118 protein-coding genes and 2 tRNA genes (2 of these 120 running past the window's edge) are annotated in these 115,343 nt (G+C 39.3%); 48 read left to right on the top strand and 72 right to left on the bottom strand.

Annotation, left to right across the window (positions count from 1 at the left end; all coding sequences use genetic code 11):
• Together R1T16_RS08600 and R1T16_RS08595 are read right to left on the bottom strand one after the other, a co-directional pair.
• On the bottom strand, nucleotides 1-278 hold the 5' end (the start) of the coding sequence (locus R1T16_RS08600; protein WP_317500689.1) for an exonuclease domain-containing protein. The gene continues 1,099 nt to the left of window position 1, outside the view; only the first 278 of its 1,377 coding nucleotides appear in the window; the start codon lies at nucleotides 276-278; its stop codon lies beyond the left edge, outside the window.
• A 75-nt stretch (nucleotides 279-353) separates the two neighbouring features.
• Nucleotides 354-905: a hypothetical protein gene (locus R1T16_RS08595; protein WP_317500688.1), complete on the bottom strand. Its 552-nt coding sequence runs from the start codon at nucleotides 903-905 to the stop codon at nucleotides 354-356.
• 122 nt (nucleotides 906-1,027) lie between these two features.
• Between R1T16_RS08595 and R1T16_RS08590 the strand changes: the two genes are divergently transcribed.
• Nucleotides 1,028-1,903 carry a LysR substrate-binding domain-containing protein gene (locus R1T16_RS08590; protein ID WP_317500687.1) on the top strand — a complete coding sequence of 292 codons (876 nt, stop codon included), beginning with the start codon at nucleotides 1,028-1,030 and terminating at the stop codon, nucleotides 1,901-1,903.
• Here the strand turns inward: R1T16_RS08590 and R1T16_RS08585 are convergent.
• Nucleotides 1,895-2,680, bottom strand: coding sequence for an alpha/beta hydrolase (locus tag R1T16_RS08585; RefSeq protein ID WP_317500686.1), 786 nt, complete (start codon nucleotides 2,678-2,680; stop codon nucleotides 1,895-1,897). The two genes, R1T16_RS08590 and R1T16_RS08585, sit on opposite strands and share 9 nt — an antisense overlap.
• Nucleotides 2,681-2,828: 148 nt before the next feature.
• On the opposite strand from R1T16_RS08585, the gene R1T16_RS08580 reads away from it, so the two are divergent.
• The 9 genes from R1T16_RS08580 (at nucleotide 2,829) to R1T16_RS08540 (ending at nucleotide 11,336) form a co-directional block, all read left to right on the top strand.
• Nucleotides 2,829-3,176 carry a nuclear transport factor 2 family protein gene (locus R1T16_RS08580; RefSeq protein ID WP_317500685.1) on the top strand — a complete coding sequence of 116 codons (348 nt, stop codon included), beginning with the start codon at nucleotides 2,829-2,831 and terminating at the stop codon, nucleotides 3,174-3,176.
• A 42-nt stretch (nucleotides 3,177-3,218) separates the two neighbouring features.
• On the top strand, nucleotides 3,219-3,788 hold the full coding sequence (locus R1T16_RS08575; RefSeq protein ID WP_317500684.1) for a Crp/Fnr family transcriptional regulator: 570 nt from the start codon (nucleotides 3,219-3,221) through the stop codon (nucleotides 3,786-3,788).
• A 37-nt stretch (nucleotides 3,789-3,825) separates the two neighbouring features.
• A complete protein-coding gene (locus tag R1T16_RS08570) occupies nucleotides 3,826-4,257 on the top strand; it encodes a GNAT family N-acetyltransferase (RefSeq protein ID WP_317500683.1) in 432 nt (143 codons plus the stop codon).
• A 69-nt stretch (nucleotides 4,258-4,326) separates the two neighbouring features.
• A complete protein-coding gene (locus R1T16_RS08565; RefSeq protein ID WP_317500682.1) occupies nucleotides 4,327-5,238 on the top strand; it encodes a phytanoyl-CoA dioxygenase family protein in 912 nt (303 codons plus the stop codon).
• A 163-nt stretch (nucleotides 5,239-5,401) separates the two neighbouring features.
• The gene (locus tag R1T16_RS08560) at nucleotides 5,402-7,396 is read left to right on the top strand and encodes an ATP-binding protein (RefSeq protein WP_317500681.1); all 1,995 of its coding nucleotides are present in this window, start codon (nucleotides 5,402-5,404) and stop codon (nucleotides 7,394-7,396) included.
• A gap of 99 nt (nucleotides 7,397-7,495) precedes the next feature.
• Nucleotides 7,496-7,864 (top strand): response regulator transcription factor, encoded by a 369-nt coding sequence (locus R1T16_RS08555; RefSeq protein ID WP_317500680.1) that lies wholly within the window; start codon nucleotides 7,496-7,498, stop codon nucleotides 7,862-7,864.
• Nucleotides 7,861-9,066: a YaiO family outer membrane beta-barrel protein gene (locus tag R1T16_RS08550; protein WP_317500679.1), complete on the top strand. Its 1,206-nt coding sequence runs from the start codon at nucleotides 7,861-7,863 to the stop codon at nucleotides 9,064-9,066. The genes R1T16_RS08555 and R1T16_RS08550 overlap by 4 nt, the downstream gene beginning before the upstream one ends.
• Complete coding sequence (locus R1T16_RS08545; RefSeq protein WP_317500678.1) at nucleotides 9,067-9,903, top strand: HEAT repeat domain-containing protein; 837 nt, start codon at nucleotides 9,067-9,069, stop codon at nucleotides 9,901-9,903.
• Nucleotides 9,903-11,336 (top strand): glycosyltransferase, encoded by a 1,434-nt coding sequence (locus tag R1T16_RS08540; protein ID WP_317500677.1) that lies wholly within the window; start codon nucleotides 9,903-9,905, stop codon nucleotides 11,334-11,336. The genes R1T16_RS08545 and R1T16_RS08540 overlap by 1 nt, the downstream gene beginning before the upstream one ends.
• Nucleotides 11,337-11,339: 3 nt before the next feature.
• Here R1T16_RS08540 and R1T16_RS08535 read toward each other — a convergent pair whose 3' ends face one another.
• From R1T16_RS08535 to proS, 5 genes are all read right to left on the bottom strand, one after another.
• Entirely contained in the window at nucleotides 11,340-12,593 is a 1,254-nt protein-coding gene (locus R1T16_RS08535) for a hypothetical protein (protein ID WP_317500676.1), read from the bottom strand.
• Between the two features lie 160 nt (nucleotides 12,594-12,753).
• Complete coding sequence (rpsT, locus tag R1T16_RS08530; protein WP_317500675.1) at nucleotides 12,754-13,008, bottom strand: 30S ribosomal protein S20; 255 nt, start codon at nucleotides 13,006-13,008, stop codon at nucleotides 12,754-12,756.
• A gap of 35 nt (nucleotides 13,009-13,043) precedes the next feature.
• A tRNA-Glu gene (locus R1T16_RS08525) sits at nucleotides 13,044-13,115 on the bottom strand.
• A gap of 22 nt (nucleotides 13,116-13,137) precedes the next feature.
• Nucleotides 13,138-13,209: transfer RNA gene (locus R1T16_RS08520), tRNA-Glu, on the bottom strand.
• Nucleotides 13,210-13,297: 88 nt separating this feature from the next.
• On the bottom strand, nucleotides 13,298-14,770 hold the full coding sequence (gene proS / locus R1T16_RS08515; RefSeq protein ID WP_317500674.1) for a proline--tRNA ligase: 1,473 nt from the start codon (nucleotides 14,768-14,770) through the stop codon (nucleotides 13,298-13,300).
• A gap of 103 nt (nucleotides 14,771-14,873) precedes the next feature.
• Here proS and R1T16_RS08510 point away from each other — a divergent pair, with 103 nt between their 5' ends.
• The 4 genes from R1T16_RS08510 to R1T16_RS08495 all read left to right on the top strand — a co-directional run bounded on the left by R1T16_RS08510 (nucleotide 14,874) and on the right by R1T16_RS08495 (nucleotide 19,522).
• Nucleotides 14,874-16,004, top strand: coding sequence for a hypothetical protein (locus R1T16_RS08510; RefSeq protein WP_317500673.1), 1,131 nt, complete (start codon nucleotides 14,874-14,876; stop codon nucleotides 16,002-16,004).
• Nucleotides 16,005-16,074: 70 nt separating this feature from the next.
• Nucleotides 16,075-17,595, top strand: coding sequence for a transporter (locus tag R1T16_RS08505; protein ID WP_317500672.1), 1,521 nt, complete (start codon nucleotides 16,075-16,077; stop codon nucleotides 17,593-17,595).
• Between the two features lie 134 nt (nucleotides 17,596-17,729).
• A complete protein-coding gene (gene rimO, locus R1T16_RS08500) occupies nucleotides 17,730-19,049 on the top strand; it encodes a 30S ribosomal protein S12 methylthiotransferase RimO (protein WP_317500671.1) in 1,320 nt (439 codons plus the stop codon).
• 86 nt (nucleotides 19,050-19,135) lie between these two features.
• Nucleotides 19,136-19,522, top strand: a complete 387-nt coding sequence (locus R1T16_RS08495) for a hypothetical protein (protein WP_317500670.1) — start codon at nucleotides 19,136-19,138, stop codon at nucleotides 19,520-19,522.
• Nucleotides 19,523-19,532: 10 nt separating this feature from the next.
• Here the strand turns inward: R1T16_RS08495 and R1T16_RS08490 are convergent, their stop codons facing one another.
• Complete coding sequence (locus R1T16_RS08490; RefSeq protein ID WP_317500669.1) at nucleotides 19,533-21,752, bottom strand: B12-binding domain-containing radical SAM protein; 2,220 nt, start codon at nucleotides 21,750-21,752, stop codon at nucleotides 19,533-19,535.
• Nucleotides 21,753-21,977: 225 nt separating this feature from the next.
• Between R1T16_RS08490 and R1T16_RS08485 the strand changes: the two genes are divergently transcribed.
• The 3 genes from R1T16_RS08485 (at nucleotide 21,978) to R1T16_RS08475 (ending at nucleotide 24,515) form a co-directional block, all read left to right on the top strand.
• Nucleotides 21,978-22,256 (top strand): hypothetical protein, encoded by a 279-nt coding sequence (locus R1T16_RS08485; protein WP_317500668.1) that lies wholly within the window; start codon nucleotides 21,978-21,980, stop codon nucleotides 22,254-22,256.
• A 96-nt stretch (nucleotides 22,257-22,352) separates the two neighbouring features.
• Nucleotides 22,353-23,939 (top strand): bacillithiol biosynthesis cysteine-adding enzyme BshC, encoded by a 1,587-nt coding sequence (gene bshC / locus R1T16_RS08480; protein ID WP_317500667.1) that lies wholly within the window; start codon nucleotides 22,353-22,355, stop codon nucleotides 23,937-23,939.
• Between the two features lie 156 nt (nucleotides 23,940-24,095).
• Entirely contained in the window at nucleotides 24,096-24,515 is a 420-nt protein-coding gene (locus tag R1T16_RS08475; RefSeq protein WP_317500666.1) for a nucleoside-diphosphate kinase, read from the top strand.
• 63 nt (nucleotides 24,516-24,578) lie between these two features.
• Here the strand turns inward: R1T16_RS08475 and R1T16_RS08470 are convergent, their stop codons facing one another.
• Both R1T16_RS08470 and R1T16_RS08465 read right to left on the bottom strand, forming a co-directional pair.
• Nucleotides 24,579-24,875, bottom strand: coding sequence for a DUF721 domain-containing protein (locus R1T16_RS08470; RefSeq protein ID WP_317500665.1), 297 nt, complete (start codon nucleotides 24,873-24,875; stop codon nucleotides 24,579-24,581).
• On the bottom strand, nucleotides 24,875-25,294 hold the full coding sequence (locus R1T16_RS08465) for a hypothetical protein (protein WP_317500664.1): 420 nt from the start codon (nucleotides 25,292-25,294) through the stop codon (nucleotides 24,875-24,877). Before R1T16_RS08465 ends, R1T16_RS08470 begins: the two co-directional genes overlap by 1 nt.
• A gap of 103 nt (nucleotides 25,295-25,397) precedes the next feature.
• Here R1T16_RS08465 and R1T16_RS08460 point away from each other — a divergent pair, with 103 nt between their 5' ends.
• Nucleotides 25,398-26,480 carry a serine hydrolase gene (locus R1T16_RS08460; RefSeq protein ID WP_317500663.1) on the top strand — a complete coding sequence of 361 codons (1,083 nt, stop codon included), beginning with the start codon at nucleotides 25,398-25,400 and terminating at the stop codon, nucleotides 26,478-26,480.
• 317 nt (nucleotides 26,481-26,797) lie between these two features.
• Here R1T16_RS08460 and R1T16_RS08455 read toward each other — a convergent pair whose 3' ends face one another.
• The 10 genes from R1T16_RS08455 to ddpX form a co-directional block, all read right to left on the bottom strand.
• Nucleotides 26,798-28,009, bottom strand: a complete 1,212-nt coding sequence (locus R1T16_RS08455; RefSeq protein ID WP_317500662.1) for a hypothetical protein — start codon at nucleotides 28,007-28,009, stop codon at nucleotides 26,798-26,800.
• A gap of 121 nt (nucleotides 28,010-28,130) precedes the next feature.
• Entirely contained in the window at nucleotides 28,131-29,084 is a 954-nt protein-coding gene (gene ftsY, locus R1T16_RS08450; protein WP_317500661.1) for a signal recognition particle-docking protein FtsY, read from the bottom strand.
• 100 nt (nucleotides 29,085-29,184) lie between these two features.
• Entirely contained in the window at nucleotides 29,185-29,337 is a 153-nt protein-coding gene (locus R1T16_RS08445) for a DUF4295 domain-containing protein (RefSeq protein ID WP_317500660.1), read from the bottom strand.
• A 9-nt stretch (nucleotides 29,338-29,346) separates the two neighbouring features.
• A complete protein-coding gene (rpmG, locus tag R1T16_RS08440) occupies nucleotides 29,347-29,529 on the bottom strand; it encodes a 50S ribosomal protein L33 (RefSeq protein WP_011963553.1) in 183 nt (60 codons plus the stop codon).
• Nucleotides 29,530-29,559: 30 nt separating this feature from the next.
• The gene (gene rpmB, locus R1T16_RS08435; protein WP_114757812.1) at nucleotides 29,560-29,796 is read right to left on the bottom strand and encodes a 50S ribosomal protein L28; all 237 of its coding nucleotides are present in this window, start codon (nucleotides 29,794-29,796) and stop codon (nucleotides 29,560-29,562) included.
• Nucleotides 29,797-29,875: 79 nt separating this feature from the next.
• On the bottom strand, nucleotides 29,876-31,123 hold the full coding sequence (locus tag R1T16_RS08430) for a CinA family nicotinamide mononucleotide deamidase-related protein (protein WP_317500659.1): 1,248 nt from the start codon (nucleotides 31,121-31,123) through the stop codon (nucleotides 29,876-29,878).
• A 3-nt stretch (nucleotides 31,124-31,126) separates the two neighbouring features.
• Nucleotides 31,127-31,471 carry an Hpt domain-containing protein gene (locus R1T16_RS08425; RefSeq protein ID WP_317500658.1) on the bottom strand — a complete coding sequence of 115 codons (345 nt, stop codon included), beginning with the start codon at nucleotides 31,469-31,471 and terminating at the stop codon, nucleotides 31,127-31,129.
• Nucleotides 31,471-32,082, bottom strand: coding sequence for a fumarylacetoacetate hydrolase family protein (locus R1T16_RS08420; protein ID WP_317500657.1), 612 nt, complete (start codon nucleotides 32,080-32,082; stop codon nucleotides 31,471-31,473). Before R1T16_RS08420 ends, R1T16_RS08425 begins: the two co-directional genes overlap by 1 nt.
• 17 nt (nucleotides 32,083-32,099) lie before the next feature.
• Complete coding sequence (locus R1T16_RS08415; RefSeq protein WP_317500656.1) at nucleotides 32,100-32,876, bottom strand: 3'-5' exonuclease; 777 nt, start codon at nucleotides 32,874-32,876, stop codon at nucleotides 32,100-32,102.
• A gap of 81 nt (nucleotides 32,877-32,957) precedes the next feature.
• Nucleotides 32,958-33,611 carry a D-alanyl-D-alanine dipeptidase gene (ddpX, locus tag R1T16_RS08410; RefSeq protein WP_317500655.1) on the bottom strand — a complete coding sequence of 218 codons (654 nt, stop codon included), beginning with the start codon at nucleotides 33,609-33,611 and terminating at the stop codon, nucleotides 32,958-32,960.
• A gap of 88 nt (nucleotides 33,612-33,699) precedes the next feature.
• Between ddpX and R1T16_RS08405 the strand changes: the two genes are divergently transcribed.
• Nucleotides 33,700-34,647, top strand: coding sequence for a T9SS type A sorting domain-containing protein (locus R1T16_RS08405; RefSeq protein WP_317500654.1), 948 nt, complete (start codon nucleotides 33,700-33,702; stop codon nucleotides 34,645-34,647).
• A gap of 54 nt (nucleotides 34,648-34,701) precedes the next feature.
• Here the strand turns inward: R1T16_RS08405 and R1T16_RS08400 are convergent, their stop codons facing one another.
• A complete protein-coding gene (locus tag R1T16_RS08400; protein WP_317500653.1) occupies nucleotides 34,702-36,126 on the bottom strand; it encodes an RtcB family protein in 1,425 nt (474 codons plus the stop codon).
• Nucleotides 36,127-36,769: 643 nt separating this feature from the next.
• On the opposite strand from R1T16_RS08400, the gene R1T16_RS08395 reads away from it, so the two are divergent.
• Complete coding sequence (locus tag R1T16_RS08395) at nucleotides 36,770-36,991, top strand: hypothetical protein (protein ID WP_317500652.1); 222 nt, start codon at nucleotides 36,770-36,772, stop codon at nucleotides 36,989-36,991.
• 257 nt (nucleotides 36,992-37,248) lie between these two features.
• On the opposite strand, the gene R1T16_RS08390 is transcribed toward R1T16_RS08395, so the two are convergent.
• Nucleotides 37,249-38,766: a TROVE domain-containing protein gene (locus R1T16_RS08390; protein WP_317500651.1), complete on the bottom strand. Its 1,518-nt coding sequence runs from the start codon at nucleotides 38,764-38,766 to the stop codon at nucleotides 37,249-37,251.
• 281 nt (nucleotides 38,767-39,047) lie between these two features.
• On the opposite strand from R1T16_RS08390, the gene R1T16_RS08385 reads away from it, so the two are divergent.
• Entirely contained in the window at nucleotides 39,048-40,079 is a 1,032-nt protein-coding gene (locus R1T16_RS08385; RefSeq protein ID WP_317500650.1) for a WYL domain-containing protein, read from the top strand.
• Nucleotides 40,080-40,129: 50 nt separating this feature from the next.
• On the opposite strand, the gene R1T16_RS08380 is transcribed toward R1T16_RS08385, so the two are convergent.
• The 3 genes from R1T16_RS08380 to R1T16_RS08370 all read right to left on the bottom strand — a co-directional run bounded on the left by R1T16_RS08380 (nucleotide 40,130) and on the right by R1T16_RS08370 (nucleotide 43,276).
• Nucleotides 40,130-41,452: a dihydrolipoamide acetyltransferase family protein gene (locus tag R1T16_RS08380; RefSeq protein WP_317500649.1), complete on the bottom strand. Its 1,323-nt coding sequence runs from the start codon at nucleotides 41,450-41,452 to the stop codon at nucleotides 40,130-40,132.
• Nucleotides 41,453-41,573: 121 nt separating this feature from the next.
• Nucleotides 41,574-42,713 (bottom strand): glycosyltransferase family 2 protein, encoded by a 1,140-nt coding sequence (locus tag R1T16_RS08375; RefSeq protein ID WP_317500648.1) that lies wholly within the window; start codon nucleotides 42,711-42,713, stop codon nucleotides 41,574-41,576.
• Nucleotides 42,714-42,847: 134 nt separating this feature from the next.
• Nucleotides 42,848-43,276 (bottom strand): Hsp20/alpha crystallin family protein, encoded by a 429-nt coding sequence (locus tag R1T16_RS08370; protein WP_317500647.1) that lies wholly within the window; start codon nucleotides 43,274-43,276, stop codon nucleotides 42,848-42,850.
• A gap of 164 nt (nucleotides 43,277-43,440) precedes the next feature.
• Here R1T16_RS08370 and R1T16_RS08365 point away from each other — a divergent pair, with 164 nt between their 5' ends.
• The 3 genes from R1T16_RS08365 to R1T16_RS08355 all read left to right on the top strand — a co-directional run bounded on the left by R1T16_RS08365 (nucleotide 43,441) and on the right by R1T16_RS08355 (nucleotide 47,308).
• On the top strand, nucleotides 43,441-44,619 hold the full coding sequence (locus R1T16_RS08365) for a DUF1624 domain-containing protein (protein WP_317500646.1): 1,179 nt from the start codon (nucleotides 43,441-43,443) through the stop codon (nucleotides 44,617-44,619).
• A gap of 132 nt (nucleotides 44,620-44,751) precedes the next feature.
• Nucleotides 44,752-46,620, top strand: coding sequence for an ABC-F family ATP-binding cassette domain-containing protein (locus R1T16_RS08360; protein ID WP_317500645.1), 1,869 nt, complete (start codon nucleotides 44,752-44,754; stop codon nucleotides 46,618-46,620).
• 70 nt (nucleotides 46,621-46,690) lie between these two features.
• Nucleotides 46,691-47,308, top strand: coding sequence for a hypothetical protein (locus R1T16_RS08355; protein WP_317500644.1), 618 nt, complete (start codon nucleotides 46,691-46,693; stop codon nucleotides 47,306-47,308).
• Between the two features lie 94 nt (nucleotides 47,309-47,402).
• On the opposite strand, the gene R1T16_RS08350 is transcribed toward R1T16_RS08355, so the two are convergent.
• Together R1T16_RS08350 and R1T16_RS08345 are read right to left on the bottom strand one after the other, a co-directional pair.
• Complete coding sequence (locus tag R1T16_RS08350) at nucleotides 47,403-48,095, bottom strand: hypothetical protein (protein ID WP_317500643.1); 693 nt, start codon at nucleotides 48,093-48,095, stop codon at nucleotides 47,403-47,405.
• A 223-nt stretch (nucleotides 48,096-48,318) separates the two neighbouring features.
• Nucleotides 48,319-48,840: a DUF4833 domain-containing protein gene (locus R1T16_RS08345; RefSeq protein WP_317500642.1), complete on the bottom strand. Its 522-nt coding sequence runs from the start codon at nucleotides 48,838-48,840 to the stop codon at nucleotides 48,319-48,321.
• Nucleotides 48,841-49,021: 181 nt separating this feature from the next.
• Between R1T16_RS08345 and R1T16_RS08340 the strand changes: the two genes are divergently transcribed.
• The 7 genes from R1T16_RS08340 to secA all read left to right on the top strand — a co-directional run bounded on the left by R1T16_RS08340 (nucleotide 49,022) and on the right by secA (nucleotide 55,466).
• Entirely contained in the window at nucleotides 49,022-49,246 is a 225-nt protein-coding gene (locus R1T16_RS08340) for a DUF2188 domain-containing protein (RefSeq protein WP_317500641.1), read from the top strand.
• 109 nt (nucleotides 49,247-49,355) lie between these two features.
• On the top strand, nucleotides 49,356-49,625 hold the full coding sequence (locus tag R1T16_RS08335) for a hypothetical protein (protein ID WP_317500640.1): 270 nt from the start codon (nucleotides 49,356-49,358) through the stop codon (nucleotides 49,623-49,625).
• Between the two features lie 192 nt (nucleotides 49,626-49,817).
• On the top strand, nucleotides 49,818-50,099 hold the full coding sequence (locus R1T16_RS08330; protein ID WP_317500639.1) for a hypothetical protein: 282 nt from the start codon (nucleotides 49,818-49,820) through the stop codon (nucleotides 50,097-50,099).
• A gap of 83 nt (nucleotides 50,100-50,182) precedes the next feature.
• Nucleotides 50,183-50,884, top strand: a complete 702-nt coding sequence (locus R1T16_RS08325) for an ABC transporter ATP-binding protein (protein WP_317500638.1) — start codon at nucleotides 50,183-50,185, stop codon at nucleotides 50,882-50,884.
• A 97-nt stretch (nucleotides 50,885-50,981) separates the two neighbouring features.
• Nucleotides 50,982-51,554 carry a cob(I)yrinic acid a,c-diamide adenosyltransferase gene (locus tag R1T16_RS08320; protein WP_317500637.1) on the top strand — a complete coding sequence of 191 codons (573 nt, stop codon included), beginning with the start codon at nucleotides 50,982-50,984 and terminating at the stop codon, nucleotides 51,552-51,554.
• A gap of 234 nt (nucleotides 51,555-51,788) precedes the next feature.
• Nucleotides 51,789-52,010, top strand: coding sequence for a DUF2795 domain-containing protein (locus tag R1T16_RS08315; RefSeq protein ID WP_002986941.1), 222 nt, complete (start codon nucleotides 51,789-51,791; stop codon nucleotides 52,008-52,010).
• Between the two features lie 96 nt (nucleotides 52,011-52,106).
• Nucleotides 52,107-55,466 carry a preprotein translocase subunit SecA gene (gene secA / locus R1T16_RS08310; RefSeq protein ID WP_317500636.1) on the top strand — a complete coding sequence of 1,120 codons (3,360 nt, stop codon included), beginning with the start codon at nucleotides 52,107-52,109 and terminating at the stop codon, nucleotides 55,464-55,466.
• Nucleotides 55,467-55,518: 52 nt separating this feature from the next.
• Here the strand turns inward: secA and R1T16_RS08305 are convergent, their stop codons facing one another.
• Nucleotides 55,519-56,829: an ABC1 kinase family protein gene (locus tag R1T16_RS08305; protein ID WP_317500635.1), complete on the bottom strand. Its 1,311-nt coding sequence runs from the start codon at nucleotides 56,827-56,829 to the stop codon at nucleotides 55,519-55,521.
• A 1-nt stretch (nucleotide 56,830) separates the two neighbouring features.
• Complete coding sequence (locus tag R1T16_RS08300) at nucleotides 56,831-57,490, bottom strand: TetR family transcriptional regulator C-terminal domain-containing protein (RefSeq protein ID WP_317500634.1); 660 nt, start codon at nucleotides 57,488-57,490, stop codon at nucleotides 56,831-56,833.
• 224 nt (nucleotides 57,491-57,714) lie between these two features.
• Between R1T16_RS08300 and R1T16_RS08295 the strand changes: the two genes are divergently transcribed.
• The 8 genes from R1T16_RS08295 to R1T16_RS08260 all read left to right on the top strand — a co-directional run bounded on the left by R1T16_RS08295 (nucleotide 57,715) and on the right by R1T16_RS08260 (nucleotide 63,721).
• Nucleotides 57,715-58,143: an antitoxin Xre-like helix-turn-helix domain-containing protein gene (locus tag R1T16_RS08295; protein WP_317500633.1), complete on the top strand. Its 429-nt coding sequence runs from the start codon at nucleotides 57,715-57,717 to the stop codon at nucleotides 58,141-58,143.
• Nucleotides 58,140-58,601 (top strand): RES family NAD+ phosphorylase, encoded by a 462-nt coding sequence (locus R1T16_RS08290; protein WP_317500632.1) that lies wholly within the window; start codon nucleotides 58,140-58,142, stop codon nucleotides 58,599-58,601. Before R1T16_RS08295 ends, R1T16_RS08290 begins: the two co-directional genes overlap by 4 nt.
• Before the next feature lie 9 nt (nucleotides 58,602-58,610).
• Nucleotides 58,611-59,438, top strand: a complete 828-nt coding sequence (locus R1T16_RS08285) for a helix-turn-helix transcriptional regulator (protein ID WP_317500631.1) — start codon at nucleotides 58,611-58,613, stop codon at nucleotides 59,436-59,438.
• A gap of 83 nt (nucleotides 59,439-59,521) precedes the next feature.
• A complete protein-coding gene (gene ygiD, locus R1T16_RS08280; protein ID WP_317500630.1) occupies nucleotides 59,522-60,412 on the top strand; it encodes a 4,5-DOPA dioxygenase extradiol in 891 nt (296 codons plus the stop codon).
• A gap of 1 nt (nucleotide 60,413) precedes the next feature.
• On the top strand, nucleotides 60,414-61,121 hold the full coding sequence (locus R1T16_RS08275; RefSeq protein WP_317500629.1) for an esterase: 708 nt from the start codon (nucleotides 60,414-60,416) through the stop codon (nucleotides 61,119-61,121).
• Between the two features lie 220 nt (nucleotides 61,122-61,341).
• Nucleotides 61,342-61,902, top strand: coding sequence for an RNA polymerase sigma factor (locus tag R1T16_RS08270; protein ID WP_317500628.1), 561 nt, complete (start codon nucleotides 61,342-61,344; stop codon nucleotides 61,900-61,902).
• The gene (locus R1T16_RS08265) at nucleotides 61,889-62,575 is read left to right on the top strand and encodes a hypothetical protein (protein WP_317500627.1); all 687 of its coding nucleotides are present in this window, start codon (nucleotides 61,889-61,891) and stop codon (nucleotides 62,573-62,575) included. The genes R1T16_RS08270 and R1T16_RS08265 overlap by 14 nt, the downstream gene beginning before the upstream one ends.
• 18 nt (nucleotides 62,576-62,593) lie before the next feature.
• Nucleotides 62,594-63,721 carry a hypothetical protein gene (locus R1T16_RS08260; RefSeq protein ID WP_317500626.1) on the top strand — a complete coding sequence of 376 codons (1,128 nt, stop codon included), beginning with the start codon at nucleotides 62,594-62,596 and terminating at the stop codon, nucleotides 63,719-63,721.
• Between the two features lie 56 nt (nucleotides 63,722-63,777).
• On the opposite strand, the gene R1T16_RS08255 is transcribed toward R1T16_RS08260, so the two are convergent.
• The 4 genes from R1T16_RS08255 to R1T16_RS08240 form a co-directional block, all read right to left on the bottom strand.
• A complete protein-coding gene (locus R1T16_RS08255) occupies nucleotides 63,778-65,379 on the bottom strand; it encodes a serine hydrolase domain-containing protein (protein WP_317500625.1) in 1,602 nt (533 codons plus the stop codon).
• Nucleotides 65,380-65,444: 65 nt separating this feature from the next.
• Nucleotides 65,445-66,158: a hypothetical protein gene (locus R1T16_RS08250; RefSeq protein ID WP_317500624.1), complete on the bottom strand. Its 714-nt coding sequence runs from the start codon at nucleotides 66,156-66,158 to the stop codon at nucleotides 65,445-65,447.
• 212 nt (nucleotides 66,159-66,370) lie between these two features.
• Nucleotides 66,371-67,936 (bottom strand): NAD(P)/FAD-dependent oxidoreductase, encoded by a 1,566-nt coding sequence (locus R1T16_RS08245; RefSeq protein ID WP_317500623.1) that lies wholly within the window; start codon nucleotides 67,934-67,936, stop codon nucleotides 66,371-66,373.
• A 108-nt stretch (nucleotides 67,937-68,044) separates the two neighbouring features.
• A complete protein-coding gene (locus R1T16_RS08240; RefSeq protein ID WP_317500622.1) occupies nucleotides 68,045-69,115 on the bottom strand; it encodes a DUF2891 domain-containing protein in 1,071 nt (356 codons plus the stop codon).
• Nucleotides 69,116-69,199: 84 nt separating this feature from the next.
• Here R1T16_RS08240 and R1T16_RS08235 point away from each other — a divergent pair, with 84 nt between their 5' ends.
• From R1T16_RS08235 to R1T16_RS08225, 3 genes are all read left to right on the top strand, one after another.
• Entirely contained in the window at nucleotides 69,200-70,108 is a 909-nt protein-coding gene (locus R1T16_RS08235; RefSeq protein ID WP_317500621.1) for a helix-turn-helix transcriptional regulator, read from the top strand.
• A gap of 80 nt (nucleotides 70,109-70,188) precedes the next feature.
• Complete coding sequence (locus R1T16_RS08230) at nucleotides 70,189-71,088, top strand: oxidoreductase (RefSeq protein WP_317500620.1); 900 nt, start codon at nucleotides 70,189-70,191, stop codon at nucleotides 71,086-71,088.
• Between the two features lie 109 nt (nucleotides 71,089-71,197).
• Nucleotides 71,198-71,434, top strand: a complete 237-nt coding sequence (locus R1T16_RS08225) for a hypothetical protein (RefSeq protein ID WP_317500619.1) — start codon at nucleotides 71,198-71,200, stop codon at nucleotides 71,432-71,434.
• 151 nt (nucleotides 71,435-71,585) lie between these two features.
• Here the strand turns inward: R1T16_RS08225 and recQ are convergent, their stop codons facing one another.
• Nucleotides 71,586-73,781, bottom strand: coding sequence for a DNA helicase RecQ (recQ, locus tag R1T16_RS08220; RefSeq protein ID WP_317500618.1), 2,196 nt, complete (start codon nucleotides 73,779-73,781; stop codon nucleotides 71,586-71,588).
• Between the two features lie 88 nt (nucleotides 73,782-73,869).
• Between recQ and R1T16_RS08215 the strand changes: the two genes are divergently transcribed.
• From R1T16_RS08215 to lptB, 4 genes are read left to right on the top strand one after another with little or no spacing between them, the layout of a single operon-like run.
• Nucleotides 73,870-74,835 (top strand): KpsF/GutQ family sugar-phosphate isomerase, encoded by a 966-nt coding sequence (locus R1T16_RS08215; RefSeq protein ID WP_317500617.1) that lies wholly within the window; start codon nucleotides 73,870-73,872, stop codon nucleotides 74,833-74,835.
• 1 nt (nucleotide 74,836) lies between these two features.
• The gene (gene tatC, locus R1T16_RS08210) at nucleotides 74,837-75,673 is read left to right on the top strand and encodes a twin-arginine translocase subunit TatC (RefSeq protein WP_317500616.1); all 837 of its coding nucleotides are present in this window, start codon (nucleotides 74,837-74,839) and stop codon (nucleotides 75,671-75,673) included.
• The gene (locus tag R1T16_RS08205) at nucleotides 75,666-76,031 is read left to right on the top strand and encodes a carboxymuconolactone decarboxylase family protein (RefSeq protein ID WP_317500615.1); all 366 of its coding nucleotides are present in this window, start codon (nucleotides 75,666-75,668) and stop codon (nucleotides 76,029-76,031) included. The genes tatC and R1T16_RS08205 overlap by 8 nt, the downstream gene beginning before the upstream one ends.
• A 15-nt stretch (nucleotides 76,032-76,046) precedes the next feature.
• A complete protein-coding gene (lptB, locus tag R1T16_RS08200; protein WP_317500614.1) occupies nucleotides 76,047-76,826 on the top strand; it encodes an LPS export ABC transporter ATP-binding protein in 780 nt (259 codons plus the stop codon).
• 104 nt (nucleotides 76,827-76,930) lie between these two features.
• Here lptB and R1T16_RS08195 read toward each other — a convergent pair whose 3' ends face one another.
• From R1T16_RS08195 to R1T16_RS08185, 3 genes are all read right to left on the bottom strand, one after another.
• Nucleotides 76,931-77,476, bottom strand: a complete 546-nt coding sequence (locus R1T16_RS08195; protein ID WP_317500613.1) for a DUF3575 domain-containing protein — start codon at nucleotides 77,474-77,476, stop codon at nucleotides 76,931-76,933.
• Between the two features lie 268 nt (nucleotides 77,477-77,744).
• Nucleotides 77,745-78,605 (bottom strand): glycoside hydrolase family 25 protein, encoded by an 861-nt coding sequence (locus R1T16_RS08190; RefSeq protein WP_317500612.1) that lies wholly within the window; start codon nucleotides 78,603-78,605, stop codon nucleotides 77,745-77,747.
• A 6-nt stretch (nucleotides 78,606-78,611) separates the two neighbouring features.
• Nucleotides 78,612-79,361, bottom strand: a complete 750-nt coding sequence (locus R1T16_RS08185; RefSeq protein ID WP_317500611.1) for a CDP-alcohol phosphatidyltransferase family protein — start codon at nucleotides 79,359-79,361, stop codon at nucleotides 78,612-78,614.
• Nucleotides 79,362-79,469: 108 nt separating this feature from the next.
• On the opposite strand from R1T16_RS08185, the gene R1T16_RS08180 reads away from it, so the two are divergent.
• Nucleotides 79,470-80,543: a PorV/PorQ family protein gene (locus R1T16_RS08180; RefSeq protein WP_317500610.1), complete on the top strand. Its 1,074-nt coding sequence runs from the start codon at nucleotides 79,470-79,472 to the stop codon at nucleotides 80,541-80,543.
• A 6-nt stretch (nucleotides 80,544-80,549) separates the two neighbouring features.
• Entirely contained in the window at nucleotides 80,550-81,677 is a 1,128-nt protein-coding gene (locus R1T16_RS08175) for a DUF4105 domain-containing protein (RefSeq protein ID WP_317500609.1), read from the top strand.
• 145 nt (nucleotides 81,678-81,822) lie between these two features.
• On the opposite strand, the gene R1T16_RS08170 is transcribed toward R1T16_RS08175, so the two are convergent.
• From R1T16_RS08170 to R1T16_RS08005, 34 genes are all read right to left on the bottom strand, one after another.
• Nucleotides 81,823-83,784: a polysaccharide biosynthesis protein gene (locus R1T16_RS08170; protein ID WP_411162023.1), complete on the bottom strand. Its 1,962-nt coding sequence runs from the start codon at nucleotides 83,782-83,784 to the stop codon at nucleotides 81,823-81,825.
• A 268-nt stretch (nucleotides 83,785-84,052) separates the two neighbouring features.
• Nucleotides 84,053-84,634: a hypothetical protein gene (locus R1T16_RS08165; protein WP_317500608.1), complete on the bottom strand. Its 582-nt coding sequence runs from the start codon at nucleotides 84,632-84,634 to the stop codon at nucleotides 84,053-84,055.
• Nucleotides 84,627-85,580 (bottom strand): UDP-GlcNAc--UDP-phosphate GlcNAc-1-phosphate transferase, encoded by a 954-nt coding sequence (locus R1T16_RS08160; protein ID WP_317500607.1) that lies wholly within the window; start codon nucleotides 85,578-85,580, stop codon nucleotides 84,627-84,629. Before R1T16_RS08160 ends, R1T16_RS08165 begins: the two co-directional genes overlap by 8 nt.
• Before the next feature lie 6 nt (nucleotides 85,581-85,586).
• A complete protein-coding gene (locus R1T16_RS08155) occupies nucleotides 85,587-86,483 on the bottom strand; it encodes an NAD-dependent epimerase/dehydratase family protein (protein ID WP_317500606.1) in 897 nt (298 codons plus the stop codon).
• Entirely contained in the window at nucleotides 86,483-87,292 is an 810-nt protein-coding gene (locus tag R1T16_RS08150) for a glycosyltransferase (RefSeq protein ID WP_317500605.1), read from the bottom strand. Before R1T16_RS08150 ends, R1T16_RS08155 begins: the two co-directional genes overlap by 1 nt.
• 12 nt (nucleotides 87,293-87,304) lie before the next feature.
• The gene (locus R1T16_RS08145) at nucleotides 87,305-87,904 is read right to left on the bottom strand and encodes an acetyltransferase (RefSeq protein ID WP_317500604.1); all 600 of its coding nucleotides are present in this window, start codon (nucleotides 87,902-87,904) and stop codon (nucleotides 87,305-87,307) included.
• Between the two features lie 6 nt (nucleotides 87,905-87,910).
• A complete protein-coding gene (locus R1T16_RS08140; RefSeq protein ID WP_317500603.1) occupies nucleotides 87,911-89,026 on the bottom strand; it encodes a glycosyltransferase in 1,116 nt (371 codons plus the stop codon).
• Between the two features lie 2 nt (nucleotides 89,027-89,028).
• A complete protein-coding gene (locus R1T16_RS08135; RefSeq protein WP_317500602.1) occupies nucleotides 89,029-90,129 on the bottom strand; it encodes a glycosyltransferase in 1,101 nt (366 codons plus the stop codon).
• Between the two features lie 30 nt (nucleotides 90,130-90,159).
• Nucleotides 90,160-91,083, bottom strand: coding sequence for a glycosyltransferase family 2 protein (locus tag R1T16_RS08130; RefSeq protein ID WP_317500601.1), 924 nt, complete (start codon nucleotides 91,081-91,083; stop codon nucleotides 90,160-90,162).
• 25 nt (nucleotides 91,084-91,108) lie between these two features.
• On the bottom strand, nucleotides 91,109-92,077 hold the full coding sequence (locus tag R1T16_RS08125) for an NAD(P)-dependent oxidoreductase (protein ID WP_317500600.1): 969 nt from the start codon (nucleotides 92,075-92,077) through the stop codon (nucleotides 91,109-91,111).
• Nucleotides 92,071-92,514 (bottom strand): dTDP-4-dehydrorhamnose 3,5-epimerase, encoded by a 444-nt coding sequence (locus R1T16_RS08120; protein WP_317500599.1) that lies wholly within the window; start codon nucleotides 92,512-92,514, stop codon nucleotides 92,071-92,073. The genes R1T16_RS08125 and R1T16_RS08120 overlap by 7 nt, the downstream gene beginning before the upstream one ends.
• Nucleotides 92,502-93,617 (bottom strand): CDP-glucose 4,6-dehydratase, encoded by a 1,116-nt coding sequence (rfbG, locus tag R1T16_RS08115; RefSeq protein WP_317500598.1) that lies wholly within the window; start codon nucleotides 93,615-93,617, stop codon nucleotides 92,502-92,504. Before rfbG ends, R1T16_RS08120 begins: the two co-directional genes overlap by 13 nt.
• Nucleotides 93,611-94,399 carry a glucose-1-phosphate cytidylyltransferase gene (rfbF, locus tag R1T16_RS08110; protein ID WP_317500597.1) on the bottom strand — a complete coding sequence of 263 codons (789 nt, stop codon included), beginning with the start codon at nucleotides 94,397-94,399 and terminating at the stop codon, nucleotides 93,611-93,613. Before rfbF ends, rfbG begins: the two co-directional genes overlap by 7 nt.
• A gap of 57 nt (nucleotides 94,400-94,456) precedes the next feature.
• Entirely contained in the window at nucleotides 94,457-95,635 is a 1,179-nt protein-coding gene (locus R1T16_RS08105) for a hypothetical protein (RefSeq protein WP_317500596.1), read from the bottom strand.
• 18 nt (nucleotides 95,636-95,653) lie between these two features.
• Nucleotides 95,654-96,592, bottom strand: a complete 939-nt coding sequence (locus R1T16_RS08100) for an NAD-dependent epimerase/dehydratase family protein (protein ID WP_317500595.1) — start codon at nucleotides 96,590-96,592, stop codon at nucleotides 95,654-95,656.
• A complete protein-coding gene (locus R1T16_RS08095) occupies nucleotides 96,582-97,841 on the bottom strand; it encodes a glycosyltransferase family 4 protein (RefSeq protein WP_317500594.1) in 1,260 nt (419 codons plus the stop codon). The genes R1T16_RS08100 and R1T16_RS08095 overlap by 11 nt, the downstream gene beginning before the upstream one ends.
• A 42-nt stretch (nucleotides 97,842-97,883) precedes the next feature.
• Entirely contained in the window at nucleotides 97,884-99,422 is a 1,539-nt protein-coding gene (locus R1T16_RS08090) for a polysaccharide biosynthesis protein (protein WP_317500593.1), read from the bottom strand.
• Between the two features lie 57 nt (nucleotides 99,423-99,479).
• Nucleotides 99,480-100,745: a hypothetical protein gene (locus R1T16_RS08085; RefSeq protein WP_317500592.1), complete on the bottom strand. Its 1,266-nt coding sequence runs from the start codon at nucleotides 100,743-100,745 to the stop codon at nucleotides 99,480-99,482.
• Nucleotides 100,745-101,785: a pseudaminic acid synthase gene (gene pseI / locus R1T16_RS08080; protein WP_317500591.1), complete on the bottom strand. Its 1,041-nt coding sequence runs from the start codon at nucleotides 101,783-101,785 to the stop codon at nucleotides 100,745-100,747. The genes R1T16_RS08085 and pseI overlap by 1 nt, the downstream gene beginning before the upstream one ends.
• A 3-nt stretch (nucleotides 101,786-101,788) precedes the next feature.
• Nucleotides 101,789-102,250: a GNAT family N-acetyltransferase gene (locus tag R1T16_RS08075; RefSeq protein ID WP_317500590.1), complete on the bottom strand. Its 462-nt coding sequence runs from the start codon at nucleotides 102,248-102,250 to the stop codon at nucleotides 101,789-101,791.
• Nucleotides 102,243-102,803: a GNAT family N-acetyltransferase gene (locus R1T16_RS08070; RefSeq protein WP_317500589.1), complete on the bottom strand. Its 561-nt coding sequence runs from the start codon at nucleotides 102,801-102,803 to the stop codon at nucleotides 102,243-102,245. Before R1T16_RS08070 ends, R1T16_RS08075 begins: the two co-directional genes overlap by 8 nt.
• On the bottom strand, nucleotides 102,800-103,486 hold the full coding sequence (gene pseF / locus R1T16_RS08065) for a pseudaminic acid cytidylyltransferase (protein ID WP_317500588.1): 687 nt from the start codon (nucleotides 103,484-103,486) through the stop codon (nucleotides 102,800-102,802). The genes R1T16_RS08070 and pseF overlap by 4 nt, the downstream gene beginning before the upstream one ends.
• An 11-nt stretch (nucleotides 103,487-103,497) precedes the next feature.
• Nucleotides 103,498-104,244, bottom strand: a complete 747-nt coding sequence (locus R1T16_RS08060; RefSeq protein ID WP_317500587.1) for an imidazole glycerol phosphate synthase cyclase subunit — start codon at nucleotides 104,242-104,244, stop codon at nucleotides 103,498-103,500.
• Nucleotides 104,237-104,842 carry an imidazole glycerol phosphate synthase subunit HisH gene (gene hisH, locus R1T16_RS08055; RefSeq protein WP_317500586.1) on the bottom strand — a complete coding sequence of 202 codons (606 nt, stop codon included), beginning with the start codon at nucleotides 104,840-104,842 and terminating at the stop codon, nucleotides 104,237-104,239. Before hisH ends, R1T16_RS08060 begins: the two co-directional genes overlap by 8 nt.
• On the bottom strand, nucleotides 104,843-105,994 hold the full coding sequence (locus tag R1T16_RS08050) for an N-acetyl sugar amidotransferase (protein ID WP_317500585.1): 1,152 nt from the start codon (nucleotides 105,992-105,994) through the stop codon (nucleotides 104,843-104,845).
• A 3-nt stretch (nucleotides 105,995-105,997) separates the two neighbouring features.
• The gene (gene pseC / locus R1T16_RS08045; RefSeq protein WP_317500584.1) at nucleotides 105,998-107,209 is read right to left on the bottom strand and encodes a UDP-4-amino-4,6-dideoxy-N-acetyl-beta-L-altrosamine transaminase; all 1,212 of its coding nucleotides are present in this window, start codon (nucleotides 107,207-107,209) and stop codon (nucleotides 105,998-106,000) included.
• Nucleotides 107,193-108,203: a UDP-N-acetylglucosamine 4,6-dehydratase (inverting) gene (gene pseB, locus R1T16_RS08040; RefSeq protein ID WP_317500583.1), complete on the bottom strand. Its 1,011-nt coding sequence runs from the start codon at nucleotides 108,201-108,203 to the stop codon at nucleotides 107,193-107,195. Before pseB ends, pseC begins: the two co-directional genes overlap by 17 nt.
• 17 nt (nucleotides 108,204-108,220) lie before the next feature.
• Nucleotides 108,221-109,288, bottom strand: a complete 1,068-nt coding sequence (locus tag R1T16_RS08035; RefSeq protein WP_317500582.1) for a Wzz/FepE/Etk N-terminal domain-containing protein — start codon at nucleotides 109,286-109,288, stop codon at nucleotides 108,221-108,223.
• Nucleotides 109,289-109,292: 4 nt separating this feature from the next.
• Entirely contained in the window at nucleotides 109,293-111,704 is a 2,412-nt protein-coding gene (locus R1T16_RS08030) for an SLBB domain-containing protein (protein ID WP_317500581.1), read from the bottom strand.
• A 59-nt stretch (nucleotides 111,705-111,763) separates the two neighbouring features.
• A complete protein-coding gene (gene rfbA / locus R1T16_RS08025; RefSeq protein WP_317500580.1) occupies nucleotides 111,764-112,642 on the bottom strand; it encodes a glucose-1-phosphate thymidylyltransferase RfbA in 879 nt (292 codons plus the stop codon).
• Nucleotide 112,643: 1 nt separating this feature from the next.
• The gene (gene rfbD / locus R1T16_RS08020; protein ID WP_317500579.1) at nucleotides 112,644-113,498 is read right to left on the bottom strand and encodes a dTDP-4-dehydrorhamnose reductase; all 855 of its coding nucleotides are present in this window, start codon (nucleotides 113,496-113,498) and stop codon (nucleotides 112,644-112,646) included.
• The gene (gene rfbC, locus R1T16_RS08015; protein WP_317500578.1) at nucleotides 113,499-114,047 is read right to left on the bottom strand and encodes a dTDP-4-dehydrorhamnose 3,5-epimerase; all 549 of its coding nucleotides are present in this window, start codon (nucleotides 114,045-114,047) and stop codon (nucleotides 113,499-113,501) included.
• Entirely contained in the window at nucleotides 114,047-115,102 is a 1,056-nt protein-coding gene (gene rfbB, locus R1T16_RS08010) for a dTDP-glucose 4,6-dehydratase (protein WP_317500577.1), read from the bottom strand. The genes rfbC and rfbB overlap by 1 nt, the downstream gene beginning before the upstream one ends.
• 10 nt (nucleotides 115,103-115,112) lie before the next feature.
• On the bottom strand, nucleotides 115,113-115,343 hold the 3' portion of the coding sequence (locus R1T16_RS08005; protein ID WP_317500576.1) for an NAD-dependent epimerase. 780 nt of this gene lie beyond the right edge of the window; 231 of the gene's 1,011 nt are visible here — the last part of the coding sequence; its start codon lies beyond the right edge, outside the window — the gene reads right to left on this strand; it ends in the stop codon at nucleotides 115,113-115,115.

Here is a 115,343-nt window from a genome sequence, read left to right as displayed (position 1 = left end):
TTTACATTATGCGCTACAAAGATCCTGTCCGAAAGCATCTCGAAAACCTTTTCAGAAATATCATCAAAAATGGGTGCATAGCGCACCATTTCGTTATTGATACCCGTCAAGGCAAAAATTGAAATAGGAATCTCCTGTTGCGGATTAACGAGTGTCTCCCAGCGGTCAATGACACTTGTGCCATCGTGAATAATTATGGCAATCTCTGTAATGCGGCTGCCGCTTGCATTACCTCCCGTGGTCTCTATATCTACTATGGCATACTCCTGCTTTATCATCCTCATTTCCTGTATAATGCAAAGCTAACATTTTATTTTTACAGCAGAAAACAGGAATATGCCGGGACAGCTATTTTAAATTCCATATTTGCCTGTAAGCGCTCTTTTCTCGATGCTCTTAGCAAAGAGAGGGGTCTCCTCCTGGTTATGGAGGTCAGATGCTGCCTGTCTTGCAGCTGCGGCATTTGCTAAACTTATTCCGTGTTCTTTAATAAATTCTAAAAATTCGGGTGTAGCCGTAGCATGGATCTCATTAATGTATTGGGTAGTCTCATCATCTATGACTTCAGCTCTAAGCTCCCATAACACCTGCACTTTACTACGCCCATTTTTACCAATTACATCTGAAACAGAAAGCATTCTGCAATAATCAGCGCGGTACTCTGTGGCTATATAGTGCTGGATAACCAGTGCATCGCCTATCATCTCTACATTTATAGACATTGGCTGCCCGTCATACGTGCTTGTTACACCTGCCGCGATGTGGTTAACCGAGCATTTTTGATATTCTGCATCAGGAAGGTTAAATAGCCAGTCGGCGATATTCACTTTTGATATTGGGGCATTGATAATAGCTTTAGCAACTACATGAGATAAAGCATTTTCCGGTGTTTGAATAATTTCCATGACTTTTATTATTTAAGATTATAAGACAAAGGTCTGCACATTAAATTTATCGTCTAAACTCTTTTTTTAGATAATATCCATCGATAAAAACGATTAACTTTGTAAAACACAAATCTTCTTTCATGGAATTGCGCCAACTTAAATACTTTGTTAAAGCCGCGGAACTAAACAACTTTACCGAAGCTGCCCTGGCACTGCACATTACCCAAAGTACACTTTCACAGCAGATAAAACAACTCGAAAACGAATTGGGTATTTTACTATTTGACCGCATTGCAAAACGGGTAAGGCTAACCGAAGCAGGCAGCCTGTTCCTCCCCTATGCGCAGCGAACTGCCAAAGATGCGGAAGACGGTAAAAATATCCTTAAAGATTTGATGGATATCAGGACAGGTAAGCTATCTATCGGTGTAACCTATGGTCTTACTAACCTGCTTACAAAAGCGATAGTAAGCTTCAGTGCGCTGTACCCTGATATTAAACTTGAAATAGGATTTGGCACAACAGCAGAATTGCTGCAGAAACTGAATGAAGGTAAAGTTGACCTTATGCTTTCTTATCATCCGGTAGAGGAAAGCAACCTATTCTCATCAGAGGTATTGTTTACTTCTTCGCTGGCGCTCATAACACATAACGACAGATACGATGCCGAAAAAGGCATCTCCATCAAGAAATTACAACACCTGCCACTGATTTTACCTTCAGAAGGATACAGCATTCGTAACTATCTGGATGCAGCCTTTACAAAACATAAAGTTATGCCTGATATTAAGATGGAAGTAAATGATATAAATACTTTACTTCAATTAGTGAACACAGGGAACTGGTATACAATACTTATGGAAACCACCTTATTTAACTATCCTGATCTAAAAGCCATCAAAATAACCGGCGAAGGCATGAACAGGAACGCTACAATAACATGGCTTGCCGATTCCTACAAAACGAAGGCTGCTACAGTGCTGAGTGAATATCTAAAACAGCATGCGTTACTTTAAATCAGTAATACGGATGAGCCTAATTTCATTTATAAAAGATGTAGCTTCTTTTATCACAGCCTCTTTTGCTTCTTTATGGGGCGTATGGCCCGCATTGGGCACAATAAATGCTTCTGCATTACCGCTTACGGCAGCTACTGTAGTATGGAGCTGCTTTAACGAACCGAATTCGTCATTTCTACCCTGTATGAAAAGCAGCGGGCAGGTAATTAACGGCAACAAATGTTCTATATTCCAATCCCTGAAATCTTCTCTTGTCCAAGTGAGCGTCCAGGCTTTAAAAATAGCCTCTACCTTATCGCTGTGATATTTGGCTAACCTTGTTTTAAGGTCGGTGGTATTATATTTACCTACCGCTTCGTGTATGCCTTTAAGGGTAACATCTTCTACAAAAATATGACCAGCTTCACATATTAAAGCAGTTATCCTTTGAGGATATTTAGCCGCAGTTATTAGTGCTATAGACCCACCATCGCTATGCCCAAAAAGTATAGCCTGTTTAATAGTGTAGTGCTCAAGGATGTCGTTTAACAGATCGGCCTCTTTTTCAAGGTAATCAACCGGACGTTCAAATGTTGGCATAGCTATAGATTCTCCGTAACCAAGCCTGTCATAAACCAATGCGTTACAGCCGGAAGCATCAGCAAGCAATTGCGGAAAATCCCTCCACAATGCTATACAGCCAAGTGAATCATGAAGAAAAACCAGTGTGGGGCGGGTTTCATCAACAAGATAATAGTCTATCTTCATACCCTTATACTGTACCGATGAGTTCATACTTTTATTTTTATATTGTTTGAAAAGCGACGCAAATTACGGAAGATTAGAACACAATTTATAACCTGCTATTTCATTTATTAAACTACTTTAATTCTATTGCAGATCCTGAGCTGTTACTTTGTCTCATAATAATAAACTAAAAATTATGATACAGTCAGTAGAACAAATGATTACTACCTATGTAGAAGCATGGAATAACAATAACCTTGAAGAATTTAGAGTGGCATTTGCAGAATGCTGGGCAGAAAACGCTACTTATGTAGACCCGAGAACCGACCCTATTAGCGGTGTAGAGGCAATAGCTAATCTGGCAGTATATTCGCTTGAGTTGTCTCCAACACGAAAATTCAGCATACTTACCCAGCCTGATCACCACCATAATGTAGGACGCTACACATGGCAGGTACATTTGCCTGAAGGCAACAAAGAAGGCTTTGATTGTTTTGAATTTAATGAAGAGTTTAAAATAACTAAAATTATAAGCTTTTTTTAAACCGGCATAAACCGTAACTTTAGGCTTCTTAAACAAAGAAAAATGCACGACCTCATTCTTTCTAATTTTGCCATGCATATTGCTTTAAACGATATGGAAACCCGGCATATCAAACTAAATCTTGAGTATAAAACCATTAAAAAGAATGAGGTGTTGCTTAATTCAGGCGAAGTATGCCGCAATATATATTTTGTAAACAAAGGCTGCCTTCGCGTTTTTAATACAGATGCAGACGGGCTACAGCACAATATCCTATTCTGTCCTGAAAACTGGTGGTGTGTAGATATTGCCAGCTTTTCTGCACAAAATCCTGCCTTTTACACTATTGAAGCCCTGGAAGATTGTGAGGTTTTTTACTTTACACATACTGTTCTTGAAAAACTATATGAAGAGATTCCTAAACTAGAGCGTTTTTTCAGGATACTTACACAAAACGGGTTTAACCTTTACCAGCGCCGCCTTACTTCTAACCTCTCTAAAACAGCTGAAGAACGCTATGAAATGTTCCGCAGCCTTTACCCTGCTCTCGAACAGCGCATAACCCAAAAACATATTGCTTCTTACATTGGCATAACTCCGGTTTTTCTAAGCATGATTCGCGCTAGAAAATAACTTTACTCTTTTATATACAAAAAACATTAGCCCTGCAATGAAGGAAAAATTTATCATACAGCCCTGCCAAAAGCAAAACATTACGGCTATTATTAAAGGTATAAACACCTATAATGTAAATAAAGTGCCTGCCCTTGCACCTGCCTGGACTCCGCTTGAATTTGTGATAAAAGACGAAAATGGAAAAGAAATTGGAGGCGTGCTTAGCGGCATAGGCTGCTGGAACGGACTGGAGATAAGAATTCTTTGGGTAGCCGAGGCATACAGAGGCATGGGTATTGGCACGCAACTACTAAATCATATAGAGACAATAGCTGCTTCTAAAGGTGCAGAAATTGCCATGCTGGACACCTTTGATTTTCAGGCTGAAGGATTTTACCTTAAAAATGGCTACACTGTGATTGGAGAAATCAAAGGTTTCCCTAAAGGCCACAGGCGTATTTATCTTTCCAAGCTATTGAGACCTTAAATCAGGTGTTTTTACGCTGTCAGGCAACTATTTTGTTTGTTACTTTTGGCTTTAGCCAATTAGAAAGCCATGCCCTATAACCTGCTTGAAACCTTCCGCAAACATACTGTTGAACCCAATGCCATTACCGATGGTTATGACTGGAATGCATCTGTTGCAGCTTTGTTCCGTTTAGGCATAAGCATGGAAGATACCCTGCGCTACCTGCACAGTAATAAACCGGAGCAGGATGATTTCAGGAGATGGCTCGACGAAAAATGCAAGGACAGTCCGGTTAGTACTACCGAAACTATTGAAGATACACTATCTGCCGAAGATTTGGCTTTTTGGGACCAAAACGGATACGTCGTCATAAAAAGTGTAATTTCTAAAGAAAACTGCGAAGCAGCATGTAATGCCATCTGGCAGTTTTTAAATATGAGTCCTAATGACAGCAAAACATGGTATACTACTCACGAAGAGCAGCGTGGCATGATGGTTAGCTTTTCTGACCACGAAACGCTAAATACCAACAGGTTTTCGCTACGCATACAAAAAGCCTACGAACAACTGTATAAAACCACCCAACTGTACAGGACCATAGATAAGGTAAGCTTTAACCCTCCTGAAACAAATAGCTATACTTTTTTAGGCAGCAGGCTGCATTGGGATGTAAGCCTCAAAACACCTATCCCTTATGCTTTACAAGGGCTTTTATACTTAAGCGACTGTGGTTCTGATGATGGTGCGTTTCATTGTGTGCCGGGTTTCCATAAAGAAATTGAAAGATGGCTTGTAGAATTGCAACCGGGAGAAAACCCGAGGGAAAAAGCACTGCAAATACTAAAGCCCATACCTATAACAGGAGCTGCCGGCGATTTTATTATATGGAATAACACGCTGCCTCATTGTGCATCGCCAAATCGCGGCAGCGCACCCAGAATGGTGCAATACCTCACCTACCTGCCAAATGGATACCAACAGGCAGACGAATGGATCTAAAAATAAAGGTTTACTTACATATGTATCAGGCTGCAATAATAGCTTTTGCAGCTGTTTGTTGTTTGTATGATTATTAATATCTTTGAAGAAAACTGACCGGTATCTAACTTCCTTACAAGTTGCCGGGCAAGGTTTCGTTCATATCCAATTAATAAATTTATACATGCCTGATAAAACATACCCTGTCCCTGCCAACGAAAAGGAAAGGCTGGCTGCGCTGAGGCGCTATAATATTATAGATACCCTTCCTGAGGAAGAATTTAACGATATAGCCAAGCTTGTTGCCTACATATGCGATGTGCCCTGGGGGCACGTTTCTTTTATTGACGAAGACAGGCAGTGGTTTAAGGCTACAGCAGGTTTTGAGGCAGACGAAGTGCCAAGACATACTACCTTTTGCCAATATACAATCATGGAAACAGGCCCATGGATAGTACCTGATGCTACCAAAGAACCCAAACTTGTAGACAACCCTAACCTTTATGAAGGCTTTAAGGTACGGTTTTATGCAGGTATTCCTTTAACTACCCCAGACGGTTATAATATTGGTACTATCTGCGCCATAGACGGCACAGCAAAAGATATTAACGACGAGCAAAAAAATGCGCTTAAGATACTTGCGCGCCACGTAATTAGCCAACTGGAACTAAGGATAAAGAACATCGAGCTTGACAAGCAGACAGAAATTGCAAAACGTGCCATTTATGCAAAGGACAGTTTTTTGGCAAACATGAGCCACGAGATAAGGACACCGTTAAATGCAATCATAGGTTTTACTGATCTTATAGCAAAGACCCCGCTCAACAAAACACAGGACGAATACATAACCAATGTTCAGATTGCGGGCGACAACCTGATGATAATAATAAACGATATACTTGACCTTTCTAAGATAGAATCAGGTAATCTTGTTATTGAGTCGCATCCTTTTAACCTGAAAACCATCCTGAAACACACCTATGACCTGCTTAAGGTAAAAGTATCTAAAGACATAGAGTTTAACCTCTTTTTAGATGCCGAGATGCCTGAGATCGTTATGGGCGATAAAGGCCGCGTAAACCAAATACTTACCAATCTTGCAGGCAACGCCATTAAGTTTACCGAAGAAGGTGAGATTACTATTTCGGTTAAAAAGGTAAACGAAACTGACGATAAATACACACTAAAATTTTCGGTAAAAGACAGCGGTATTGGTATAAGCCAGGACAAACTGGATACAATTTTTGACCGTTTCACACAGGCGGAAGAAAGCACTACGCGCCGTTTTGGAGGAACAGGCCTCGGGCTGAATATAGTTAAACAACTGGTGGAACTTCAAAATGGCGAGATCAATGTAAAGAGCACTCCTAACAGGGGCTCTGAATTTTACTTTACCCTTGATTTTGGAAAAGTAGATATTGCTCACAAAGCCGCGGTTGAAAGCACGGCATCTGAAAAAACTATAAAAAAATTAAACATATTATTGTGCGAAGATAATATCCTGAACCAAAAACTGGCTACAGGTGTTATAGGCAATTTTGGCTTTAGCCTTGATATTGCAAACAATGGCGAAGAAGGAATCAAGATGTTCCTAAAAAAAGACTATGACCTTATTTTGATGGACCTGCAAATGCCTGTTAAAGACGGCTACCAGGCTACCGAATACATTCGCTGCGAATTAAAATCAGACATCCCAATCATCGCTATGACAGCCCACTCTCTTGTAGGTGAACAGCAAAAATGTTATGATATCGGCATGAATGGATATGTTCCAAAACCATTCAAAGAGGCAGAACTGCTTGCTGAAATAAGCAGGGTTCTAGAACCTAAAAATAATAAAGCAGATTTCAACGGGATTGACCTGTCTTACTTAGTCGAAATGTCTTGTGAAGACCAGAATTTTGTAAACGAAATGATAGCCATCTTCGTTAATAAGGTGCCTAACGAAGTAGACCTTATGGAAAAAGCCATTTGGGAAAATGACTATGATTCGGTTAAAAAGATAGCGCACAACATGAAATCAAGCCTGCCTATATTTAAGCTTGACGAGTTAAATGCGCATTTGGCAATAATAGAAAAAGGGGCTATTGATGAAAGCTTTGGTGACGTGATCTTTAAGAAATTTGATCTCCTAAAGGATGGTCTAATTAAAACTGTAGAAACGTTAAGAACTTATTAACGATTAAATCTTACACTTCCCCGAAAAAAATCATAATTTAGATAATAGCGCCTGATATTTATAGGGCTATTTATTATAGTACAATTAGAATATATCTTTATGAAAATAATCCTGGCAGAAGACAATGACCTTTTACGAAAATCGTTGTCGTTTTTTTTAGAATCTAAAGGATATAAAGTAAATCAGTTCTCTGATGGCAAAGAAGCACTTGAGGCCATTAGCAGCAACCACTATGACCTAATTTTAAGCGATATTAATATGCCGGGTAAAAGCGGCCTCGAAATAACTCAGTACGTAAGGGTAACCCTTAAACAGGATACACCCATTATAATCTTTACTTCTTCAGGTATAGAACAAACTGAACTTGACTCTTTTGACATAGGCGCAAATGATTTTATGGCTAAGCCAATAAGTCCTTCTGTACTGCTTGTAAGGATCAATAAACTGATTAAAGAACATACGCGATGAAACTCCGTAATTACTTACTACTGCTCGTTATGATCCCTTTTTGTGCCGTGGCGCAGGATCTGGATACATCTTTTAGCCAGGTAAGGGCAAAAGCTGAGGCTAAAGATTATAACGGAGCCATTAAAATACTACAGCAGCTCGAAAAAAAATATCCTGAAAACGAAGATGTAAAAGTTTATGAAGGCCGTGTTTATAGTTGGAAAAGGGATTTTAACAAATCAAAAAAAATACTTCGCCCAATTGTAGACAGGGAGAAGCCGAATGTTGAAGCACTTGAAGCTCTGATAAATGCCTACTATTGGTCTTTTGACTTTGATGCCTGTATCAGCTACTGCGATAAATATCTTGAAACACAGCCTGAATCGGCAGACATCCTGTTAATAAAAGCAACGAGCCTTGAAAAAACAGGAAGGGATGCAGAAGCACTTGCTATCCTGGATAAGCTGCCTGATACGCACAACTCCGGAGAAAAAGCTGAAGGGCTAAAAACCATAATAAGCCGAAAAACAAAAAATGCCATTGCGGCTTCTTATCTTAATATCTCCACTTTTGATCCAGGAGATCCACCTACACATTTTGGGTATGTGGAATACTTGAGAAAGTTTACAAAATCTACCGTAATAGGAAGGGTAAACATAAGTAACCGCAGCGATAAAACTGAAGTTCTTGGTGAAGTTGATTACTATCACACTTTCAAAAGAAGTTATATTTATACTAACGCTGCCGTTTCCAACGGAGAATTTATCTTCCCGCAGCTAAGGCTTGGCGCCGAATATTATTTTGCGCCCCAAGGCCATTTTGATTTTTCACTTGGTGGGCGTTATATGCATTTTAAGGATAACGACGTTACTCTTGTAACAGGCCAGGCGGCCTATAGATTTCAGAAATACACATTAGCTTACAGACCTTATTATGATCTGGACAGCGGCCTGATGTCGCATGTAGTGAGTATACAGCGCTATAACGAAGATACCGAAAACCTTGTAAGGCTGGAACTGCAATATGGAAATGTGCCATACCTGTATATCTACAGCAACACTACAGAACCGCTAAGGGCATACAGGGCAGGTATACAATACCAACACAAAATAGGCGATTCATTTTTTATAAAACCAATATTCCTATATGAGTACGAAGAGTATTTTCCTAGCTCATACAGGCATAAATTTAACTGCCAGGTTATATTTACTAAACGATTTTAAATGGAAAGCATTTGGGAAGCATATAAGGCAGGACTTTGGGTAGAGCCTTTTTTGGTCTATTCCATCATACTATTTATTATAGTTGGGGTTACTTTATTTTTGGCAATCATTATTATACGTTCAGAAAAAATAAACCGCAGAAAGAACCATGCTGTCTACAGTGAAATTATAGACAATATGTTTATGACGGTAGTTTTTACCGATGCTGTCTATGAGCAACTGAAACTGAATAATGATTTTGCCCCATACATCGGCCTGAAATATTTCAGGAAACAGATGCTGAGGGCTATTATTAACCTCCACCAGAATTACGAAGGCGTTTATGCCAAAAAGCTGGAAGACTTCTATTTCCAGTCGGGTTTAATGGCGATGTCTGTAACCAAGCTTAAGAGCCAGAATTGGGAAGTAGTTTGCAAAGGCATACAGGAACTTGCCGAAATGCAGGTTACAAAAGTTTTCCCTGCATTGGTTAAAATTTCTAAAACCAGTAATAAACAAGTGACCATAGCCGCACTTAAGGCTTGTGCTAAATTAAATGGCAGCAAGGGCCTTGCCCACCTTTCCACCTATAAGTACCCTATAGATATGTGGACCCAGGTAAATATTATCAGTGCATTTAAGCGCACTTATGCCCACAATGAGCACGAAAGTGTAGAAGTATTGCTTACATCAGCTAATACCAGTATCGTAAGCTTAGGGCTAAAAATTATCCATACATTGGAATTGAGCCCTATGATCCCTGTCGTTATGCAGCTTATAGACAATGCCCCTAACGACCATATACGACAGGAAGCAAACGATGTGCTTCATTACTTAAACCTTAATAAAAGTTTTTAATGCCGGACCCGGGATTTGACATATCATTCTTAGTACACATCTATCTGATATTGATATTGGCGTATGCCATTATGATCATGTCATCATACCTCATACTTGCTTATCTCTCTGCAAGGGAATTAAGGGAATACCTTAAGCGCAACAGTTTTGTAGATTATGAAGTAATGCTTTCAAGCGAATATGCTCCGGCCATGTCGCTCATTGCCCCAGCGTATAACGAAGCGGCGACAATAAAAGAAAACGTGCGATCACTGCTCTCTTTAAACTATAGCAACTACCAGGTGATCGTAGTGAATGACGGAAGTAAAGATGACTCCATGGAGGTATTAATCTCTAACTACGACCTTATTCCTGCCGAGTTTACATACAGTGAGCAAATTGAGACAAAAAAAATAAAGGGTGTATATGTTTCCAGAAATGCAGCATTTAAAAAACTTGTTGTAGTAGATAAGGAAAACGGCGGTAAAGCCGACGCACTTAATGTAGGCCTTAATATTGCTGCAAATCCTTATGTGGTTTGTATAGATGTAGATTGTATCCTTGATAAGGATTCGCTGCTGAAGCTTGCTAAACCTTTCTTAGAGAGCCATGGAAAACGCGTTATTGCAACCGGAGGCGTAGTAAGGATAGCCAACCAGTGCGTTATTGTTGACGGCCGCCTTGTAGAAGTGCATATTCCTGACAAAATGCTGCCAAGGATACAGGTACTGGAATATTTGAGGGCATTCTTATTAGGGCGTATGGCTTGGGAACGTCTTGACGGCTTATTGCTTATAAGTGGTGCTTTTGGCGCGTTTGATAAAGAAATTGCCATACTTGCGGGCGGCTATAATACCAAGACTGTAGGCGAAGACATGGAGCTTGTGGTGCGTATGAGGCGCTATATGCTGGAAAATAAACAACCCTATACCGTTAGCTACATACCCGACCCCCTGTGCTGGACTGAAGCTCCGGAAAGTGCAGACATCTTTAAAAAACAACGCAGCCGCTGGATGCGCGGTACGATAGAAACATTGCAGATACACAGAAAGATGTTCATGAATCCAAAGTATAAGCTTTTAGGCATGGTAAGCGTACCTTATTGGACTTTCTTTGAATTCCTTGCACCTTTTATAGAATTTGCAGGCATCGTTATTACGATAGTATTTGTTGTTTTAGGATTGCTTAACTGGCATCATTTCTTACTATTGCTGCTATTTGTATACTGCTTTGCAGTGACTTTCTCCATACTTGCATTGTATACAGAAGAAAGGACATACCACAAATACCGTAAAAGGACCGACTTTGCCAAAATGATCGTTGCAGCGCTTGTTGAACCCATATATTTTCACCCATTAACTGTGCTATCAGCACTTAAGGGTTATATAGAAAAAATAAGGGGTAAAAAAAGTTGGGGAGAAATGACCCGTAAAGGTTTTAATAAGCCATCTTAAACATCATTGCTTAACATAAGCCTTCCATAAACGGTTATCTGCTGCAAAGCATAATACATCTTTGTTTGTTTTAGGTTTGTTAAGCTGTGTAAAAGATAAATAAGGCTTGTCTTTATCACCGCCTTCGGCTTTAAATGATGTTGTGGCAGTACCTATTGTGACTTTATAATACATTAACCATGTTTGATAATAGCTAAAGTAAAAACCGTCGTTGCCGCCTCCGGTAGGATTTCCGTAGCCTAAAGAGAATCCGCTGCTAAGTTCATTTTTCCAGATTATGGATTCATCAAGCATTTTAATGTTATTAGTCTGTGTGCTATATGTGCCCTTATTAAGCTTATATCCTTTGCAATTTTCACAAAGCAGCGTTACTGAATAATGATCATCGCTATTCGGGATAGTATATAGTTTACCCGCAGTATCTGTAAAAAGCAGATAGCCTCTATCGTCTGATCCCGAATACCCACCCTCATCCAGTTCTTTCACACCTTTAAGACTGTCATAAAAAGCTGAACCGTACAGCTTTTTATACGCTTCATAACCCATAGCGGGTTTGCCATCGGCAGGATAATGTTCGTAAGGCTTGCTGATGGTTATAGGATATACTTTTTGCCTATGTTTCTTCAGCGTTAGTGCATCATATACATCGCAGGAATCAGCTTCCTTATTATATAACCTTTCAATAACAATTAGCCGGTTATCATCCAGATAGGCATCAACATCCTTTTCATATTTCACTTTCATAGTACAATTGCTATCTATAACGCCAAATGACACAGGTCCATTAGTGCTGTCATAATAAGAGACATCGCTGTTAGTAAAGTGAATAAACCAGTAATTGCTCCCTTTGGCTTGTGCAAGATTACGGACATATAACCCGGCAACAGAATCTATTGCTACATCAGGGTTACTGCTGCCAGGAAAGTGAGCCCAGTCTTTATATTTGTCAAACTGCGGAATTTTATATCCGTTAGCAAATGAGGCTATGATAAAACCTATACCACAAAGAGCTATTATACTACAAACGATAATCACAGTCCGTTTTCTGGCAAATCGCTTCTGGCCTGTAGTTTTAGACAGGTAGGCATTTCGGCGTTCTGCAGCAAAGATAATGATTAGGATAATCAGCGATATGCAGATAGAAAACACCGAGATAATGGGAATTCCAAGATCATCGAACCCTAATATCAGGCAGGCCGGAATTAAAAGGATATTAAAAACGAATAGAAGTAAAAATGCCTTTAAGGTTCTTTTCATAGCTATACAATGTATAGATTAAAGTTAGGCATTTATATACGATAAAAAGAAAATTCCTGCAAAAACAGGAAAGAATATCATTTACCGCTATATAGTATCAATACAAAAAGCTCTCCTGATGTAGGAGAGCTTAGTTTGTATAATAAACCTTGCTTTTAGCTTACGCTAATTTAGCAACGTGTTTTGTCAATTTAGACTTAAGGTTTGAAGCTTTGTTAGCGTGGATGATGTTTTTCTTAGCTAACTTATCTATCATAGAAACAACAGATGCAAGTTTAGCAGAAGCCTCACTCTTAACAGTAGCCAGACGTATTGCTTTGATAGCGTTACGTGTAGTTTTATGCTGATATCTGTTCAACACTCTTTTCTTTTCGCTTGTCCTTATTCTTTTTAATGCTGACTTGTGATTTGCCATTTTCTTAACGTATAAACTTGTTAATGTTTTTATTGTAGTCCGTAGGGGAATCGAACCCCTGTTACCAGGATGAAAACCTGGCGTCCTAACCCCTAGACGAACGGACCATTGTACAGTAAATTTCTTTTGTAGCCCGTGGGGGAATCGAACCCCCCTTACCAGGATGAAAACCTGGCGTCCTAACCGATAGACGAACGGGCCATTTTGTTTCTCTAATGCGGTGCAAAAATACAACTATTTTTTATTTGCGCAATAGCTGAAACAAAAAAAATTAAAAAAATTGCAAATTTTAATATGCTCTTGCAAAAAGAACTCTGCCAACTGACGGATTACCAGTGAATACGCACGTTCCCGCCTCTTCTACCCTATCTAATGCGATACAGCGAATTGTTGCTTTTGTCAGTTCTTTTATCTTTTCTTCGGTCTCAGATGTACCATCCCAGTGTGCAGACACAAATCCTGCCTTATTATCAAGGATATCTTTAAACTCTTCGAAGGTATTTACCTCTGTAATATGAGAATCCCTGTAAGCCAATGCCTTATCAAACAATGCTGCCTGAATCTCCTCCAGTTTATCCTGAAGATAGGTTACGATATCGCTGTTTATTACCGTTTCTTTAGTTAAAGTATCCCTGCGGGCAATTTCAAATGTCCCGTTCTCAAGATCTTTAGGACCTATGGCTACACGTAAAGGCACACCTTTAAGTTCGTATTCATTAAACTTCCATCCCGGTTTTTGCGTAGTCCTATCATCATACTTAACCGTTATGTTAAGCTTCCTAAGCCTTGCCATAAGCTGCTTGGCTTCGTCAGATACTGCAGCAAACTCTTCATCAGTCTTATATATAGGAACGATTACAACCTGTATAGGCGCTAAGTTTGGCGGCAGTACAAGTCCGTTATCATCAGAATGCGTCATTACAAGCGCTCCCATAAGTCGTGTTGAAACACCCCATGATGTAGCCCATACATAATCCTGCTTCCCTTCCTGGTTAGCAAACTTAACATCAAATGCTTTTGCAAAGTTTTGTCCCAAGAAGTGTGATGTACCTGCCTGCAGCGCTTTACCATCCTGCATTAAAGCCTCAATACAGTAGGTTTCAAGAGCACCAGCAAAACGTTCGTTAGCAGTCTTAACACCTTTTACAACCGGTATGGCCATAAAGTTCTGAGCAAAATCAGCATATACATTCATCATTTGTTCAGCCTCTGCAATTGCTTCCTGCTGTGTAGCATGTGCCGTGTGGCCTTCCTGCCAAAGGAACTCTGCAGTTCTTAAGAACAGCCTTGTCCTCATTTCCCAGCGCACTACGTTAGCCCATTGGTTAATAAGAAGCGGCAGGTCACGGTACGACTGTATCCATTTCCTGTAAGTATCCCATATAATAGTTTCAGATGTAGGCCTCACGATAAGCTCTTCTTCCAGCTTTGCATCAGGGTCTACCTCGATAGATCCGTCTTCGGCAGTCCTAAGCCTGTAATGAGTAACAACCGCACACTCTTTAGCAAAACCATCTACGTGGCTCGCTTCTTTACTAAAGTAAGACTTGGGTATAAAAAGCGGGAAATAAGCATTTTCATGTCCTGTTTCTTTGAACTTCTTATCAAGTTCGGCCTGCATTTTTTCCCAAATTGCATAACCGTACGGTTTGATCACCATACATCCCCTAACCCCTGAATTTTCAGCAAGGTCTGCCTTTACCACCAGTTCATTATACCATTTGGAATAATCTTCTGAGCGTTTCGTTAAATTCTTACTCATTTTAAATAAATTGGCACAAATATTGTTTTACTTTTATAATCTAATATAGTTTAGCAAAACTAACCATTTTTGGGTACTTCAACAATAAAAAAAATACAGCGATATGAAAACTAATTACTTCAATATCCGTCAAATCTCCTTCTACACGGTATTAGGATTTTTAGGTTTGGCTGTAACTTCATGCAGTTCATACCAAAACACATCACGATATGACAATGACGGCGTATATGGATCTGTTCCTCATGACGCCAATGGCAATCCTGTATATAAATATAATGATGGTAGTGTAAGGCAGTACAACGACGGCCAGAACACCGGCCAGAATGTAAATTATGCAGGTTATTTTGCATCTCAGAAAGACGATTTTGCATTAATACCTACAGATGACCAGCAGGCAAACGATACTTTAGTTCGCACCGAGGGTTACAATTCCTACGCAGGATGGGGCGAAGCTACCGATGACGTAACCGTAAATGTTTACGGCGGCGGATATGGTGGTTATGGCTACAACGGCTTCGGCTACGGTTACGGAGGATGGGGCTATGGTGGCTGGGGTTACCCATACTACGGTGGCGGTTGGGGCTACGGCGGAGGCTGGGGTCTTGGCATCGGCTGGGGCTGGGGTTCCGGTTGGGGCTGGGGCGGCGGCTGGGGCTACCCTTACTATGGCTACGGCTATGGAGGCTGGGGTGGCAACTATTATTACGGCGGCAACAACGGATACTACAGAAACCCACGTTCTACAGCATACTATAATGGCGGAAGAGGCAGTTACTACGCCAACGGCCGTAATGCTGCAAACGGAAGATACAGCGCCCGATCTACAGCTGCAAACAGCAGAAATGCCTACTATAATGGAGGCAGGAATGTAAGCAGCAGTAGAAACTTTAATAACAACAGTAGAAGTTTCAGCAATGGCAGGAACGTTAACGTAGTTCGCTCACAAGGCAATACTTTCTACTCTAACGGAAATGTAAATACCAGCAGAAACAGCTATAACAATTCTTCAAGAAACAGCAACAACAGCTACTCTACACCCACGAGAAGCAATAGCAACAATAGCTTCTCTCCTTCAAGGAGCAGTGCACCAAGCAGGAGCAGCAGCCCAACTTACAGCCCTGCACCATCACGCAGCAGCGGAGGTGGCGGAAACTTCGGCGGAGGAAGATCCGGCGGTGGCGGTGGTGGCGGAGGTTCTCGCGGCGGTGGCGGTGGCGGAGGCCGAAGAGGATAATAAAACATCAGTCCCCGTGTTATATAACAGATAAACACGGGGACTATTGGTATAACACAAAAAACACGTTATGAAAAAGCATTTACTTTCTGCCGCAATCCTTCTTGCTGCAACTGCATCTTACGCACAACAAAGCCTTAATACTGCCGATCACGCAGTTCGATATACAACAGATAACGTAACAGGAACAGCACGTTTCAGAGGTTTGAGCGGCGCCATGGGCGCGGTGGGCGGAGACCTTTCTGCAATGTCTGTAAACCCTGCAGGTTCTGCCATATTCAATTACAATACAGGGACAGCTACTTTCTCCAGCTATAACATAAGTAATGAGTCACAATATTTTGGCACCAAGCAAAAGAAAAACGACAATAGCTTCGATTTAAATCAATTAGGTGCTGTTTTTGTATTTAACAACAGCAACGAAGAAGCTACCATAAACAAATTTACATTTGGATTCAATTATGAGAACACTAACAGTTTTCATAATACCATTTACACACGCGGAACAAACCCTAACAACTCCATCAGTAATTATTTCCTTAATTATGCCAATGGAATAAATGAAGGCCCGATATCTCAAAATACGCTTAACAATGCGTATTATGAAGACCTTAATTACAATGACCAACAGGCATTCCTGGGCTATAATGCATACTTGTTTGATCCTAGTGGAAATGCTAACGGTCCGGCTTATGTTAACAATGTTCCTGCCACAGGAAATTATTACCACGAAAACTATACTACAGCAAGCGGATACAATGGAAAAGTTGCTTTAAATTTTGCCACGCAGCTTAAAAAACGCCTGTACCTTGGTATAAATCTTAATGTACATTTTACCGATTACATAGAGAATACACGCTTTTATGAAGATACTGGTAATTTCGCCACCGGATCGCCACAGGTAATTCGCTTTGACAATGAACGTTATACTTACGGAGGCGGATTTTCACTTAACGTAGGCGCCATCTACAAAATAACAGAATCGCTTCGTGCAGGGGTCGCTTATGAATCGCCTACCTGGATGAGGCTTCAAAATGAGGTTACACAAAGGATAAGTTCTTATTGCCCTGAGTGCGAAGCCAGCAATCCTACTGCTGACACCTTCATATTTGACCCGAATACTACAATGGTTTTTGATGATTACACTATCAAAACCCCATCTAAATGGACTGCCAGCCTTGCTTATATTTTCGGAAAATCAGGGCTTATAAGTGCAGATTACAGCATCAGGGATTACAGCAATACCGAATACAAAAGCTCAGGTTATGGCACAGTTAATGATCAGCTAAGCAGTAGCCTTGATGTTGCAAGCACGTTTAAAATAGGTGCAGAATACCGCATTCAGCGTTTTATGCTGAGAGGTGGTTACCGTTATGAGCAGAGTCCTTACAAAAATGGCACAACCATTGGCGACCTTAATGGTGCAAGCGGAGGTGTAGGATATTCCTTTGGAACTTCACGAGTTGACCTTGCCTACTCGTGGTATCAGAGAAAAACACAAAATGCTATGTTCAGCACGGGCCTTACCGATGCGCCGCAAATCAAAAGCACATTCAACAACATTTCGTTATCATATACGATAGACCTTTAATTTTTTCATCTTGCTTTAAAGGGAAAAGCCTTCTTTATCACTGAAGAAGGCTTTTTTATTCATCAAAACTTTAAAACATTTAATCGTAAACAAAGCAAATAATTGCTTAATTTTGCACTCCAATTTTCAAGTACATGAGAACCAAATCGTTAAAGAAGAATAAGATCAATGTAATAACCCTAGGATGTTCTAAGAACGTTTACGATAGTGAAGTCCTTATGGGACAGCTAAGGGCCAGCGGTAAAGATGTTGTACACGAAGCACCTGCTCACGAAGAGGGTAATATAGTGGTTATCAACACCTGTGGATTCATTGACAATGCAAAGGAAGAGTCGGTAAACATGATATTGAATTATGTTGACAAAAAAGAACAAGGCCTTGTAGACAAAGTTTTTGTTACAGGATGCCTTTCTGAACGCTATAAACCAGATCTTCAAAAAGAGATTCCTAATGTAGACCAGTATTTTGGCACCACAGAGCTTCCTGGACTATTAAAGGCCCTTGGAGCAGATTACAGGCATGAACTTCTTGGTGAGCGCCTTACCACTACTCCTAAAAACTATGCTTACCTTAAAATAGCCGAAGGGTGTGACCGCCCATGTAGTTTCTGCGCGATTCCGCTGATGCGTGGAAAACACGTCTCGCAATCAATTGAAAAACTGGTTAAGGAAGCTGAAGGGCTTGCTCGCGGCGGTGTTAAAGAACTTATACTTATCGCTCAGGACCTTACCTATTATGGGCTTGACCTTTATAAAAAACGTAACCTTGCCGAGCTGCTGGAAAACCTTGCAAAGGTAGAAGGCATAGAATGGATACGACTTCACTATGCATTTCCGTCAGGATTCCCAATGGATGTATTAGAACTGATGAGACGCGAGCCGAAGATCTGTAATTATATAGATATTCCGCTGCAGCACATCAGCGACAGCGTATTAAAATCAATGCGCCGCGGTACGACGCAGGAAAAAACAACAAAACTGCTTAAGGAATTCAGGGAGGCTGTTCCGGGAATGACAATCAGGACTACACTTATCGTAGGTTATCCCGGTGAAACAGAAGAAGATTTCCAGATACTTAAAAACTGGGTTGAAGAAATGCGTTTTGAACGTTTAGGTTGCTTTACCTATTCTCACGAAGAAAACACACACGCCTACCTGCTTGAAGACGATGTCCCTGCCGATGTAAAACAACAGCGTGCCAATGAAATTATGGAGATACAGTCTCAGATTTCATGGGAACTGAACCAGGAGAAGATAGGACAAACTTTCCGTTGCATCATAGACCGTAAGGAAGGAGCACATTTTGTTGCTAGAACAGAATTTGACAGCCCTGACGTAGATAACGAGGTACTTGTAGATGCTTCTCTTGCATACCTTAAGACAGGCGAGTTTGTTAACATAAAAATTACAGACGCTACAGAATTTGACCTTTATGGCGTTCCTGCAGATCTTTAAACAAATATTATAGAAAGCTAAAGCCTCAAAACTTTAGCTTTTTTGCTATAAATTAATTACGTTTGATATATAATTCGTTTATTACCATGAAACTAAAAACAACGTACCTTATAGTATTATTTACAATACTTTTTAGTGCCGCAGCATCGGCGCAGGTTGACAGGAGAGTTGGCCAGGGCCAATATAAAAGCGGTCCGCAAAAAAAAGAGAAAACAGATTACGCCGAGCAAACTTCAAACTATCTTGCTACAGAACTTAAACTGGATGCTTTTCAAAAAGCCGCTGTAAAAAACATCCTGAACGATGAAAAAGAGAATATAACGTCTCTTGGTGACAACAGGGAAATGACTACCATGGAAAAGAAAGATAAGCTGAGGGAAATCACGGAAAGGATACAGAAAAAAATCACACCGTTACTTTCTAAAGAACAGGCCGAAAAATACACCAAACTGGAAGAAGCAAGAAAGTTCTAAACCTCGATACTTATAATATTAAAAGCCCGTATTCGCGTAAAGTGTTTACGGGTTTGCTATACCATAGCAGTTCAAAATCATTGAGTCCTGCATCTTCATAATTTTGTTTCGCCTGTGCAAAAGTAGTTACAGGACCGGCATTAACGGATGCCTTTTCTAAAAATGCAGCCAGCCATTCGCCCTGCTCCTGCGGCACCTGAATAGTGAAACTTTCTTTTTTGTCATGAAAAGTAAAAGATGCCGTTCCAAACGTTCTGCCTTTTTTGCTTTTTGTAAAATAAGATACAGACGGCTTACCTCCTATCCACACTACTTTAGCCGATGGCTTAACATTAAAGCTACCATCTTCCTGAAGCACATCATAAATATAAGCTTCGGGAACTTTTGTGCGCGGCACTTTAAATTCAAACCAGTCCTGCAGCGGAAAGTCAAAACAAATACCGTGCATATAGTTAAAGAGTGATTTCTTTAGACCAAAGCTAAATTTATCGTGATTGGTTCCGGTTTCATCAATGTGCACAATATCATTATTAGCAAAGCTGCCTATAACCTCAGTTTCTTTCAACACACCAAACTTTTCCGGATACATACCCACGGGGCTGTGAGCTGTCATGGCAAACTGATGCCAGAATCCTGACTGCAATATTCCCGTTTCAAACATCTGGCGCACCATTTCGAGTGAATCTATAGTTTCCTGGGCGGTCTGCGTAGGGAAACCATACATTAGGTAAGCATGCACCATAACACCGGCTTCGGTAAAATTACGGGTTACACGGGCAACCTGAGCTACAGTAACACCCTTTTGTATTAATTCAAGTAACCGATCTGAAGCCACCTCTAACCCACCCGAAACCGCAATACAACCCGAAGCCTTAAGCAGTTTACAAAGGTCGGCCGTAAAACTTTTCTCAAAGCGTATGTTTGTCCACCAGGTAACAGCAAGGTTACGGCGAAGGATTTCTAACGCCATTTCACGCATTAACGCAGGCGGCGCAGCTTCGTCTACAAAATGGAAACCGTTTTGGCCTGTCTGGGCAATAAGCTCCTCCATTCGGTCTACAAGCAAACGCGCGGCTACAGGTTCATAAACCTTAATATAGTCCAGGGAAATATCACAGAAAGTACACTTGCCCCAATAGCATCCATGTGCCATGGTAAGTTTATTCCACCGGCCGTCGCTCCACATGCGGTGCATCGGGTTTACGATTTCTATTACCGATATGTACTGGTCAAGCAGCAGATCAGAATAATCAGGTGTACCAACATCTGACTGTTTATAATCCCTGCACCCCGAATTGTCTATATAGCTGACTTTACCATCAATAAGTGTAAATGTTCGCTTAAGCTGATCAACACTTCTTTTTCCTTCAATATGCTCAATTAAGCATTCAACAGGCGCTTCGCCATCGTCCAGCGTAATAAAATCAAAGAATTCCATTACCCTCACATCGGTAAGCGAACGCAGTTCGGTATTAGGAAACCCGCCGCCCATAGTAATCTTTACACCGGGAAAATGCTGCTTTATGTACTGGGCAGCCCTGAACGATGCATATAGATTACCTGGAAACGGTACTGAAAATCCAACGAAGTTGGGCTGTACTTCCAGCATCCGCTGATGCAGTAACGCAATAAGCAGTTCGTCTATATAGGTATACGGCTGCTGAAGGCTTTCATACAATTCGTCAAACGAATTGGCCGAACGCCCCAGCCTTTCGGCGTATCGGCTAAAGCCAAAATGCGGATCAATACACTCTACAATAAGATCTGAAATATCTTCAAGGTACAACGTAGCAAAGTGTTTTGCCTTGTCCTGAGTACCCATGGAACCGAAAGCCCAGTCCAATTCTTCCAGCTGAGCAAAACGTGATGCTTCCGGCAGAAAATCTTCGCTGCAGATAAGATGCGAAAGCGTAGGGTTCTTCCCCTGAAGGAATAGCATAACAGCATCTATCGTTTTAAGATACTCATTTTTAAGAGCAATAATGCGTTCAGCGTTTGGGCTGAGTGATTGACGGTTTTCGATTATTAGCTGTTGGTTAGCATCAATACGGCCAAACAAATCAGTAAGTCCCTGTTTTGAAAACAATCTTAATATTACCTCAATACCAAGGTCTGCCTGAAAAGAGGCTATGTTTTTGGTATTGAGAAACCCCTTTAGATAAGCCGTACCGGGATATGGCGTATTAAGCTGTGTGAAAGGCGGCGTTATTAAAAAGGCTTTGGTATTCAAAACGTGAGGGATTAAAGTGCAAAAGTAATAATTTAAAAATCAATGTGTCTTAAAGCTTAAGTCACCACCGTATTTTTAACTAATAATTCCTGTTTCAAGAAAACATTTAAAACATAAATACCAGTAAATACTGATAACAAGCCTTTTAATCAGACCAATATTCTATAATTAAATAACCAAGTAAGATTTTTATTATATTTGTACCCCACAAACCCCAACTGTACAATGAAAAAAATAATTAACCTTAACGGGACACTTGTAGAACTTAACAGAGTAAAAAGCATCTGCATAAACGGCGAAGGTTTCACAGGACTTAAACTTGCGCCTAACCAAATAAAAATACTTCTTTCGGGTAAGAAGGAATATGTTCTAAACCCAGAGAAAAGAAGTTACGAACTAATTGACATTGAAGACGAAATACTTATTGAATATCCTAACGCAGAGTTTGCCTACAGCAATTTTCTCAGCCTTAAAGAAGTTTGGGAAGAGGCTATTAATGCGTAGCCACGATTTTGCAAAGAACTGACAAATTCGATATGTCATTTAAACCCCAATTTGAATTGTTTTTTCCGTAATTTTACGGGAAAATTTTATACAAAAATGCCATCAGACTGTATCAGCTTCCAGAGTTCAGGTTATTTTACACCGCTTATCAACGATTACCTTAACCAGAAAGATACGCTGAAACCGCTATATCACCGTTTTCCTGATGTAGACAACTTTAAGCTGCAGATGGACGAAAAGCGCGAAAACTATGATCCTGAGTTTCGCAACGTATTGGTTAGTGTGCTTAACAGGCAGTATAAAAACATAAATACATCGGCTTACACAGAGCAAAATATAAGATTGCTTAGCGAACCGGGTACATACACTATAACGACAGGTCACCAGCTTAATCTTTTCACAGGACCGCTTTACTTTTTATATAAAATAGTTTCTGCCATAAACCTTAGCAGGGAGCTTAAAGAAGCTTATCCCGGTCAGGATTTTGTACCTGTATACTGGATGGCTACTGAAGACCACGATTTTGAGGAAATCAATTATTTTCATTTTAAAAACAAGAAAATAAAATGGCCGCGCGAAAGCGCCGGGCCTGTTGGTCGACTTTCTACCGAGGGACTTGATGCTGTTCTTGATGTTTTTGCTAAAGAACTGGGTGCAGGAAGTAACGCTGCGTGGCTCAAGGAACTTTTTGAAAAAGCATACCTGAAACACGCCAACCTTGCCGATGCTACCCGTTATCTTGCCAATGAGATATTTGGCACTGAAGGACTGGTAATTATTGATGCAGATGATGCCGAACTTAAAAAGCTGCTGGCACCTCACGTAAAAGAAGAATTACTGAACCAGACATCGCACCAAAAAGTTGCCGAAACCGCAGTACATCTTAAAGACTATAACATTCAGGTAAACCCGCGCGAGATAAACCTGTTTTACATAGAAGACACTATCCGCGAACGCATTATATTACAGGATGGTGTTTACTATATCAATAACACTGAACTTAAATTTTCTGAAAAAGAAATCCTGGCATTACTGGAGTCAAACCCTGAAAGGTTTAGCCCAAATGTAATCATGCGTCCATTATACCAGGAAGTCATACTGCCTAACTTATGCTATATAGGTGGCGGTGGTGAGCTTGCCTACTGGCTGGAGCTGAAATCATATTTTAACGCTGCAAATATTACTTTCCCAATACTATTGCTGCGCAACTCAGTATTGATTGCAACAGAGAAACAGGCAGATAAACTGGATAAACTTGGGCTCACCTGGGCTGATGCCTTTTCTAAACAGCAGGACCTGCTAAATAAAAAGATTCAGACATTCTCAGAATTCAAACTTGACTTTACAGAGCAAAAAGAGTTTTTAAAAAGACAATTTGAACACCTGTCAGCCATTGCATCTAAAACCGATGCCTCATTTACTGGAGCAGTAAAAGCACAGGAACTAAAGCAGATAAAAGGCCTTGAAAATTTAGAAAAGCGACTTCTAAAAGCAGAAAAACGCAGCCATGCGGAACAGCTGGAACGCATCACACAGATTCAGAATGAGCTTTTCCCGGGGCTAAGCCTTCAGGAGCGCAAAGCTAATTTCTCTGAATTTTACCTTGAATTTGACGGAAAATTACTTGCAGAGCTGTTCAGCCTAAGGCCGCTCGAACACGAATTCAATGTGATTGTTTTATAGATTTCAGACAAGATAATGGTTATCAGATTTAAAGCCAGTCAATTATCACTATGTTTCCTTTCTTTAAATTATCCTTAAAAATTGAGATAAAGAAACCTTAAAAGTTATAGTTATTAGCTAAAAACTACTACTTTTGCACCAAATTTATAAAAGACAATGGCAACAAACAGGACTTTCACAATGATCAAGCCGGATGCAGTAGGAAACGGGCATATCGGTGGTATTTTAGCAATGATAGCTGATGCAGGTTTTAAAATCGTATCACTAAAACTTACTCAACTTACTGTAGCTGATGCTCAGGCATTTTATGCAGTACACAGCGCAAGGCCTTTTTATGGAGAACTTGTAGAATTTATGTCAAGAGGCCCAATCGTAGCTGCTATCCTTGAAAAAGAAAATGCAGTTGAAGAATTCAGGACTCTTATCGGAGCTACTAATCCTGCTGACGCAGCTGAAGGTACTATCCGTAAAAAATATGCTACTTCAATTGGTGAGAATGCAGTTCACGGTTCTGACAGTGATGAGAATGCAGCTATTGAAGGCGCTTTCCATTTTGCAGGAAGAGAGCAGTTCTAACACAAGATCAAGCTTATATAAAAAATGCCGCTGTAATAAGCGGCATTTTTGTTTATGTATATTCTATCGCAGTACTATATCTTTCACTACCTCTCTTTTTAATTCCTCATTAAGCATGCTTACGATCTTTGATTTTCCAAGACTAAGCTCTTCCCTTAAAACTGAGGATGTGAGCTCAACATAAAGCGTAGTACCCTTAAGCATAATTTCGCGTGTATAATTGTTCACGCCGTTGCCCATAAGGTTTTTCCATGCGTCACGCACATCTATCTTATCCATCCCGGCCTGAAGCCTGTTATCCTGCATAAACTGCTTAAGCACATCACCTACAGACTGCTCTTCATTAAATCGCTTTGCCATTATTTTACGCTAAATGGTTTTGGTCTCTTGTAATGGTATTCTATATCATGCTGGTTTTTGACCACTAACTCTTCCTGAGACAGGCCTATTATCTCTTCTTTCCACTTTGCATATTCTGTTGTGTAGTTCACAAAAGTTTTACCCTCTTTTTGTTCAATGGTAATATTTTCTAAAAGGTCATTTACCCTGTATGTCCCGTCAAATTGGGGCATTACTTTTTTACGAAAACCCGTTTTGCCCTTTAGTTCAAAAAAATCTATAGTAGGGTTTACCGTATATTCTTTTTGTGTGCCATCGGCCATTACTGCTTCCTGGATTTCCCAGTAGCCGTTAAGTTTTGCAAGATCTTCGGCAGCAATTTCGCGACCGCAGGACAATGCCATAACCGATATAAAAAGCAATACAACCGTTTTTCTCATAATAAAGTGAATGTTATTAAGGCAAATTTAGGCATTAAAATTTTGACAACTTTAAAATTTCCTATCAAACTATTTTATACTTTTAAACTCCAATCATAACATCATGAAAAAGATTTTGTTACCTATATTCTTCCTGATCCTTACAACAGCATGCAGCTCTGATGAAGACAAACCCGGACATGACCCAAGCGGTGAAGACCAAATGTATTTTCCCGCAAATAATTCGGAAGTTTGGGAAACAAAAACACCCGCAGAGTTCGGCTGGAACCAAAATGCCATACCACCGCTTTTGAGCTATCTTGAAATAAAGCATTCCAAATCCTTTATCATCTTGGTAAATGGTAAAATCGTTATGGAAAATTACTTTAACGGACATTCTGCTGCAACCCCATGGTACTGGGCAAGTGCAGGTAAGACACTGACATCTGCCGTTACAGGAATAGCGCAGCAGGAAGGCCTGCTAGATATAAACAATAAAGTATCAGACTACATCGGTACCGGATGGACAAGCGCACCCGTAGACAAAGAAAACCTTATTACCTGCAGGCATTTACTAACCATGACGTCAGGTCTTGACGACGCAGGCGGCGACAGCACAACCCCTGAAGACCTGCATTACCTTGCAGACGCAGGTACCAGATGGGCTTACGATAATGTATACGTAAAACTGCAGGATGTTGTCGCAGCTGCCAGCGGACAAACATGGAACAGTTATTTCAACACGAAGCTGAGAGATAAGACGGGCATGACAGGAACCTGGCTGAACTCCGGTTCAGAAGATGAATTAAGCGTTTATTGGAGTACCACAAGGAGCATGGCTCGCTTTGGCCTTCTTGCCCTAAATTGGGGCACGTGGAACGGCACTCAAATTGTAAATAAGGATTACTTTAAAACTGTTACTATCCCATCCCAGCAAATCAATAAATCATATGGTTACCTGTGGTGGATAAATGGACAGGAAAGTTACCATATGCCGCAAACACAGGTGCAATTTCCAGGAAGCCTTTTACCAGACGGACCGAAAGATATGTTTATGGCGCTTGGCAAAAACGACCAGAAAATCTACGTGATACCATCCAGGAAAATGGTAATAATACGAATGGGAGAGGCTGCCGACGAAGAAAACTGGGCATTATCAGATTTTGACAACGCCCTATGGGAAAAAATAAATGCAGTTATTAATTAGCCGACACAAAGTAGGTGATTAAGAAAGAGCTGCATAAAACTTCACCAATTAACAGCACAAAATAAATTACAGCTATCAGCCAAAACAGCTTTTTAGTTACCAGGTAGTATATGCCCAAAATTAGCAGTGTGCATTTTGGCATGGAAAGTACCAGAGCAACCTTAAACCTATAATCAATCAATGCCCGCGGAGTGAGCGGATTGTTCATGCTTATCCGAAACTGACAATAATCTATCCATAAAACAACCAAATTAAAAAGGGTAAAACCGGCAAGTACTGCAATTAGATTCTTTTTATTGGTTTCAGTCATAAACTATTTAAAAAGTATAATTTACAACCACGCCTAATCTACTGTGTTTCGTTTTGAAAGCGCTAAAAACATCGTCAAGATAATCCCTGCCGGTTACATAGCGCATGGCTATACCATAATGATCAAAAGTATAGCCCACACCCAGATTGATTGCGAAGGCTGTTTCAAGATCATATTCATTATGGTCGCCGCTGTAAGGTGTTCCATTATTTATTGGATATAAAACCGTAGTCCTTTTAATATCTGCAAACGGAATACTCATATCAATACCTGCATCAACCGCTATCGAACTTCTTTCAGAAAGCAGAAAATTATAGCGGGGGCCAAAAACAAAATTAAGGGCATTACCGCTTATCTTATAATTACTCTCCAAGACATTATATCCCTGATCGTAAGCGTCTTTTAAATCAGATGTAAGCGTTTCATACTCTGCCCTAAAGAAGATACCCGGCCCTCCCGACGGGAAAGTAAAAGCTGCCTCACCCCCAAAAGTATAACCTGTAGAAGATTGGTCACCTACGGCGGGCGTAGCATAAGTTATACCAAGATTTATATTATGAATTCCCGCAAATACGGTATATTTAAAATTAGATTTTTTCTTAGGCCCGTATAATCGGGATTTTGAACCTTTGCATTCGTTATATTTTTTAAAAAAATCTGTTAACTCTTTCTTATCGTATTTTATAACCGTAAAATCAGACGCATATTGCCCGTCGCATTTTACAGCGTTATACAATTGCTGCCTGAATCCGGTGTTTTCGATTGTAGTGCCATCTTCAAGTTTATACTTTTTATACACCAGCTGACTTACTTCGTTTGGCTTGGCTTCAGTATTAAAAAAGAAACTTGTCTTATAGTCTTTTATATATGAATACAACGTTGCATTACCCTCTACAAGAACGTTCAGGAATATTGTTTGTGTAAGCCACTCAGGTTCTTTGCTAGCCGAGTTAGCACCTGAAATATCAATTTTAACCGTATGTTTTTCAAATTTCAAATTATCTTCATCAACACCGTATTCTGTAATATCGATTGGTAGTTTACCAAAATCCGCCGATCTGGACGCTTTAAATTTTAAGTTCGGCGTATCAAAAAAGTCGGCAAAATCAAAGTATCCCTCAACCTTTTTCCCCGAATCTGTCAGGTAATATCCCTTTACGTCCTGAGCATATAAATGAGTGGCAAAAAACAGTATTCCGAGCAGCGTTAAAAATTTCATGTAATGTAGTATCATTTAGGTTTGAATAGGCCAAATATATACATTTTCCTGTTAAACCGTTTTAACATCTACAAAAAAAGGATAGCATTATGCTATCCTTTTTTTGTATTATTCCGTTTTCTTATTTAAAGAAAGAGTCTACAAATTCAAATTTATTAAACACCTGAAGATCTTCAATACCTTCACCTACTCCAATGTATTTAACAGGTATCTGGAACTGGTCAGAGATACCAATAACAACCCCGCCTTTTGCAGTACCGTCCAGTTTTGTAACTGCGAGGCAGCTAACTTCGGTCGCCGCAGTAAATTGTTTAGCCTGCTCAAAAGCATTTTGCCCTGTTGAACCATCAAGTACAAGAAGTACATCGTGAGGTGCATCTTCCACTACCTTTTGCATTACCCTTTTTACTTTGGTAAGCTCATTCATAAGGTTAACTTTATTATGAAGACGGCCGGCTGTATCAATAATCACGACATCTGCATTTTGACTTACAGCACTCTGCAAAGTATCAAATGCTACTGATGCAGGATCACTCCCCATCTGCTGCCTTACGATGGGCACGCCTACCCTGTCTGCCCACACCTGAAGCTGGTCTATTGCTGCTGCCCTAAAGGTATCTGCAGCACCAAGAACAACACTATATCCGGCTTTCTTGAATTGGTAAGCCAGTTTACCTATGGTTGTAGTTTTACCCACACCGTTTACACCAACGACCATGAGCACATAAGGCTTTTTGTTTGCCGGTATTTCAAATTCAGAAGCATCGCCGCTGTTAGTCTCGCTAAGCAGGGCAGCAATTTCGTCTCTTAGTATCTGGTTCAGTTCATCTGTCCCTAAATATTTATCTTTAGAAACGCGTTCTTCTATGCGCTCAATAATTTTTAATGTAGTATTTACACCTACATCAGACGACACAAGTATTTCTTCAAGATTATCAAGTACCTCATCGTCTACTTTAGATTTTCCGGCAACAGCTTTAGACAGTTTTGAAAAAAAAGAACTCTTCGTTTTTTCAAGTCCTTTGTCTAAAGTTTCCTTCTTTTCAGAAGAAAATATTTTTTTAAAGAAATTCATATCAGCAGTTGTAGTTTTTGTTTTTTTCGGTGTAAATATAGAAAATAAAAAAGCTACTTCCGTCAACCGAAAGTAGCTTTTCTATATATTGTGGTAGATATTATTTCTTCTTAAGAAATCCATCTACTTCTTCAGGAGTCATAACGCTCTCAACAAAAGTATAAGCTCCTGTTTTTGGAGATTTTACCATCTTGATAGCTTTAGTTAACCTTTTTGAAGATGTCTGTAACGATGCTACGGTTTTCTTTGCCATGACTAATGATTATTTAATTTCTTTATGAACAGTCACACGCTTAAGAACTGGATTAAATTTTTTAATCTCAAGTCTGTCTGGTGTATTCTTTTTGTTTTTAGTAGTAATGTACCTTGAAGTTCCAGCAACGCCAGAAGCTTTGTGCTCAGTACACTCTAAAATCACCTGGATTCTATTACCTTTCTTTGCCATCTTGCTCTATATATTTATTGGTACGATTTATTATTTAATAAATCCGTTAGCTTTAGCTTCTTTCAAAACTGCAGCAATACCGTTTTTGTTAATTGTCTTGATAGTAGAAGCGGCTACTCTAAGTGTGATCCACTTATCTTCCTCAGGAAGATAGAAACGCTTCTTCACTAAGTTTACACTAAACTTCCTTTTCGTTTTGTTCATTGCGTGGGAAACATTGTTTCCAACCATCGCTTTTTTACCGGTAAGGGCACAAACTCTTGACATTATTTCTCGCTTTTATATCGTTATTCAAAATCAGGGTGCAAAGAAAAGAAAAATAAAACTATTACACAAACATAATGCACTAGTTTTTTAAAATTTCATGATAAATCTTTTCAAGAGCCTTATTTGCAGCCCTTTCTATAACCTTTTCACGGGGCTGGCCCAGGTCTAACTTTTCGCTAAACACCCCTTTAGGTGTCGCTATACCTATAAAAACAGTGCCTACTTCAACAGCTGAGTCTCCCTTTAACGGGCCTGCATTTCCTGTAGTAGAAATCGCATAATCGGCATTAAAAAGCTGACGCGCTTTCAGTGCCATATTTTCGGCAACCTGTGCACTTACCACACTAAACACGTCTATAAGCTGCTGTTCTATTTTTAGTATGCTTACTTTAGATTCTGTTGCATAAGTAACGGCACTACCCTTAAAATAAGCCGACGACCCAGGAACGGATGTTATCATCTGAGCTATCTTTCCGCCTGTACAGCTTTCTGCAGCAGCAAGCGTTTTTCCTTTTTGTTTTAAAAGCCTTCCTAAAACGACTTCTATAGTATCGCCTTCGTCAAAACCAACAATGATATCGCCTATAATCGCTTTGAGCTTTTCCACCTCGGCAGCAATAGTATTTTGCAGCAAAGCCTCATCTGTACCGCGCGCACTCAGCCTCAGCCTCACACGTCCGGGATTAGGCAGATAGGCCAGTTTAATGAATTCCGGCAGATTGTTTTCCCAGTCTTCAATACGCTCTGCTACTACGCTTTCACCTTGTCCGTGGGTAATTATTGTCTTATGTACTATATAAGGCCTCTCATATCGCTCTACAAGCAGTGGTATAATTTCATTATCTACGATAGATTTCATTTCATACGGCACACCGGGAAGCGACATAAATACCGTATCTCCCCTCTCCATCCACATGCCCGGAGCTGTGCCCACAGCATTGTGCAATACTTTTGCCTTAGACGGTACAAGTGCCTGATCCCTGTTAAGCTGCGATGCCGTCCTGTTAAGCGCCCTTTCTATAAGCGCCACCACATGTGCCTCAACCTCTTCATTACGCACTAAATGGTCGTCAAAATACTCGCAGAAGGCTACCTTTGTAACATCATCTTTCGTAGGGCCCAGTCCGCCGGTAATGATAACCACATCTACCCTGTTCTGATAGTAGGCCAGCGTTTCAAGTATATGATGCCTTTCGTCGCTTATAGATCGTGTTTCATAGACACCAATACCTATCTTATCCAGCGCTTTGGCTATATAACCGGAATTTGTATCAGTGATCTGCCCTATAAGTATCTCATCGCCTATGGTAATAACAGCTGCTTTCATGGTTTAAAGGTCATAGTCTTTTTTAAGTTCTTTTACCGTCTTGCTTATATATTCCTTAAGGCTTTTTACAACATCCTTAATTTCTTTCTTTTTGCCGTTTCCACGCCCCCAGCTTTCAATAGCCAGCACATCTTCATAGGCCAGGTCCATACCTAAAAGATCCAGCGTAGGCTTGATCTTATGCGCGGCATGGTACACTTTATTATGGTCCTTTTCTTCAAGGCCATGCTTTATGTTTTTCATCTCGGCGGGTACTTCTTCCAGAAAAAGAGTCACTATCTGCCTGGCAAACTCAACGTCGTTTTCTGAGATTGCATATACTTTTGATAAGTTATAATATAGTGCCATTATTTTACCTGTATCCTGAATAATTTCTTTCCTTCCAAAAACCCTTCCAACACATCGTCCGGATTCACTTTGGCAACACCTTCAGGCGTACCCGTAAATATAATATCTCCTATACGCAGCGTAAAATACTGCGACACATAAGCTATGATCTCATCTATCTTCCACAACATATGCTGCGTGTTACCCTTCTGAACAACAGTACCATTATTGGTAAGCTCAAAATTGAGGTTGTCCAGTGACTCAAATTCAGTTTTGGGTATAAACTCACTCACCACTGCCGATCCGTCAAAAGCTTTTGCTTTTTCCCACGGCAGTCCTTTTTCCTTAAGTTTTGCCTGAAGGTCGCGCGCAGTAAAATCTATACCGAGCCCTATTTCGTCATAATATTTATAGGCAAACTTAGTATCTATATACTTGCCTACCTTATTGATCTTGACCAAAACCTCAACTTCGTGATGGATATCGTTACTGAATTCGGGTATTACAAACGGGAATTTTTTCAACACTATAGCCGAATCAGGTTTAAGAAAAATAACCGGTTCGTCCGGCCTTTCATTTTGCAGTTCTTCTATGTGTTTCACATAATTCCTGCCTATGCATATTATTTTCATAATAGTAAGAAAATGATTTAGGCCAATTTATTGTTTAATTTTCTAAGCTTAATAGCCGTTAACACCTTTTTGGTATATAACGGAAAATCAGCATTCTGAATCCAACCAAAATAGCCGGGCTCCTGCTCCAGGACCGTATTTACTTTTGCACCTTTATGCTTGCCAAAGGTAAAGATTTCTTCACCATCAGGATCAAGCGCTATAAATCCTGCAAAGTCTACAGCCTTTTTACGGGTAGTATATTCAGAAAGTGACTTCATGTCATTTTCAAGGTCTTCGTAACGCTCCAGCTGCGATTTAAGTATTTCGTATGTAGCATTGGTATCAGCCGCCGCCGTATGTGCATTTTCAAGCGTCTTACCGCAGTAAAACTTATAGGCCGCACTAAGTGTACGCTCTTCTTTTTTATGAAAAATAGTCTGCACATCGACAGATACCCTGTTCTTCATATCAAAGTCCACCCCGGCACGAAGCAATTCTTCTGCCAACAGCGGAATATCAAACCTATCAGAGTTGTAGCCCCCAAGATCTGAATCTTTAATCATGTTATAAATAGTATGCGCAAGCTCTTTAAAAGTTGGCTCATTTGCCACTTTATCATCGGTAATACCGTGAAAGGTTGTGGTGATTGGCGGTATAGGCCTTTCCGGGTTTACCAGCCATGTGCGGCTCTCTTTATTACCGTTAGGATATACTTTTAATACCGAGATCTCCACGATACGATCTTTGCAGATATCAGTACCTGTAGTCTCCAGGTCAAAAAAGCAAATAGGCTTATGCAGTTTAAGTTCCATAGTCAAATTGTATAATGACAAATATACTTTGAGAAATGTTCAAAAAGAAGATTTTTATCAATAATTGCTTTTGCTGACAATTTATCCATTACAATCCCAACGGAAGTCGGCTGTTTCATAATTCTGCTTTTTATAGTCAAAATGCCACCATTCATTGTTGTATGGTGTAAAGCCGGCTTTTTTCATAATGCTTCGCAATGCTTTCCTGTTTCGCCTTGCTTCTTTCGAAAGCCCCTCTGCCTCATAATGCGATTTCGCCGTAAAATCGTCAAAAGGCGTACCCATATCTAACAGGCTGCCATTCTCATCTGCCAGCGAAAGATCTACGGCCCGCCCCCGGTTATGATTAGACCCTTTGCCCGGTGGTGCCACATAACGCGGATCATTTACAATATCATACATCACCTTTTGATATCCATACGGACGATAACAGTCATATACCACAAGGGTAAAACCTTTATCCTTTGCAATCCGGTTGGCTTCTTCAAGAGCTACAGCAACCTCAGGGCGCAGAAAGCATCGCGCACACGGATAAATCTTTTGGTGCATAAAATTAGCTGTATCGGCATAAGCCATTTTATTTTGGATTCCCTGTGCCTCAAAATTTACCTCAGCCCAACCTTTTATTGTGTCCTGAACGACTGCTCTTTTGCATTCGCGGAAGCGCGTGCCATTTGGCGAGAACATAGATAAGGTTATAAAAATTATTAAAGACAGATACGGGAAAAATTTCATATATAAGTGTTAGCCACACAAATATAACCAATTTAAAAAACAACATTTGAAAATTTTTTCTTACTTTAGCTATGCTAAAAAAAATTATATGAAAAGAAAATTACTCTTTGCTTTACTTGCAGCACCATGCTTTTATGCTACAGCACAGACAACCAATATTCCCGACCCTATTTTTGAACAGTTGCTTATTGACAAAGAAATAGATACCGACGGAATAATAAACGGGCAAATAGATACCGCAGATGCCTTAGCCGTGACAGACCTTGTCATTACCTATGAAGATAATATTAATTTCAACTTCATAAGCGACTTAACCGGCATTGAGGCTTTTACAAATCTCGAAAGCTTAATCGTGAACTTTACCGAGGCAGGAGAGCTGGATGTAAGTACAATGATACATTTAAAGCATCTGGATTGTGTAGATAATATGCTGTCGTCAATAGATGTTTCTAACAACCCATTGCTGGAATACCTGGATATTTCAACCGGTGGCGATGTGGGGCCAATGAATTACATTTCAGAGATTGACCTTAGCCATAACCCGAATATCAAAATGATTCTGGCATCAGGCGGAGTTGGCCGCATAAACCTGAAAAACGGAAACAACAATCCCGATATGCATATTAATATAAGTGGGTTCTATGACGGTATGGGACCCGAACCTGATATTTACACCTGTATTGAAGTGGACAACGCCGAAGCTGCCCAAAATAATCAGGCTCCTTATTCAGACTGGACAATTGCACACGTTTATGCAACATATTCTCTTGTAACAGACTGCTCTTTAGGCACAGAAGATTTTGATGCTGCTAAAGCTTCTGTATACCCTAACCCAACATCAGATATATTGTATTTCCAAACAAATGACGGCACAATTATAAACAAAATAATCGTCTTTGATATTTCGGGCAGGATTGTAAAAGAATACGGCAACATCAGTGATTCGTTTTCCATTTCAGATCTTCAGGCCGGTGCATACATTGTAAAACTGGCTTCAGAAAAAGAAATTTTTACACAGAGAGTTATAAAAAAGTAAAAACACATATCACACAAAAAGCTCCGCAAATGCGGAGCTTTTTCAATTTAAATCCTAATCTTCCCTGCTTCCGTCATCTGCCATACGTACCAGTTTAGGGGTAAATTTGGCCACAACATCAACAAGATCGGTCTGCGATGCCATAACAGCGTCGATATCTTTATAAGCCATTGGGGCTTCATCCCTTCCCGCACCAATTAATGATACACCGTGGTCTTTCAGCACCTGTCTCATATCGGCCTTGGTAATGCTTTTTATCGCCTGTGTACGGCTCATCTGCCTTCCGGCACCGTGCGACGCCGAGTTAATGGCATCAGCCTCACCTTTACCCCTCACAAGGAATCCGGGAGCTGTCATACTTCCTGGAATTATCCCCATTACGCCTTTACCGGCGGGAGTAGCACCTTTTCTATGTACAGTTACTTCTTCACCGTTAAGTATTTCTTTCCAGGCAAAATTATGATGGTTTTCTACTTTAGCGAGTATCTGTGCACCAAGGGCCCTTTGAAGCTTATCATGTATTACCTGGTGGCACGCCGAAGCATAATCGCCGGCAAGGTTCATTGCGATCCAGTACTCCTGGCCTTCCTGAGAGTTTAAGTCAAGATAGGCTAAGTTGGCCGCCTCTCTAGGAAGCCTGGTGATGTCCTTAGCCAGCTTTGTATAATGTCCCGCCACGGTAGCACCAAATCCCCTCGAACCTGAATGCGTAAGCAATGCCACATAACGCCCTTTATCTATACCTAACACCTCATCCCTATGTTCAAATTCTATAATACCGAATTCTACAAAGTGGTTACCGCCACCTGATGTACCTAATTGTGACCATGCCTTATCGTGAAGGTTCTTAATGAATGGCGCAATGTTGAACTCGTTTCTGTCCAGTACCTCATGATCGTTTTTATACTGGCCATGGTAGCCATGGCCCGCACCAAATTTAGTGTGCGCGATAAGCTCCCTTTTGTATTTAGCTTCGTTCATGATAAAATGCTCTTCGGGAATATCATAAACAGATAAAGCCATTCTGCACCCTATATCTACACCCACTCCATAAGGAATAATAGCATTTTTAGTTGCCAGCACACCGCCAATCGGAAGTCCGTAGCCCTGATGCGCATCAGGCATTAAAGCTCCGGCTACCGTAACCGGAAGTTTCATCGCAACATCCATCTGGTCCTTTGCACCCTGCTCTATCTGTGCCTCACCATAAACTATATAGGCACCTGAAGTTTCTTTTAAAGCAATCGTTTCATCTTTTGGCGCATTGGCCTCTTCTATCATCGCCGAAGCTAATGGTTCTAAAACCTTATCGTCAAGAAAGTTTTCAGGGTAATCTTTTACTTTTTTAAATAATGCCAGTACTTCTTCACGAGGCTGATCGTTGTATTTTGAATTTGCCAGTTTTAAGGCAAGCCCCAATATGCCTGTTTCTTTGTAGCCGGCATATAGCAAATCGGTTCCGTTAATTAATGCTTCCATGATTGTATGGTTTTGAAATTTAAAATTAGTCTGTTTTATTTTGAATACTGTTAATTGAATAGTAAAAGAGGCAATGGGCATTACGTGTGGAAATTTCTTTGGAACGAAGTAACACGTAACAACGGCACTCTTTATCATCAAGAGCAATGGCAACAAGCGCTTTTTATACTTTCGGGAATCGAACCCGACGAAACAACCAAACGAAGTAACGCTTTGTAATACGGCATCTCAATATTTTCAGGAGCAAAAGGCAGTGCAGGCTTTTTAATCGGGGCGTGCTAACGCCGGAGTCGAACCGGATAGCCTTGCCGCATAAAAACTGCTGCGCTATTCCTCCCCTAAATGGTCGCGAAGTATCCCACACTTACGGCATCCTGTGTAATGTTGGTAAGGCAAAAAGCGAAGAGGGCATGATTTCACACTGTTGTCTTCGGGATAACAGTGACGGGATTCGAACCCGCTATAGCCAAAGAAGTATCCCTTTTCTACGACACTTACCGGCATTTTATTTTTATAAACTCCCACAACATCCGCCGGCCGTAGGAGCACCACATTTACAGCATAACAGAGCTAAAAACAATAAGAGACATTTTTCCTTGCTCTAACCAACTGAGCTACATACCCAAAGGCAAACCTGTTGAATATGGCCGGGCTTGAACCGGCGACCGAGGCACACGAAGTAACTCTTATTTACGGCATCTGTTTTTATTTTTTCAGTAATCTCCCGCCGCAGCGTGCTAAACAGGAGAACCACAATTTAATAAACATCAAAGACAAGAATAACGAAGCCTCTAATTTGTCTAAACCCGAAGCTTCCTATTTAAGCCTGCCTATTTCTGATAACTTATTAATTTATTTTTTATAAACTCCCGCAACATCCTGTGGCTGCGGGAGCACCATTCTATATTGTAACAGGGCAAAAAGCAAAAAGGGACAGATCCTGCTCTAACCAACTGAGCTACATCCCCAAAATTTTATTTTCTGGTGGAGATGGCGGGACTCGAACCCGCGACCCGGGCATTAAATGTGCGAAGTAACCCTTCTTTACGGCACCTGTTATTTTTAATCCTCACTCCCGACCCCTCTCCGACAGAGAAGGGAGCAAAAGCAATCATTATTAACCTATATCACTATGCTGTTTATCTTAGTCAGCGCATTGCCTGCATCTTCCATAGAAAAAAGCACATCAAATATCTTGTCGCTCCAGCCTGCTATTAAGTGAACGTCGTTTCGACGAACGTCAAGCGGCTCTGCACCGTGGCCTGCAAGGTCAAACAAATACAATTTTGCATTTGGCGCTATGGCTTTGTAACGCATCCACGAACTTTCAAACGAGTTTGAAGAACCATTGGAGCTATACATCTGCACATCGGTAAACAGCATTACCTTATCAACAGCCTGCCTTCTTTTTATAAGGTCTTCTATCACCAGGTAACCGTTTGTGGAGTAACCCACTTCGCCCTCCCTACGGTAAAATTCCATTACATTGGCAAGCACATTACGTTGCGGCATGTTTATTATTTTCCAAGTATCGCCAAACATACCCGTCATCACATTTTTGCACTGCGACTGCATTAGCATGGCAAGCATAAGGCCTATGTCATATAACTGGACTTTGCTTTTTGCCGATACCGGCTGCTGCATGGAGCCCGAAACGTCTGCCGCAATAACTACCGAAGTAGTATAACCAAAACCTTTTATGTTTTTAGCGCTGTGCATCACGGCATCTTCAAGCGCATTCAATACCGCAGCGGTGTAACCCGACTTTAGTTCTTTTATCTCCCGGTATGCGGAAAGAAAACGGAATGGCAATTGTTTTGAACCCATAACCGCTTTTTCGTTGGCTATGTGTTCGCACACCATTTGTATATGCTTTGCCGATACTCCTGCTTCGAGGATATTCCTTAAGTTTCTCATCAGCGCCATGTAGCCTACCTTCCTGCTTTCTATTAACTCACCCCATTTGGCAGCTACAGCTCTTTTCTTTTCTTCTGCATTGGTAAACTTTATTTTACCCAATTCAGATAATTCTGTTTCCCATGTATAAGGTGTTGCCAGTGTGTCGGCCGCTATTTTATTAAAGATCTCTTGCTGGGCTTCGTCTTTTGCTTTTGGATGCACTAAAAACAAAGCGTCCCTTAGCTTCACATCGGTTGCACGGTTGTATTTGGCAAACTGATATTCGTCAAACTTGTTGAACGATACCGCAAGGCCTTTTTGCACCTGCTTGGACAATCTGTTTAGTTTTTTTGTCGCTGTCCTTTGGTTGGCTATCTGGTAGTACGAAAGCAATTCTGTTATCTCGTCTGCACGCTGTATAACGTTGCTCACTGTCCTGCTTACCGTATCGCTACCCGACGTTTGCTTCGCCAGCTCAACTGAAAGTACCATCGGTACAGATCGTAAATACATTTCTGTCCTTGCATACACCGCCAGTTTAGCCACAAACTCAGCATCGCATTTTGCGATAAGCCTTTTTATCTTTTCAAGCCTTTCGTTACCCGATTCGTAAAATGAATCATTCAATCCAGTTGTAACCACGGCGGAATATAATTCAAGTTCCGGAGTCATTTTATACGCCTTAGCACCTTCATGATTAACTGTAACGTTGGTTTGCCTGTTTAAAAAATTGAATTTCATGATACAAATCTTTTAGGTTATTATCTTGTTGTTTTTGAGGAGAGTAATTGTTGTCTCATCCTGACATTGCAAAGATGCGCACACACCTGCGCAGTAAAAATGCGCAGCAGAAAAAAAAATTAAAAAAAATTAAAAACAACTGATTTACAACACACTAAAATTGAAATAAATTTCTATTATGTCCAACAAAAGATTTACTACGCAGTTACATTGCGCAGTAAAAGAGATTTTTTATTATTTTTGGAGTACACTTTTTACCAAAAACAGTTAAAATCTACAAAATGGCTACAAACAAGCTTGCGTTGCTGCGCTATAAAACAATAGACGAATGCCTGAAGAACCGTTTCAGGAAATGGACATTGAATGATATTATAGAAAAAGTATCCGATGCGCTGTATGAATACGAGGGAATAACCAGCGGCGTGAGCAAGCGTACCATTCAGGCTGACATTCAGGTTATGCGTAGCGACAGTTTAGGGTACAACGCGCCTATTGTAGTAAATGACAAACGCTTTTACACCTATGAAGATGCTACGTATAGTATTACAAAGTCGCCCATAAACGAAACCGACATGGAAAAGATGAAGGAAATCGTTAGCGTATTAAAGCAGCTAAACGGCTTTAATTACTTTGATGAGATGAGCGAGCTTATTGCCAAACTGGAGAATAATGTAAACAAGTCGGCTAAAAAGACAAAAAATCATATACAGTTTGATGATAATAAGGAACTAAGAGGAATTGAGCATATCAATCCGTTATACCAGGCGATACTTAACAAGACACCGCTGTTTATAGAGTACCAGTCTTTTAAAGCACAAAAGCCTTCCAAAGAAATTTATTATCCGTATCTATTAAAGGAACACCGCAACCGCTGGTTTTTGGTTTCGATGAAAAAGAAGCATCCGTATCTGATGACGCTGGCATTGGACCGTATGATAGAATTTCAGCCGCTTACCAAAGAGCAATATGTAGAATATGAAGGTGTAGACTTTGAGCGTTATTTTGATGATCTTATAGGCGTAACCAAATCACAGCGCGACAGAGCCCAACGGGTTATACTGGAATTTGACAAAACAAATGCACCTTATGTAATTACAAAGCCACTACATCGCTCGCAGCAGGTACTGAGTGAGAATGAGAATGGCATCATAATACGCATTGACGTGGTATTGAATTTTGAGCTTGAAAAAGAGATATTAGGCTTTGGGGAATGCGTGAAAGTGCTGGCACCCAGAAACCTTCAGGCAAGGATAAAAAGAAGGATAGAAAGGGCTGCGAAGTATTATGGGGAGAATAAAAAAGAAGATAAATAAAAACGCCTCCATTAACGGAGGCGTTCTGTATATGATAAAAAATCTTATTCTTAATAATCCCTGTTAGCATCAAAAGCTTCAAGGTATTCTGCAACACGCTTAACGAATGATCCTCCAAGGGCACCATCTACCACACGGTGGTCATAGCTGTGCGAAAGGAACATTTTTTGGCGGATACCGATAAAATCACCATCCGGAGTTTCAATAACTGCGGGCACTTTCCTGATAGCTCCCAGTGCCAGGATACCAACCTGTGGCTGGTTGATGATCGGCGTACCGAACACACTGCCAAATGTACCAACGTTAGTTACAGTATAAGTACCACCCTGAGTATCGTCTGGTTTAAGCTTGCCGGCCTTAGCACGGTTACCAAGATCGTTTACTGCTTTTGCCATACCTACAAGGTTAAGCTGGTCTGCATTTTTAATTACCGGAACGATAAGGTTACCGTTTGGCAATGCTGCCGCCATACCAAGGTTGATGTTTTTCTTTTTGATGATGTAATCACCATCTACAGATATGTTCATACCCGGGAAGTCTTTAAGCGCTTTGGCCACAGCTTCCATAAATATTGGGGTAAAAGTAAGCTTCTCGCCTTCTCTCTTCTCAAATGCATTTTTAACCTTATCCCTCCATTTTACAATATTGGTTACATCTACCTCGATAAACGACTGCACGTGTGCCGATGTTTGTACCGATTGTACCATGTAACCCGAGATAAGCTTACGCATACGGTCCATCTCTACGATCTCGTCACCGCCATTAACCGATACCGGAGCTGCCTTAGCTGCTACTACTGGTTGCTGATTGTTGGTAATTGGTTGCTGGATAGTTTGCGGTTGAGCTACAGGTGCTGCCTGTGCAGGCTGGCTTCCGCGTGTTTTTATATATTCCAGTATATCATTTTTAGTAACCCTGCCTTCTTTACCTGTACCATTCATGGCTTCAAGCTCAGCAAGCGATATACCTTCTTCTTTTGCAATGTTTTTTACAAGCGGCGAATAGAATTTCTCTGATTCCGAATAATCTACCGGAGCAGCAAAAGCCGTGGCAGCAGCCTCAACCGTTTTTTCTATAGCCTGGATATTTGCAGCTGTAGTCTCTTCTTTTGGAGCATCTACAACTACACCGCCTTCAGTTTCAATATAAGCAATGGTCTGGCCCACCTGAACCACATCATTTACATTAAAAAGCACTTCCACAAGTTTTCCTGATACTTCAGAAGGCACTTCAGAATCTACTTTATCTGTCGCAATTTCAAGTACAGCCTCATCAGCCGCAATATGATCGCCAACATTTTTTAACCAATTTGTTATAGTTGCCTCAGCAACACTTTCACCCATTTTGGGTAATTTAAGTTCAAATTTTGCCATATCGATAACCTAAAGGTAAAATTACTATTTGAGTTTGCGAAATTAATAAAAAAAACAAGCCGTTGCCATTTTTAGCATAATTTTTCGCGGACTATATCGTTTTTTCTAATTATCACAATTATTAGAACGTAATGACCTCTCCCCTGTCATTGCTGCTATTGCTCCCCACTACAAAACGGGTACCTGCAGGACGTATTTTAAAGGTAAAGCCATCGTTCTTGTGACTTTCTATAAAGGTAATAATTTCTTTAAAGCTTACACATTCGTTATCAAACATCACCTCAGCTTTCTTATTTTTAAAAGACAGCACATTCGACAGCTGCTCCGTACGTGTTACAGTACTGCCAAGTTTATCTTTAAGTGCCCGGGACAGGTTATCATTCTTTGAAACTAATACATAGTGCTGCGGTGAATATACCGGAACGGCCTTATTCTTCTTAGCCACCGCAAAAAAGAAAGCCCCAATCTTCATGAGTACATCAAACTGAGGGGATCGCCTAAAATGTTTATTATAAAAAAACTGCATCGCTTCACGAAAGCGCTTCATGTAAGCACCATCTTTAACTGTACTTTCTCCTTTATAATGTATAACTGAACTATCTGCAAAGTAATAATTGCGTAAGCCTTTTTTAAGCACCATATACGACAGGTCTATATCATCACTGTACATAAAGCAGTCCTCATCAAACCCTCCTATTTCAAGATACAAATCACGTTTCATGAACATAAAGGCACCTACAAGGATATCTACTTTTCCATTTTGATTTTCACCAAGATGCTGTGCGTAATAACGGTTGAATATTTCTTTTCGAGGTAATAGTTTATACAGGCCGCCGATTTTTGTAAAGGCAACCCAGGGTGTAGGAACCCCACGTTTACTTTCAGGAAGAAAACAGCCGCGGCCATCTACAAGCTTAACGCCCGATATACCAAAATCTTTCTGCGCATTAGCAAATGAAAGAATTTTAGAAAAAGTATCTTCAGCTACAACGGTATCAGGATTAAGAATACAGATATATTCGCCGTTTGCAGCATCTACACCTATATTATTTCCTTTCGGGAAGCCTGTATTCTCTCTGTTCTCTATAAGTTTTACCTCAGGAAAACGCGATTTCATCATCGCACAGCTGTCGTCGGTAGAATTATTATCTATCACAATTATCTCAGCCTCAATACCTGATAATGCCTGCTGAACACTCAGCACGCATTGCTCAAGAAAATAGCGGACATTATAATTAAGTATAATTACGGACAACTGCATTAGGCAAAGATAAAAGAATTTGTGAATTTCAAAAATCCTACATAAAAACGCTGCCGGACAAGAACAGGCATAAAATATAAAAGCGCCCCTTGAGTGGGCGCTTTTATCAACTAACTAACCAAATCCAATCATCATTATGAAATATCTATCAGTCTTTTTGCAGGCTGTGCTGCTGCTTCTTTTTTAGGGAGCGTAATATTCAAGATACCATCCTGGTATGCTGCATTAATCTCTTCAGCTTTTATGTTCTCAGGTAATTTAAATGACCTTTTGAAGGAAGCGGTACGAAATTCCCTTCTTGTAAATTTACCTTCCTGCTCTTCATTTTTTTCAGCTTTTGTTTCTGAAGAGATAGTAAGAAGGTCTTTTTCAATTTCTATGTTGAAACTTTCTTTCTTTAATCCCGGAGCAATAAGCTCAAGCGAGAATGAAGTTTCGGTCTCTTTAATATTTACCAGAGGAACAGCCGCATGATTATACTGCGTACCACCTAAAATGTCTTTGAAAAATTGATCCATTACGATTGGAAATCCGTTTGCTGCGTTACGTTTTATAACGTTCATAATTTTATTTTTTTAGTGTTCGACTTTCAAATTTGTATAGTAATAGTCAACTTTTATTCCATAGTAATTTTTACAGACAAAATGACACCTATACTGACTTTTTGTCACAAAAAATTATTTTAAGCGAATAAAATCTATATTTACTTCACCAAATCAACCGACAAATGGACACAATAAGACAACGCATACAATCTATAGATGTGCTTCGTGGAATAATAATGGCACTCATGGCACTGGATCATACCCGCGATTACTTTCACATTGATGCAATGACCGGAGATCCAACCAACATGGAAACCACAACACCAATTCTATTTTTTACCCGGTGGATCACCCATTTTTGCGCACCGACCTTTGTATTTTTATCCGGTACTTCAATTTACCTGCAAAGCCTGCGTAAAACCAAAAAAGAGTTGACATGGTTCTTACTTACCCGCGGATTATGGCTAATGTTTGCCGAGCTTACCATCGTAGGCTTTGGGTGGAGCTTTAATATATTCTTTAATTTTTTCTTTTTGCAGGTCATTTGGGCAATAGGATGCAGTATGGTTATTTTATCTGCATTGATATTCTTCAGGTATTGGGTTCTTGCAGCCATAGGGATACTACTTACACTTAGCCACAACCTTATGGATTACATTGTAATTACCAATGATAACCTTGACGTGGCGGCAAACTTTTTCCTGATCACCGAATTTGAACCATACTTATTAGGAAGCGTTCGTTTTATGACCGCTTATGCCATACTCCCATGGACAGGGATTATGCTTTTAGGCTATGCTGCCGGAAGATGGTATAACGGCGAGGTAAGGTCGGAAACCAGAAGAAAAGCGCTTATTATAACAGGAAGCCTTCTAGTCGCTTTATTTATTTGCCTGCGATTGGTAAATAGCTATGGCGACCCGGCACCGTGGGAACCGCAGCCCAGCTTTATTTACACAGTGTTATCTTTTTTGAATGTGACGAAATATCCGCCTTCGCTAATGTATGCCTGTATGACCATTGGCCCGGCAATGATAGTCTTAGCCCTGATTGAAAATATCCGCAATCGCTTTACGGCACTATTCAATATTTTTGGCCGAGTTCCCTTCTTCTACTACCTGATACACATTTATGTTATACACCTACTGTGTACGATACTGTTTTTCGTAGATGGCTACACTATGGAGGATAATTTCAAAATACCGATTTCTTTTGCCTTCAGGCCTAAAGAAAACTTTGGCTTTTCGTTAGGCATAGTTTACCTGATATGGCTGGGTGTTTTGGTGTTGTGTTACTTTCCAAGCAGATGGTACAACAATTACAAGACCTCACACAAGAAGTGGTGGCTGAGTTATGTTTAGATTGTTTATAGTTGTCTGTTGCTGGTAGTCAGATTTTACAATTACCAATCGAACATCTAACCAACAGGAATTCGTAATCCTTAATTTTTAATTCATAATTAATAAGTTACTTTTGCAAAAAATAAAGCCACAGTGAATTATCTTTCAGTAGAAAACATATCAAAATCATTTGGGGAGCGCACGCTTTTCGAAAACATCTCGTTCGGGATCAACAAAGACCAGAAAATTGCTTTTGTAGCAAAAAACGGTACCGGCAAAACCAGCATCCTTAAGATCATTAACGGCGAAGACATGCCCGACACCGGACAGGTGGTTATCCGTAAGGAAATCAAGATGGCGTTTCTGTCTCAGGAACCTAACCTTGACCCTGAGCTTACTATTGAGGAAAGCATATTTGCGTCTGACAACGAGATATTGAAAGTAATTGAGCGCTACGAAAAGGCACTTGAAAATCCGGATGATGAAGAAGCTTACCAAAAAGCTTTTGAAGGCATGGACATGCACAACGCATGGGATTTTGAAACCCAGTACAAGCAGATCCTGTTCAAGCTGAAGCTGGAAGACATGAAGGTAAAGATAAAGAACATGAGCGGCGGGCAAAAGAAACGCGTTGCCCTGGCTATCATCCTTATCAGCAAGCCTGATCTTTTAATACTGGATGAGCCTACCAACCACCTTGACCTTGAAATGATTGAGTGGCTGGAAAATTATTTTGCCAAAGAAAACATGACCCTGTTTATGGTAACGCACGACCGCTTTTTCTTAGAGCGTGTTTGCAATGAGATCATTGAACTTGAGAATGGTAAGCTATACCAATACAAAGGAAACTACTCGTACTACCTTCAGAAAAAGGAAGAGCGCATTGCCGCAGAGAACGCAAGCATTGACAAAGCAAAAAACCTTTATGTAAAAGAACTGGACTGGATGCGCCGTCAGCCGAAGGCGCGTACCACCAAATCTAAATCGCGCCAGGATGACTTTTATGTTATCCAGGAAAAAGCACACAGCCGCCGTAAAGACCACCAGGTAGAACTGGAGATCAATATGGAGCGCATGGGCAGCAAGATCGTAGAGCTGCACAACATATCTAAAAAATTTGAGCAGAAAACCATTCTTGAAAACTTTAGCTTCAATTTTAAAAAAGGAGAACGCATAGGGATTATCGGTAAGAACGGCACAGGAAAATCAACTTTCCTGAATCTTATCACCCAAACCCTTCCGCCTGACAGCGGAAAAGTGATAACCGGTGAAACCATTAAAATTGGTTATTATACACAAAGCGGTATTAACCCAAAACCGGAGCAAAAGGTTATTGACATCATTAAAGAATATGGTGAATATATTCCGCTGGCCAAAGGAAGAACAATTTCTGCATCGCAGCTATTGGAAAAATTCCTTTTCGACAGAAAAAAACAATACGACTTCGTTGAAAAACTAAGCGGGGGCGAACTGAAAAGGCTTTACCTGTGTACTGTCCTTATCCAAAACCCCAACTTCCTTATTCTGGATGAGCCAACAAACGACCTTGACATCGTTACGCTAAACGTACTGGAGAGCTTTCTTCTGGATTATCCGGGCTGTCTTATAGTAGTATCTCACGACAGGTATTTTATGGATAAGATAGTGGATCACCTGTTTGTTTTCAGGGGACAGGGAATCATCGAAGATTTTCCGGGCAACTATAGTGATTTCAGGGCTTATGAAGACAGTGCCGAGCCGACTAAAGAAGAACTTAAACCAGTAGGTGACAACAAAAAAGCCTGGAAACAGAACAATGTTAAGCCGGGACTAACTTTTAACGAACAGAAAGAATTCCAAAAGGTAGAAAAAGATATTAAGGATCTTGAACGCGAGAAGGAAGCTATTGAAAAGCAATTTGCAGAAGGCACTATCGCCGACGCAGACATAGCTAAAAAAGCTGCCGATCTTGAAACTGTACTTAAAAAGATAGAAACAAATACTGAGCGCTGGTTTGAGTTAAGCGCTAAAATGGAAGAATAAATTTTTAGTTTACAATATTCAGTCACAGTCAACAGATTTGTGACTGAATATTGCAACTGTTATTGAACTTATGGCACAACTATCATACAGCAAATTTCTCTGGAACTCGGTAAATCTGCACGGGGTGCATTCCCCATTTGTTTTTGGTATTACAAGAGCGCTGAATACAAAAACAATGCTTTACCCAAAAACTGCTACAGAAACGCTTGATAGAAAAACCATTGATATACTTTTCAGGATATTGGTTAACCTCCATAAAGAGAGACTGGTAATATTAGGTGACGATGCTACAGCTGTGGTCGATTTGCTTCGAAATTACGGTGAGGAACTTAAACTTAAACTTTGGTTCTTCTCCACATTTGCCCCCATAAGCGGCAATTTAGACCTCATATATATATCTGCATCAGATACAGCTCCTATCCTTCCTCAAATTGAAACTCTTATGCCGAGCATAGGCAGCAATACGGTTTGCGCAATAGGCAATATCCACTCATCTGCGCAGGCAGAATACGACTGGGAAACCATAAAAAAAGATCCACGAGTAACGGTAAGCATTGACACCTACCACTTAGGTTTGATATTCTTCAGGCCTGAGCAGGCAAAAGAACATTTTATGATACGTACAACAACATCAAAGGTTCTTGACTTCGCATTGGGAGCCAAAAACCTTTGGGGTTTGTTATATTAACCCGTTATTAAAAAGGTAGCTGAAGTTTTAAGCAAAAAAAAGGTGCGCCGAAGCACACCTTTAATTCACACAAATTTATATAAAAAAACTTTTCTTAGTTCGCTTTATCTTTTGCTTTTTGGTTTTCTTCCCCTTTAGCTGTCATTCTTTCCCAACGGAATTTAGGAGCGAATTTAAGTTTCACAGCAGCGATTTTTCTGTTATCCTCGCCAGATAGACCTTCTTTTTCCACAGTATTTTTACGGTTATCAAGCGCTTCGTACCAAGCTTTTACTTTATCAAGATCTTGTCTTGTGTAAGCATCTTTCTCAGCGTCAAACGTTTCGTAGAATTTTTGATAAACACCTAGGATGTTATCTTTGTTAACCCACGCAAATGTCATATCGTTTCCGATAACATTACCAGGACCAAAGAATTTATCAGCCATTGGGTTTCCTGCAGGAGCCGCAGCCGCTGCTTCAGCCTCAGCTTTTTGTTTAGCTTCGCTTTCAGCCTGCATTTTTACGCCGTCATATTTAGATTTAGACTCTTCAATTCTTTTTTGAGCTTCAGCATCATTTTCAAGTGCAGCTAGTGCAGCTTCTGCTTCAGCCTGTCTTGCTTCATAACCTGCCTGGATTGCAGCCCAGTTTGCAGCTCTTTCAGCAGAATCAAGACCGTTGATAGAATCTACATATACTACATAATGATCTACATTAGTCTTTGCAGTTTCTTTTTTTTCGTCTTTACAAGATGTTACTCCCGCAGCTACCAGGACAGCGCCCAGTACTAAATTGAATTTTTTCATGGTTGTTTGTATTTTTATGTTACTTTGATGATCCAAAAGTAGTTTATGATTAAGCACATTTCAAAATAACTATTAATTTATTAAGAATAGTTTAGCAGAATTAACTATCAATTAAGAATCATTAAGAAGTCCTTAACTTTTTAAGAAATACTATTCGTTGAAAAATTCAATAAAAAAGCCTGCTGCACTAGTAGTACAGCAGGCAGAGAATTGATAACTAACTTTATTTTTTAACCACGAAATTTTCGGTTATTTCTTTACCGGTGAGCGCATCTTTACCATAGAAATTTATCGATGAGACACCTGTACCAAGCTTATTGCAAAACAGGAACATCCTGTTGAGTATTATATTTTTTCCGTTTATAAAGACAGTAACGTGAGGAGATGCCTCTCCGCCAACTTTCAGCGTAAACTTTTTAGCGGGATAAGCCGCCAGGGTAAAATCAAAAGTGTTTGCGGCAGTCTTGATACATTCAACACCGTATGCCATTTTTCGCTGAAGCCCACTTAACTCTTCCTTTATACCTCCTTTTTTATAATTGATACGATGCACCTTTATAGGTTCTGCGTCACTAACTTTTTTACCCGATAACAAATTTGCATCATATACAAACGTATTGTGGTTGTTGGCATGCTGAATATAGAACAACCTTCCGTTAGTATGCGGAGGCACGGGATACCCTTCCTGAGCATTGCAGCCTGTTACAACAGCCATAAACAAAATGAACAGTAATGAATTCCTCATAATCTACTGATTTTATGTTAGATAAATTTAAACAAAATATCACTACAACGTTATCAGTATCTAAAAAGTTATGAACTTTAACTAAATCCGGCATTTTCATAATCTGTTAATTAGCAAAGCCTTAACTATTTTAGAAAGATACTGTATTACTTTTACAACATCAACTAAAATCTACTATACGATGAACAGCAGGGTATATCATGTAATGCAGAACGGCCGCAACGGCTGGAAAGGAGTGATGGAACACTCAAAACACACGCCTGTTACAGGAGAAAGCAAACAGGACGTAATAAACCGCACTATCGCAATAGCAAAAAGCCACAGCAGATGTTCGGTAATTATACACAAAGCAGATGGCAGCATACAGGAAGAACAACGATTCCCAAGAAGTGCCGCCAGACTTTAATACAATTCAAAATCAGACGAAAACCACCTGCAAGGGTGGTTTTTTGTTTATGGCAATACCACTTTTTAAAAGATATTTTTATTTATATTCGCAGTTACAAACCAAACCAATGCAAAATCGCACCGCTGCCGAAAAAGGCATTCAGCTAACCGGATTATTTTCCTCTTTCGTTATGTTCCTTGTTATTAAGGACCCATTTAAATTTAGCTGGATTATACTGATAACAGGATTGGCGATGCTCTATTTTGCCACCAGAAAATATAAAGACGATAAAAAAGCCGGGCGCGACATAGACAAAGCCCGTTCTATAATTATACTTTCATCCTTTAGCGTATTTATGCTATTAGCATGCGCTATTGCTTATTGCTTTATGGAGTAAGTACAGCTGCAACAAATTTCATAACAAATTTGGTAAAATACTGATAATCATACTGCACACTGATTTGTATATTTACTTCGCAATGTAAGATGCCTTACCCCTTACATTGTAAGACCAGTGCTCTAACAGCCCTGCTTATTTACATCCAACTATTGAATTTTAGCATTATGTTTAAAATTACAATAGCTAACTATGCCCGAATTAAAACGTGAAGACCTTAAGTACCAGTATGACTGGAGCAACGACCTAAAAGATAAAAGACATACAGCTATTCACGGCGACGATTTCATTGACAGGAAAAATGGATATCACATGCTCGACTTTATGAACCGTTTTCTTAAGATTAACGGACTCTTTTCTGTTAGCTCACGCCAACGGCTTGAAAAGCTAATGTATAAATACCTGCCGGAAAAGATAAACACAAGAGCAGAGATAAAAATATGGCTTGGCCAGAACTGGAACAAACATTTTTAAAAATCGCTACCTGCATCAAACCGGCGGCTATAATTGCTGCATTTTTAAAAAAATCACTACTTTTAGGCCTCAAATCATCATCAATGTCAGAACCAATAATCGAGATTAAAGGCATAACCCGCGATTTTCCTCTTGGAAGTGAGATCGTAAAGGTTTTAAAAGGAGTTAACCTCCAGATAAATAAAGGCGAATATGTAGCACTTATGGGTCCGTCAGGATCAGGAAAAAGTACGCTCATGAACATATTAGGCTGTCTTGACACACCAACAGGAGGCAGCTACATACTTAACGGAAAAGACGTAAGCCGTATGGCAGACGACGAACTGGCAGAAATACGCAACAAGGAAATAGGTTTCGTTTTCCAAACGTTTAACCTGCTGCCACGTACCACCGCACTTGATAATGTAGCATTGCCAATGGTATACGCCGGCTACAAAAAAAACGAACGCCATGCACGTGCCACAAAAGTACTTACACAGGTAGGCCTTGAAGACCGTATGGATCATAAGCCTAACCAGCTTTCAGGCGGGCAGCGCCAAAGGGTAGCTGTAGCCAGGGCATTAGTTAATCATCCATCTATCATCCTGGCCGATGAACCTACAGGAAATCTTGACAGTAAAACGTCTGTTGAGATCATGAAGCTGTTTGGCGACATCCATGCTAACGGTAACACCGTTATAATTGTTACCCACGAAGAAGACATTGCAGCCTACACTCATAGGGTAATACGACTGCGTGATGGCATCATAGAAAGTGATAACGTGAATCCAAATCCGCACATTTAATTAGTTGCCGGTTGATGGTTATTAGTTGCTGGATTTTCCAATTGCTATCATCCCTAAAAACCGCCAACCATCAACCATCAACCGACAACCATCAACTATGAAAGTATATACTAAAACAGGAGATAAAGGCACCACCGCCCTATTTGGTGGAACGCGTGTACCAAAACACCATATACGTATTGAAAGTTACGGTACGGTAGACGAATTAAATTCGCACATTGGACTTATACGCGATCAGGATATTAATCCTGATTACAAAAAAATACTGGAAAGAATACAGGACAGGTTGTTCACTTTAGGTGCCATACTGGCCACAGACCCTGAAAAATCGGTACTTAAGAACGGAAAGGAACGACTTAACATTCCTAGAATCACTGAGACGGACATAGAACTTCTTGAAAACGAAATAGACAGTATGGAAAGCGAACTGCCACCTATGACCCATTTTGTACTTCCGGGCGGGCATACAACGGTGTCATATTGTCATATAGCAAGGTGTGTTTGCCGTCGCGCAGAGCGCCTTTCGGTGCATTTACATGAACTTGAACCTACTGATGAGTTGGTTTTGACGTACCTGAACCGACTTTCTGACTACCTTTTTGTATTGGCACGAAAGTTGTCCCATGACCTAAAGGCTGACGAAGTGAAATGGATACCGGAAAAACTCTAGCGAGTTTTTTTAGTTTACGATAATCGGTTGTCAGTTTACAGTAAGACGGGAGGCTTTTTAGGACTCCTATTTCAACTGTATGTTGCTGGTATTATGCGGCTAAAAATGCCTGCTGAACACTAAGTACTGAACACCAAAAAACACGTTCTTATTTTTTTAAATAAAATAAACAAATTTTTACTTGGCATTTTCAGTAGAAAATTTATTTTTGCATAAACTTTAATCGTTTAGAAGATGTATTGGACATTAGAATTAGCATCCTATTTAAGTGATGCTCCGTGGCCTGCCACCAAAGATGAGCTTATTGATTATGCCATCAGGACCGGTGCTCCTCTTGAGGTAGTAGAGAACCTTCAATCCATTGAAGACGAAGGTGAAATCTATGAATCGATGGAAGAAATATGGCCGGATTATCCAACGGACGAAGATTATCTTTGGAACGAGGATGAATACTAGGAAAAAATAAAATTCAATTGAAAAGTCTCTCCGCGAGGCTTTTTTTTTGGTTAAATTTGTATCCTATCACAATTAAATATAAGTAATTACAAAATAATGAGTTTAATAAACAGCATTCTTAAAGCCTTTGTAGGCGATAAGTCGCAAAAAGACGTTAAGGCCATGCAGCCGCTGATCAACAAGATCAAGTCGTACGAAGGCGCTTTAGCTCAGCTTAGCCATGACGAGCTAAGGGAGAAAACAATATATTTTAAAGACACTATCCGTAAGGCCCGTGCTGATAAAGACGCTAAAATAGCTTCTTACCTGCAAGAAGTGGAAAAAGTAGAGGATATTGATGCTCGTGAAGACATCTATGCTTCTATTGACGCCCTTGAAAAAGAGGCTTATGATATATCTGAGAAAACATTGATGGAAATTCTTCCTGAAGCTTTTGCTGTAGTTAAAGAAACTGCGCGCCGCTTTAAAGAGAACACGTCTATCACTGTAACTGCTTCTCCTAAAGACAGGGAACTGTCTGCAGAGAAACCCTATATTACTATAGAAGGCGACAACGCCGTATGGGCTAACTCATGGAATGCTGCTGGTAAAGAAATTACCTGGGACATGATCCATTATGATGTTCAGCTTATAGGTGGTATTGTTCTTCATCAGGGTAAAATTGCCGAGATGCAGACGGGTGAAGGTAAAACCCTTGTGGCTACACTGCCGCTCTACCTTAACGCACTTACCGGAAACGGCGTGCACCTTGTAACCGTGAATGACTACCTTGCAAAAAGGGATAGCTCATGGAAAGCACCTCTGTTTGAATTCCACGGTATTACTGTAGATTGTATAGATAACCACCAGCCAAACTCTGATGCACGACGCAAAGCGTATGCAGCAGATATTACTTATGGTACAAACAACGAATTTGGTTTTGACTACCTTAGGGATAACATGGCACATTCGCCGGGCGAACTTGTACAGCGTAAGCATAACTATGCCATTGTCGATGAGGTCGATTCTGTATTAGTAGATGATGCACGTACACCGCTTATTATCTCTGGTCCGGTTCCTCAGGGTGACCGCCACGAGTTTACAGAACTTAAACCGAAAATTGACAATCTTGTAAACCTTCAGAGAACATTACTTAACGGAGTTTTGGCCGAGGCCAAAAAACTTATCCGCGAGGGTAACACTAAAGAAGGCGGATTCCTTTTACTTCGCGTATACCGCGGACTTCCTAAAAACAAAGCGCTTATTAAATTCTTAAGTGAAGAGGGTGTTAAGCAGCTGCTTCAAAAAACAGAAAACCAGTACATGGCCGATAACAATCGTGACATGCACAAGGTTGACGAAGCACTCTATTTTGTAATTGAAGAAAAAAACAACCAGGTAGAACTTACAGATAACGGTATAAAATTCCTTTCTCAGGATACTGACAGCCACTTCTTTGTACTTCCTGATATTGGTACTGAAATAGCTTCTATAGAAAAAAGAAAACTTTCTAAAGAAGAAGAAGCAGAACAAAAAGAAGAGCTTTTTAAAGACTTCTCTGTAAAAAGTGAGCGCATCCATACGTTAACACAGCTTCTTAAAGCGTACACCCTGTTTGAGAAAGATACTGAGTATGTTATCATGGATAATAAAGTACTTATCGTAGATGAGCAGACAGGACGTATCATGGACGGACGCCGTTATTCTGACGGATTACACCAGGCTATTGAGGCTAAAGAGAACGTAAAGATTGAAGCTGTTACACAAACATTTGCTACAATTACCCTGCAAAACTACTTTAGGATGTACAGCAAGCTGGGCGGTATGACCGGTACAGCTGTTACTGAAGCAGGTGAGTTCTGGGAAATATATAAACTTGACGTTGTAGAGATTCCTACTAACAGGGGAATTTCACGTAAAGATGAGCAGGATCTTATCTACCGTACAATGCGTGAAAAATTCAACGCAGTTATCGAAGACGTGTCTGCACTATCTGCAGCGGGAAGGCCGGTGCTTATCGGTACAACTTCTGTAGAGATATCAGAACTTTTAAGCCGTATGCTTAAAATGAGAAACGTTCCTCATAACGTACTGAATGCAAAACTTCACAAAAAAGAGGCTGAAATTGTTGCCGAAGCAGGTAAACCGGGAGTTGTCACCATTGCAACAAACATGGCCGGCCGTGGTACCGATATTAAGCTTACCCCTGAAGTTAAGGCAGCAGGCGGATTAGCGATCATTGGTACAGAACGTCACGATTCACGTCGTGTTGACCGCCAGCTGCGAGGCCGTGCAGGTCGTCAGGGTGACCCGGGAAGCTCTCAGTTCTATGTATCGCTTGAAGATAACCTTATGCGTTTATTTGGTTCTGAAAGGGTTGCCAAAATTATGGACCGTATGGGACTTAAAGAAGGAGAAGTTATCCAGCACTCTATGATGACGAAATCTATTGAGCGCGCGCAGAAAAAAGTAGAAGAGAACAACTTTGGCGTACGTAAGCGTCTTCTTGAATATGATGACGTTATGAACGCGCAGCGTGAAGTCGTTTACAAACGCAGAAAACACGCACTACATGGCGAAAGGCTAAAAGTAGATTTAGCTAACATGATGTATGATACTGCCGAACTTATTGCAGAAACTAACAAGGCTACCCAGGATTTCAAAAACTTTGAGTTTGAACTTATCCGTACTTTCTCTATCAGTTCTCCCGTAACTGAGGCTGAATTTGCAAGGCTGTCTGAAAGGGAGCTTGCAGGAAAAGTATATAAAGTAGTACTTGACCATTACACCGAAAAGACAGAGCGTAACGCTGCAGAGGCTTTCCCTGTTATCAAAAATGTTTACGAAAATAACAATGGCCAGTATGAGCGTATCGTTGTTCCGTTTACAGATGGTATCAAAACACTCAATGTTGTAACCGACCTTGACAAAGCTTACCAAAGCGAAGGCCGTACATTAGTGAACGATTTTGAGAAGAACATTACCCTTGCTATCGTAGATGAAGCATGGAAAAAACACCTTCGCAAAATGGATGAGCTGAAACAATCGGTTCAGCTTGCGGTTCATGAGCAAAAAGACCCGCTTCTTATTTATAAGTTTGAAGCCTTCAACCTGTTCAAGAAAACAATGGACGGTATCAACAAAGAAGTAATATCATTCCTTTTCAAAGGCGACCTTCCTTCTCAAAACCCTGGTACTATTCAGGAAGCAAGACAGGAAACGATCCAGGAAAACTATACTGAGACTAAAGACGAGGTTATGAATACCGACGAAATGGCTGCTAAAGCACGTGAGGTATCACAGCAAAGCCAAAGCCGCCCTCAGACTGTAGAAACTGTGGTAAGAGATGCACCGAAAATTAACCGTAATGACAATGTAACTATCAAACATGTTATGAGCGGTAAATCTGAAACAATGAAATTTAAAAAAGCCGAAGGCCTTTTAGCTACCGGCGAATGGATTATTGTTAATGAATAATCACCTATATTTATAAAAAATCCCCTGATCGCTCAGGGGATTTTTTGTTTTATTATTCTGCCAGATAACCGCTGTAAGCGCTCACATCAATCTCAGCTTTCAGGTCAAACAACAGGCTGTATAGCCCAAAGAATGTCCTGTTCACATAGATAAAGTGTTTAGACCCACGGTTACCGTTCATTTTGCGCAGCGTTTTATCGTTGGCAAATTTATCGCTCAGCCCGGCAATAGCGTCGCTGAATCGTGTATCTGAAAAATCAAATCGGTCCCGCTGGAACGGCTCGGTGAATACAGTAAGCAGATCGTGGAACAATGTGGAAAAAAATTCGATCTCTTTAGCCGAATCATTCTTTTTCAATATTTCCAGTTCGTACAGCTTATCGTTAAAGAATACAGGATCGTTTAAGTTTTCTTTTTTGGCAAGGTCAAAATACGGAATATAGAATTCGTCCGGTATCTGTTTCATGCAGCCAAAGTCGATTGCCATAAGGTTAGCCGCTGCATCCACAAGGAAATTACCAGGATGCGGATCGGCATGGAAATTCTTAAGCTCGTGTATCTGGTACATATAGAAATCCCATAGTGCCTGCCCTACCTTGTTTCGTTTTTCCTGCGAGGTTTCCTTTTTACAAAATTCTGACAGGTGAATGCCTTCCATCCAGTCCATCGTGATGATCTTCTCGCACGACAGTTCAGGGTAATATTTTGGGAACTTTAGATTTTCTATGTGTGCACACGCAATGCGTATGGTCTCGCTCTGTTTAAGTTCCAGTACATAATCGGTCTCTTCAGTCAGCTTATCCTCAACTTCTTTAAAGTATTCATCAGATGCTCCCTGAAGATTAAACATTCTTATCGCAATTGGTTTTACTAAAGCAATGTCTGTACCAATGCTTTCTCTCACTCCGGGATACTGGATCTTAACCGCTAAGTTTTTACCGTCCTTTTTAGCACGGTGCACCTGTCCTATGCTGGCGGCATTTATAGAGTCGGCACTAAATTCATCAAACAGCTGGTGCGGCTCTTTGCCAAAATAGCTCTTAAAAGTCTTCATGACCAGTGGCGCTGATAATGGCGGAACCGAAAACTGGCTCAGCGAAAACTTCTCTACATACGACTGTGGCAGCAGGTTCTTTTCCATACTCAGCATCTGCGCTACTTTAAGCGCACTGCCTTTCAGTTCCTTTAGCCCGTCATAAATATCGGCTGCATTTTCTTTATGCAGGTTATCTTTGGTCAGGTCAGGGTTAACGATCTTCTGTCCGTAATATTTAAGGTAATTCCCTCCTACCTTCGCCCCTGTGGCAACCAGTTTGGTTACCCTCTCAATCTTGTTTGTGGGAATCGAATCAAGCCTTTTCATATTATATGGAAAATTTTTCTTTCCATACAAATTTGCCAAGGTCAAACAGGCTTTTCAGCGGACTGTTATACACCAAATCTGACGATGCCTTAACCGATTTCTCAATAAATACATCAGTCTTCTCAAAGTTTGGCGAGGTATCTTCAACCCAGAATTTGAATATCGAAAGGAATTGCAGCCATGCGCCTTCGCTCAGTGCATTGCCCTGAATCCTGTTGGCCCTGCCACTCTCTGACTGTACCGGTTTTTCAAGTACGGCTTCGGCATACTGAAGAAACTCGGCGCGCAGTGCTTTAAGCTTTTTAAGGTTGGCAAGTTTATTACCACCCTCCTGCATCGTGTATATGATAAAGCTCCTGTTAGCCGTTGCCATTTCAAAAAAAGTAAAATAGAATGCCGAAAGCTTTGCTACACCGCTAAACGCTAAATACGATGGCGACTGGTTAAGCGCTACCAGCGTGTAGTTGAACATCTCTGCAAAATAGAAATGTTCCAGTGATTCAAAAGAGGTGAAGTACTTGTAGAATTCGGCTTCTTCAAAACCATTCTCTTTAGCAAATTTATATACTGATGCCGGTTTGTGGCCGTTCATCAGGCAATAGTCTGAATACTTATCTATAAGTTCAGATTTAGAAAGCTGTATTATTTTTTTAACTGCCATGACAATAAATTTAGGCCTGACAAATTTCACCTGCTCAAGGGTTTACAAACCTGCCGGACGGTTAATAATTTTAGATACAGGTAAATGTAAGCAAAATCCATGCTAAACTATCTTAAAGTTTCATTTTTTTCTGAAATAAAAATAACTTTGAAATTTTAACGACATTTGTCTGAAAATTAAAGACAAGTTTCGTAAATTTGTTCTGTATCAAATTCTAAAGCATCATGGAAGCGATTGATCTTTTTAGCAAAGACCTGAATTATGGCGTTGTAGACGACAAAAATATAATGTCATTAATATCTCTTGTAAGGCAGGGGATACAATTTCCTGTATTTGTAAACTTCATGGAAAAAAGTCCGTTTGACTTATCCGAATGGTCGGGTTTCCTGCATGTGTCAGAACGTACCATGCAGCGCTACAAAAAAGAGGCACGCACTTTTGACGCGCTTCAGTCAGAAAAAATACTGGAGATAGCACTGCTGTATAAAAAAGGAATATCTGTATTTGGCAGCAGCCAAAACTTTGACACCTGGCTGAATACCCAAAGCCTTGCCCTTGGAAAGATAAAACCCAAAGAACTTTTTGACAGCTCTTTTGGCATTAACCTTTTAAAGGATGAGCTTACGCGAATAGAACACGGCGTACTGGCATGATAGTATTCAGGCTAAGTAAATCGGTTTATGCTAACGACCTTTCAGGCCGCGGTGCCGAAAAAGCCGGCGGGCGATGGAACAGCAAAGGCACTGCGATGGTATATACCAGCGAATCTCGTGCATTATGCACCACTGAGATCGCTGTACATACGCCATTAGGCATACTGCCGTTGGATTATGTTATCATCGCCATAGAGATTCCCAAAACAATGGTTATACAGGAACTGCAGGCCGAAGAGCTTCCTGAAGACTGGAAGTCGCTGCCCCACTCCCATTCCACACAGGAACTGGGCGACACTTTTATAACTACCGAAAAATATGCTGTACTTCGAGTGCCTTCTGCCGTTGTGCAGGGGGAATTCAATTATTTGTTGAATCCGGCGCACAGGGATTTTAAAAAAATAAAAGTGAAGCTTATAGAGCCATTTGATTTTGACGAAAGGCTTTTTATTAAATAAAAACATATAGTGGACCAGCTATTCAAAATATACCGCCTGACTTCCGAAGAAACGCTGCGCATTGCAACACAGCCTAATAATCCGCATAATCACGATTACGAGGAACTCATTGTGGCAATGGAAGGCGAGCTGGAACATTTTATAGATTTCTCTACTAATACCTACACCGCGCCATTTGTTAGTTTTATTACCAAAGGCAAAGTACATCGCGTAAAACCTGCCCTTAAAGACGGTAAATGCGATATGTGGGTAATACGCTTTAAAAGTGAGTTCATTCCTGAAACTACTTTTTCGCTGTATTCCTTTTATCATGATTATGCCACCATCACTACCCAAAAGGATGATTGCTTTAACCGCCTGGTCAATCTGTGCGGGATGATGTATAACGAATACACCTACCAAAACCAAAACCTCGCCATCATTAAGCACCTGCTTTCGGCACTGTTTCTGATGATAGAGAACGAACGCAAAAAAGCCGATCCGGTAAGCGATATCCAAAAGACCAACAGCATTACGTTCAAGAACTTTCTTGCCTTGCTGGAAAACAACTTCAGACGCCCGGAAGGTGTAGACTTTTATGCCGAAAAGTTATTTATGTCGGCGCGCAACCTCAACCTCATCTGCCAGCAGATCATGCAAAAAAGCGTGTCTGAACTTATAGAAACCCGCAAACTTATCGAGGCAAAGAACCTGCTGATACATTCTGACAAGACCGTATCAGAAATCGGTTATGAAGTGGGCTACAATGAAAAGGCCTATTTTACACGTGTTTTTAAAAAACGTACCGGACAGACCCCAACCGAATTTAAAGAGGAAATGCAAAAGCTCATTTCCTGATTGTACTACCTTTTTACCTAAAACTGTTACCGCTTACCTGCTTTCATTACCGACCTTTGTACCATAATTTAAGGACTACTATTATGGACCGCAAGAAATTTTTACAAAGTATGGCTGCCCTGCCTTTTGCCGGTGCCGGAATCATGGCGCTTGGCGAACTGGGAAAGCTATCCCAAAATATAGATACTAAAAGTATTACCATGCCTGCCCTTTTCTTAGGCCACGGCAGCCCAATGAATGCCATTGAAGAAAATGAGTTTGTGGCCAACTTCAGGAAGATTGCCAAAGAGATACCTGAGCCTACAGCAATACTTTGTGTTTCGGCACACTGGGAGACTAAAGGTACTTTTGTAACGGCGATGCAAAACCCGCCTACAATACACGATTTTGGCGGATTCCCAAAAGCGCTATTTGATGTGCAGTACCCTGCGCCGGGAAGTCCTGAACTCGCTAAGCAAACACAGGAGCTCATTACATCTACTCACGTAGGACTGGATGATAAATGGGGACTGGATCATGGCGCGTGGTCAGTCATCAAACACCTGTATCCAAATGCTAATATACCTACAATACAATTCAGTATTGATTATACCAAGCCGCCGCAATACCATTACGAACTGGGCAAAGAGCTGGCCGCCTTACGCAAAAAAGGCATCCTGATCATAGGCAGCGGAAACATAGTACACAACCTAAGAATGATGGACTGGAAGAACATACACACCGATAACTTTGGGTTTGACTGGGCTTTTGAAGCCGATAATAAAGTAAAGCAATTCATAAAATCTGGCGACCATAAGCCGCTTATCAACTTTGCATCGCAGGGTAAAGCCTTTGAACTTGCCATACCATCGCCAGAGCATTACCTTCCGCTATTGTACACCCTTGCACTTAAAGGCGAAAATGAAGAGGTAAGCATTTTTAACGACAAGGCAGTAGCGGGATCGCTTACCATGACATCGGTAAAAATAGGCTAATATGAAAACTGCAATTAAGTTAATCCTAGCATTGATAACCATGAACATACAAAGCCAGACCCAGGCATCGCTGCACTACCTTGTACGCGAGCCAAAGGTTAAAACACAGCACCCGCCGGTTGTACTATTACTGCACGGGGTGGGCAGCAATGAAAAAGACCTTTTCAGTTTTGCCAATTCTTTTCCGGATAATTTTTTAGTACTATCAGCACGCGGACCGCTTACACTTGACCCTGACAGGTACGCCTGGTTTCACGTAGATTTCGGTTCTGGTAAACCTGTCATCAACTTTAACGAGCAGGAAAACAGCCGAAAGCTTATATCAAGATTTATCGGCGAAATGAAAACCAAATACGATTTTGATGACAAGAATGTTTTCCTGTTTGGCTTCAGCCAGGGCGGCATCATGTCATACAGCGTATCACTTACACATCCCGGACTCATAAAAGCTATTGCTGTAATGAGCGGCAGGCTGCTGCCCGAAATAAAACCATTAGTCCCCGATACAGAGAAGCTCGAAGACCTTTCCATTTTTATATCCCACGGAACAGAAGATAATGTACTGGGTATTGATTATGCCCGTGAAGCCAAAAGCTGGCTGGAAAGTAAACACCTGACCCCAAATTACCACGAATATACAGCAGCACACAAGATCATTCCGCAAATGCTTAAGGATATGCTCGAGTGGCTCACCAAAACGTCTCATTAATCAACACGCTAATCCCCTTTTGGTCTACAGCAAAGGGGATTTTTTTTGTAATCTGTGATTTGTGATTTGTGATTTGTGATTTGTGATTTTAAAATAAATTGGCTTACTAATAACCTATAGTCTTTCTTTGTGTTAGATATTTTTCTGAAAAAAAATTAATTGTCAGGCAACTTCTTGTATCACTATTCCGTCTTTAGCATAACCAACCAATTGAACCAATTTGAAAATTATTGCTTTACATACATCAGACGACGCCCTTATAAAAAAAGCCCTGCGTAACGATGCCAAGGCAGAGGAGGCATTGTATAACCGGCACGCTGCAAAAATGCTGGGTGTATGCAGGACCTATATAAAGGATATGCATTATGCCGAGGATGTAATGATACAGGGATTTACCAGGGCTTTTGACAGCCTGTCAAGATTCAGGTTTGAGGGCAGCTTTGAAGGATGGCTGCGCCGCATAATGATACGGGAGGCGATAGACTTCTTGAGAAGCAGGAAGCAGCTGCATTTTGCCGAGATAGAAGAAGCTGAAACCATGCAGGCTTACATAGCAGAATCAGATCATGATATCGAGTTTTTGCAATTGCTTATAGACAACCTGCCTAACGGTTATAAAACAGTATTGATCATGTTTACTGTTGAAGGCTATAACCACAAAGAAATTGCAGAAATGCTGGGGATAACAGAAAGCACATCAAAATCGCAGTTGTTTAAAGCCAGAAAGATGCTGCAGGAGCAGCTTGCATCACTACAAAAAAAAGAAAATGAAACAGTATAATATAGAAGAACAGCTGCAGCGCAAACTTAAAGAGCGTGAAATAACACCTTCGGCAGAAGCCTGGGGACGCATTGCCTACAACAGGCAGCAGCAAAAAAAGAAAAAGAGCTTATTGGGCTGGTATTGGGCCGTTGCAGCAATATTAATTATTAGCCTTGGCGGATTGCTCGCGACTGCATTAAAGAACAGCGATACCATAGAAATACGGCAACAAAAAGTTGTAGAGCAGCAGGCTAAACCCAAAGTTACAGCACCTCAACCTGAAAACATTTTACAACAAGAAATAAGAAATGAAATTGTTTTACAGCACAAAAAAACAGAAATAAACAGCACGGCTCAACCTGAAATCACTCCTCCTTCCCGACCTAAGATTGAACCTGTAAATACATTGCCGGATGCAGAAATAGCAAAGGCTAATGAAGTGGCACTTGCCATACATCAACTCGCGGTTGCCAATGGAACAGTATCAGAGAATGAGGTCGACTCCCTGCTCCACAAAGCCCAGAGGGAAATAGCAATGGAACGTTTGCAGAACAAAAAACGCCCTACAGACGATACCGCATTGCTGAATGAGGCAGAAAAAGAAATGGAAAACTCCTTTAGGGATAAAACCCTCAACATCTTTAAACTTAAGTTTAAAACTATAAAAATAGCTTTTAAAGACAAACAATAACCTTAATCACCAATTACCATGAAACGACTGTTTTTTTATTTCGCCTTTGTGGCGGCAGGATTTTGTATGCCTGATGCCAACGCACAAATATCTGAAAGTGTTAGGGCTACAATTCCTAACGGACCTACATATACACAGGAATACCGGGAAAAACTTAAGGCTAAAAGACTGGAAAGCCTTGAACAGGAAAAAAACAGCATCGCCGAAACCGAGAAATTCAACCTGAAAAAAGAACTGGAAAAGATTGAAGAGCAGCTAAGCAAGGGCGAGATTACGGCAGAGAAAGCGCAAACCCTTAAAGAGGAAGCCGCTAAAAATGCAGCTATACTCATAGATAGTAAAACGGCCATTATAGATGGCCAGACAGAACTCGTAAAAAGGGATGTGAAGTATAATTTTATACCGTATGAAGGGTCTTACCTGGAACTTGGTTTTGGTAATGTGTATGATGATTCGGGGAGTTTTTTGTTGGGTTTACGCTATAACACTGAGAATAAAAAGAAGCAATACGACAAGCGAACGTATTCTGATATAGTATTTGCCATTGGCTGGAACAATACTGTGGGCGATGGGCGCACTATCGGCGATACTTACCACTTTGGCAAAAGCGTATCGGCGGAGATAGGCTTTGCTTTCAAAACCCGCCTGCTTAAAGATTCTAATAAAGTTCGCCTTAGTTACGGAATATCAATCCTGGCCAATTCGTTATCACTAAAGAACAATAACTATGTTGTAAATAACAATGGCACTACAGAACTGGAAAAATTTCCGTATCAACTTAAAAGAAATGAATTTGTTATTACCAACCTAATAGCTCCCGTTCATTTTGAGTTTGGCCCATCAGTAAAGAAAGAATACAAAGACTACTTTAGATATGATACCAGCAACCAGTTTAAAGTGGGTTTAGGAGGATATGCAGGAGTAATTATAGGCACAATGCAAAGGCTTAAATATAAACAGGACGGCGAACGCATAACAGACCGAACAAACAGGGATTATAATGTAACACCTTTTGTTTACGGACTGAGCGGTTATGTGGGCATTGGCACAGCTGCACTCTTTGCCCGATATGAGCTGAGCACCGTATTTAAAAATTCTACTTACAAAGATCACAATTTAGCCTTCGGCCTGCGGGTTGACTGGTAAAGTTAGTTAATTGCAGAAAGGCAGCCCTAGGGCTGCCTTTCTATTTTATATACTATTTAAACCTTACTGAATTCAAAGTTTTTTGCTCTTGGATGGTTAAGCATGAATCCTGCTATTTTTCCCGATTCATTTCTTTTGAATACAATTTCCCCCAGAGGAAAAATTATTTTATCTTTAGCCAGAACCGTCAATAAAGGCATTCCTGAAGCGATTTTACACATAAGTTTGTCTCCCTCGGTAAATAATGTATAGTCTGTATCAAGGCTTTTGCAATAATATTTGCCGCAATACTCTTGTAGCTGTTCCGGCGTGAAGGTTATGCGTTTAAATTGCTGCTTATCTTCGCCCTGTAGTATTGTCATAGTTTGCGATTTACCTGCAACTACATCGCTAAAAGCAAAAGTAACGCCTGAAAACGTAAAACTGTTTTCGCTGACAGGCGCTACAGGATAACTTGACAGATTAAAAACCTGCACTATATATAAGGAGTTATCTTCGACACTTATGGAAAAAGACATGCCTTGATTGTCATAAACGCCTTCGTACCGTTTTAATATTCCTTCAGGCACTTTGATAGAATTAACTATTGCTGAACCTTCCTCTTCTTCACTCTCTTCTTCAGCAAAGCCTAGCATTTTAGCAGCGATAGATGCTTCAATCTCTGTTGGCGATACTTCATCGTCATTGGTTAGTACAATAATGCTGAGCTTATCTTGAGGATATGCTGACATCAGGCTGTGAAAACCATCATTATCACCCCCATGTGAAATTTTTGGATGTCCTTCATTTTCGCCTACAAATAATCCGGCGGCGTAGCCGTTTTTCCCTCTCTTCCTGAACATTTCTGCCCAGAATGCTTCGCCGAACACTTTTTTGCTCATCATTTCGTTAAGCCATTCTTGCAAATCGCCAACAGGCGCATACAGTCCCGCACCGGAGATATGGTAAGGATCTACAATGGTTGCCTCTGCAACATTATCTGAAAACCTATAGCCTTTTACCTTATTTGCAAAGGCTGCATCACGGCTATCCACATAAAGGCTATGCTTCATCTTCAGCGGCTTGAATATGTTTTCTTTAGCAAACTCTTTGATATGCTTACCCGATACCTGTTTTACGATAGTAGCCAAAAACCAATAGTCAGAGTTGGAATAGCTATATTTAGCTCCCGGCTCATAATCCAGTGAAGCGTTCTTAAGGAGAGCCCTTACCTGGTCATCTTTATAATCAATTATATTGTCTCCTTTTAGCAATGCCAATACAGCTGCATCTTTAATGCCTGCTGTATGATTGAGAAGGTTTGTTATGGTTATTGTATTTGCATATTCAGTAAAATCAGGAAAATATTTAGATAGCTTATCCTCCAGTTTTAATTTACCCCTCTGCTGTAACATGATAATACAGGCGGCTGTAAACTGCTTGGCATCTGAGGCCATGTAAAATACCGACTCTTTTGTAAGCGACTTTTTGTTTTCGATATCAGCAAAACCGGACTGCTTACTATAAAGCACCTTGCCATCTTTTACTACCTGTATTGAAATTCCGGGAGAACCAGGTTTGTTGTATAAAGCGAGAAGCGAATCTATCGGTTTGAAATTATTTTGGGAAATAGAAGCTGTAGAAAGCAGCAAAAACAGAAAGGAAAATATTTTTTTCATTGTGGTACTGTAAGAAAAATAAACAGGTCACGAATATAGAAAAAATATGGGCAGCGCAATAATGATCAATTAGTAAACTTCACCACATTATGAGAATCATCGTATAGGCAAACGCCTAAATGGTGGTCTACGTATATCAGTATCTGCTTTTTGCCCTCATACTCAAAAAGGAAAAGCCTGTAAAAATCGTGATCAAAATTTTCTATAAAAAGCATCTCGGCCTTTGCAGGGTCTAAATCGGAAGTCAGCGCAAGCCCTTTCGCAAAGATTTCATCATCAGTCTTTGCTTTGATGCGTTTCCAGTCCTGGCGCTTCAGGCCAATTTCAGTATGGGTCCTGAGGAATGTTTCCAGAAAATCATAATCCTCCGCCTGAATCCTATCAGTAGCAAGATTGCCTACAGAGGTAATGAACCTGTACCCTCCGTTAGTTTTGTAAACATAATATTTTACACCTAACTCATTTATAAGATTATTCTTTCCTTCCGCAGCATGGATGGTAATGTAATTGTCATCATCATAGGTATAAACCCCGTTCCACGGTTTAAAATCAGTAATACCGCTTAAGCATATTACCGGGCCTCCCGTAGTTGAGAAAGTCCCGTTTTGAAAGGTTGTTACGCCGCCATTTTTAGAATTAGGGTCACCGGGATAAAGTTCAAAGCCTTCCCTGCTCTCCGAATGGAATAAAACACTTTTTCGCCATGAACCGGTAATGTCTATTTGTGCCTGAATTGAAACAACAAAAAGAAGTAGTATAAGGGTAATTACTTTTTTCATTTTGGTACAGATTTACGTAAAGATACAAAATCAATTATTATACCATAACGTAAGATTAATCCGAAATAATATAAATTTTAAACTGTAATTTTAATCATTACACTTGCAAAACTAAAAAAGTAACATTAATTTTCATCTTATTGATAACAAGCTCACTAACAACTCTTAATTTTACGCACGAAAACCGCATTTTGACAACCAAAAGCGTAACATTACGACAGGCTTTCAGCGCACTTTATAGCACATTTTTCGCCATCAATTGCCGCAGAAATAATACCTCCTGCGTAGCCTGCACCCTCTCCGCAAGGATATAACCCTTTGATTTGCAAGTGTTCTAACGAATAGTTATCACGAGGTATACGCACCGGCGATGATGTCCTTGACTCCGGAGCATGCAAAATAGCCTCGTTTGTAAGGTAACCGCGCATCGATTTACCAAAATCTACAAACCCCTGACGCAAAACCTGCGTAATGAACCCCGGGAATACCTGGCCTAATTCTACCGATGTGGTACTCGGCACATAGCTCGTTTTAGGTATCTCTGCCGATACTTTGCTTTGCGTAAAGTCAATCATCCGCTGGGCCGGGACACGCTGTGTCTCGCCCGCTAAATGCCATGCTTTCTGCTCTATGGCCTTTTGAAATTCCATTCCGGCAAGGGCGCCGTATTTTGTAAATGGGGCAAAATCTTCGAGTTTAAGCTCTACAACAATACCTGAGTTGGCCGTTTCCTGGTCACGTTTTGAGGGCGACCAGCCATTGGTTACTACCTCTCCCGGACTGGTAGCACAGGGTGCGATAACGCCTCCCGGACACATACAGAAAGAGTACATTCCGCGGCCATTTACCTGTTTTACAATAGAGTAAGGAGCCGGGGGAAGAAACTCTCCCCTGCCTGTATTATAATCACAGCTGTATTGTATGCTGTCTATCAGGCTCTGCGGATGCTCAGCGCGAACGCCCAGGGCAAACGGCTTGGCCTCTATAAATATCTGTTTACGGTCTAAAAGTTCGAAGATATCGCGAGCCGAATGGCCTGTTGCCAATATGATTTTAGAAGCTTTTATAACATCATCGTTCTGTGTTACAACGCCCTCTACTTCATTATTTTTGACTAGGATATCAGTCACACGGGTATCAAACAGCACTTTACCGCCAAACTCAATGATCTTCTCCCGTATGGATTTGATGATTTTTGGCAGCTTGTTTGTACCAATATGTGGGTGTGCTTCAACCAATATCTCTTCGCTTGCGCCAAAGCCTACAAACAGTTCCAGTATACGGTCTACATCGCCCCTTTTCTTAGAGCGGGTATACAGTTTACCGTCAGAATAGGTGCCTGCCCCACCCTCGCCATAGCAGTAATTAGAGTCTTCACTCACAGTATGGTCGCGGTTGATTGCCTTAAGGTCACGGCGGCGTTCCTGAACATCTTTACCTCGTTCTAAAACAATTGGCTTTACGCCAAGTTCAATCAGCTGGAGCGCAGCAAACAATCCTGCCGGGCCTGCCCCGATTATTATAACCTCCTGTTTACCGGACACATCTTTGTAATCAGGGAGTTTGGTTGTAGTTTCGGTGTAGTCTTCGTTCCAGTACACAGCTACTTTAAGGTTGATCTTTATGGCCTTTTGGCGGGCATCTATAGAACGCTTAATGATGGCCACATGCCTGATCTCCTCAGGCTTTACCTGCATGAGTTTGGCAATATGGTCTACTAATAATGGCTGTTGTGCGGCTACTTCGGGCGCCACCTGTAATTGAAGTTCTCTTGGCATGGTGCAAAAATAGTGATATTTTTTAAACAGGCCTCACCCCTAACCCCTCTCCAAAGGAAAGTGGAATAGAGAACGTTAAAATTAGCAGCCTTTCATACCAAAATACTACTACCCCTTTGGGGGTTGGGGGGCATTTTCAAAAGCATACAGTGCAAACGAGGCCAGCCAGTGTTCGCCTTCATAATTACCATCGGTTATAGAAGGGAGGGAATATTTGAAATGAGTATCGGCTAACGACTTTAAATGGCCAAGCTCCTTAGGATATTGTTTTACAAGGGTATATAAGTTCCAAGCACGGCTAAAGTTAAGCCCGTCAAGGTGCACGAGGTGCCCATCAGTTCGGTCTGATACTTCTCCCGGTTTCCAGGTAAACTTCTTGTTGAATAATGCCGGTGCGAAATCCTTAAGCCATTTCAGGAATTCGGTTTTAGGCATAACACGCTGCATGGTTCCTATCTCTTCCATACAGGGTGACAGGAAATCGGTGCCGCTCGGTTCCCATGCAAACGGGCAGTCCATATCGTTTTTAAACAAGCGAAGTGCGTTGCTCCTGATACTTTCCTGCAATGGCAGGTTATTCGACTGAACAGCATAATCCCAGGCAAGGTTTAGCCCGAAAGCCGTGCTGGTATGCGTACCCACACGAATTGGGTAATTCAGCTTTGGCAAAAATTCGATGTAACGTTCGGTTAATAATGTGGTTAGTGGCTGTAAATTGGACGCCAGTTCTTTAGCAAAAGGTTCATTGAATGTATTCAGCTCCTGCTGTAACTTTAGCAGCCATGCCCATCCATACATACGCTCGTATGATTTCTCGTGTTTCTTGTTCAGGTAAGCGACTTCCTGTTCTATGTTTTTCTTTGACAGGTTAATTTTCAGTTTACCGATGATATCTTCCCTGCCTTCAAGGTTAGGGAATTTCTTTAGCAGATATACGAGGCTCCAATGCCCGTGCACCGATGAATGCCAGTCGAAGCAGCCATAAAATGCAGGATGCAGTTGTTTTGGCGATTGTATTTCAGAAGCATCTGCTAATAGCTGGCTTAATTTATTAGGATATTCCTGCTGAAGGCATTTCACTGGTAGTTTTGCCAGCGCATTGGCCTGCTGCAGGTTTAATTCCTGTGCTGAAGAAACAGCACTTATCAATAAGGCAGTAAGTATATATTTTCTCATCATAAATGTAAAAGGATAAATATAGCAATTAATAGTATGACAGACCGACACATAAACTATGTAGCTTGATTTTTATACTTTTGCAACATGACAAAGTTTATCGAACTAAATTCGTTGTATGAAAAACTGCCGGGACACAGCGGCGAAAATTCTATTTCTGAAAAGGGCCATTTTAATATCATTAAGGTGGAAGATCTTATAGTAGATGGTAAGCCCGTGCGCACAGGATACACCCGCAGGAGCTTTTTCAAGGTAAGCCTTGTAGAAGGCAGCTGCATTGTGCATTATGCCGACAGGAGCATTACCGTTCCCCAATATGCACTGGTCTTTACCAATCCTGTAGTTCCTTATAAATGGGAGGTAGTAAGTAAAAAACAGCAGGGTTACGTATGCGTTTTCACGGAAGATTTTTTCAGCAAAAACACAAATATCAAAGATTACCCGGTTTTCAGTTCGGCTGAAAATGCAGTGATATTGCTAGATGAGGCAAAGCTTAATATTTTCAAAGCCCTTTTCCAGAAGCTGGAAAACGAACTGCAAACCGACTATGCCTACAAATATGATTTCCTGAAGAACCTTCTTATGGAAACCATACACGAAGCCCAGAAAATGAATCCGGAAAGCGGACTTGCAATAGGCTCATCGAACGCAGCAGAACGCATTTTCTTATTATTTACCGATTTGCTGGATCGTTATTTTACTATTGTTGATATTACCGACACTATCGAGCTGAGAACCCCGTCGGATTTTGCCGCCAAACTTAACGTACACGTTAACCACCTCAATAAGGCGTTGAAGACACATACGGGACAGACTACGTCTGATTTTATAAAATCCCGTATTATACAGGAGGCCAGAGTACTTTTAAAAACAACCAACTGGACAGTAGCCGAAATAGCCAGATGCCTGGGATTTGAGGAGCCTAATCATTTTTCTTCCTTTTTTAAAAGCAATGCAGGAAGTACGCCCGGAAGCTTTAGAAAACAAAATGATTGATTTATATACTTTTCAGATTGTACGCCATATGTAATATAGTCCTGCCATACCCGAACTTTGTCCTGTAAAATTTAAAAAATATGTGGACAAAAGAAAATATGCCTGACCAGACAGGCAGGACAGCAATTGTTACGGGTGCTAATATTGGGATAGGTTTCGAAACCGCCCTGGCACTTTTTGAAAAAGGCGCACACGTTATTTTAGCCTGCCGCGATATTGAAAAAGCTCAGGAAGCCGCCGAACAGATCGCTCAGTCAAAAGGAAAAGGACAGGTTGAAGTACTGCACCTTGACCTTTCTGATCTTAATTCGGTTAAGGATGCTGCTGACACTTTTAAATCGAAACATTCAAAACTCGACCTGCTTATCAATAATGCGGGAGTAATGGTGCCGCCGGCATCAAAAACAAAAGAGGGCTACGAACTTCAATTTGGCACCAATGTTTTAGGCCACTTCGCTTTTACAGGCCATTTGTATACATTATTAAAAGAAACACCGGGGTCAAGAATAGTAACCGTCAGCAGCCTGGTATACCGACTTGGCGCTATCGATTACAATAACCTTAAACTTAAAAACGACTATGATGCCAACAGGGAGTACGGGCAGAGCAAACTTGGCAATATTTTATTTACACTTGAGCTGCAGCGCAGGATAAATGACAAAGGAGACAAAGTACTTTCTACAGCATCGCACCCGGGTGTAACAGGTACTAATTTATCGCGTTACCTTACAAAAGATGACATTACAAATATAGTTGAAGTGTACGGTGAGCTAATGGAGCCATGGCAGGGAGCGTTGCCGACGCTTTTTGCTGCAGTAAATGATAAAATTACCGGTGGCGATTTCGCCGGGCCTGACAGTGACGGCGGCCTGCGTGGCTATCCTGAGAAGATAGAAATCCTTCCGCTTGCGCTGGATGAAGCCGAAGCCAAAAAACTATGGCAGTATGCTGAAGAAGCTACAGGGGTATATTTCCCATAAGATTAAACACAAATTCCCGCAGTCGCGGGAATTTGTGTTTAAAAGTACTACAGTAGAAATCTCAAAACTTTGTAACTTTGTCACCCTGCTACTTTGCAGTTTTAAACCAATGAGAAAAATAAAACTGATATGGGATTTTCGCGGCGAAGCCGGTGCCAAAACTGCCGAACATCACGAGATACATCTTAAAGAATATATTGCAATTGAAAAACTGCCGTTAAACATTACAGGTTTCGATATCCTGAATGACATGCACGCCATTGCCTGGATGGTAGTTACCGATGAACACATGATTCAGGTAAGGAACTCATTAAAACCGCATAGGGGGGAATTGTATGAAGGGTAATTTGGTTGTTGGTTACTGGTTGTCAGTTGTCCGATGCTAACTCTTATGATGATACTAAAACAGAAAATCCTGAATTACTTCAGGATTTTCTGTTTTATATTTTAAAGCCCGGCTGAATCTAACAGCCACCAACCGATAACTGACAACCAAACTAGTTCGCTACTTCGCTGATAAACTTGATCCTCATCAGTCTTAACTCTTCGGTATCATAATCGCCGTCAAATTCCTTAAGGGCATCTTTAATACTGTCCGATTCCGATTCCATGTAATAGTCATGGATCTCTTCCTGCTGGTCTTCGTCCAGTATTTCGTCTACCCAGTATTTGATGTTCAGCTTGGTGCCCGAATATACAATTTGCTCCATTTCCTTAAGCAGGGCTTCCATATCCAGTCCTTTTGCCTTAGCGATATCGTTAAGCGAAAGTTTCCTGTCGATATTCTGGATGATATATAATTTCAATGCCGAGTTGGCTCCTGTAGATTTAACCACAAGATCATCCGGTCTCATGATATCGTTATCTTCTACATAACGTGCAATAAGGTCAACAAAATCTTTACCGTATTTTTTGGCTTTGCCCTCACCTACACCATGCACGTTGCCAAGCTCGTCGATATTTATAGGATATTTAAGCGCCATGTCTTCAAGCGACGGATCCTGGAATACCACAAACGGCGGTACACCCAGTTTCTTAGCTACTTTTTTACGAAGTTCGCGCAACATTCCCATAAGCACCTCATCTGTAGTGCCTGATGATTTAGAAGCTGTAACTGTAGCCTCTTCATCACTTTCGTTAAAGTCATGGTCCTCGCTCATCATGAACGACTGCGGACCCTTGATGAATGCTTCACCTTTTTTGGTTAGCTTTAGTATGCCATAGGTTTCGATATCTTTAGAAAGATAACCATCAACCAACACCTGGCGGATAAGTGCCATCCAGTATTTTTCGTCATGGGCAGCACCCACACCGAAAAACTTCTGGGCATCTGTCTTATGTGCTTTTATTACAGCATTTACCTTACCGGTTAGAGTAAATATAACTTCTTTAGATTTGTATAATTGCTTGGTATCCCTAACGGTTTCAAGCAGGGTGACTACTTGGTCTTTCGCTTCCGTTTTCTTCTTAGGATTACGAATATTATCGTCCATATCGGCACCTTCACCCGTCTCGTCGTCAAATTCTTCACCAAAGTAGTGTAGCAGGAATTTTCGGCGCGACATGGAAGTTTCGGCGTAAGCCACCACTTCCTGAAGCAATGCAAAGCCTATCTCCTGCTCAGCCACCGGTTTACCTGACATGAATTTTTCAAGCTTTTCGATATCCTTGTACGAATAATATGCAAGGCAGTGGCCTTCACCTCCATCACGGCCTGCACGCCCTGTTTCCTGATAGTAGCTTTCCAGCGACTTAGGGATATCATGGTGGATTACAAAACGAACATCCGGCTTATCGATACCCATACCAAAGGCAATTGTTGCCACCACCACATCTACATCTTCCATAAGGAACATATCCTGGTGTTTGGCACGCGTCTTGGCATCGAGCCCTGCGTGATACGGCACGGCACTAATACCGTTAACCTGCAGTACCTGCGCAATTTCTTCTACTTTTTTACGGCTCAGGCAGTATATAACGCCCGATTTGCCTTTATGCTGGCGGATGAAACGTATGATATCAGACTCTACGTTCTTGGTCTTTGTCTTTATTTCATAGTACAGGTTTGGCCTGTTGAATGATGCCTTAAAGGTGTTGGCATCTACCATGTCCAGGTTCTTGAGTATATCTTCCTGAACCTTTGGTGTAGCTGTTGCGGTAAGGCCTATAACCGGCACATCGCCCAGCTGTTTTATAATGCTTCTCAGGTTTCGGTATTCAGGACGGAAATCGTGTCCCCATTCTGAGATACAGTGTGCTTCATCTATAGCCACAAAAGAAAGCGGTACACTTTGCAAAAAGCTTACATATTCTTCTTTAGTAAGCGATTCGGGCGCAACATACAGCAGTTTTGTGAGTCCTGATGAGATATCTTTCTTAACCTGTGTAATTTCTGTTTTGGTAAGCGAAGAGTTCAAAACGTGTGCAATACCGTGCTCTGAAGACAGGCTGCGTATCGCATCGACCTGGTTTTTCATAAGCGCGATAAGGGGTGAAACTACGATAGCAGTTCCGTCGAGTGCCAGCGCGGGAAGTTGGTAACATAGTGATTTACCGCCACCTGTAGGCATAATAACAAATGTGTTGTTCCCGGAAATTATACTCTTTACGACTTCTTCCTGAAGGCCCTTGAATTTGTTAAAACCAAAATATTTTTTTAACTCTTTGTGTAAGTCAATTTCGGTCGATTTCATTATTTATTAATAGTAATTTACATAAATTTGCAGAATATAAAGATACAAAAATCTTTAATACGCACAACTTTTTAAACATTTCACAAGCTTGATAAATAGAGACGCAATACTGGCTTCTGCCAAAAAAACCATACTTTCTGAAAGTGAGAGCATTGCTAACCTGGTGAACTACCTTGATGACGATTTTGCCAAAGCAGCCGAAATAATATACAACTGCAAAGGCCGCCTTGTTGTTACAGGGATAGGCAAGAGCGCCATTATTGCCCAAAAAATCGTGGCAACCCTTAATTCTACAGGCACACCGTCTCTTTTCCTGCATGCTGCCGAAGCCATTCATGGCGACCTGGGCATGGTGCAGCCGGGCGATGCCGTAATATGCATCTCTAAAAGCGGCAACAGCCCTGAGATCAAAGTACTGGTGCCTTTATTAAAACGTTTTGGCAACATTCTTATTGCAATGACGGCTAATAAAACTTCTTTCCTTGGCAAGGAATCCGATTATGTGCTTAATGCGTATGTAGAATCGGAAGCATGCCCAAACAACCTTGCACCTACTAACAGCACAACAGCACAGCTGGCCCTAGGCGATGCCCTTGCGGTATGCCTAATGGAAATGCGTGATTTTAAAGCTGAGGATTTTGCTAAATACCATCCTGGCGGTGCTTTGGGAAAAAAACTATTGCTTCGCGTAGGCGATATGCTGGATGCTACGCACAAACCGCAGGTAAGCCCTGACAGCAGCATTAAAACCGCTATCGTAGAGATATCTGAAAAAAGGCTGGGTGTTACTGCCGTTATAGAAAACGACACGATCGTAGGTATTATTACCGATGGAGATATAAGGCGTATGCTTAATGACAGGGATAATATTGCAGGGGTTACAGCAGCCGACATAATGACCAAAAACCCTAAAACAATAAAAAGCACCGATATGGCTGCCGATGCATTAAACACAATGGAAAACTTTGCTATCACACAGCTTGTTGTGGCAGACGGAGGCGAGTACAAAGGCGTACTGCACCTGCACGATATCTTAAAGGAAGGAATAGTATAATATGGCAAAAAAGAAGACACCCGCGGGCGAAATGTCGTTCCTGGACCACCTGGAAGAATTACGCTGGTTATTAGTAAGAAGCTGTATAGCTATTTGTATTGGCGGATGTGTTGCCTTTACCTTCAGCCAGTTTATTTTTGACGAAATAATATTTGCCCCAACAAGAGGTAACTTTATAACCTACCGCTTTTTTTGCGACCTCGCAAATAAGTACGACCTTGACAAAAGCTTCTGTATAGACAAACTTCCGTTTGAGATACAGTCACGCTCTATGGATGGGCAGTTTTCAACAGACATATGGACCGCCATTACTGCCGGTTTTATCCTTGCGGCGCCATTCATGCTTTGGGAAATATGGAAATTCATAAGCCCTGCATTATATGATAAAGAGAAAAAATATGCTGCGGCATTTATTTTTTCAACTTCACTCCTTTTTTTTATGGGGGTTGTTTTTGGCCACTACCTGATTACACCACTATCGCTTAACTTTTTAGGAAACTACAGGATTAGTGATGTCGTAAAGAATGATATTGACCTTGACTCTTACCTTAGCCTTATTAAAACTACTGCCATATCATGTGGCCTGGTTTTTGAGCTGCCTATAATAATGTATTTCCTTTCTAAACTGGGAATCATTTCCGCAAAATTCCTGCGCAATTACAGGAGGTATGCTTACGTTATCATTCTTATCATTGCCGCTGTGGTTACTCCGCCGGATGTGGTAAGCCAGATGATCGTTACCATACCTATCGCAATACTGTTTGAAACCAGTATCTTTATTGCCGCAAGGATAGATAAACAAAAAGCTAAAAAAGAAAAACTGGAAGCAAATGTCTGATATAGTAAAAGATTTTAATGGCTACCGTCAGAAGATGAATGATAAACTTCTGAACGACAACAATAAAGTTATAAAACGTATCTTTAACCTGGATACAAATGCCTACATGGAGGGTGCTCTTGATGTTAAGACCAAAGAGCTTCTCGGTCTTGTAGCATCGGTAGTGCTTCGCTGCGACGACTGCGTAAAATACCATCTTGAAACGTGCTACAAAGAAGGCCTTACAAAAGACCAGGTAATGGAAGCACTAAGCATTGGCACTGTCGTGGGCGGAACTATTGTTATACCTCACCTGCGCAGGGCTTACGAATTCTGGGAAGCGCTTGAAGAAAGCGGAAATAACCCTGAAACTGTTTAAAACAGCACACACCACATGAAATTAAGAGCAGAAAATTTAATAAAGACCTACAAAGGCCGAAGCGTTGTAAAAGGCATTTCGGTTGAAGTGAACCAGGGAGAGATCGTTGGGCTGCTGGGACCTAACGGTGCCGGAAAAACAACGTCTTTCTATATGATCGTGGGGCTGGTAAAGCCTAACAGCGGCAAGATCTTTCTTGAAGATACTGAAATCACAAACTTCCCGATGTACAAACGTGCACAGCATGGCATCGGCTACCTGGCTCAGGAAGCTTCAGTCTTTAGAAAATTAAGCATAGAAGATAACATCTTGAGCGTACTACAGCTTACCAACCTTACCAAACAGGAGCAGGAAGCTAAAATGGAGGCGCTTATTGACGAATTTTCGCTGCAGCACATACGTACTAACCGTGGCGACCTTTTATCGGGTGGCGAGCGCCGTCGTACTGAAATAGCACGCGCACTGGCAACCGACCCTAAATTTATCCTTTTGGATGAACCTTTTGCGGGAGTTGACCCTGTTGCGGTAGAAGATATCCAGCGTATCGTGGCACAGCTTAAAGAAAAAAACATTGGTATCTTAATTACCGACCACAACGTACAGGAAACCCTTGCTATTACCGAAAAGAGTTATCTTATGTTTGAAGGTGGAATCCTGAAAGCCGGTGTACCGGAAGAGCTTGTTCAGGATGAGATTGTACGTAAAGTATACCTTGGACAGAACTTTGAGCTGCGTAAAAAGAAAATCGACTTCCATAAAACAAAGAATGACGTTACCGATAAGGAAAATTTCTAAAACATAGTAAAGCGCAGTTTATCTGCGCTTTTTTTTATGACCGGCTTAAAAAAAAGAAAACCCACGCATTGCGTGGGCCTGACAAATCTTAATGTTTTTATATATTATAATTTGTAGCAAAACATTATACCCCCTCTGTAAGGAAGCCATTCTCCGCTTTTATTGTATTTGGCAAATTCATAAGGCTGGTCATTAGAGATATACCGACCTTTGTAATGAGCCTGCTGATTACCACCGCCAATAAACATATCGATCATCCATTTTTCGCTGATCTGGAATTGGTAACCTACCGAAACACCAAGAAAATATGCTTCCCCTGTTTGATACTTGTCACTGTTAAGGTAATTCCATTTTTGAATTTCAAAAACGGCACCCCCTACGTGCCCACCAACGTATAACCCTTTATAGTTTTCATTAAAATGGTAACGTACTTCTGCAAAAACCATTAAGGTTTTAAATGGCGCCCCATTTATAGATTCCCAGTAAGAGCCTAAAACATCGCCTTGAAAGGTAAGATTCTTACCTAAACTTGTCTCTACCCCTACCTGCGGTACACCTAATAAGGTAGTAGGCGCATTAAACTTAACGTAAGTCTGTGCAAAAGAAGTTGAAACTGCCAGTAAAACAACCAGCAAAATAATTTTTTTCATTAAAATTGATGATAATTTGTATTAAGATTTATTTGGCAGGAAAATTACGCAATATCTGTATTACCAGCAATAATTAACCTGCCTATTTCAGAGCCGTTTAAAAATTAACACACTTATGATTTTGAAACTGACAGCCTAACTGAAAATAAACAAAAAATACCCACTAATGGGTATTTTTTCAAACGGTTTGGCGCACTATTTTTGACATACAAAACCAACGACCAATCCAATCTTATTAAAGCACCCTTATTCCATTGGGGGTGCTTTTTTATTTAACCATCCTGCTAAGCCCGCTGTAACTCCCATTATAAATATTTACATCTACGGTAGATTCTATACCTTTTAACTGCCCCTTATCTGTAAATTGCCAAAACAGCCATTCTTTGCGTATCTCATCTTCAAACACGCTGTAGTTGGCAATCCAAAGATTATAGCCTTTAAACTCTTTTTTAAGGAAGTCGGCATAAAAACTTTCTCCACTATAAATAATTGGCTTTACACCATAATGCTTTTCTACTTTAGCAAGCCAGCGTTTCAATCCGCTTTCGAGACTGTCAAGACTTTGCCTGTTCGGAATCTTCTCTATATCCAGTACCGGCGGAAGGTCACCTTTTTCCAACACCACGTTTTTAATAAAGTTATCCGCCTGTTGGACAGAATTCTCGTCGGGGCGATAGTAATGATAAGCACCCCTAAGATAACTGCTGGCACGCGCACCCTCCCAGTTATTATTAAACTCTCTATCCAGTTTGCTTTTTCCTGCCGTAGCTCTTACAAATACAAAACCAATGGGAAAATCTTCGTTATCATTCATCACTGTTTCCCAGTCTATTTTTCCCTGGTAATGCGACACATCAATCCCCAGGACTTTACCCTTATGACGGGAAAGCACCTCATAAATCCGCAGGTCAGCAATCTTGCGTTCTTCTTTAGTGAGGGCAGTCACCCGCTTGTCGGTCTTAAAGCCCAGCCAGTACATAAACCCATGGCGGTACTGATATCCCATAGCGATGACAAAACCAATAAACAGCAAAAGGGCAGAATACTTAAGTATTTTGCCCTGTGATATTTTAGTCGTAGATTTTTTTCCTGGCCTCCCTGAGGCTTTTCGTTGCGGCTTGCGCTTCATAGGCGGTTAGGCCGAGGCCGGTTTTACAAACTTGTTGTTTATAACCGAAAGCAGTACATAGGACAAAATGATTAACGGAATGCCCACATACTGGAAGAAGAACAGGAACAATATTGAAAGTATAAGGAACACAACCTGTATCTTATTGGTTTCCCAGTTAAAGTATTTCACTTTTAGCGAAAACAGCGGAATTTCGGCATTAAGCATATAGGCACTCAGCAGGCTTACTGCAATCAGCACAAATGGGTTGCTAAGCAGCTCAAAAACTACACCTGTACCATCTGAATGCGCTTCTATTACCGGCAGGCTTAATATAAATAATGCATTAGCCGGTGTAGGCAGGCCAATGAAAGAATCCGTCTGGCGTTTGTCTACATTAAACTTTGCAAGCCTGTAGCATGAAGCCAGAGTAATAATGAATCCTGCAAAAGGAAGTATGCCTAAATAAAAATTATCTGAACTCAGGTTGTACTCCTCCTGGTTTGTAGCAATATCAGAAAGCATCTGATACATAACTAGTCCTGGAACTACACCGCTTGTTACCATATCGGCTAGAGAATCAAGCTGAAGGCCCAATTCGCTCTGCACTTTAAGAATACGTGCAAAAAAACCATCCCAAAAATCAAAAAATATACCTATTGCAACCCAAACAAATGCCATTTGGTAATGTGTATTGAATGCATACAGCAAAGCAATAAGCCCCGATGAAAGGTTACACAGCGTAATAAGGTTAGGAATATGATTCTTAAATGCCATAGATTGGTTTTTTATTTTTTTTACAAGCACAAAGTTAACACAATAAGTTAATAGAATTGGAGTTTAGTAATTGAGAATTTTATATCATATTTGCACAAAATAACAGCATTGAGAAAGATACTACTTATTTTATTCTTTTTAACTACCTTGTCTACTTATAGCCAATCAGTTAGAAAATACTCCAATGAATTCATGAACATTGGTGTAGATGCTGCTGCCCTGGGTATGAGTAACGCTGTTACAGCCCATACGGCCGATGTTAATGCAGGCTATTGGAATCCGGCGGGGCTCGTGCACGTTCAGGACAAACAGATTGCACTTATGCACGCCAGCTATTTTGCTAATATTGCCCAATATGATTATGCTGCCTTTGCCATGCCTATTGACGATAAAAGCGCTTTTGGAGTATCGCTGATCCGTTTTGGTGTAGACGATATCCTGAACACCACCCAGCTTATAGACAGCGAAGGCAATATAGATTATAACCGCATAAGCCTTTTCTCTGCCGCAGACTACGGTGTTACCATATCGTATGCCCGCAAAATGCCCCTTGACGGATTTAATTATGGTATTAATGCCAAAGTAATCAGGAGAAACATTGGAAAATTTGCCAATTCATGGGGTTTTGGTTTTGACCTTGGCTTGCAGTATGAAACCAAAAACGAATGGAAGATAGGACTTATGCTGCGTGACATTACCACAACCTACAATGTATGGCAGATTGACGAAGATCAGTATAACACCATTAAAGATGCCATCCCCGGACAAAATCAGGAACTACCCGAGACTACCGAAATTACATTACCAAAAGCGCAGTTAGGCTTCTCTAAGAAATTTACCTTTCATTACGATTATACGCTATTGGCTGCGGCTAATCTTAATATGCAGTTTGCTCAGACAAATGATATCATCTCAACAAGTATCGTAAGCATTGATCCCGCTGTAGGCTTTGAGTTTGGTTACATTGACCTGGTATATTTAAGAGCCGGAGTAGGCAACTTCCAGAATATTAAAGAAATAGACAACTCGTCTTCATTAAGTTTTCAGCCAAATATTGGGCTGGGTTTTAAATACAAAGGAATTGAGGTAGATTATGCCCTTACCGACATAGGTGACCAGAGCGCTGCCCTTTATTCTAACATATTTTCCCTTAAAGTAGATTTAGGAATTTTCAGAAACTAACATACCATGCGCAACATTAAAGTTTTAACCGCTTTATTACTGACCCTATTCACAGTCTCCGTTAAAACTTTTGCACAGACCCCGCTGTCTAACCGCGCAGAAGTAAGCCTTCTTACCTGCGGCCCGGGTAACGAATTATATTCCGTTTTTGGACATACAGCGATAAGGGTATATGACCCTGCTACACGTTTTGATGTGGTATACAACTTTGGAACTTTTGATTTTGATACGCCAAACTTTTACGCAAAATTTACTAAGGGCGATCTTCAGTATTTTGTATCCGCAAGTTCATATGACGATTTTATATATACCTACCAATATTACAACAGGGATGTCTATGAGCAGTTCTTAAACCTGACTGCCCAGCAGAAACAGGACATAGCAAACGAACTGAACCACAGGCTTACCAGCGAAGACAAATTTTACACTTATAAGTTTATTCACCGCAACTGCACCACCATGGTTGCCGATATCCTGAACAAATACCTTACCCAGAAAATATCGCTTACAAACGAAGACAGCGGACTTACCTACAGGAAGATCATCCGCAACAAATTAAGCAACGGAAATCATTTTTTTGAAGACCTGGGCATCAGCCTGACCTTTGGCGCGCCTACAGATGATGTACAGGATAAGCTTTTCCTTCCTAAAGAACTACTGCAGGGCGTAGCGGACACTAAGACACCTGTCGGGCCTTTGGCTAAGCCAACAGTAACTGTTTTTAAAGCACAGCCTGTAAAACCTGAATTTTCATTCAATAATTTTATCGTTTACACTATTGCGATACTAATATTGTTAAGCCTTACAGGTTTTAAACTGATGCAGCGCTCTTATCTCGCCATAGCGGGACTTATGGGAATCTTTTTTGTATTTATAGGGTTCTATTCGTCCCATTCTGAACTGATATGGAACTACAATGTATTATTGTGTAATCCGCTTTTGCTTGTTGTGCTTTACTTTAATTTTAGGGGTAATAAAAAAGCGATTGTAATTAGTTCTTACACGTGTTTAGCATGCATTGGCATATATCTGCTTTATATGCTGAATAAGCCCCATCTTACAATTATATTACCATTATTACTACTTACAGTAGTTTTGCTTGTAAGAGTTGTATATACTGCTAATAAAGCGTAGCTATCAAATGTATTACTTAGCTTAGCCCTGCAAAACAACTAATACCTGAGGATCTCAACTATATATAGAGTATAATTACGCTACGCCTAAAAGATATTATTACCTAAATAAAAGGGATAAAATCGAGGCAATAAAAAACCGATGCTTAAGGTTTTAAAACATCGGTTACTTTTTTATCTAAAAGCTGAAATTCAGAATTCATACTTTTATACTCCGGCACTATAAGTTTCATTCTCGAAACTACATCCTGAGCATCATAATTATTTGCTGCTTTGATAAGCTCGGCGAGGTTAGATTTAAGCTCGTAGAACTCTTCATATTCTTCCTGGGCGATCATTATTTTGTCATGGTGAGTTGGCAGCGTTTTAGAGGTATCGTTAAGAAGCTCTTCGTATAGTTTCTCTCCCGGCCTCAGGCCCACGATCTTAATTGCAATATCCTTATCAGGCGTGTATCCTGCAAGCATAATCATCTTTTTGGCAAGGTCTATAATCTTAACCGGTTTGCCCATGTCAAAGATATATATCTCCCCACCTTTACCCATTGCGCCTGCTTCAAGTACCAGCTGGCAGGCTTCGGGTATTGTCATAAAATAACGGATAATATCAGGGTGCGTAAGCGTTATTGGCCCACCCGCTTCAATTTGCTTTGTAAACAATGGCACTACAGAGCCGTTAGATCCTAACACATTGCCAAACCGTGTAGTGATAAATTTGGTTTTGCAGCCATCGTTCTCATTCAGGTTATTGTTATGTAGTGACTGCACAAACTTTTCCGCAATACGTTTGCTGGCACCCATTACATTGCTTGGGTTAACCGCTTTATCGGTAGAAACCATCACAAAGCTGTCGGCATTGTACTCGCAAGCCAGTTCGGCTACGTTTTTAGTTCCCTGAACATTTACAAATATTGCCTGTGACGGATTTTCTTCCATCAGTGGAACGTGCTTGTAAGCTGCTGCATGGTAAACTACCTGCGGCCTGTACTTTGCAAATATATTGTCCAGCGCTACCCTATCCCTAACGTCAGCGATAAGGCTGCATATTTTCACCTTGCTTTCGAGCTTGCTCATTTCAAGTCCCAAGTGGTGGAGCGGTGTCTCTGCCTGGTCGAGCATTATGATCGTACGCGGACTGAACTGAATAACCTGCCTTACAATCTCACTGCCTATAGAACCGGCTGCGCCTGTAATAAGAACGGTCTTATCTTTAATCTGGGTTGAAATAGATTTATTATCAAGCACGATAGGCTTTCTTTCCAATAAATCCTGTATCTGGAAATTCTTAACTTTTTTTGATATCTCTTTCTGGTCTTCCCAGTCAGATATCAAAGGAACGGTATACACTTTGTAGTTAAACTCAAGGCATTCGTCTACGAGGGTAAGACGCTCTTCTTTTGTAAGGCTTTTATCGGCAAGTACCAGCGCTTCCGCATTAAAGATGCGCATCAGTACAGATACTTTCTTCTTATGCTGTAATATAGGAAGGCCTAATATAAGTTTTGATTTGTTGTGATTTGATTTATCTACAAAACCAACGATCTTAAAACGTGCAGGAATTTCAGACTTCAACGCGTTTGCCACGGCAATTGCATTTGCATCAGACCCGTAGATGATTGCTCTCACAAGGCTTTGGGCACTACTGATACTGAAATAATTTTCGAACACCTGCTTTATCATTACCCTGTAAAGAAACAGGAACGTAAATGAGAAAATTGCGTTTATAAGGATACCTATGTTCAGATAAAGAAGATCTCCTGTAATGTTATCATACAATGCATTAATAGATAGCAGCAGGAACGCCGTTGTAAACTGGGAGAAAAATATCTTAACAGCATCAATGTATGAAGAGTGGCGGATAATTCCGGCATAGGTCCTGAATGCCCTGAAAGAGATAACACTAACAAAAATATAAAGTGGAACACTTATACTAAGATGTTCGTGTTTAATATACATTCTGCCGGTCCTGTAAATAAGGTAATAGGAAACGACTGCCGTAAAACAAACTACAGCGGTATCAAGCAAGAGGATAATCCAACGTGGCAGGTACCCCAGGCTCTGTAAAGATTCCCATAACTTCTGGGATTTTATCTTGTTTTTCTCGTTCACAGTATTACCAATTAACTATCGCAAAATCTTTTTCATATACACCATTCAACTGCCTAAAAGTAATTCAAAAAGACCAAGAATTAACACCTTGCTTAACATTTTAACAAATAAGACCTCTGTTTTGATTTAGCTAAAAAACAAAAGGACATAATATACTGAAAAACAATTGGTTAATACCGAGATTTAAACAACATCTTAAAAGTCAGAATTAAAGCACAAATGTACATTCAATTTTAAATCTATCAAAAAAATTAAGCGAAAATAATAATCATATAATTACCGACTCTCTTATTACCGAATTCTTATCAATCACCGTAGCAATTGCGATTACGCAATTAGGAGCTATATAGGTTGCCTCTCCAATTGCTGCACCTCCTGTTATCCGCACGCCCGGCATAAGAACACTATAGTTTTCAATTATTGAATCATGCTGAAGTGTGCAGGCAGTATTGATGAAACAAAAATCGGCAATGGTAATATCTGTAGTGAGTACACAAGCATCGGCTATATAACAACCCTTACCTATCACGACTGTATCTTCGTCGTGGATACTGGCTCCCGGATGGATTATCGACGGGAAATCTACTGCAATGGCACTAAGCTTTTCAGCCACTTTTTTTCTTACCTGTGGACTTCCAAAAGCCAGAATTACACCTAATCCATTGTTAGCGTTATCAAAAATCCACTGGGTACCGCCTAACACTTTATAGCCATTAATTAAAGTTCCGGCAGGAACGCCGTCATCTATAAAACCGACAAATTCATAGCCCGTTAACGGATGTTTTTTTATTACAGCTGCAATTTCACGTCCTACCCCACCTGCGCCAACTATAACTAACTGCTTAGGCATTTTGAGCTATTTTCTTAATTACAGAAATACGTACTGCTAAATAGATAACCGCCAAAACAATCAAAAAGGATAGACAAACTGGGATAGACAGTAATCCTTTATCAATAAGCACTATAACAATTATATTTATTAGAAACTGTAATACTGCATAAGTTAGAGAAACAGCAACATGTGGCCATTTCATTTCGTTAGCAAGATATTGGTATAGATGGCTTCTGTGAGGCTGGAAAATATTCTCTTTATTCTTTAACCTGTAAAGAATCGTTATCACAGCATCGACCCCATATACACCGAAGAATAATATGTAACCTGCCTGCCCTGTTTGAGCAATAAGTTTTATCATAAAGTAAGCAAGGAACAGCGCCATACTTACGCTGCCGACATCTCCGGCAAATGTTTTTGCTTTTTTCCTGACATTAAAAAAGCCAAAAACAATACAGGCCATTGCCATAATTATAAGCACATCTAATACTGTATCGTTTTTAAAAATCCATCCAAACGACACTATAGTCACAAGCGCATATAAAACTGTGATACCATTAATACCATCCATAAAGTTAAATGCATTTATCCAGCCAATAGATAATACTATCAGTACAGGAAGCCAGTATAATGCTGTACCCTGTAATAATTGCAGGTCATATAAAACTAAAGCTATGGCTATTAGATGAGATGCTATTCTGGGAAGCTGGTGAAGGGGTTTTATATCATCTATAAAGCTTACCAAACCTACCAGTACAACACCAACAGTAAAAGCTAAAGAAGCATTTCCTAAAACACAGGCTACAAACATTGCTACAGGAAATATGATTCCACCACCTCTAAGCGTGATGGAAGTATGCGACGACCTGTGGTTTGGTTTATCAATAATATTAAAACGGTCTGCTATTTTAAAATAGACAAGTTCCAATATAAAAAGGATAGCGACAATTAATAGATAATGCATTAAGATTTATTTAAAGGAATTAAATGTTTTGATAAGCCCATCCTTTGCCGAAACTGGAAACGGTTTACCTATGGCGGTAACAATTTTTGTATTGCTCACTATGTAGTTCTCGGTAAGCTTTTTTAGCCTTTCAGAGTTTAGCGGCAATTTAAATACATCTCCCGTTCTTGCCAGAGTATTTATTATTACCCTAGGCACATTCCATAAAGATATTTTTTTTGAAAGGCTCTGTCCTATAAGCACTATCAGGTCGTTTGTAGATAATGCTTCATCATCTGCAAACTGATAGACGCCTGACGGTATATCATTTTCAAGCATCTGCGCTATAGCAAAATTCAGATTATCTATGCTTAAAAAAGATCTTTTGTTTCTATATGCCGCCAAAGGATATGGAATTCCTTTTTTAACCACCGAAAATAAAAGATTTAGATTACCCTTATTACCGGGGCCATGTATCATACAAGGCCTTATAATGAACATCCTTTTATCTTCAGGAAGCCTTGCCGACAGCATGTACTCTTCTGCCTTTAACTTAGACTGCCCGTATGGAGTCTGAGGATTAGGCACAACGTTTTCATCAAGAATTCCTTCTACTGTATCGGCAGCTGCCTTAACACTACTGAAATAAAAAAAATCCTTGATATTGCTTTTCAGGAAAGCATCAAATAGGGCTTTGGTTAGTTCTGTATTAATAGTAAAATATTCTTCGGCATCACTAGCGTTTTTCGTATCATGCGCTTTACCTGCCAAATGAATTACAGCCTGTGCATCTGGATCAAATTTACTATGCCAGTTATTTTCACGTAATGAGAGCGACGCCACATCAAAGCCATTTGACTCAAGATAAGCCGATAGATTTTGCCCAACAAATCCTGACGCGCCTGTAATGATAATATTTTGCATTATTTAAACTGAGATAAAGCTCTAGTGTTAATCCTTTTTCTTTCACTGTCAAAAAACCAGCCCCATTTAGAAAAATAAGTAATAGCCGATTTTATAAATATTTTAAAAAGCCTTGAGCTTTTGTTTGCTCCCGATTCGTAACCATGATAAACACTTACCAAAGGGTAATAGATAGTCCGGTATTTTTCATGCATTCTTCTTGAAAGGTCCCAATCTTCAAAATACATAAAATAGGCATCATCATACATACCCACTTCTTTTATAGCCGATAGCCTGAGTAATGTAAAACATCCTGACAATATAGGCGCATTATAGATCTTGTCTGCAGGAACATTCCTTAACTCATATCTTTCTATAAATTTATTATAGAAAGACACAGGCTTTTTAAATTTCCTCATGAGTATGCTATAAGGCGAAGGCAAAAGTTTAGGCAAATTTTGGGTTGAACCGTCTTCATTAAGCACTTGCGGCATCATCATTCCCACATCGGGATTCTGCTCCATGTAATTCACCATTGGCGTAACAACATCTCCGGTAAAATAGGCATCAGGATTTACTATAAGGTGGTACTTTGAACCTTCTTCAATCGCTTTCTGGATAGCTATATTATGCGCAGCACCAAAACCAGGATTAGAGGGGTTGTGAATATAGATTATCTGCCCGCCTTCAAATGATCGTAGTTCATCTGTTGGGGAATTGTCAATTAAATAAAGTTTTAAATCTGCCATTTGATTAAGGCTGATCACAACCTTTTCAATATCAGACAGACTGGTTTTATACAAAACCACACTTGCTGTAATAATATTCATTTTTACCAACCGCTACGTTACATTTTTAACAGGATGCCATTTATTTGTTTCAAAATCAAATTTCTTTACAACTCTCGCAGGACTCCCTACTGCAATGCAAAAATCAGGTACATCTTTAGTTACCACAGAAGAAGCTCCTATAACGCATCCCACGCCAATTGTAACACCTGACATTATGCATACACCCTCGCCAATCCACACGTTATCCCTAATCGTAACAGGATTAGTTGATAATTTACGACTATTTGGGGCACTCATAGGACTATCAGGGCTCTCTCCGGTATACCTTCCGTGATTAATATCTGAGATAAAAACTTTGCTCGCTATAAGTACATTATTACCGAATATTATCTTTTCCCCTGCTGCAATATGGACGTAATCATTAATTTCTATATTATCGCCAAAAAAAAGAACCTTCTCTCCATCATTTTTAGGGTATGCTTCAATGCGGCATCCAAATCCAGTTGTAAAACCTTTACCAATTATAATGTTTCTTTTATTCCTGATATCAAAAGGCAGCCTTATGAGTCTCGCGCCGGGGAAAAAAAGCTTTGTATAAATCAGAGACATCAATAATTTAAAAGCTCCTATAAAACCATATCTTCTTAACATAATTCTTTATTTTAACATCAAATTGAATAACTCATCCCATCCTTTCACATATGGTTCATTGTAGTCAATCGCTTCAGTACGATCATATACAATACTCTCTTCTACGAATTCAAGTATTAAATTAGAGAGCTCAATTGGATTTTCGGGATCAAAAAACCGTACTTTATCATATTTTCCAACAGCTTCCTTAGCATAAGGTAAATCTGATGCAAATATAGGCTTATTAAATTGTTTAAATTCACTAATTGGCAGTCCCCATGTTTCCAATTTCGACGGAAATATCAAACAATCTGACAACGAATAATATCTATAAACTTCTTCTCTTTTTATTAACCCAATAAATTCTATATTCTTCAGATTTCTATACTTATTACAAATAGTTTGAGAATATTTATTTTCTGATCCATCTACGGTAATGATAATTTTAAATTTATTATTTTTCTGCGCAGCCAATATTGCAGCTTCACAAATAACTTCAATATTTTTAAATGGCCTTGGAAAAGTTGGGAAAAAGAAAGTGTCAACATTACTGTCATTACTTTTTTCAGATTCGAGAAATCTGTCAGGAACCGGTGATATTTGCGGTGGGGACACCACTACTTTATTACTTTGCAAATCAAACATTTCTACAAATCTGTTTTTCATCCATAACTGCTGGACTATGACATATTTATTTTTTTTAATATTTATTCTGTATAGAAATTTATAAAATAACCTGAAAAGAAACTGCGTCGGCTGTATATATAAATCACTAAAATTAATTTTATTAAACGGTGATGGATTATGGCAATAAACTGCTTGGGGTATACGTCCGACTGACGGTGTCATATCGTGAAGCGAAAACCAGAAAGCGACATTATTTTCTTTTGCAAATCTCCCAAAATAAATATATTCATAATACAGCCTATAAGCGTACGATGTTCTTGATTTTGAAAACTCGAGAAATCTAATATTTGGGTAATCAGCCTCATCAAAAAGCTCTTTTTTGTGAACTAACGCAATAAACGTGTATTTGGATGCAAACCTGCTGCTGTTAATGTAACCCAAACAGTCTTTAAGTACAGACAAAGGCCCTCCCTCAAAAAAATTTATTGCAGATATCGCAATTGTATCTTTAGGCATAATTATATTATTTCTAAATATGAATTTCTGATCTTTTCCGACCTAAAATTTTTTAAATCAGGAAAATCACTATCTTTAAATTGAATATTCAACATTTTAAGTACATTGTCTATAAACTCTGATTCAATAAATGAATGTACAATTTCTTTTGGTATAACACCTTTTAAAATTTCCTCTGCTCCGTTATTTATCAATGTTACAACGGGTATCTTGAGAGCCAAAGCCTCTACATAAACTAAAGGCATAGCTTCAGAATATGAAGTGTGTATAAATAACTGAGCACCCTTAATAACTGGAAGGGGATTTGCAAAAGATCCTAAAAGATGTATAGAATCATCCATACTTAGCTCTTTGATTAGTGATTTAAGATTGTCCTTTTCTTCACCCTCTCCTAAGATAACCAAATCATATTCAAAGTCAGGAATGGAGGTTCTCATTCTTGCAAATGTGTTTATCATAAAAGGATAATTTTTCACAGCTGCCAACCTGCCTACAGCGACTAAATATTTTTTACCTTTCAAATGCCCTGCAACATGAGGATCGACAATGTCACCGGCTTTTCTAAAAAACTGATCATCTAGAACCGCATTATAAATCACGGCCGTTTTTTCAAGCTTCACACCATAATTTTCTACCATGTCTCTTGACACCCCTTCTGAAACGCAAACTACTTTTGACGCATAATTATATGTTTTCCTAATTAAAATCGGAGCAATTTTACCTAATATTCCAAGATTATTCATTTCAATATCCTGATAACTATGCTGACTTATAATGACTTTAATTTTATTAAAAGTAAGTAGATTCGCCAATAAGGCTATAAAGTTTGGATAAGTTGGGCCGGTAATAAGACAATCTGCAGTTGTAGTTCTAATATATTTACGAAGTTGAAAAACACTTTTTCTTAAACGACTATCAGCAAACGAAATAACGTTTACCTCCTCTTTTAATTCAGATTTTAGATTCCCGATATATTGGCAAACAACAAAATCTACTTTGTGCCCATCACCAACAAAACTATTTGCAAGATTAACAAAAGCACGTTCTACCCCGCCTACATTTAAACTCGTAACAAAAAATGCAATGTGTTTTTTCGTTTCCATTCGATAAGTTCAACTTATTTTTATAAGTTGTTATAAATTTATTTTAAACAACGACTTAAAGAAGTAGGCAATGCTTACTAAAAATCTAAAAATTGTTTTGCGCCTTAAACTGTTTGAGCCATTAACAAGCGAATACACTAACAACATGTTTGCTTCAAAAAACTTTCCTCCGGTTATATAAATAAGAGCAATACGATATTTCAGTGCAGCTATGACTTTTTTCCTGTTTTTAGTGTTTTTTTCTAAATCAATATAGAAAGTGTAGAGAGCTTTATATCTATTTACCTGCCTTTCATCATAGAAGGTAAAATTACTATCTCCCACTGCATAGTACCCCAACACTTCCGGAATATGTTTAAAACTTATGCCCTTTTTTGCAAGTCGCAACCACAAATCAAAATCCTCAAGTCCGCTAATTTCCTTATCCTCACTAAATCCATCACTAGACAGTAATATATCTCTCCTGACACAGGTTGATGATGTGAAAATTGGGTTTAAATTATATAAAAGGTCGTAATAAGGATCTAATTTATCAAGCTGCCTGGACGACATGCGCTTAGGATTTTCTCCCACCTTGATGATATCAAGATCATGGTGCAGAAAATCAAGTTCTGCTAAATTAAGTGCTGCTATTCGCTCAAGCCTGCTTTCGGTATACCAATCGTCCGAATCCAAAAAACAAATCCAATCACCCAATGCCGCTTGAATTCCGAGGTTTCTGGGCGCAGCCGGACCACCTGAATTAACAGGCAAAAAAATATAATTTAGGTTGATCTTTCCTAAATAATCCATCGCAACACCCTTTGTATTATCAGACGAGCCATTATCACAAACAATTACTTCAAAATTTTTGAATGTTTGGCCCGCCAGTGATGTTAAACAACGATCGAGATCAGCTTCTCTATTAAAGGTGGGAATAACTATTGAAAAAAGAAATTTATTTTTATCCATCATTTATTAGTTGTCTAAAATTTGACCTTTATAATAAAGATTTATTGTAAAGAGGTTCTTTTTCAAAAAAATCAAATAAATCATTTATACCTCTTTCCAGATTCCAGGCGGGTTCAAAGCCTATACTGCGTATGAGCATATTATCAATCTTAAAGTGTTCAGGATTTTTACCGCCCGCTGTAGGCTGAGAAGTTATTTGTAACTCTGTTTTATACCTCTTTGCATATGCCTGCTTAACTTTTTCTGCTATTTCCATAATTGAAAGCGTAATACCAGAGCTGACATTATAAACACTATAATGCTCACCCGTTTCAATTATTGCCTGAACTGCTGCGCAAACATCCCATCCATGTATAAAATCACGAAGAGGTGATCCGTCAGATTGGAGCACAATCTTTTTTTCTGTAAAAGCCATTTTGCATAAATCGTTAATAACTAACCACCAACAGTTGTTATCTGAAAAAACAGGAGCCCCGTAGCTATTTGACAGCCTTACAGTGATACATTCAATTTCAGAATTACGGTTGTAATAATCACAAATAATTTCTCCTATATGATGTGTAAGACCATAGGGACTTTTTGTATTAGGAGTATTACTTTCATTTATACTACCGCTACCGACAGGTCCGTAAACCTGCATCGTAGAAAAATAGATAAATTTACCAAGATTATGTTTTGCAAAAATATCCAGAAAACTCCAAACGGGAGTAATATTTATCCTACTAACAACTGAAGGTGCGCCGCCATTAGATTGATGGTGATCCAGCGAAACCAGGTGTATGACTGTATCATAGCCATCCTGTGCAAGTTCTTTAATCAGTCCTTCATCCGTTACATCTCCTATAACAACCTTTTCAAGCTTTGAACTCCATAGCTCATTATATGGAGGATTATGACATAATGCTGTAATACGATGGCCCTGCATTGCGAGATACTGGCACATCCTTGAGCCGATATACCCGCCACCTCCGGTTACAAGTATTTTTTGCTTTACCATTGATATTGAATGTCGTCTATACTTTCCTTCCTCTCAACTTCTTGTGGATCATGCTCAAGATCAGCGAGGTTAAGCAGTAGATTATAATCTTTACCTACGCCAGAAAATGCAACCCAAACGTTTGGTGGTATTGTTATTCTCTGGTAATTATCCACACCCAATGTAACATCAAAAAAAGTTCCGTAGGATGCGCAGCCTTGCCTGTCATCATATATTACAAAGCGTATCTGACCCATAGGAACAACAAAATTAAGCGTCATTCTAAAATGCTTTTTCCAGGGTTTGGTATCATCATGGTGTATTGTAGAAAAATAAGCTTCACCAAATCCCGAAAATCCAGCATCACTTTTTTTCATACCATGAAATACATCACCCTTAGGATGATGTATTTGTTTCAGCGGAGTTAATAACACTCCTTCAATTGTTATTTTGTCCATGCCAGATTTTGCTTAGTTGCCAAATCCTCATATCCTTCAATTTGTGCTTGTGTGTAAGCAAACATATCAGGTTTATTTTTGTAAAATTCATAATACCAGTCGCTTGTATATTCCAGTAGCGTTTTATAATTAAGCGTAGGTTTCCATTTAAAATGAAAAAGTGCTTTATCACAATTAAGCTTCAGTAAGCCTGCTTCATGGAATTTAACATCCCCGGTAACGCGGTAAGCATCTTTTGAATCTTCAAAATGCCAACGTACACTCATATCTTCCAATATTTCCTTCACCGTATGGCTGTACTCCGCCTGTGGACCAAAATTAAAGCTTTCACCATTTAGAGAGTGATTTTTATATAATTGCTCCCCCAGCTGCAAATAACCGCTCAGAGGCTCAAGAACGTGCTGCCACGGCCTTGTTGCTTTAGGGCTTCTTATTTCAACATATTTACCTTCACTCCATGAACGCATACAATCAGGAATAATTCTGTCTAACGCCCAGTCACCACCGCCAATAACATTACCGGCGCGGGCGGTAACAACCTTAACAGGCATACCCTCATTTTTAAAAAAAGAGTAATAGTACGATTTAAATATAACTTCTGCAGCACCTTTACTTCCGCTATAAATATCCCTGCCCCCTACAGCATCGGTCTCTTTATATCCATAAATCCATTCAACATTGTCATAGCATTTATCGCTGGTAATAATTACAGCGGTACATGGCTTTTCATATTTACGGAGAACCTCTAATATATTTGCTGTACCCATAACATTACTCGAGATGGTGTCTAAAGGTTCCGCATAAGAAAATGAAACAATAGGCTGAGCAGCAAGATGAAATACAAAATCAGGAGAGACCTTTTTTATAATTTCGTCCATCTTCTCAAAATCACGAATATCTGCTGTAAAATGAGACATTTTCTCTGCTAGATTAAGCTCTTCAAACATTGAAGGTTTTGTGGGTATATCTTTTGATATACCATAAACGTCGGCACCTAAAGCCAAAAGCCATGTACAAAGCCAGCTCCCTTTAAATCCTGTATTCCCTGTAACTAATACTTTTTTATCCCTGTATATGTCTCCAAATAATTTTTTTTCTACCATTTTACCCAAGGCGCTTTATCATTATTATATAAATCATTTAAGAGACTATATTCTCTTGAAGTATCCATAGGCTGCCAAAAACCATCATGTTCAAAGACTTTAAGCTCACTCATTTCTACAAGTTTTTTCATTGGTTCCTGCTCTAACACAAGATCTTCTTCGTCAGTAAGTAAATCAAGAAATTCATTATTACAAACAAAATACCCACCATTAATACGTCCTCCACTTGCCTGGGGTTTTTCATTAAATCCAGTAATTGTAGAACCATCTTCGGCAACACCCAGCTCTCCAAAACGTCCCGGTGGCCTAACACCCGTAAGCGTAACCATTTTACCGTGAGATTTATGGAACTCCACTAGCTTTTGTATATCTATATCTCCTACACCATCTCCGTATGTAAGCATAAAATAAGGATCATTCCCTATATATTTTTTTATCTTTTTAACCCTGGCGCCTGTCATTGATTTAATTCCTGTTTCTGCAAGAGTTATTTCCCATCCGTCTTCATCATGGCTTGCTTCTGAGATCACCTGTTCAGATTTTTTACCTAATTTAATCGTAACGTCTGAGCTTCTCAGTTCATAATTAATAAAAAAATCTTTTATAACCTCGCTTTTATACCCCATACATAAAACAAAATTATTGTAACCATAAGTGGCATAGGTTTTCATAATATGCCAAATAATAGGCTTCCCTCCTATAGGAATCATAGGTTTAGGTATATCATCGGCTACATCGCGAATTCGTGTTCCATACCCTCCGCATAATATTACTGCTTTCATTTGCTATTTATTTCTTTTTATTGATTTATTGATTTATTGATTTATTGATTTATTGATTTAAGAATCATCACTAAAACTGATCTGCGGCTTATCGGCCCATCTGCATATTAGTATGTTAAATATTATAAGTGGCGTAAATAAAATTACGGCACTATTTAAAAAAAGTATAAGCGCTATCATATAGAGCTTTGATTTTCTGGTGCAATATATTATAAAAATCAACACCAAAACAGTAGTTATCACACCGTTTTCTACCAGCATTTTTATGATCTGATTTGATTCACCTTTATCAAGCGTTTTTTCGATGTAGGCTGGTGAACGGCCAAGTACAAAATCGGACGGCGAAGCTCCAGCTACCAACAACAATGACATTGACGCCCTTTCTTCTCTGTCATCGGAAGATGATGGACCTAATTTTTCAAGGAGCTTATCCTTTGGTATAAAAAGGTAAAACAGCAGAAAAACGAAAATAAGTAAAAAATTTACAACCTTTTCACTTATTCGTAGTGTCTCAAAAATGCGATAAAAAACACTTACGCCAAAAACAGCAGCAAACACAAGCCAGGACATTGTTGACATTGAAGCCATTGCCCCAAAAAAAACAACTACTTTGGAGATAAAAACAACATTTTTATGCCTGTTGAGTTTATGTAAAAGAAAAAAATTCGTCGTAAGAAAAAAACCTAAGTAACTTGGTTCGAAAAAATAGTAACAAACCCTTCCAATTGCAAAAGATTCCAACTCTTTTACATTTATATAACCTAAAAAAGGAAAATAATAATAAACATAACCGTCATCACCGCCAACGAGTTTTAGAAAATAAGGAAGCAGTCCTAAATTGTAAGTCAAAAAAGATAAGATCGAAAAGAACGAAGTAATCAAAATTAAATAAAAGTATAACTTTATCATTATTTCTTTTCCTCCTCTCAGCCTATCAAAACCTATTAATCCACAAATAGCCAATAAAATATATAAAAAGAAAAATATTCCCTCCATGAAATATCCCGCGGCAGTCCAGTAGACCACCTGAAAAAGGAGAAAAACTACAAATGGAAAATAGAAGTAGAAAAATCTTTTTTTTCTTGATACTGAAAACAATAAAAAGATAGTTGAAACAAACAAAAAGAATGACTTTATCACTATCCCTACATCTGCAGACATAACAAAAGGAGGGGAAATCAAAATAAGCGTCCCAACCAAAAAAACAATCAGTAAAGTCGTGTAGTTAAACTTCATTACAAAATGTTGCTTCAATTAAGCTTTTGTTATATTATTTTTTTCCCAGGCTACTGTCTTATCAATTGCCGTATTAAAATCTGTAAATTCAAAATCAATTATTGATTGCAGTAAAGATATATCCAAGCAAAAATCTTTTATGTCAGTTGACTTTGATTCTATATACTTAATAGAAAATCCCGGTATTCTTTCCTGTATTTGTTTTAAAATAGTATTAAGCTTGTATGCTCTACCTGCTCCTAAATTAATTATCTTGTTTTGCACCCCGCTATCTATAAGCTTCATGAGTATAGCAACTAAATCGTCAATAAAAATATAATCTTTAGACTGATTCCCATCTCCCCAAATCTCCAATGATTCCCCAGAAATTGCCTTTCTAATGGCTATATTTATAACGCCTTGTTTTTCTGATTTATGAAAAGCCCCAAAAGGATTAGAGATTCTTAAGATCAGGTAATTAATCCCATAATGTATTTGATACAGCTTAAGATAATTTTCAATAGTCAATTTTACAATACCATAAGAGCTTATTGGAGTGCAGCTTTCATCTTCTTGAATCAAATGATTTTTTTCTCCATACACTGCACCTCCCGAAGATAAATACAGTATAAAAGGACAATTATGATCTCTCATAATATCTAATAGCCCTATAGTAGAAAGCAGATTACCTTTAATATCATTTTCAATGTTCTTATTAGATGATATTGGTACAGATGAAGATGCAAGGTGAAAAACCTTAGTAAACTTCCATTTAGCAAACAGCGTATTCAGAATAACCCTATCTCCGTAATCGCCTATTTCATAAACAACATTTTCGTTATAATACCGCTCTGAATTGCGGGACAAAACAATTAACTGATAATTTATTGAAGCGATATTGTTAATAAAATATTCAACTATATTTTTACCTATAAAACCAGTCCCTCCTAATAAAAGGATATTTTCTTTATTTTGCATTTACGCTTTTATAAATTTCATTTAATCGCTTACCATAGTTTTCTGGCGTATATTTTTGATATGATATTTTCGCATTTACAGAAAGCTCATCTCTCAGTGTTTTATTTTCGTACAAACGATATATTTCATTCGCTAAAGCCTTAACCAAAACTTCAGTGTTATTGCTGACCAGTATTCCATTTACATCTGTTGTTAACACTTGTGAAATACCTGCAAAATCCGTTGCTATTATAGGTTTACCTTCTCCCAACGCCATCAATAGCACTAATGGCATATCTTCATCACTTACAGATGGTAGCACAAATATATCCGCTGCTGCTATAAAATCCTGGCTATTATTCCTATATCCAAGAAGAAAAACATTTTTAGACAGATTTAAATTAGAAACCATCAACCTTAAAAGTTGTTCGTTTTCACCATTTCCCACCAAAAGCAAAGATAGTTTATCTTCTAATACTGGATGCAGGTCTAATAGTAATCTTACAGCTTTGATTAAATATTGTTGCCCCTTTCTATCAGAAAGGAAGCCAACTTGTGTAATGAGAAAATTTCCTATGCTTATATTTAGTTCAGCGCAAATTTTACTTTTATCATTCACAACGGGTACTAGTGGAACACAATTATCAACTACCAAAATTTTTTCCGAATCAAATTTGCGTTGTAAAACAAGCTGCTCTTTAGCTTTAAACGACGCATTAATAAAAAAAGAAATTTTTTTAGCAATAAACTTGTCATATGTAAAATCAAATATACCGTTACTTTTTCTCGCTTGATTATTAACCTGATAAATAATTTTTGCCTTTGCTGTTATAGAATTTGCCACAACAAGTATATTACAACTTTTTGCCCCTGGATAGCCGCCATTGTTTATATGTATAATTTCAGGCTTAACTTTCAAAAGAAAAAAAACAAATACAATAAAATTCCATAAAGAATAAACTTTGAACCATTCAAAAATAAAAAAAGGTATTTTAACCGGCTTTTTTAAAAAGCTGGGTATAGAGGAATCGTTAATTCTATTAAAAAGTGTCTCATTTGCAAGAACAGGTAAAGCAAAGTTATATCTGCGATTAAGCAATTCTTCGTTTTTTAAGCCTATTTCATAAAGCTTATGCTTTCTGTAAGCAAAAAATATAGAATACTTTTCGTTGAGTAACTGATTTTTTAACAGAAACGCCATTAGCTTTTCACTTCCTCCATATATATAACAATCGCTATAAACAAGTAATTTTTTTTTATTTTCTTTCATGCACATCAACAGATTAACTCTAATTTATAAGTTTTCCAAAAGTTAAACTTTTTTATAACTCTGCATCAATTTAGACATTTGGCTCCTCCAGCTTTCCGAAAAAAAGTATTGCATCACAAATGCAATACATATCAAACATCCGGCAGATCCGACCACAATTAACAAACTTGATTTCTCTTTATTCACAGGAAGGTAATCTCTTATAAAATATGTTGACAAAAGTATAAATAGTACAGGAAATAGCATAGGCTTAAAAATCTTATTTAAAGATTCAGCTATATTCATTCCTAAAAATTTGAGCATAAGTTTATAATATACCACGGCACTAATAATAAATGCTAAAAGTTTAAAAACCGCAAATGAAAATATCCCCCAATAGCTGTATGTGATCAAAATACCTAACCAGAAAACTATTGGTAATATTGAAGCTATAAAATACATCTCTTTTTGATGTTCTTTAGCCATAAGATAAGTAGCAACAGGGTATGTGATAAAAGCAAAAAAATTACAAAATGTAAGGAACTGCACAATTCTTATGGATTCGTAATAGTCAGAACCCACCCACGTTAATATAAGCGGGTTTGCAAACATTGCTATAGTAATAATTGGTATTACGATTATAGGAGCTATAATTGTAATTACCTGTAACAGAAAAGAATTCAACTTTTCCTCGTCTCCATAACCTATAAAATGATTAAACCTGATACTAAAGGGAGAAAAAAGTATACCAAAAATGTTTCTAAAAAAAGTTAGAATAATTAGACCTATACCATAAGACGCAACATATTCAGCCCCTAAAAATTTACCTATAGAAACGCTGTCAAGTTCATAATATAATATCCAAGAAGCAGTGAGAAATAAACTCGCAAATGCTAATCCTTTTGTTTTGTTATATACCTCCCTATCAAAATGTATTGCTTTAAGTAAACCAAAAAAATCATAACTATATTTTTTCTTGGCTATAAATATCGTTACAATAGCTGCAAAAAAATTCACGATTTGGGTAAAAAGAAAATAACCGACAATATCATATTTACCATCCCTGAAGAACCATAGCACAGAAACAATTTTCAAGAAACTGGCCGTTATGGTAGTTCTTTGAATTATATAGTCCTCCATCCTGATACCAAATATCATCTGCAATAATCTTTGGAGCAATGTAGTTGGCGTAAAAACGGCTAGTATTAATAGCAATGAAGAAGCCACATATCTGCTATTGGCAGTAGCCAATCCCTTTACTAATAATTCCGGCTTGAAACTTAAAAGAAAAAAAACAATTGAAAACAATAATATAAAAATCAACAAAATGAAATTTGTAAATCCTATTACTTTCATTTCCTCATTTTTTTCTCCTCTCGCGAAATGTTCAGCTGCATATTTTTGTCCGGCTCCAATAAATCCAAAATCTGCATATGCTAAAAACATCGTAAACGAAATACATATTGAATAAATACCATAAGTAGTAGGATTAGAAGTTAGATAAGGTATGACAATAAACATTGATAAAAAGTTCAATATCATTGCTATCCCTTGCCAGAGATAAATTTTTAAATAGTTTTTTGTATATGATTTCTGTTGCACTCTACGTTTGGTAATTAAGTGGATTATAAAAAAATAACAAGTATATATCTTTACTTTTTATTTTTTTATAATGGTTAAGAATTTCTCTTCATCTTTTATATCTACTAGTAAAAAATCATTCAGCTTATCGTAAGATATATTTTCACCAGGGTTATTGATATTGTACAAAATTTCTTCAAAACTATTTGAAAGTTTTATAAATGAATCTCCGGTAAATGGGGATACTAGAGGCATACCTTCCAAAGTCAATCCATCAAAGACCGGATCAAACAAAATATAATTTCTATGCATCTTTAAAGCATCTAAAACCATTGTTGATGTTGGCCCTACCACAAGGCTAGCTTTTGCCAGTGATTCATCCTTTGCCAATGTATCGATGGTAAAGAAATCATCGGTAAGGTTTTTTTTATAAAATTCTGGAGATTCTGAAGGGTGCAACCTTAATGTAGCTTTTTTAACCCCAAGACGTATTAAATTTTCCTTTACTAGTTCTGTATAATAAAGAATGGTTGACCTGTTTGGTAAAACTAACTGAGAAGAAATACAAGGCGTACCGCTAATACCTTTAGTAAGTACTAACACATTTTCCAAATTTGATCTTAACTCAAGGTTTGTGAAAGAAGAGTAATTATTATGCTTTAATGTAAGTATCTTTTCTGCCGGCACACCGCTTTTAACATAAATTTCTTTTAAACCTTTTCCCCAAACTATCAAATAGTCGGCCCTGTTATCATCCAAATTATTATATCTGGCTGGCAAACCATGCAGATATACGAAAGTTGGAATTCCATTTCTTTTTGCTATTGAAATTGAAAGATTTTCAAAAAAAGACAAGTCGTTTGGAACTATTAAAGCTTTAACCTTATTTAGAGAAAACAATCGAGATAACTCTGACTGGTAAGAATAAATAAGATTAATAAAATTATCTGAAAGTAGGGCCTTAACACTTTTTGATTCTATGTGCTTATTCAAACGTCTTATAATCTTTAATATGCTCCATGATAGCAATGACCTTTTTCTTCTCGAATAAGTCCAAGGTGGAAGAATTTCGTTATAATTAGATTGAAAAACATTCACATAAGCATTACTTATAACAAGACTTTTATCTTTACTTAAAGGAGTAAAATAACCAATTATATACGAATACAAAAATATATATTTTGCTAAAAGACCTTTAAAAGATAATTTGGGGCGTATTCTATTTGCTACTAAATGATCACTATAGTCAAAAAGAGCGCTATTAACACTAGTAAGGAGTAAATCATAAGTTTTAAAATCTAAATTACCAGAAATTTTATTGAAGTAATTATTGCCTTTCTGCATTATTCTAAAATTATTTGTGAATTTAGTCTATCTCCCTTGTCTAGGTCTTTATTAACTGATTTTCCGAGAATTTCGTTATAGTATTTCGGATGCATTCCAAAACCTGGTCGTATTGAACGAACATTTTTTCTGGTAATTATGTCTCCCTTTTTCATATCTTCCACGACATATAAAGAGCGTGAAAAATCCTTCCCTTTAAATTGTTTCTCTGTCAATTTATAATCAACTACACCAATAGCCTGTTCTGCCTCTCTTACTGCTTTGACCATCATCGTAAATTCCTCTTCGTTCATAGAAAAAGAAGCGTCCGGCCCGCCTATAGACCTGTCCAGGATAAAGTGTTTCTCAATAATTTTAGCGCCAAAAGCTGTAGCCACAACCGGTACCGTAGCGCCCATAGTATGGTCAGACAATCCGCTTATAACATTATAACGTTCAGCAAGGTCTTTCACCATACACATATTGGCTTCATTAATAGGTGCAGGATAGCTCGATGTGCATTTTAGCAATGCAATATCGTTATTGCCAACACGCCTGCAGGCATCTAACGCCAACTCGATATCTTCCTGTTCGGCAATTCCTGTAGAGATAATGATGGGCTTACCCTTAGAAGCTACATATTCAATTAGAGGTATATCTGTAATCTCAAAAGATGCGATCTTATACGCAGGAGCGTTTAAAGACTCTAAAAGATCAACAGCTGTGTTATCAAATGGAGAAGAGAAACATACCAATCCCACTTCTTTCGCAATCCTGAAAATCTCTTCATGCCATTCCCACGGAGTATAAGCCTCCTGGTATAATTTATATAGGTTCTTTCCTTCCCAAATGGTGCCTTTAATCAAAAAGTCTTCTTTATTGCTGTCTATAGTTATGGTATCGGCAGTATAGGTTTGCAGTTTAATACAATCGGCACCGGCACGCTTGGCAGCATGTACCGTTTCGATTGCATTTTCAAGGCTCCCGTTATGGTTAGCCGAAAGCTCGGCAATTATAAAAACCGGACTCTGTCTGTTTATTTCGAAATTATCTATTTTCATATCTTATTCTTTTATATAATGAAAACTCCTGAAGTTTTCATAATCTACCATATCACTAAATTGAAATCCTGCCTTTTCAAAAGAAAGCTTAGAACTTAAATTACTCTCTTTTATATAAGCATTTATTAAAAAACCATTGTTCGATCCTAAAAAAGAAGCTGTGGCCAAAAGCAGCATTTCTTTTGCGTACCCCTTTCCTCTATGGCCGAAATCTATAGATATGCCTATTAGTGCTTCCCTATCATTTTGCTTTTGTATACGAACCTGCCCTACATCTTCTTTATCAGCATTTACAAAAACATACATAAAGCAGGCTTCATTTTTAAGGGCTGACTCAAACCATTTTTTATGATTCCCTAAGTCTATCGGGTCAGAATTATACGACTGCCCCCTGACTTCAGGATCGTTTGCCCAGTCAAAATACAGCTGCATATCATCAATACCAGGCTTTCTTATGCTAAGCATCCTTATTTATTTTTGAGTTAATTACCACATCAAGGTACCTGCCTTCAAAAAAGCAGTGTTCTTTCAGCCTGGCTTCTTCGTTAAAACCCGATGCTTGCATCACAGGATATAAATGCGGCCTTAGGTCAAACGCATAGGTGAAAATTTTATGGAATCCTGCGTCTTTAAAAGCGGCCTCCTCTAAAAGAAAAAGGTAATTTTTCCAATAGTATTCAAACCTATCTTTTTCAAACTCTGTTTTCATTATAAATGAAACCTCGGCATTCTTGTCTATCCAGTTTATATGTACAAGGCCACCGTAACCGATAAATTCGCCATTTTCCAATAGCGTAAACAGTATCTGCCCAGGTTTTTCCTGATCAAATAACTTAGAAACAACATTAGCAAAATAAGTCTCCTGCATCGCTATAGTAAGCACTTCTGCCTGCCTTAAATGATAAATCTGCTCATTGCGCATCTTTAGTATATCAAGCTTATCTTCATCCCTTATCGGGACAAGGCTAAACGTGCCACTAGTATATGCTGAAGCCTTTAAGCATTTATAATTTCTCATTTAACGAACATTTTATATTTCAGCTCGGCCAGTTTCCAGTCATTTTCGCTGTCAATATCATGGGCACAAAGCTCATCGATCTCTATGGCGAGGGTATCCTGTGTCCTTAGGCTTCTATTTACTAAAAGCTTAAGGACATCAAAGGTATAAAACATACCGGCATCGTGAAATGCATGCTTAAAATCCTGAGTCCTTGTGGTATCATCTGCATTAAAAAAAGGGATAACCTTTCCCTCTTCTGATACTTCAACCGCCCTCTGTATAGGGTGAGAATAGGGCAGTACCGGAAAAACGCAGTCGCAGCCTTTATCCAGCAGCTGAAACGATGCCGTAAGCAAATCAGCACTTGTAAAAGGTGCGCAGGCATATATGCAGGTTGCCGCATCAAATTCGTGACCGCCCTGCCTGTAACATTCTATAACTTCAAGAAGTACATCTACAGTTGTTGCAAAGTCGTTGCTGTTACCTTCACTTCTCATAAAGGGAACTTTCGCTCCATATCGCAGGGCAACTTCTTTTATAGATTCGCTGTCGGTAGACACCATCACTTCATCATACAGGCCGCTGTCAAGGGCTGCCTGTATTGAGTATGCAATGATAGGCTTACCAAAAAAATCTTTTATGTTTTTGTTTGGAATCCTTTTACTGCCACCCCGGGCGGGTATAATCGCTATTCTTTTCAATTCAGATAAAATTAAATCCTTACCGGAATATTAATTGACTTCAGCTCATTTTTTATGTCAAGCGGTGTGTATTGTGTAAAGTGGAATATACTTGCCGAACCTACTGCCTGAACGTTGGTCTTGGAAAATAATTCAATATAATGTTCCATATTGCCACCACCACCCGCTGCAATTACAGGAATGTTGGTCATTTGTTCAACATAATGTACCATTTCTGTATCAAATCCATTCATCATACCGTCATTGTCAACACTTACCAAAATGAATTCGCCCACCTTACAGTCAATCATTTCCTGCACAAACGCCTCTACTGATTTATCAATATCCAGTTTATTATGAATCTTATAACCCTCAGGAGTTTTATATGCGTCGATAGCAATGCTTATACACTGGCTGCCAAAAAAAGCCACCGCTTCCTTAATAAATTCCTTATCAAGGAGTGCTTTGGTTTTTATCACAACTTTATCGGCACCAATCTTAAGCAGGTTATTAATATCTTCAATCGTTTCTATACCACCTCCTATAGCTACCGGCATATAGCATTCCTTAATAACATCGGCAACAAGCTTGAGGTTTATCTTTCTTTTCTGGGCAGTAGCAAAAATATCTATAAATACCAGTTCATCTACCCCCCTGTTATTATAAACCCTTGCCGCCTGTACAGGATTGCCCACCATCCTCGGATTGCCAAATTCTTTGGTCTTAACAAGACCAAAACCATTAAAAGTTAGTATAGGTATGATTCTTACTTTAAGCATTTACGTCAAAAAAAGTTTTTAAAATTGATAATCCGGCTGTCTGGCTTTTTTCAGGGTGAAACTGGGTAGCAAAAATGTTATCCTTCTGTACGCTGGCTACCACATCAAAACCATAATGTACCGTAGCAGCAATATCCTGCTTGTTTGCAGGCACTACATGATAACTATGTATAAAATAAAAATCGTTAGTTGGCAGCGACTTGTAGTAGGTATCATTGTGCACCTCTATATTATTCCATCCCATATGAGGAATATTAAGATTCTCAAGCTCAAACTTTACAACTTCACCTTCTACCCATCCTAAACCCTTGCATTCATACGGTTCGTTTCCTCTTTCAAGAATCAGCTGCATACCAAGGCAAATACCCAGAAAAGGTTTCTTTTTGGCAACAACTTCTTCAGTAAGCAATTCTACGAGGCCTCTTTCCTGGAGGTTTTCCATTCCCTGTGAGAATGAACCAACTCCGGGAAGCAAAATTGACGATGAATTTCTTATCACATCATGGTCAGCTGTAATAGTGCTCTTAACGCCCAAAAAGTTTAATGCCTTTTGAACAGATGCCACATTACCCATTCCATAATCAATTATTGCTACCATTTATTCTACTTCAAAATTTCTCACTAAATTACCTTCTGCATCTTTTTTAAAGTTGCCATTGTCATCCTGTGCAAACAGAATCGAATTTGTAAACGAATCTAGAACTGCATCAATCTCTTCTTTGCTCATTCCAGAATATTTTACAAATTCATCAACGCTATAATGAGGGTATTTACCATCATACTGCTTTACCAGCTTAAGGCCTTCCTCACGGGTAAGCCTGTTATTCCTGATATCTATACAGGCATGGTCTGTAGCACGTCCAAAACCATATTTTACATATTTTAGGTAATCATGCAGACCATGCATCTTCTCGTCAAGGTTTTCATAATTGGTGTATGTACCTTCAACAGGACCGTCTTCCTTCACTGCAAAGCCATGCTGCTTAACGATTTCAAGCTGTTTCCTGGCATCCCAGAAGAAATAGTGTCCAAGGAATATACCAACCACACCTACCCTGTCTATATCTTCGTCAGAAGGATAGAAATATGGTGTTAAATCTTTTTCGGTTAAACCATCAACACCGACCATATCCTGTATACGGTTGCCTAAAAGGCCGCCAAACTCTTCGAGCCATCTCCTGTTAAGGTGCTTGTTTTGTACAGATTCTACCGGTCCGCCGTATTCCTGCTGTGGGTTTTCGCCCCAAAGTACTAAAGGAATATTGAACTTAACTGCTATATGTATAGGTATTGTAAAAATCCCAAGATGGTTAGGCCACATTTCGTCACCAACCCTCTTAAAACCTTCAACTACCATGCTTCGGTAAGCATTGTAGTTTTTCTTGAAATAGATAACATCAATACCCATTTTAGATATGTTGTCAATATTTCGCTGGCCAAGTTCTGTAAGGTTAGTCGTCTCAAAGCATACGCAAAGCGGATTTAGCCCGCATACCTCTTTCATAAAGTAAGCCTGGTATGTGCTGTCTTTTCCGCCACTTACAGGTATAAGACAGTCATAGCCTACTTCACCCGGTGCTTTTTTATATTTATCTATAATCGAAAAGAAATCTTTTTCTCTTTGTTTCCAGTCTATTGAAGTGTCTTTTTGGTCTGCAGCAACACATGCTGAGCATACTCCTTCCTCATTAAAGAACAAATCCGGTTTTGTTTCAGGAAATAAACATTTAGAACAATAACGTATTTTCATCTCTTATTTTTTATAGTATTCTTCAATTTTATCGATAACATACAACTGCTCATCATCAGCTAAAGTAGGATACATTGGCAGACTGATACAACTCTTATAGTAATTCTCAGCCATTGGCAAATCACCTTCTTTCCAGCCAAATGACCTGTAATACGGCATTAGATGGCAAGGGATATAATGTATCTGAGCAAAAATATTGTTTTGTTTTAAAAAATTATACAGCCCAAGCCTATCTTCAACTTCTATAACATAGAGATGATAGGCATGACCTTCAATTACGCCTGACTGCCCTTTAATAAAACATTTGCCTTCAAAGGCACTATTATATTTCTGTGCAATCTCTCTTCTTTTTTCTATTCCTGAATCGGCTCTCTGCAATTGGGTAATACCTAATGCAGCCTGAAAGTCGGTTAACCTATAATTATAACCAAGAATTTGCATCTCCATGTACCATCCGGGGTAATTTTCTGCATTTGGTGTCCCTGCTGCAAAGCCAATACTGTTAGTATAAGCGTCATCATTCTTGGTAATACCATGTGTACGCAGCATCAATAGTTTTTTATATAACGCTTCATCATTAGTGGTAATCATTCCGCCTTCACCGCAAGCGATATGCTTAACCGGATGAAAAGAAAATATAGCTAGATCTGCAAATTTACCATTACCGCAATTTTGACTGTTTGCTCTTTTGTCCTGAAAAGAACCTCCAGGAGCATGACATGCATCTTCTATGATCCATAAACCGTATTCATTCGCAAGATTTCGATAGGCCTCAAGATCAACAGCTCTTCCAGCAAAATCTACAGGAATAATTCCTTTATATGTGCCCTTTGGGGATGCTTCCAACAAACTTCTTACTTTATCAATATCAAGCAAATAGGTAACAGGGTCGATATCCGCAAATATAACTTCTCCCCCACAATATCTTACACAATTTGCAGATGCTGCAAATGTAATAGGCGTGGTAATTACTTTATCCCCTTTTTTAACATCCAAAGCAAGCGCACATAAATGTAATGCAGCCGTACCATTAGAAACTGCCACGGCGTATCTCGCACCTATATAATCCGCGAACGCTAACTCAAATTCTGCAATTTTAGGCCCTTGAGTTAAATAATCTGATTGCAATGCCGCGATAACACCATTGATGTCTTCCTGAGTTATATTCTGCCGTCCGTACGGTATTGATTTTTCCTTTTTAGCTAAATGTTGCATCTACATGTTCTTTAATAAGTTCTCTTAAACCTTCGATGGTTTCCCACTCGGTATTTGTACCAGAGTTATAATTGAATCCTTCATTTACTTTCTTAGCATTGAAGAATTCAGTAAATTTATTAAGTTCAAAATTTGGGACTGACGGAAGTATTGTGAAGTATTTCCCCAAGTCATAAGTATTATATGAATCAGAGGAAGTAATCATTTCTTCATGGATTTTCTCCCCTGGCCTAATTCCTATTATATTTAGTTTACACTCAGGAGCTATCGCTTCAGCCACATCCGTAATTTTATAGGAAGGTATTTTTGGAATGAATATCTCTCCTCCCCATGCGTGTTTTATTGCATGCATAACCATATCAACACCACCTTGCAAAGATATATTAAATCTTGTCATAGACTCATCTGTAATGGGCAATACTCCCTCTGCGCGTTTCTTCATAAAAAATGGTATTACTGAACCATTAGACCCCATAACATTACCATATCGAACCACTGAAAATTTAATAGGGTTTTTGCCTTTAATATTATTAGCCGCCACAAATAATTTATCTGATGTTAGCTTAGTTGCGCCATACAAATTGATGGGAGCACATGCTTTATCAGTAGATAGTGCTACAACATCCTGAACATCTGTCGCTAAGGCCGCGTGGATAACGTTTTGTGCACCTCCGATATTTGTTTTAATACATTCATCAGGATTATATTCTGCTAAATGCACATGTTTCATTGCAGCTGCATGAATAACTATATCAACGCCCTGAAAAGCTCTTATCAACCTTTCCTGATCACGAACATCACCTAAAAAAAATCTTATTTGAGGAAAATCTTTTTCAGGATATTCCTGAGCCATCTGAAACTGCTTTTGTTCATCCCTTGACAGAATTATGAGTTTCTTAATATTGGGGTAGTCCTTAAATATGTGAGATGTAAGTGCTTTTCCCAAAGAACCAGTACCCCCGGTAATTAAAATTGTTTTGTTCTCGAAAGTCATATGATATTAATTGATTGTTATTTGAAATTAGCAAAAAAACGTCTAGCTATTAAAAATATTACTGTAAAAAAACCTGCAAGAAACCCACCATATATCAATCCTTTTAACCGTCCAAATTTCTCTTTTTTCAATGGATATATGGGTTCGTCTATTATCTGAATTAATGGAGTTTCTTTTCTTACTGCTACCTTTGCCAGTTCAGTTTGTTTTACTAATTCTCCAAGGGTAGCAGAATTTGTCTGTACATCTACTTGTCTTCTTGCGGAAGGAACTCTTTTTATGTTTAGTGCGGGATTCAATCCAAATGTTTTATCATTCGCTACAGCTACACCTTGCAGCGAATTATTAAGCTCTCCACGTATAGAATCAAGCTGTCTCTGCAAAATCGTCATATTTAGTCGTGCTTTTTCACTCTTAGTTGTAATATAAAAATCAGAAACAACAGAAGCTAGGGATTCTGTAAACACTTTTGAAAATACCTCATTTGTAGACTTTACCTCAACGGACAATATTCCTACTTTTTTATCCTTCTGAATTACTGACAAACCAGATCCAGATAAATTTTTATAAATAACTTCCAAAATACTGTCTTGTTCTCTGGTAAAATGCCGCCTATTGCTGTCAGGTAAAAACTGTATCTTTTTAAACTTCGGTTTTTCAACCCAAGCCTCTCTCCATTTTTCTTCCTGAATATACATCTCCGCTAAAGAGATTGTCTTACCTTCCAAGGTTACAGGAGTCAATAATGTTTTCTCAACCATACTTCTTGACTTGAACAGTTCTATTAGATTTGATCCTGCAAAAACGCCTCCTCCACTCCCTCCAACATCCAGTCCAAATTGATTCGCCAATCCAAAGGCACCACCAAGTCCTGAAGATTTTTCATCTTCTAAAGCAAATGTAAGTGTAGCAACATATACCGGTTTTTTTGTATACGAATATCCTACGCCCAAAGCGGCGCCTAGAATTCCTAAAAATAAAATAAGCTTAAATTTTGAAATAAGAAATTGATACCAATCTTTTATATCCAGAAATATATCTCTAATACTGATATCGTCAGACCCATTATTTTTTTCTTTTTCCATGATGCTATCTTAAAATTGCAATTACAACACCCGCAAGACTCGTTAGGATACCTGCAATACCCACAATCTCACCTGTCGAAAGTTTTCTACCTTCGGGCTTCGCGGGAACAACAATTTGTGAACCTGGTTCAATAGTAGGGTATGACTTAAAAAACAAAAATGAACCTGCGGTTTCAGCTCTTCCATTAGGGTAAATAATATAAGACTTACGTTTCCAACCTTTAGCGTCCACACCTCCCACAGAATTGATGTAGTAATTAAATCCCTTTCCTTTTCTATACGGAATTTCGGAAGTAAGTAATACATTGCCTGAAATCTTTACAGCTTCAGTAAATGCCGACACCTCTATTTCATCTCCAGGCTGCAGCAAAACATTAGAATAATGTCTTTCATTTTTTGCTATTTGCCTCCAATCCACAGGTATAGTTGCATATCTAAGTTCTGCAACTTTCTGAGTCAGTTTATCCTGAATGGTATCACCTTTACCAAGGTTTAAATCTATTCTATTAAGATCTTCTAACTGGTCAGATTTAATTGGCCTCTTAATTTTTACCCCTTCCGTATTAGCTTGAGGATTTAGCCCTCCTGCCCTTTTTATAACATCAGCGATTCTTTCATCTTTGTTTGCCAAAACGTATTTACCGGGATAAATAACAGACCCGCTCACCATAATCGTTTCAGGTTGTTCATAGACTGGTAATTTCCTGATATTAACAACGTCAAATGGCTTAAGTTTAATATTATCCAGTTGCTCATTGCTCATTGCATCTATCTCAATATTCAGCAATTCTACTTTTTGTGAATTGACCTTTATATCTTCAGATTTTATCATGCGTGCAATTTCCACCTTTTTAGATGCAGCTCCGGTTAAACCACCGGCTTCTACCAAAAGATCATTTAAGGAAAGCTGTTCTACGAAAGGATATACGCCAGGATTTTTAATTTCTCCGTTAATAGTTATCGAATAGTTTTCTTTAAAGTCTAACAACGAATAAACCGTCAATACATCTTCACGTTTTAATTCAATATCAGATTCTGCGTCTCCGCTTATTGCCTTACCAATATTAACTTCAACGATTTCAGATGTAAGATCCGGCCTTTGCCTAACAATCCTGCCACGCTGAGTATACGCATCTTCGCGCAAACCATCTGCTTTTTTTATAAGGTCTGATACCTTCATACCCGCTGTAAAAGAGAATTGATTTGGCCTAAAGACAGCTCCTTCAATTGTCACCCTGTTTTCAAAACGGCTTAAAATTTTAGACACTTTGTAAACATCACCAGCATGGGGTTTGTAGGTCAAATATTCCGAAGCATAAATATCGCTTACTTTATATTCTTTATCAGTTTTTTGAACCACGTTGACAGAAGCAGTATATGCTACATCGCTAAATCCTGAAGCAAAAGACAAAAGATCGGAAAAAGTTTCTTCCCCTTTCATCTCAAAGATTCCCGGACGTTTTACTTCCCCTTCTAAAATAACCCTCTTTTTATATACAGGAATCTTAATAACATCATTATCTTTAAGTCCTACATCATCTGATTTATCGCCATTTACTAAGAAGCGATAGATATCAATATTCTTATAAACTTTATTTCCACGAATGAGTTGGATATTCCTGTAACTTCCATTATCTGCCGGACCACCTGCTAAATGCAAAGCGTTATAAACGCTTGCCAAAGACGAAATAGAATAGTTCCCCGGCTGCCTACTTCCAATTATTGTAACCCTGATAGTCCTGATAGTACCCAGACTAACAGAAACGGTAGACTGCCCTGAAGATACAGTACTATAAACTTTGGAAAGTGAAGCTTTTATCTTCTGTGTCGCTGCTTCTATTGTCATGCCAGCAACCGAAATCTGGCCAACGTACGGAATAGAGAGTTTTCCTTCTACAGATACAGGTAGGCTTGCATTAAATTCCTGAACGCCATAAACCGAAATCTGCATTTCATCCCCGGGCCCTAAAACATAGTTGAGCGGGGTAGCAAGTTTATAATCTGGTGCAAAGTTCAGAGTCGGATTGCTGAACAATTCCGAACCAAAAATCAATGGATCTATAGCCGGAGTACCGTCCCCATCGGGTTTCGCAGCATCCTCATCAGAAACTTTTTGTTTCCTTGCAACATCAGAGCTACTTGAAGTCGTATTACCTTGAGTCTGCAATTTAGATAATCGAAGTTTTAACTTGTCAAACTCCCCTTTTGACATCCCTTTTGATATAGCCATCGGCTCGACGCTTTCTATTGTAGATCCATTAGCAACCAATTGTGATTGTATTTGCCTTATCTGATCGTCAGACAAATCGTCAACCACGACAGCCTTTAGATCATTGCTTTTAAATATGTTCTGCCCAAAAACAGGTGAAGACATACTAAGGGTAAGCAATACAATAAAAGCGATTATCTTATTCATAAATTTCATAAATTATAGCAAAATATTAAATGCTGTAAATTTTCAAATGGTGTAACTGATTATTTTCTTTCTGCGAGTTTAAGAAGATATTTTCCATATTCATTCTTCTTTAGAGGCTCTGCCAGTTCCAATAGTTTTTGCTTATTTATGTATCCCATTTCAAAAGCAATCTCCTCCAGACAGGCTACTTTAAGCCCCTGGCGCTTCTCTATTGTCTGTATATAGTTAGAAGCTTCCAGCAATGACTCGTGCGTACCTGTATCAAGCCATGCATAGCCTCTGCCCATCAATTCCACTTTAAGGGTTTTATCTTCAAGATAGACCTGGTTAACAGTTGTAATCTCAAGTTCGCCCCTATCACTCGGTTTAATATTCTTTGAAACACCTACAACAGAATTAGGATAAAAATATAAACCTACAACGGCATAATTACTTTTTGGCACGGCAGGCTTTTCCTCAATAGAAATAACAGTTCCTTTTTCATCAAATTCAGCAACGCCGTAACGCTCAGGATCCTGAACATAGTAGCCAAATACTGTTGCTTTTTTATCTTCAGTTACGTTTTTTACTGCCGTTTTAAGCAACTCAGTAAGCCCATGTCCATAGAATATATTATCACCTAAAATAAGGCAAACATCATCAGAGCCAATAAATTTTTCTCCAATTATAAAAGCCTGTGCAAGACCATCCGGGCTTGGCTGTTCTGCATATTCAAGTTTAATTCCCAAATCATCGCCATTACCTAACAGATTCCTGAAATTAGGAAGGTCATGCGGAGTAGAGATTATAAGTATCTCATTTATCCCTGCCAGCATTAATACGGAAAGGGGATAATAGATCATCGGCTTATCATAGATGGCCATCATCTGTTTAGATACAGATTTAGTAAGCGGATATAATCTGGTTCCCGAACCGCCTGCTAATATAATTCCTTTCATTTTATATTTTTGTTAAGCAATCTGCAACACTGGTAGTCCAGTGTTTTACAGTTACGTTAAAATTATCTTTAACTTTATCCTTAGCCATTACAGAATAGTTAGGACGTTTCACAGCAGTTGGAAATTTATCTGATGTAATAGGTTTTAAATTTATTTTTATCCCATTAAGCTTGAATATCTCAAACGCAAAATCGTACCAAGACGCAACACCCTCATTACTATAATGATACAAACCAAATTTGGTGGAATCAGTATTTATGATATGATAGATAAACTCTGCCAGGTCTACTGCATAAGTTGGAGTTCCTGCTTGGTCATAAACAACTGATACTTCATCCTTTTCATTACCAAGGCGAAGCATCGTCTTAAGGAAATTGTTCTGGAATTCAGAATAAAGCCAACTGGTCCTTATTATAAAATAATCTGACATATTCTCCGTAATATGCTTTTCGCCTGCCAGTTTAGAAGCGCCATAAACTCCTGTAGGAGTGGTTTCCATATCCTCGGTTAAAGGAAGCGGGCGGGTATCACCAAATACAAAATCGGTAGATATATGTATCAGTACGATATTTTTGTTTTTACAGGCCTTTGCTAAAAGTTCCGGACCGGTAGCATTAACTAAATAAGTCGCTTCTTTTTCGGTCTCGGCCTTATCTACTGCGGTGTAAGCCGCACAGTTTATAATGTAGGACGGGTTGTGAGAAGCTATAGCTGTATTAATGCTTTCTGCATTTGTAACATCCATCTCTTTAGATGTGAGGTAGATAAATTGATTATCAATGCCTAAATCCTTTTCAAGAGACTTAATGCATAGACCTAATTGTCCGTTACCCCCTGTAACTAATACCTTCTTCATCTATTTGCTATAAGCTTCTGCCAAAGTTGGCAATATTAAATCCTTTTCAGAAAGCTCAAGTTCTTCAGCTTTTACAAGCCAATCGATACCTATAGCGGGATCATCATATATCACTCCCTTTTCCGATTCTTTATTATAATAATTATCACATTTATAAGAAAAAACAGCCGTTTCAGAAAGCACGACAAATCCATGCAGAAAACCTCTTGGTATAAAAAGCTGCAGGTTATTCTCTGCACTAAGCCTTACGGCAACATATTGCCCAAACGTAGCCGAACCAGGCCTCGCATCTACCGCAACATCAAGCACTTCTCCAGATAGCACTCTCACAAGTTTTGCCTGGGCATACTCACCTGATTGAGCATGAAGTCCTCTTAACACCCCGTAAGTAGAAAAAGACTGGTTATCCTGAACAAACTTCGTTGCCGTCCCAGTTACTTCATTAAATTTAGCTTCGTTATGGCTTTCGAAAAAATATCCCCTGCCATCATTAAATATTTTTGGCTTAAGAATTACGCATCCTTCAAGTATTGTCTTTTCAATTTCCATTATTTTGAAACGCTGTATTGATTATCATAATACTTCTGATAATCACCAGAAGTAACACTATCAAGCCATTCCTGGTTGTTTAAAAACCAGTCTATAGTTCTTTCAAGTCCTTGTTCAAAGGTAACTGAAGGTTTCCAGCCAAGCTCTTTGTTGATCTTCGTCGCATCAATTGCATAACGAAGGTCATGCCCGGGCCTATCTGTTACATAAGTGATCAGCTTTTCTGAAGTACCTTCGTCTCTACCTAGTTTTTTATCCATGATAGTACAAAGCAATTTAACAAGGTCAATATTCTGCCATTCGTTAAATCCTCCAATATTGTAAGTTTCATGGTTTTTACCTTCATGAAATACAAGATCTATCGCGACGGCGTGATCCTCTACAAACAACCAGTCACGTGTATATTTACCATCTCCATATACAGGAAGTGGTTTGTTATTAATAATGTTATTAATAAATAATGGGATCAGTTTTTCAGGAAAATGATATGGCCCATAGTTATTAGAACAATTTGTTAGTACATATGGCATGCCATACGTCTCGCCATAAGCCCTTACAAAATGATCTGAAGCTGCCTTAGAAGCAGAATAAGGTGAATTAGGATCGTAAGAAGTCTCTTCTGTAAAAAGACCTTCTGCACCAAGAGATCCATAAACCTCATCAGTACTTATATGGTAAAAACGTTTACCTTCAAAATTATCTTTCCATAATGCTTTGAATGCATTCAATAGATTCATCGTACCTATCACATTTGTTTTTACAAATGCCAGTGGATCTTTTATAGAACGGTCAACGTGAGATTCAGCAGCTAAATGCAATACTCCGTCAAACTTGTACTTATCAAACAATTCATTGATAACATCTGCATCGGTAATATCCGCCTTTAGAAAAGTATAGTTAGGCATATCCTGAATATCTTTGATATTTTCAAGATTACCGGCATAAGTTAATGCATCAAGATTGTATATCTGCACATCAGGATACCTGTTAACAAAACGCCTTACAACATGCGAACCAATAAAACCGGCTCCTCCGGTAATAACAATTTTTTTCATTTCTATATACTTATACCTTATAATAGTCTCTATACCACTCTACAAAATGGCTCACTCCGCTACTAATATCAGTACGCGGCTTATAATTGTATTCCTTTTCAAGTTCAGTTACATCTGCCCATGTTTTTTCAACATCTCCCGGCTGCATAGGCAGCATCTCTTTCACCGCAGTTTTATACGTACTTCTCTCTATTTCAGTTATAAAATCCAGAAGCTTTACAGGCTTACTGTTACCTATATT

Source organism: Flavobacterium sp. DG1-102-2, from assembly GCF_033042555.1.
Taxonomy (GTDB): domain Bacteria; phylum Bacteroidota; class Bacteroidia; order Flavobacteriales; family Flavobacteriaceae; genus Flavobacterium.
Note: the sequence above shows the minus strand (reverse complement) of the source record. Positions and strands in the feature narration are given on the sequence as shown.

Bases quoted from the DNA above. Each gene is read 5' to 3' on its own strand.
- R1T16_RS08595 (WP_317500688.1), bottom strand. From the start codon at position 905: ATGGAAATTATTCAAACACCGGAAAATGCTTTATCTCATGTAGTTGCT.
- R1T16_RS08590 (WP_317500687.1), top strand. From the start codon at position 1,028: ATGGAATTGCGCCAACTTAAATACTTTGTTAAAGCCGCGGAACTAAAC.
- R1T16_RS08585 (WP_317500686.1), bottom strand. From the start codon at position 2,680: ATGAACTCATCGGTACAGTATAAGGGTATGAAGATAGACTATTATCTT.
- R1T16_RS08580 (WP_317500685.1), top strand. From the start codon at position 2,829: ATGATACAGTCAGTAGAACAAATGATTACTACCTATGTAGAAGCATGG.
- R1T16_RS08575 (WP_317500684.1), top strand. From the start codon at position 3,219: ATGCACGACCTCATTCTTTCTAATTTTGCCATGCATATTGCTTTAAAC.
- R1T16_RS08570 (WP_317500683.1), top strand. From the start codon at position 3,826: ATGAAGGAAAAATTTATCATACAGCCCTGCCAAAAGCAAAACATTACG.
- R1T16_RS08565 (WP_317500682.1), top strand. From the start codon at position 4,327: ATGCCCTATAACCTGCTTGAAACCTTCCGCAAACATACTGTTGAACCC.
- R1T16_RS08560 (WP_317500681.1), top strand. From the start codon at position 5,402: ATGCCTGATAAAACATACCCTGTCCCTGCCAACGAAAAGGAAAGGCTG.
- R1T16_RS08555 (WP_317500680.1), top strand. From the start codon at position 7,496: ATGAAAATAATCCTGGCAGAAGACAATGACCTTTTACGAAAATCGTTG.
- R1T16_RS08550 (WP_317500679.1), top strand. From the start codon at position 7,861: ATGAAACTCCGTAATTACTTACTACTGCTCGTTATGATCCCTTTTTGT.
- R1T16_RS08545 (WP_317500678.1), top strand. From the start codon at position 9,067: ATGGAAAGCATTTGGGAAGCATATAAGGCAGGACTTTGGGTAGAGCCT.
- R1T16_RS08540 (WP_317500677.1), top strand. From the start codon at position 9,903: ATGCCGGACCCGGGATTTGACATATCATTCTTAGTACACATCTATCTG.
- R1T16_RS08535 (WP_317500676.1), bottom strand. From the start codon at position 12,593: ATGAAAAGAACCTTAAAGGCATTTTTACTTCTATTCGTTTTTAATATC.
- rpsT (WP_317500675.1), bottom strand. From the start codon at position 13,008: ATGGCAAATCACAAGTCAGCATTAAAAAGAATAAGGACAAGCGAAAAG.
- proS (WP_317500674.1), bottom strand. From the start codon at position 14,770: ATGAGTAAGAATTTAACGAAACGCTCAGAAGATTATTCCAAATGGTAT.
- R1T16_RS08510 (WP_317500673.1), top strand. From the start codon at position 14,874: ATGAAAACTAATTACTTCAATATCCGTCAAATCTCCTTCTACACGGTA.
- R1T16_RS08505 (WP_317500672.1), top strand. From the start codon at position 16,075: ATGAAAAAGCATTTACTTTCTGCCGCAATCCTTCTTGCTGCAACTGCA.
- rimO (WP_317500671.1), top strand. From the start codon at position 17,730: ATGAGAACCAAATCGTTAAAGAAGAATAAGATCAATGTAATAACCCTA.
- R1T16_RS08495 (WP_317500670.1), top strand. From the start codon at position 19,136: ATGAAACTAAAAACAACGTACCTTATAGTATTATTTACAATACTTTTT.
- R1T16_RS08485 (WP_317500668.1), top strand. From the start codon at position 21,978: ATGAAAAAAATAATTAACCTTAACGGGACACTTGTAGAACTTAACAGA.
- bshC (WP_317500667.1), top strand. From the start codon at position 22,353: ATGCCATCAGACTGTATCAGCTTCCAGAGTTCAGGTTATTTTACACCG.
- R1T16_RS08475 (WP_317500666.1), top strand. From the start codon at position 24,096: ATGGCAACAAACAGGACTTTCACAATGATCAAGCCGGATGCAGTAGGA.
- R1T16_RS08470 (WP_317500665.1), bottom strand. From the start codon at position 24,875: ATGGCAAAGCGATTTAATGAAGAGCAGTCTGTAGGTGATGTGCTTAAG.
- R1T16_RS08465 (WP_317500664.1), bottom strand. From the start codon at position 25,294: ATGAGAAAAACGGTTGTATTGCTTTTTATATCGGTTATGGCATTGTCC.
- R1T16_RS08460 (WP_317500663.1), top strand. From the start codon at position 25,398: ATGAAAAAGATTTTGTTACCTATATTCTTCCTGATCCTTACAACAGCA.
- R1T16_RS08455 (WP_317500662.1), bottom strand. From the start codon at position 28,009: ATGAAATTTTTAACGCTGCTCGGAATACTGTTTTTTGCCACTCATTTA.
- ftsY (WP_317500661.1), bottom strand. From the start codon at position 29,084: ATGAATTTCTTTAAAAAAATATTTTCTTCTGAAAAGAAGGAAACTTTA.
- R1T16_RS08445 (WP_317500660.1), bottom strand. From the start codon at position 29,337: ATGGCAAAGAAAACCGTAGCATCGTTACAGACATCTTCAAAAAGGTTA.
- rpmG (WP_011963553.1), bottom strand. From the start codon at position 29,529: ATGGCAAAGAAAGGTAATAGAATCCAGGTGATTTTAGAGTGTACTGAG.
- rpmB (WP_114757812.1), bottom strand. From the start codon at position 29,796: ATGTCAAGAGTTTGTGCCCTTACCGGTAAAAAAGCGATGGTTGGAAAC.
- R1T16_RS08430 (WP_317500659.1), bottom strand. From the start codon at position 31,123: ATGAAAGCAGCTGTTATTACCATAGGCGATGAGATACTTATAGGGCAG.
- R1T16_RS08425 (WP_317500658.1), bottom strand. From the start codon at position 31,471: ATGGCACTATATTATAACTTATCAAAAGTATATGCAATCTCAGAAAAC.
- R1T16_RS08420 (WP_317500657.1), bottom strand. From the start codon at position 32,082: ATGAAAATAATATGCATAGGCAGGAATTATGTGAAACACATAGAAGAA.
- R1T16_RS08415 (WP_317500656.1), bottom strand. From the start codon at position 32,876: ATGGAACTTAAACTGCATAAGCCTATTTGCTTTTTTGACCTGGAGACT.
- ddpX (WP_317500655.1), bottom strand. From the start codon at position 33,611: ATGAAATTTTTCCCGTATCTGTCTTTAATAATTTTTATAACCTTATCT.
- R1T16_RS08405 (WP_317500654.1), top strand. From the start codon at position 33,700: ATGAAAAGAAAATTACTCTTTGCTTTACTTGCAGCACCATGCTTTTAT.
- R1T16_RS08400 (WP_317500653.1), bottom strand. From the start codon at position 36,126: ATGGAAGCATTAATTAACGGAACCGATTTGCTATATGCCGGCTACAAA.
- R1T16_RS08395 (WP_317500652.1), top strand. From the start codon at position 36,770: ATGGCCGGGCTTGAACCGGCGACCGAGGCACACGAAGTAACTCTTATT.
- R1T16_RS08390 (WP_317500651.1), bottom strand. From the start codon at position 38,766: ATGAAATTCAATTTTTTAAACAGGCAAACCAACGTTACAGTTAATCAT.
- R1T16_RS08385 (WP_317500650.1), top strand. From the start codon at position 39,048: ATGGCTACAAACAAGCTTGCGTTGCTGCGCTATAAAACAATAGACGAA.
- R1T16_RS08380 (WP_317500649.1), bottom strand. From the start codon at position 41,452: ATGGCAAAATTTGAACTTAAATTACCCAAAATGGGTGAAAGTGTTGCT.
- R1T16_RS08375 (WP_317500648.1), bottom strand. From the start codon at position 42,713: ATGCAGTTGTCCGTAATTATACTTAATTATAATGTCCGCTATTTTCTT.
- R1T16_RS08370 (WP_317500647.1), bottom strand. From the start codon at position 43,276: ATGAACGTTATAAAACGTAACGCAGCAAACGGATTTCCAATCGTAATG.
- R1T16_RS08365 (WP_317500646.1), top strand. From the start codon at position 43,441: ATGGACACAATAAGACAACGCATACAATCTATAGATGTGCTTCGTGGA.
- R1T16_RS08355 (WP_317500644.1), top strand. From the start codon at position 46,691: ATGGCACAACTATCATACAGCAAATTTCTCTGGAACTCGGTAAATCTG.
- R1T16_RS08350 (WP_317500643.1), bottom strand. From the start codon at position 48,095: ATGAAAAAATTCAATTTAGTACTGGGCGCTGTCCTGGTAGCTGCGGGA.
- R1T16_RS08345 (WP_317500642.1), bottom strand. From the start codon at position 48,840: ATGAGGAATTCATTACTGTTCATTTTGTTTATGGCTGTTGTAACAGGC.
- R1T16_RS08340 (WP_317500641.1), top strand. From the start codon at position 49,022: ATGAACAGCAGGGTATATCATGTAATGCAGAACGGCCGCAACGGCTGG.
- R1T16_RS08335 (WP_317500640.1), top strand. From the start codon at position 49,356: ATGCAAAATCGCACCGCTGCCGAAAAAGGCATTCAGCTAACCGGATTA.
- R1T16_RS08330 (WP_317500639.1), top strand. From the start codon at position 49,818: ATGCCCGAATTAAAACGTGAAGACCTTAAGTACCAGTATGACTGGAGC.
- R1T16_RS08325 (WP_317500638.1), top strand. From the start codon at position 50,183: ATGTCAGAACCAATAATCGAGATTAAAGGCATAACCCGCGATTTTCCT.
- R1T16_RS08320 (WP_317500637.1), top strand. From the start codon at position 50,982: ATGAAAGTATATACTAAAACAGGAGATAAAGGCACCACCGCCCTATTT.
- R1T16_RS08315 (WP_002986941.1), top strand. From the start codon at position 51,789: ATGTATTGGACATTAGAATTAGCATCCTATTTAAGTGATGCTCCGTGG.
- secA (WP_317500636.1), top strand. From the start codon at position 52,107: ATGAGTTTAATAAACAGCATTCTTAAAGCCTTTGTAGGCGATAAGTCG.
- R1T16_RS08305 (WP_317500635.1), bottom strand. From the start codon at position 56,829: ATGAAAAGGCTTGATTCGATTCCCACAAACAAGATTGAGAGGGTAACC.
- R1T16_RS08300 (WP_317500634.1), bottom strand. From the start codon at position 57,490: ATGGCAGTTAAAAAAATAATACAGCTTTCTAAATCTGAACTTATAGAT.
- R1T16_RS08295 (WP_317500633.1), top strand. From the start codon at position 57,715: ATGGAAGCGATTGATCTTTTTAGCAAAGACCTGAATTATGGCGTTGTA.
- R1T16_RS08290 (WP_317500632.1), top strand. From the start codon at position 58,140: ATGATAGTATTCAGGCTAAGTAAATCGGTTTATGCTAACGACCTTTCA.
- ygiD (WP_317500630.1), top strand. From the start codon at position 59,522: ATGGACCGCAAGAAATTTTTACAAAGTATGGCTGCCCTGCCTTTTGCC.
- R1T16_RS08275 (WP_317500629.1), top strand. From the start codon at position 60,414: ATGAAAACTGCAATTAAGTTAATCCTAGCATTGATAACCATGAACATA.
- R1T16_RS08265 (WP_317500627.1), top strand. From the start codon at position 61,889: ATGAAACAGTATAATATAGAAGAACAGCTGCAGCGCAAACTTAAAGAG.
- R1T16_RS08260 (WP_317500626.1), top strand. From the start codon at position 62,594: ATGAAACGACTGTTTTTTTATTTCGCCTTTGTGGCGGCAGGATTTTGT.
- R1T16_RS08255 (WP_317500625.1), bottom strand. From the start codon at position 65,379: ATGAAAAAAATATTTTCCTTTCTGTTTTTGCTGCTTTCTACAGCTTCT.
- R1T16_RS08250 (WP_317500624.1), bottom strand. From the start codon at position 66,158: ATGAAAAAAGTAATTACCCTTATACTACTTCTTTTTGTTGTTTCAATT.
- R1T16_RS08245 (WP_317500623.1), bottom strand. From the start codon at position 67,936: ATGCCAAGAGAACTTCAATTACAGGTGGCGCCCGAAGTAGCCGCACAA.
- R1T16_RS08240 (WP_317500622.1), bottom strand. From the start codon at position 69,115: ATGATGAGAAAATATATACTTACTGCCTTATTGATAAGTGCTGTTTCT.
- R1T16_RS08235 (WP_317500621.1), top strand. From the start codon at position 69,200: ATGACAAAGTTTATCGAACTAAATTCGTTGTATGAAAAACTGCCGGGA.
- R1T16_RS08230 (WP_317500620.1), top strand. From the start codon at position 70,189: ATGTGGACAAAAGAAAATATGCCTGACCAGACAGGCAGGACAGCAATT.
- R1T16_RS08225 (WP_317500619.1), top strand. From the start codon at position 71,198: ATGAGAAAAATAAAACTGATATGGGATTTTCGCGGCGAAGCCGGTGCC.
- recQ (WP_317500618.1), bottom strand. From the start codon at position 73,781: ATGAAATCGACCGAAATTGACTTACACAAAGAGTTAAAAAAATATTTT.
- tatC (WP_317500616.1), top strand. From the start codon at position 74,837: ATGGCAAAAAAGAAGACACCCGCGGGCGAAATGTCGTTCCTGGACCAC.
- R1T16_RS08205 (WP_317500615.1), top strand. From the start codon at position 75,666: ATGTCTGATATAGTAAAAGATTTTAATGGCTACCGTCAGAAGATGAAT.
- lptB (WP_317500614.1), top strand. From the start codon at position 76,047: ATGAAATTAAGAGCAGAAAATTTAATAAAGACCTACAAAGGCCGAAGC.
- R1T16_RS08195 (WP_317500613.1), bottom strand. From the start codon at position 77,476: ATGAAAAAAATTATTTTGCTGGTTGTTTTACTGGCAGTTTCAACTTCT.
- R1T16_RS08190 (WP_317500612.1), bottom strand. From the start codon at position 78,605: ATGAAGCGCAAGCCGCAACGAAAAGCCTCAGGGAGGCCAGGAAAAAAA.
- R1T16_RS08185 (WP_317500611.1), bottom strand. From the start codon at position 79,361: ATGGCATTTAAGAATCATATTCCTAACCTTATTACGCTGTGTAACCTT.
- R1T16_RS08175 (WP_317500609.1), top strand. From the start codon at position 80,550: ATGCGCAACATTAAAGTTTTAACCGCTTTATTACTGACCCTATTCACA.
- R1T16_RS08165 (WP_317500608.1), bottom strand. From the start codon at position 84,634: ATGCCTAAGCAGTTAGTTATAGTTGGCGCAGGTGGGGTAGGACGTGAA.
- R1T16_RS08160 (WP_317500607.1), bottom strand. From the start codon at position 85,580: ATGCATTATCTATTAATTGTCGCTATCCTTTTTATATTGGAACTTGTC.
- R1T16_RS08155 (WP_317500606.1), bottom strand. From the start codon at position 86,483: ATGCAAAATATTATCATTACAGGCGCGTCAGGATTTGTTGGGCAAAAT.
- R1T16_RS08150 (WP_317500605.1), bottom strand. From the start codon at position 87,292: ATGAATATTATTACAGCAAGTGTGGTTTTGTATAAAACCAGTCTGTCT.
- R1T16_RS08145 (WP_317500604.1), bottom strand. From the start codon at position 87,904: ATGTTAAGAAGATATGGTTTTATAGGAGCTTTTAAATTATTGATGTCT.
- R1T16_RS08140 (WP_317500603.1), bottom strand. From the start codon at position 89,026: ATGCCTAAAGATACAATTGCGATATCTGCAATAAATTTTTTTGAGGGA.
- R1T16_RS08135 (WP_317500602.1), bottom strand. From the start codon at position 90,129: ATGGAAACGAAAAAACACATTGCATTTTTTGTTACGAGTTTAAATGTA.
- R1T16_RS08130 (WP_317500601.1), bottom strand. From the start codon at position 91,083: ATGATGGATAAAAATAAATTTCTTTTTTCAATAGTTATTCCCACCTTT.
- R1T16_RS08125 (WP_317500600.1), bottom strand. From the start codon at position 92,077: ATGGTAAAGCAAAAAATACTTGTAACCGGAGGTGGCGGGTATATCGGC.
- R1T16_RS08120 (WP_317500599.1), bottom strand. From the start codon at position 92,514: ATGGACAAAATAACAATTGAAGGAGTGTTATTAACTCCGCTGAAACAA.
- rfbG (WP_317500598.1), bottom strand. From the start codon at position 93,617: ATGGTAGAAAAAAAATTATTTGGAGACATATACAGGGATAAAAAAGTA.
- rfbF (WP_317500597.1), bottom strand. From the start codon at position 94,399: ATGAAAGCAGTAATATTATGCGGAGGGTATGGAACACGAATTCGCGAT.
- R1T16_RS08105 (WP_317500596.1), bottom strand. From the start codon at position 95,635: ATGAAGTTTAACTACACGACTTTACTGATTGTTTTTTTGGTTGGGACG.
- R1T16_RS08100 (WP_317500595.1), bottom strand. From the start codon at position 96,592: ATGCAAAATAAAGAAAATATCCTTTTATTAGGAGGGACTGGTTTTATA.
- R1T16_RS08095 (WP_317500594.1), bottom strand. From the start codon at position 97,841: ATGAAAGAAAATAAAAAAAAATTACTTGTTTATAGCGATTGTTATATA.
- R1T16_RS08085 (WP_317500592.1), bottom strand. From the start codon at position 100,745: ATGCAGAAAGGCAATAATTACTTCAATAAAATTTCTGGTAATTTAGAT.
- pseI (WP_317500591.1), bottom strand. From the start codon at position 101,785: ATGAAAATAGATAATTTCGAAATAAACAGACAGAGTCCGGTTTTTATA.
- R1T16_RS08075 (WP_317500590.1), bottom strand. From the start codon at position 102,250: ATGCTTAGCATAAGAAAGCCTGGTATTGATGATATGCAGCTGTATTTT.
- R1T16_RS08070 (WP_317500589.1), bottom strand. From the start codon at position 102,803: ATGAGAAATTATAAATGCTTAAAGGCTTCAGCATATACTAGTGGCACG.
- R1T16_RS08060 (WP_317500587.1), bottom strand. From the start codon at position 104,244: ATGCTTAAAGTAAGAATCATACCTATACTAACTTTTAATGGTTTTGGT.
- hisH (WP_317500586.1), bottom strand. From the start codon at position 104,842: ATGGTAGCAATAATTGATTATGGAATGGGTAATGTGGCATCTGTTCAA.
- R1T16_RS08050 (WP_317500585.1), bottom strand. From the start codon at position 105,994: ATGAAAATACGTTATTGTTCTAAATGTTTATTTCCTGAAACAAAACCG.
- pseC (WP_317500584.1), bottom strand. From the start codon at position 107,209: ATGCAACATTTAGCTAAAAAGGAAAAATCAATACCGTACGGACGGCAG.
- pseB (WP_317500583.1), bottom strand. From the start codon at position 108,203: ATGACTTTCGAGAACAAAACAATTTTAATTACCGGGGGTACTGGTTCT.
- R1T16_RS08035 (WP_317500582.1), bottom strand. From the start codon at position 109,288: ATGGAAAAAGAAAAAAATAATGGGTCTGACGATATCAGTATTAGAGAT.
- R1T16_RS08030 (WP_317500581.1), bottom strand. From the start codon at position 111,704: ATGAATAAGATAATCGCTTTTATTGTATTGCTTACCCTTAGTATGTCT.
- rfbA (WP_317500580.1), bottom strand. From the start codon at position 112,642: ATGAAAGGAATTATATTAGCAGGCGGTTCGGGAACCAGATTATATCCG.
- rfbD (WP_317500579.1), bottom strand. From the start codon at position 113,498: ATGAAGAAGGTATTAGTTACAGGGGGTAACGGACAATTAGGTCTATGC.
- rfbC (WP_317500578.1), bottom strand. From the start codon at position 114,047: ATGGAAATTGAAAAGACAATACTTGAAGGATGCGTAATTCTTAAGCCA.
- rfbB (WP_317500577.1), bottom strand. From the start codon at position 115,102: ATGAAAAAAATTGTTATTACCGGAGGAGCCGGTTTTATTGGTTCGCAT.